This window comes from Geobacillus sp. PLS 41, from assembly GCF_056494105.1.
Window position 1 is genome coordinate 3,272,773 of the sequence record NZ_CM151395.1, and the last position, 115,343, is coordinate 3,388,115.

General features: G+C 52.0%; 102 protein-coding genes, 5 pseudogenes and 1 riboswitch (2 of these 108 only partly in view). Of the genes and pseudogenes, 41 read left to right on the plus strand and 66 right to left on the minus strand.

Annotated features, from left to right (window positions below):
- The 3 genes and pseudogenes from istB to ACVX3G_RS16380 all read right to left on the minus strand — a co-directional run.
- Positions 1 to 163, minus strand: partial view of an IS21-like element helper ATPase IstB gene (gene istB, locus ACVX3G_RS16370; RefSeq protein WP_011230286.1) — the beginning only. Its footprint begins 590 nt before the window's first position; 163 of the gene's 753 nt are visible here — the first part of the coding sequence; its start codon is at positions 161 to 163; the stop codon falls past the left edge of the window.
- Positions 160 to 1,665 carry an IS21 family transposase gene (istA, locus tag ACVX3G_RS16375; RefSeq protein WP_033024876.1) on the minus strand — a complete coding sequence of 502 codons (1,506 nt, stop codon included), beginning with the start codon at positions 1,663 to 1,665 and terminating at the stop codon, positions 160 to 162. Before istA ends, istB begins: the two co-directional genes overlap by 4 nt.
- Positions 1,666 to 1,806: 141 nt before the next feature.
- Positions 1,807 to 5,739 (minus strand): annotated as a pseudogene (locus ACVX3G_RS16380) (RHS repeat-associated core domain-containing protein); the annotation flags it as partial.
- On the opposite strand from ACVX3G_RS16380, the gene ACVX3G_RS16385 reads away from it, so the two are divergent.
- Complete coding sequence (locus ACVX3G_RS16385; RefSeq protein WP_479454558.1) at positions 5,726 to 7,165, plus strand: IS4 family transposase; 1,440 nt, start codon at positions 5,726 to 5,728, stop codon at positions 7,163 to 7,165. The pseudogene ACVX3G_RS16380 and the gene ACVX3G_RS16385 overlap by 14 nt on opposite strands.
- A gap of 719 nt (positions 7,166 to 7,884) precedes the next feature.
- Here the strand turns inward: ACVX3G_RS16385 and ACVX3G_RS16390 are convergent.
- The 7 genes and pseudogenes from ACVX3G_RS16390 to ACVX3G_RS16420 form a co-directional block, all read right to left on the minus strand.
- Positions 7,885 to 9,234, minus strand: a pseudogene (locus ACVX3G_RS16390) (DNRLRE domain-containing protein); the annotation flags it as partial.
- Between the two features lie 1,066 nt (positions 9,235 to 10,300).
- The gene (locus ACVX3G_RS16395) at positions 10,301 to 11,029 is read right to left on the minus strand and encodes a YwiC-like family protein (RefSeq protein WP_033027977.1); all 729 of its coding nucleotides are present in this window, start codon (positions 11,027 to 11,029) and stop codon (positions 10,301 to 10,303) included.
- Between the two features lie 5 nt (positions 11,030 to 11,034).
- Complete coding sequence (gene moaD, locus ACVX3G_RS16400; RefSeq protein WP_023633820.1) at positions 11,035 to 11,265, minus strand: molybdopterin converting factor subunit 1; 231 nt, start codon at positions 11,263 to 11,265, stop codon at positions 11,035 to 11,037.
- The gene (locus tag ACVX3G_RS16405; protein WP_033027975.1) at positions 11,262 to 11,729 is read right to left on the minus strand and encodes a molybdenum cofactor biosynthesis protein MoaE; all 468 of its coding nucleotides are present in this window, start codon (positions 11,727 to 11,729) and stop codon (positions 11,262 to 11,264) included. The genes moaD and ACVX3G_RS16405 overlap by 4 nt, the downstream gene beginning before the upstream one ends.
- A complete protein-coding gene (gene mobB / locus ACVX3G_RS16410; protein ID WP_021321985.1) occupies positions 11,726 to 12,226 on the minus strand; it encodes a molybdopterin-guanine dinucleotide biosynthesis protein B in 501 nt (166 codons plus the stop codon). The genes ACVX3G_RS16405 and mobB overlap by 4 nt, the downstream gene beginning before the upstream one ends.
- Positions 12,223 to 13,482 (minus strand): molybdopterin molybdotransferase MoeA, encoded by a 1,260-nt coding sequence (locus ACVX3G_RS16415; RefSeq protein WP_020279768.1) that lies wholly within the window; start codon positions 13,480 to 13,482, stop codon positions 12,223 to 12,225. The genes mobB and ACVX3G_RS16415 overlap by 4 nt, the downstream gene beginning before the upstream one ends.
- A 49-nt stretch (positions 13,483 to 13,531) precedes the next feature.
- Entirely contained in the window at positions 13,532 to 14,488 is a 957-nt protein-coding gene (locus tag ACVX3G_RS16420) for a methyl-accepting chemotaxis protein (RefSeq protein WP_020279769.1), read from the minus strand.
- Positions 14,489 to 14,776: 288 nt separating this feature from the next.
- On the opposite strand from ACVX3G_RS16420, the gene ric reads away from it, so the two are divergent.
- Positions 14,777 to 15,484, plus strand: coding sequence for an iron-sulfur cluster repair di-iron protein (gene ric / locus ACVX3G_RS16425; RefSeq protein ID WP_020279770.1), 708 nt, complete (start codon positions 14,777 to 14,779; stop codon positions 15,482 to 15,484).
- Positions 15,485 to 15,571: 87 nt separating this feature from the next.
- Here ric and moaA read toward each other — a convergent pair whose 3' ends face one another.
- Both moaA and modB read right to left on the minus strand, forming a co-directional pair.
- Complete coding sequence (gene moaA, locus ACVX3G_RS16430) at positions 15,572 to 16,597, minus strand: GTP 3',8-cyclase MoaA (protein WP_033012863.1); 1,026 nt, start codon at positions 16,595 to 16,597, stop codon at positions 15,572 to 15,574.
- A 54-nt stretch (positions 16,598 to 16,651) separates the two neighbouring features.
- On the minus strand, positions 16,652 to 17,314 hold the full coding sequence (gene modB, locus ACVX3G_RS16435; RefSeq protein ID WP_033845516.1) for a molybdate ABC transporter permease subunit: 663 nt from the start codon (positions 17,312 to 17,314) through the stop codon (positions 16,652 to 16,654).
- A gap of 218 nt (positions 17,315 to 17,532) precedes the next feature.
- Between modB and ACVX3G_RS16440 the strand changes: the two genes are divergently transcribed.
- On the plus strand, positions 17,533 to 18,231 hold the full coding sequence (locus ACVX3G_RS16440; RefSeq protein ID WP_021322315.1) for a Crp/Fnr family transcriptional regulator: 699 nt from the start codon (positions 17,533 to 17,535) through the stop codon (positions 18,229 to 18,231).
- A 316-nt stretch (positions 18,232 to 18,547) separates the two neighbouring features.
- Here the strand turns inward: ACVX3G_RS16440 and ACVX3G_RS16445 are convergent, their stop codons facing one another.
- The 5 genes from ACVX3G_RS16445 to ACVX3G_RS16465 all read right to left on the minus strand — a co-directional run bounded on the left by ACVX3G_RS16445 (position 18,548) and on the right by ACVX3G_RS16465 (position 23,763).
- Complete coding sequence (locus ACVX3G_RS16445) at positions 18,548 to 18,820, minus strand: hypothetical protein (RefSeq protein WP_021322316.1); 273 nt, start codon at positions 18,818 to 18,820, stop codon at positions 18,548 to 18,550.
- Between the two features lie 296 nt (positions 18,821 to 19,116).
- Positions 19,117 to 20,292 (minus strand): MFS transporter, encoded by a 1,176-nt coding sequence (locus ACVX3G_RS16450; RefSeq protein WP_479454559.1) that lies wholly within the window; start codon positions 20,290 to 20,292, stop codon positions 19,117 to 19,119.
- Between the two features lie 279 nt (positions 20,293 to 20,571).
- Positions 20,572 to 21,651, minus strand: a complete 1,080-nt coding sequence (locus ACVX3G_RS16455) for an ABC transporter permease (protein ID WP_023633804.1) — start codon at positions 21,649 to 21,651, stop codon at positions 20,572 to 20,574.
- On the minus strand, positions 21,638 to 22,594 hold the full coding sequence (locus ACVX3G_RS16460) for an ABC transporter ATP-binding protein (RefSeq protein WP_033845518.1): 957 nt from the start codon (positions 22,592 to 22,594) through the stop codon (positions 21,638 to 21,640). The genes ACVX3G_RS16455 and ACVX3G_RS16460 overlap by 14 nt, the downstream gene beginning before the upstream one ends.
- A 2-nt stretch (positions 22,595 to 22,596) precedes the next feature.
- Positions 22,597 to 23,763, minus strand: a complete 1,167-nt coding sequence (locus ACVX3G_RS16465; RefSeq protein WP_033845519.1) for a COG1470 family protein — start codon at positions 23,761 to 23,763, stop codon at positions 22,597 to 22,599.
- A gap of 127 nt (positions 23,764 to 23,890) precedes the next feature.
- Here ACVX3G_RS16465 and ACVX3G_RS16470 point away from each other — a divergent pair, with 127 nt between their 5' ends.
- On the plus strand, positions 23,891 to 24,472 hold the full coding sequence (locus ACVX3G_RS16470; RefSeq protein ID WP_033845520.1) for a sigma-70 family RNA polymerase sigma factor: 582 nt from the start codon (positions 23,891 to 23,893) through the stop codon (positions 24,470 to 24,472).
- On the plus strand, positions 24,462 to 25,211 hold the full coding sequence (locus ACVX3G_RS16475; protein ID WP_033845522.1) for an anti-sigma factor: 750 nt from the start codon (positions 24,462 to 24,464) through the stop codon (positions 25,209 to 25,211). The genes ACVX3G_RS16470 and ACVX3G_RS16475 overlap by 11 nt, the downstream gene beginning before the upstream one ends.
- A 359-nt stretch (positions 25,212 to 25,570) precedes the next feature.
- Here the strand turns inward: ACVX3G_RS16475 and ACVX3G_RS16480 are convergent, their stop codons facing one another.
- The 3 genes from ACVX3G_RS16480 to ACVX3G_RS16490 all read right to left on the minus strand — a co-directional run bounded on the left by ACVX3G_RS16480 (position 25,571) and on the right by ACVX3G_RS16490 (position 28,157).
- Positions 25,571 to 26,689, minus strand: a complete 1,119-nt coding sequence (locus ACVX3G_RS16480; protein WP_033845523.1) for a TIGR04053 family radical SAM/SPASM domain-containing protein — start codon at positions 26,687 to 26,689, stop codon at positions 25,571 to 25,573.
- 549 nt (positions 26,690 to 27,238) lie between these two features.
- Positions 27,239 to 27,820: a molybdenum cofactor guanylyltransferase gene (locus ACVX3G_RS16485; RefSeq protein WP_033845525.1), complete on the minus strand. Its 582-nt coding sequence runs from the start codon at positions 27,818 to 27,820 to the stop codon at positions 27,239 to 27,241.
- A 103-nt stretch (positions 27,821 to 27,923) separates the two neighbouring features.
- Positions 27,924 to 28,157, minus strand: coding sequence for a DUF2249 domain-containing protein (locus ACVX3G_RS16490; RefSeq protein WP_013523134.1), 234 nt, complete (start codon positions 28,155 to 28,157; stop codon positions 27,924 to 27,926).
- Positions 28,158 to 28,286: 129 nt separating this feature from the next.
- Here ACVX3G_RS16490 and ACVX3G_RS16495 point away from each other — a divergent pair, with 129 nt between their 5' ends.
- On the plus strand, positions 28,287 to 28,454 hold the full coding sequence (locus ACVX3G_RS16495; protein ID WP_014195091.1) for a hypothetical protein: 168 nt from the start codon (positions 28,287 to 28,289) through the stop codon (positions 28,452 to 28,454).
- Positions 28,455 to 28,898: 444 nt separating this feature from the next.
- Positions 28,899 to 29,633, plus strand: a complete 735-nt coding sequence (locus tag ACVX3G_RS16500; protein ID WP_033845527.1) for a hypothetical protein — start codon at positions 28,899 to 28,901, stop codon at positions 29,631 to 29,633.
- A 328-nt stretch (positions 29,634 to 29,961) separates the two neighbouring features.
- Here ACVX3G_RS16500 and ACVX3G_RS16505 read toward each other — a convergent pair.
- Positions 29,962 to 32,326, minus strand: a pseudogene (locus ACVX3G_RS16505) (nitric-oxide reductase large subunit).
- Positions 32,327 to 32,558: 232 nt separating this feature from the next.
- On the opposite strand from ACVX3G_RS16505, the gene ACVX3G_RS16510 reads away from it, so the two are divergent.
- The 6 genes from ACVX3G_RS16510 to ACVX3G_RS16535 all read left to right on the plus strand — a co-directional run bounded on the left by ACVX3G_RS16510 (position 32,559) and on the right by ACVX3G_RS16535 (position 36,446).
- Positions 32,559 to 33,251: a Crp/Fnr family transcriptional regulator gene (locus ACVX3G_RS16510; RefSeq protein ID WP_011230259.1), complete on the plus strand. Its 693-nt coding sequence runs from the start codon at positions 32,559 to 32,561 to the stop codon at positions 33,249 to 33,251.
- Positions 33,252 to 33,488: 237 nt separating this feature from the next.
- The gene (locus tag ACVX3G_RS16515; protein WP_021322551.1) at positions 33,489 to 33,722 is read left to right on the plus strand and encodes a DUF2249 domain-containing protein; all 234 of its coding nucleotides are present in this window, start codon (positions 33,489 to 33,491) and stop codon (positions 33,720 to 33,722) included.
- Positions 33,723 to 33,725: 3 nt separating this feature from the next.
- Positions 33,726 to 33,935 (plus strand): DUF2249 domain-containing protein, encoded by a 210-nt coding sequence (locus ACVX3G_RS16520; protein ID WP_011230257.1) that lies wholly within the window; start codon positions 33,726 to 33,728, stop codon positions 33,933 to 33,935.
- The gene (locus ACVX3G_RS16525; RefSeq protein WP_020279206.1) at positions 33,932 to 35,182 is read left to right on the plus strand and encodes a membrane protein; all 1,251 of its coding nucleotides are present in this window, start codon (positions 33,932 to 33,934) and stop codon (positions 35,180 to 35,182) included. Before ACVX3G_RS16520 ends, ACVX3G_RS16525 begins: the two co-directional genes overlap by 4 nt.
- A 22-nt stretch (positions 35,183 to 35,204) precedes the next feature.
- On the plus strand, positions 35,205 to 35,507 hold the full coding sequence (locus tag ACVX3G_RS16530) for a metal-sulfur cluster assembly factor (protein ID WP_011230255.1): 303 nt from the start codon (positions 35,205 to 35,207) through the stop codon (positions 35,505 to 35,507).
- 192 nt (positions 35,508 to 35,699) lie between these two features.
- On the plus strand, positions 35,700 to 36,446 hold the full coding sequence (locus ACVX3G_RS16535) for a Fic family protein (protein WP_020279205.1): 747 nt from the start codon (positions 35,700 to 35,702) through the stop codon (positions 36,444 to 36,446).
- A gap of 97 nt (positions 36,447 to 36,543) precedes the next feature.
- On the opposite strand, the gene ACVX3G_RS16540 is transcribed toward ACVX3G_RS16535, so the two are convergent.
- From ACVX3G_RS16540 to ACVX3G_RS16555, 4 genes are all read right to left on the minus strand, one after another.
- Positions 36,544 to 36,789: a hypothetical protein gene (locus tag ACVX3G_RS16540; RefSeq protein ID WP_011230253.1), complete on the minus strand. Its 246-nt coding sequence runs from the start codon at positions 36,787 to 36,789 to the stop codon at positions 36,544 to 36,546.
- A gap of 222 nt (positions 36,790 to 37,011) precedes the next feature.
- Positions 37,012 to 39,138, minus strand: a complete 2,127-nt coding sequence (locus ACVX3G_RS16545; RefSeq protein ID WP_011230252.1) for a heavy metal translocating P-type ATPase — start codon at positions 39,136 to 39,138, stop codon at positions 37,012 to 37,014.
- Positions 39,128 to 39,499 carry an ArsR/SmtB family transcription factor gene (locus ACVX3G_RS16550; protein ID WP_011230251.1) on the minus strand — a complete coding sequence of 124 codons (372 nt, stop codon included), beginning with the start codon at positions 39,497 to 39,499 and terminating at the stop codon, positions 39,128 to 39,130. Before ACVX3G_RS16550 ends, ACVX3G_RS16545 begins: the two co-directional genes overlap by 11 nt.
- A gap of 202 nt (positions 39,500 to 39,701) precedes the next feature.
- A complete protein-coding gene (locus tag ACVX3G_RS16555) occupies positions 39,702 to 40,469 on the minus strand; it encodes an alpha/beta fold hydrolase (protein ID WP_011230250.1) in 768 nt (255 codons plus the stop codon).
- A 116-nt stretch (positions 40,470 to 40,585) separates the two neighbouring features.
- Between ACVX3G_RS16555 and ACVX3G_RS16560 the strand changes: the two genes are divergently transcribed.
- The 4 genes from ACVX3G_RS16560 (at position 40,586) to ACVX3G_RS16575 (ending at position 43,135) form a co-directional block, all read left to right on the plus strand.
- Entirely contained in the window at positions 40,586 to 41,392 is an 807-nt protein-coding gene (locus ACVX3G_RS16560) for a Cof-type HAD-IIB family hydrolase (protein WP_021322547.1), read from the plus strand.
- 345 nt (positions 41,393 to 41,737) lie between these two features.
- On the plus strand, positions 41,738 to 41,890 hold the full coding sequence (locus ACVX3G_RS16565; RefSeq protein WP_011230248.1) for a hypothetical protein: 153 nt from the start codon (positions 41,738 to 41,740) through the stop codon (positions 41,888 to 41,890).
- A gap of 2 nt (positions 41,891 to 41,892) precedes the next feature.
- Positions 41,893 to 42,093, plus strand: coding sequence for a DUF3813 domain-containing protein (locus ACVX3G_RS16570; protein ID WP_014195081.1), 201 nt, complete (start codon positions 41,893 to 41,895; stop codon positions 42,091 to 42,093).
- Positions 42,094 to 42,271: 178 nt separating this feature from the next.
- Complete coding sequence (locus tag ACVX3G_RS16575; protein ID WP_020279201.1) at positions 42,272 to 43,135, plus strand: DegV family protein; 864 nt, start codon at positions 42,272 to 42,274, stop codon at positions 43,133 to 43,135.
- A 56-nt stretch (positions 43,136 to 43,191) separates the two neighbouring features.
- On the opposite strand, the gene ACVX3G_RS16580 is transcribed toward ACVX3G_RS16575, so the two are convergent.
- Positions 43,192 to 44,286: a Fic family protein gene (locus ACVX3G_RS16580; protein ID WP_011230246.1), complete on the minus strand. Its 1,095-nt coding sequence runs from the start codon at positions 44,284 to 44,286 to the stop codon at positions 43,192 to 43,194.
- Between the two features lie 237 nt (positions 44,287 to 44,523).
- On the opposite strand from ACVX3G_RS16580, the gene ACVX3G_RS16585 reads away from it, so the two are divergent.
- Both ACVX3G_RS16585 and ACVX3G_RS16590 read left to right on the plus strand, forming a co-directional pair.
- Positions 44,524 to 44,655 carry a DUF3941 domain-containing protein gene (locus ACVX3G_RS16585; protein WP_008879040.1) on the plus strand — a complete coding sequence of 44 codons (132 nt, stop codon included), beginning with the start codon at positions 44,524 to 44,526 and terminating at the stop codon, positions 44,653 to 44,655.
- A gap of 202 nt (positions 44,656 to 44,857) precedes the next feature.
- Positions 44,858 to 45,349 (plus strand): YajQ family cyclic di-GMP-binding protein, encoded by a 492-nt coding sequence (locus ACVX3G_RS16590; protein WP_011230245.1) that lies wholly within the window; start codon positions 44,858 to 44,860, stop codon positions 45,347 to 45,349.
- Positions 45,350 to 45,670: 321 nt separating this feature from the next.
- Here the strand turns inward: ACVX3G_RS16590 and ACVX3G_RS16595 are convergent, their stop codons facing one another.
- The 3 genes from ACVX3G_RS16595 to ACVX3G_RS16605 are packed head-to-tail and all read right to left on the minus strand — an operon-like array spanning position 45,671 to position 47,680.
- On the minus strand, positions 45,671 to 46,381 hold the full coding sequence (locus ACVX3G_RS16595; protein WP_011230244.1) for a B3/B4 domain-containing protein: 711 nt from the start codon (positions 46,379 to 46,381) through the stop codon (positions 45,671 to 45,673).
- 19 nt (positions 46,382 to 46,400) lie between these two features.
- The gene (locus tag ACVX3G_RS16600) at positions 46,401 to 47,042 is read right to left on the minus strand and encodes a LysE family translocator (protein ID WP_014195068.1); all 642 of its coding nucleotides are present in this window, start codon (positions 47,040 to 47,042) and stop codon (positions 46,401 to 46,403) included.
- 29 nt (positions 47,043 to 47,071) lie between these two features.
- A complete protein-coding gene (locus ACVX3G_RS16605) occupies positions 47,072 to 47,680 on the minus strand; it encodes an FMN-binding negative transcriptional regulator (RefSeq protein WP_011230242.1) in 609 nt (202 codons plus the stop codon).
- Between the two features lie 119 nt (positions 47,681 to 47,799).
- On the opposite strand from ACVX3G_RS16605, the gene pdxR reads away from it, so the two are divergent.
- The 4 genes from pdxR (at position 47,800) to ACVX3G_RS16625 (ending at position 51,968) form a co-directional block, all read left to right on the plus strand.
- Positions 47,800 to 49,179: a MocR-like pyridoxine biosynthesis transcription factor PdxR gene (pdxR, locus tag ACVX3G_RS16610; protein WP_011230241.1), complete on the plus strand. Its 1,380-nt coding sequence runs from the start codon at positions 47,800 to 47,802 to the stop codon at positions 49,177 to 49,179.
- Between the two features lie 415 nt (positions 49,180 to 49,594).
- Positions 49,595 to 50,320 carry an ABC transporter ATP-binding protein gene (locus ACVX3G_RS16615; protein ID WP_011230240.1) on the plus strand — a complete coding sequence of 242 codons (726 nt, stop codon included), beginning with the start codon at positions 49,595 to 49,597 and terminating at the stop codon, positions 50,318 to 50,320.
- A gap of 4 nt (positions 50,321 to 50,324) precedes the next feature.
- Positions 50,325 to 51,104 (plus strand): ABC transporter permease, encoded by a 780-nt coding sequence (locus tag ACVX3G_RS16620; RefSeq protein WP_223812640.1) that lies wholly within the window; start codon positions 50,325 to 50,327, stop codon positions 51,102 to 51,104.
- A 360-nt stretch (positions 51,105 to 51,464) separates the two neighbouring features.
- On the plus strand, positions 51,465 to 51,968 hold the full coding sequence (locus ACVX3G_RS16625; protein ID WP_011230237.1) for a DUF1572 domain-containing protein: 504 nt from the start codon (positions 51,465 to 51,467) through the stop codon (positions 51,966 to 51,968).
- Positions 51,969 to 52,092: 124 nt separating this feature from the next.
- On the opposite strand, the gene ACVX3G_RS16630 is transcribed toward ACVX3G_RS16625, so the two are convergent.
- The 5 genes from ACVX3G_RS16630 to ACVX3G_RS16650 all read right to left on the minus strand — a co-directional run bounded on the left by ACVX3G_RS16630 (position 52,093) and on the right by ACVX3G_RS16650 (position 56,586).
- On the minus strand, positions 52,093 to 52,410 hold the full coding sequence (locus ACVX3G_RS16630; protein WP_089135005.1) for a hypothetical protein: 318 nt from the start codon (positions 52,408 to 52,410) through the stop codon (positions 52,093 to 52,095).
- Positions 52,411 to 52,844: 434 nt separating this feature from the next.
- Positions 52,845 to 53,918 (minus strand): ABC transporter substrate-binding protein, encoded by a 1,074-nt coding sequence (locus ACVX3G_RS16635; RefSeq protein ID WP_033845529.1) that lies wholly within the window; start codon positions 53,916 to 53,918, stop codon positions 52,845 to 52,847.
- Positions 53,919 to 54,722, minus strand: a complete 804-nt coding sequence (locus ACVX3G_RS16640) for an ABC transporter permease (protein ID WP_033845531.1) — start codon at positions 54,720 to 54,722, stop codon at positions 53,919 to 53,921. It lies immediately after the preceding gene.
- Entirely contained in the window at positions 54,719 to 55,528 is an 810-nt protein-coding gene (locus tag ACVX3G_RS16645) for an ABC transporter permease (protein ID WP_033845532.1), read from the minus strand. The genes ACVX3G_RS16640 and ACVX3G_RS16645 overlap by 4 nt, the downstream gene beginning before the upstream one ends.
- Complete coding sequence (locus ACVX3G_RS16650; protein ID WP_033845534.1) at positions 55,525 to 56,586, minus strand: ABC transporter ATP-binding protein; 1,062 nt, start codon at positions 56,584 to 56,586, stop codon at positions 55,525 to 55,527. The genes ACVX3G_RS16645 and ACVX3G_RS16650 overlap by 4 nt, the downstream gene beginning before the upstream one ends.
- Before the next feature lie 323 nt (positions 56,587 to 56,909).
- On the opposite strand from ACVX3G_RS16650, the gene ACVX3G_RS16655 reads away from it, so the two are divergent.
- The 3 genes from ACVX3G_RS16655 to metH all read left to right on the plus strand — a co-directional run bounded on the left by ACVX3G_RS16655 (position 56,910) and on the right by metH (position 62,830).
- Entirely contained in the window at positions 56,910 to 57,293 is a 384-nt protein-coding gene (locus ACVX3G_RS16655; RefSeq protein ID WP_011230221.1) for a DUF7577 domain-containing protein, read from the plus strand.
- Between the two features lie 113 nt (positions 57,294 to 57,406).
- Positions 57,407 to 57,508: riboswitch (SAM riboswitch) on the plus strand.
- Positions 57,509 to 57,579: 71 nt separating this feature from the next.
- Entirely contained in the window at positions 57,580 to 59,427 is a 1,848-nt protein-coding gene (locus tag ACVX3G_RS16660) for a bifunctional homocysteine S-methyltransferase/methylenetetrahydrofolate reductase (RefSeq protein WP_021322538.1), read from the plus strand.
- Entirely contained in the window at positions 59,420 to 62,830 is a 3,411-nt protein-coding gene (gene metH, locus ACVX3G_RS16665) for a methionine synthase (RefSeq protein ID WP_021322537.1), read from the plus strand. The genes ACVX3G_RS16660 and metH overlap by 8 nt, the downstream gene beginning before the upstream one ends.
- A 75-nt stretch (positions 62,831 to 62,905) precedes the next feature.
- Here metH and ACVX3G_RS16670 read toward each other — a convergent pair whose 3' ends face one another.
- On the minus strand, positions 62,906 to 63,061 hold the full coding sequence (locus ACVX3G_RS16670) for a hypothetical protein (RefSeq protein WP_011230218.1): 156 nt from the start codon (positions 63,059 to 63,061) through the stop codon (positions 62,906 to 62,908).
- On the minus strand, positions 63,058 to 63,234 hold the full coding sequence (locus tag ACVX3G_RS16675) for a hypothetical protein (RefSeq protein WP_014195051.1): 177 nt from the start codon (positions 63,232 to 63,234) through the stop codon (positions 63,058 to 63,060). Before ACVX3G_RS16675 ends, ACVX3G_RS16670 begins: the two co-directional genes overlap by 4 nt.
- A gap of 58 nt (positions 63,235 to 63,292) precedes the next feature.
- Here ACVX3G_RS16675 and ACVX3G_RS16680 point away from each other — a divergent pair, with 58 nt between their 5' ends.
- Positions 63,293 to 64,156 carry an SDR family oxidoreductase gene (locus tag ACVX3G_RS16680; RefSeq protein ID WP_021322536.1) on the plus strand — a complete coding sequence of 288 codons (864 nt, stop codon included), beginning with the start codon at positions 63,293 to 63,295 and terminating at the stop codon, positions 64,154 to 64,156.
- Between the two features lie 172 nt (positions 64,157 to 64,328).
- Here the strand turns inward: ACVX3G_RS16680 and ACVX3G_RS16685 are convergent, their stop codons facing one another.
- The 9 genes and pseudogenes from ACVX3G_RS16685 to ACVX3G_RS16725 all read right to left on the minus strand — a co-directional run bounded on the left by ACVX3G_RS16685 (position 64,329) and on the right by ACVX3G_RS16725 (position 76,072).
- Positions 64,329 to 65,639, minus strand: coding sequence for a dihydrolipoamide acetyltransferase family protein (locus ACVX3G_RS16685; RefSeq protein ID WP_014195050.1), 1,311 nt, complete (start codon positions 65,637 to 65,639; stop codon positions 64,329 to 64,331).
- Positions 65,640 to 65,668: 29 nt separating this feature from the next.
- A complete protein-coding gene (locus tag ACVX3G_RS16690; RefSeq protein ID WP_021322535.1) occupies positions 65,669 to 66,688 on the minus strand; it encodes an alpha-ketoacid dehydrogenase subunit beta in 1,020 nt (339 codons plus the stop codon).
- Between the two features lie 27 nt (positions 66,689 to 66,715).
- Positions 66,716 to 67,702 carry a thiamine pyrophosphate-dependent dehydrogenase E1 component subunit alpha gene (locus ACVX3G_RS16695; RefSeq protein WP_011230213.1) on the minus strand — a complete coding sequence of 329 codons (987 nt, stop codon included), beginning with the start codon at positions 67,700 to 67,702 and terminating at the stop codon, positions 66,716 to 66,718.
- 200 nt (positions 67,703 to 67,902) lie between these two features.
- Positions 67,903 to 69,835 (minus strand): annotated as a pseudogene (locus ACVX3G_RS16700) (sigma-54-dependent Fis family transcriptional regulator).
- 123 nt (positions 69,836 to 69,958) lie between these two features.
- Complete coding sequence (locus ACVX3G_RS16705; RefSeq protein ID WP_021322532.1) at positions 69,959 to 70,978, minus strand: LacI family DNA-binding transcriptional regulator; 1,020 nt, start codon at positions 70,976 to 70,978, stop codon at positions 69,959 to 69,961.
- Between the two features lie 18 nt (positions 70,979 to 70,996).
- Positions 70,997 to 72,532 carry an alpha-amylase family glycosyl hydrolase gene (locus ACVX3G_RS16710; RefSeq protein WP_014195044.1) on the minus strand — a complete coding sequence of 512 codons (1,536 nt, stop codon included), beginning with the start codon at positions 72,530 to 72,532 and terminating at the stop codon, positions 70,997 to 70,999.
- Positions 72,533 to 72,604: 72 nt separating this feature from the next.
- A complete protein-coding gene (locus ACVX3G_RS16715; RefSeq protein WP_014195043.1) occupies positions 72,605 to 73,447 on the minus strand; it encodes a sugar ABC transporter permease in 843 nt (280 codons plus the stop codon).
- Positions 73,447 to 74,727: a carbohydrate ABC transporter permease gene (locus ACVX3G_RS16720; RefSeq protein WP_033845535.1), complete on the minus strand. Its 1,281-nt coding sequence runs from the start codon at positions 74,725 to 74,727 to the stop codon at positions 73,447 to 73,449. The genes ACVX3G_RS16715 and ACVX3G_RS16720 overlap by 1 nt, the downstream gene beginning before the upstream one ends.
- A gap of 70 nt (positions 74,728 to 74,797) precedes the next feature.
- Entirely contained in the window at positions 74,798 to 76,072 is a 1,275-nt protein-coding gene (locus tag ACVX3G_RS16725; protein WP_033845536.1) for a sugar ABC transporter substrate-binding protein, read from the minus strand.
- Positions 76,073 to 76,317: 245 nt separating this feature from the next.
- Here ACVX3G_RS16725 and ACVX3G_RS16730 point away from each other — a divergent pair, with 245 nt between their 5' ends.
- Positions 76,318 to 78,084 carry an alpha-glycosidase gene (locus tag ACVX3G_RS16730; protein ID WP_033845537.1) on the plus strand — a complete coding sequence of 589 codons (1,767 nt, stop codon included), beginning with the start codon at positions 76,318 to 76,320 and terminating at the stop codon, positions 78,082 to 78,084.
- A gap of 60 nt (positions 78,085 to 78,144) precedes the next feature.
- Here the strand turns inward: ACVX3G_RS16730 and ACVX3G_RS16735 are convergent, their stop codons facing one another.
- Positions 78,145 to 79,005 (minus strand): AraC family transcriptional regulator, encoded by an 861-nt coding sequence (locus ACVX3G_RS16735; protein WP_011230205.1) that lies wholly within the window; start codon positions 79,003 to 79,005, stop codon positions 78,145 to 78,147.
- A gap of 124 nt (positions 79,006 to 79,129) precedes the next feature.
- Between ACVX3G_RS16735 and ACVX3G_RS16740 the strand changes: the two are divergent.
- Positions 79,130 to 80,483: pseudogene (locus ACVX3G_RS16740) on the plus strand (MATE family efflux transporter).
- Between the two features lie 43 nt (positions 80,484 to 80,526).
- On the opposite strand, the gene asnB reads toward ACVX3G_RS16740, so the two are convergent.
- Positions 80,527 to 82,374, minus strand: coding sequence for an asparagine synthase (glutamine-hydrolyzing) (asnB, locus tag ACVX3G_RS16745; protein ID WP_033845539.1), 1,848 nt, complete (start codon positions 82,372 to 82,374; stop codon positions 80,527 to 80,529).
- A gap of 243 nt (positions 82,375 to 82,617) precedes the next feature.
- Between asnB and ACVX3G_RS16750 the strand changes: the two genes are divergently transcribed.
- A complete protein-coding gene (locus ACVX3G_RS16750; RefSeq protein WP_011230202.1) occupies positions 82,618 to 83,166 on the plus strand; it encodes a DUF2777 domain-containing protein in 549 nt (182 codons plus the stop codon).
- Between the two features lie 153 nt (positions 83,167 to 83,319).
- Here ACVX3G_RS16750 and ACVX3G_RS16755 read toward each other — a convergent pair whose 3' ends face one another.
- The 3 genes from ACVX3G_RS16755 to ACVX3G_RS16765 all read right to left on the minus strand — a co-directional run bounded on the left by ACVX3G_RS16755 (position 83,320) and on the right by ACVX3G_RS16765 (position 87,689).
- Entirely contained in the window at positions 83,320 to 86,163 is a 2,844-nt protein-coding gene (locus tag ACVX3G_RS16755; RefSeq protein ID WP_033845541.1) for an EAL domain-containing protein, read from the minus strand.
- A gap of 125 nt (positions 86,164 to 86,288) precedes the next feature.
- Positions 86,289 to 86,642: a YisL family protein gene (locus ACVX3G_RS16760; protein WP_033008946.1), complete on the minus strand. Its 354-nt coding sequence runs from the start codon at positions 86,640 to 86,642 to the stop codon at positions 86,289 to 86,291.
- Between the two features lie 144 nt (positions 86,643 to 86,786).
- Entirely contained in the window at positions 86,787 to 87,689 is a 903-nt protein-coding gene (locus ACVX3G_RS16765) for a fumarylacetoacetate hydrolase family protein (RefSeq protein ID WP_033845542.1), read from the minus strand.
- Between the two features lie 300 nt (positions 87,690 to 87,989).
- Between ACVX3G_RS16765 and ACVX3G_RS16770 the strand changes: the two genes are divergently transcribed.
- Positions 87,990 to 88,172, plus strand: coding sequence for an aspartyl-phosphate phosphatase Spo0E family protein (locus ACVX3G_RS16770; protein WP_013523088.1), 183 nt, complete (start codon positions 87,990 to 87,992; stop codon positions 88,170 to 88,172).
- Positions 88,173 to 88,182: 10 nt separating this feature from the next.
- On the opposite strand, the gene ACVX3G_RS16775 is transcribed toward ACVX3G_RS16770, so the two are convergent.
- The 3 genes from ACVX3G_RS16775 to ACVX3G_RS16785 all read right to left on the minus strand — a co-directional run bounded on the left by ACVX3G_RS16775 (position 88,183) and on the right by ACVX3G_RS16785 (position 91,518).
- Positions 88,183 to 89,349: a DUF418 domain-containing protein gene (locus tag ACVX3G_RS16775; RefSeq protein WP_033845545.1), complete on the minus strand. Its 1,167-nt coding sequence runs from the start codon at positions 89,347 to 89,349 to the stop codon at positions 88,183 to 88,185.
- Between the two features lie 137 nt (positions 89,350 to 89,486).
- Positions 89,487 to 91,082, minus strand: coding sequence for a fatty acid--CoA ligase (locus tag ACVX3G_RS16780; protein WP_033845547.1), 1,596 nt, complete (start codon positions 91,080 to 91,082; stop codon positions 89,487 to 89,489).
- Positions 91,083 to 91,293: 211 nt separating this feature from the next.
- A complete protein-coding gene (locus tag ACVX3G_RS16785) occupies positions 91,294 to 91,518 on the minus strand; it encodes a spore germination protein (RefSeq protein ID WP_011230195.1) in 225 nt (74 codons plus the stop codon).
- A gap of 150 nt (positions 91,519 to 91,668) precedes the next feature.
- On the opposite strand from ACVX3G_RS16785, the gene ACVX3G_RS16790 reads away from it, so the two are divergent.
- The 8 genes from ACVX3G_RS16790 to ACVX3G_RS16825 all read left to right on the plus strand — a co-directional run bounded on the left by ACVX3G_RS16790 (position 91,669) and on the right by ACVX3G_RS16825 (position 95,315).
- Positions 91,669 to 91,893 carry a spore germination protein gene (locus ACVX3G_RS16790; protein ID WP_011230194.1) on the plus strand — a complete coding sequence of 75 codons (225 nt, stop codon included), beginning with the start codon at positions 91,669 to 91,671 and terminating at the stop codon, positions 91,891 to 91,893.
- Positions 91,894 to 91,963: 70 nt separating this feature from the next.
- Positions 91,964 to 92,185: a spore germination protein gene (locus ACVX3G_RS16795; protein ID WP_014195027.1), complete on the plus strand. Its 222-nt coding sequence runs from the start codon at positions 91,964 to 91,966 to the stop codon at positions 92,183 to 92,185.
- A gap of 15 nt (positions 92,186 to 92,200) precedes the next feature.
- Entirely contained in the window at positions 92,201 to 92,413 is a 213-nt protein-coding gene (locus ACVX3G_RS16800; RefSeq protein WP_013146201.1) for a spore germination protein GerPB, read from the plus strand.
- Positions 92,414 to 92,496: 83 nt separating this feature from the next.
- Positions 92,497 to 93,093, plus strand: a complete 597-nt coding sequence (gerPC, locus tag ACVX3G_RS16805; RefSeq protein ID WP_033845548.1) for a spore germination protein GerPC — start codon at positions 92,497 to 92,499, stop codon at positions 93,091 to 93,093.
- A 2-nt stretch (positions 93,094 to 93,095) separates the two neighbouring features.
- A complete protein-coding gene (locus ACVX3G_RS16810) occupies positions 93,096 to 93,287 on the plus strand; it encodes a hypothetical protein (protein WP_013146202.1) in 192 nt (63 codons plus the stop codon).
- Positions 93,284 to 93,682, plus strand: coding sequence for a spore germination protein GerPE (locus tag ACVX3G_RS16815; protein WP_014195025.1), 399 nt, complete (start codon positions 93,284 to 93,286; stop codon positions 93,680 to 93,682). Before ACVX3G_RS16810 ends, ACVX3G_RS16815 begins: the two co-directional genes overlap by 4 nt.
- On the plus strand, positions 93,682 to 93,903 hold the full coding sequence (locus tag ACVX3G_RS16820) for a spore germination protein (protein ID WP_011230188.1): 222 nt from the start codon (positions 93,682 to 93,684) through the stop codon (positions 93,901 to 93,903). Before ACVX3G_RS16815 ends, ACVX3G_RS16820 begins: the two co-directional genes overlap by 1 nt.
- Positions 93,904 to 94,259: 356 nt before the next feature.
- Positions 94,260 to 95,315, plus strand: coding sequence for an RNA-guided endonuclease TnpB family protein (locus tag ACVX3G_RS16825; RefSeq protein WP_033845549.1), 1,056 nt, complete (start codon positions 94,260 to 94,262; stop codon positions 95,313 to 95,315).
- 157 nt (positions 95,316 to 95,472) lie between these two features.
- Here ACVX3G_RS16825 and ACVX3G_RS16830 read toward each other — a convergent pair whose 3' ends face one another.
- The 9 genes from ACVX3G_RS16830 to aceA form a co-directional block, all read right to left on the minus strand.
- Complete coding sequence (locus ACVX3G_RS16830; protein ID WP_021322518.1) at positions 95,473 to 98,817, minus strand: AAA family ATPase; 3,345 nt, start codon at positions 98,815 to 98,817, stop codon at positions 95,473 to 95,475.
- Positions 98,814 to 99,992 carry an exonuclease SbcCD subunit D gene (locus ACVX3G_RS16835; RefSeq protein WP_021322517.1) on the minus strand — a complete coding sequence of 393 codons (1,179 nt, stop codon included), beginning with the start codon at positions 99,990 to 99,992 and terminating at the stop codon, positions 98,814 to 98,816. The genes ACVX3G_RS16830 and ACVX3G_RS16835 overlap by 4 nt, the downstream gene beginning before the upstream one ends.
- Positions 99,993 to 100,012: 20 nt before the next feature.
- Complete coding sequence (gene addA / locus ACVX3G_RS16840; protein WP_033845550.1) at positions 100,013 to 103,741, minus strand: helicase-exonuclease AddAB subunit AddA; 3,729 nt, start codon at positions 103,739 to 103,741, stop codon at positions 100,013 to 100,015.
- Positions 103,742 to 107,245: a helicase-exonuclease AddAB subunit AddB gene (gene addB, locus ACVX3G_RS16845; protein WP_301270942.1), complete on the minus strand. Its 3,504-nt coding sequence runs from the start codon at positions 107,243 to 107,245 to the stop codon at positions 103,742 to 103,744.
- A 223-nt stretch (positions 107,246 to 107,468) separates the two neighbouring features.
- The gene (lepB, locus tag ACVX3G_RS16850) at positions 107,469 to 108,017 is read right to left on the minus strand and encodes a signal peptidase I (protein WP_011230183.1); all 549 of its coding nucleotides are present in this window, start codon (positions 108,015 to 108,017) and stop codon (positions 107,469 to 107,471) included.
- Entirely contained in the window at positions 108,014 to 108,637 is a 624-nt protein-coding gene (locus ACVX3G_RS16855) for a TVP38/TMEM64 family protein (protein WP_013146210.1), read from the minus strand. The genes lepB and ACVX3G_RS16855 overlap by 4 nt, the downstream gene beginning before the upstream one ends.
- Before the next feature lie 102 nt (positions 108,638 to 108,739).
- Entirely contained in the window at positions 108,740 to 109,273 is a 534-nt protein-coding gene (locus ACVX3G_RS16860) for a competence protein ComK (protein ID WP_014195018.1), read from the minus strand.
- A gap of 120 nt (positions 109,274 to 109,393) precedes the next feature.
- Positions 109,394 to 109,588, minus strand: a complete 195-nt coding sequence (locus ACVX3G_RS16865; RefSeq protein WP_011230180.1) for a hypothetical protein — start codon at positions 109,586 to 109,588, stop codon at positions 109,394 to 109,396.
- Positions 109,589 to 109,718: 130 nt separating this feature from the next.
- Complete coding sequence (gene aceA, locus ACVX3G_RS16870) at positions 109,719 to 111,005, minus strand: isocitrate lyase (RefSeq protein WP_011230179.1); 1,287 nt, start codon at positions 111,003 to 111,005, stop codon at positions 109,719 to 109,721.
- 192 nt (positions 111,006 to 111,197) lie between these two features.
- Here aceA and ACVX3G_RS16875 point away from each other — a divergent pair, with 192 nt between their 5' ends.
- Positions 111,198 to 111,788: an SCO family protein gene (locus ACVX3G_RS16875; RefSeq protein WP_011230178.1), complete on the plus strand. Its 591-nt coding sequence runs from the start codon at positions 111,198 to 111,200 to the stop codon at positions 111,786 to 111,788.
- Positions 111,789 to 111,851: 63 nt separating this feature from the next.
- Here ACVX3G_RS16875 and ACVX3G_RS16880 read toward each other — a convergent pair whose 3' ends face one another.
- The gene (locus ACVX3G_RS16880) at positions 111,852 to 112,157 is read right to left on the minus strand and encodes an AzlD domain-containing protein (protein WP_011230177.1); all 306 of its coding nucleotides are present in this window, start codon (positions 112,155 to 112,157) and stop codon (positions 111,852 to 111,854) included.
- On the minus strand, positions 112,150 to 112,866 hold the full coding sequence (locus ACVX3G_RS16885; protein ID WP_023633877.1) for an AzlC family ABC transporter permease: 717 nt from the start codon (positions 112,864 to 112,866) through the stop codon (positions 112,150 to 112,152). The genes ACVX3G_RS16880 and ACVX3G_RS16885 overlap by 8 nt, the downstream gene beginning before the upstream one ends.
- 187 nt (positions 112,867 to 113,053) lie before the next feature.
- Here ACVX3G_RS16885 and dat point away from each other — a divergent pair, with 187 nt between their 5' ends.
- Positions 113,054 to 113,917, plus strand: coding sequence for a D-amino-acid transaminase (dat, locus tag ACVX3G_RS16890; protein WP_014195013.1), 864 nt, complete (start codon positions 113,054 to 113,056; stop codon positions 113,915 to 113,917).
- Positions 113,918 to 113,973: 56 nt separating this feature from the next.
- Here dat and ACVX3G_RS16895 read toward each other — a convergent pair whose 3' ends face one another.
- Both ACVX3G_RS16895 and ACVX3G_RS16900 read right to left on the minus strand, forming a co-directional pair.
- On the minus strand, positions 113,974 to 114,771 hold the full coding sequence (locus ACVX3G_RS16895) for an ABC transporter ATP-binding protein (protein ID WP_011230174.1): 798 nt from the start codon (positions 114,769 to 114,771) through the stop codon (positions 113,974 to 113,976).
- On the minus strand, positions 114,737 to 115,343 hold the 3' portion of the coding sequence (locus tag ACVX3G_RS16900) for an ABC transporter permease (protein WP_011230173.1). The gene runs 386 nt beyond the window's last position; only the last 607 of its 993 coding nucleotides appear in the window; the start codon falls outside the window, past its right edge; its stop codon occupies positions 114,737 to 114,739. Before ACVX3G_RS16900 ends, ACVX3G_RS16895 begins: the two co-directional genes overlap by 35 nt.

Genomic DNA, 115,343 nt, shown 5'->3' on the forward strand with positions numbered 1-115,343 from the left:
TCTTGATCAGCCGAGCCTGTTTCGCTTCTTGGCGGCACGACAGTTCCAGCGCCAATACATCCCGCAAAAACTGTTCTTTCGTTTCGAATCTCACCTCCTCGAATCGATCTGCGATATAGGCCAAATGCAGCGCTTTACAAATCTCTTTCACCTCTGCTCTCATCTCTGGACACCCCCTTCCCGAGCGGGATGAAGACGTTGATCATACACCGTTAAATCCGTTTCATAGTCGATTAGAACGGAAGGGGTGTATGATTCTTCCCACTTGTCCGGGTAATAGGAGTGCTTCGCTTCCATCAACACGCCGATTTCATGAGGAGCCAAGTCCCATCGCTGACTCTCCTCGAGCCACTGGGCGATTTCGTAAAGCGTGTGCCGATCCAACAGCGCTCGCAGTCCTTTCAAACGGGCCGCCACCTGGGGCGGGGGGCCAGCCAGATACGTTCGGATCGCCTCCGGCAAGTACGTCCGGTAGCGGGAATGTCCGACAACCCGGGGTTTGGTCTCCCACTCAGCGAAAATCTCTTTCCAAGGGATTTCGCGTTTCACGTTCGTATACGGCCTGGGCGCTTCAAGATGGACGTCTCCATCGGAAGAGAACACAACGAAACGATTCCATTCTTTCTTCACTAACACCCGGTTGGGGACGGACAGGCCATGGACGACGAACGCCTTCCCATCCACCATCACTTCTCCGTACTTATTCACGTAAGCGTGATCGAGGGAGAAGATCGGAAGATCTTGTTCCGGCAACGCCAACAGCTCCGGTTGCTCTTCCTGCCATAGTTCCTCGATCCACCGCCCCTTTTCATAATGAGGACGGTTTCGGTCCTCGACCATCTTGCGATGCAGCCACTCCACCAGCTCCGGATCCGACTCCATCAATGGAGCGGGGATGAAACAAAGGTTGCGAGTGTAATAGACTTTTCGCTCCGCATTTCCTTTCTCATGTCCACTGTATGGATTGCACACTTGTACATCAAACCGATAGTAGAGTTGAAATTTCTCAAAAGCCTCGGTGAATCGGCGTTCTCCCCCTTTTCGAATCGACACAATGGCCGCGGACAAATTGTCAATGCGCAATGCCTTTGGCACTCCCCCAGCCTGACGAAACAGCTGCGTCAACCCATGGAGGAAGCATTCACTGTTTTCCGCCGGCAGCGGATAAGCAAACGCAGCGTTGCTATAGGGAAAGCTCATGATCAAAACCGATCGCTCTTCTTCCTTCCCCTCCTTCGTCACAACCGTCATCTTCCCGAAATCCACCTGCGCCTCGCCTGGCGGGTGCTCCAGTCGTTCATAGCGCTGTTCTTTCTCGAGCTTGAGCTGCGGTCTTCGTTTTTGCACGTACGCGCAAACGGTGCGATACGAGCCTTGAAATCCATGGTCACGACAAAGCGCTTCAAACATCGTCTTGTTCGTTCGCCGTTGTTTTCTCGGCAGTTTGGCATCCTCCTCCAACCAGTCATCAATGATTTGCCCGTACCCTTCTTCCTCCATCATCCCCTTTTTGCGTTTGATGGTTGGTTGGACAGAAATGTCTCCATCTGCGTATTTCTTGACCGTTCTCCAGTTATATCCCGTTTCACGGGAAATTTCCGCAATCGATAACCCTTTCTTTTCACGCAGTTTTCTGATACGATTAATTTCGGGCATTGCCAGCATCCTTTCGCTCCTCCACTGTTTGGTTATGTGTTCACAACTTCCACAGTAGAGGAAATGTTAGAGGCTGGCAAGCCTTTTTTCTTTGCCTTCAGCTCTGCACTTTTCGTTGCAGAACTCTGTATTTTTATTTTGCAATAAACACGCAAACCCAGCGTTAACCGCAAACCAGAAGAAATGCCCATCCGGATCCACCAACATTACTGGGTTGTTGTTCGCGTACGTATAGCCGTTCTGTGTCAAGATGTCATCCGCATCGCCTGGGTCGGGGTCGAGCGACAAGAACACGCCATGCGTTGGATGATAGTACCGGGCGATCAGATAGTACAGACCCGTTTCTTGGTCATATTGGTACCCCGCATATCGGTATGGATTTTCGTCCGCCAATGCGCCGGATTGGGAAAGAATGTTCCCCCACGCATCGTATTGATAGCGGGCAACAATGTTTCCTTGTTCATCCGTCAGGGCGATCACGTCGCCATGGGCGTTATAGTGGTAAAAATACGTGGCGTTGCCTTTTTTCATGGCAAGGAGTTGCCCATTTTCTCCGTATATATATGATCTTACCACATTTCCACTCGCATCGGTTTCGTACAGAACGTTTAGGCTGTCGCCTTGGTAATGATAGTTCGTAACGACGCCATTGACAGTCTTTTGAATGCGCCGGCCGTCTTCATCGTATTGGTACGTCACAAACGGCGTGCTTTCGCCTTTTCTTGTGATGGAGACGAGCTGATCCGCTTCGTTCCATTCATATTGATACTGACCGTCTTCCAATCGGTTGCCGTTGGCATCATATGTGATCGATTCGTTTCCAAAACGAATGAGCTGATTGGCAGCGTTATAATCGGCATTGGTCGTCGTCGACTGCCCATCCTTTGTTTTCACGACTTTCGTCCGGTTGCCAAATCCGTCATACGTATACTCGATCTTCGTTCCGTCTGGCAGCTGTTCTTCCACTAGTTGATCGAGCGCGTCGTAGTGATAAACGATCGTCTCTCTCGTTGGGTACTCAATTTTTGTCCGGTTGCCGTTTTCATCGTAACGGTACGTTTCCGATACAATTTCTGTTCCGTCCGCCGTACCGACCGAAAGACTTTCCACGAGGCCGCGGTCATCATACCTAAAGGTCGAGCCGGCTCCATTTTCTGTCGTGAAGGTGCGAACGTTTCCTCTCTCGTCATAGTCAAAGCGGTACGTATACGTTCCGTCTTGGACGACTGTATTTTGATCCAAGGCATTGTATTGGTATGTGACTGTTTGGCTAAACGATCCATGGGAGAACATAAACTGTTGTAATTTATCCGATGTCGTCGGATAGGTCCACTTTTGTAATCCTCCGCGGTCGGATTGTTCAATGACACGATTCGCGGAATCAAATTTTCTTGTCTTGGTCGTACCGTCTTTTACATATTGTACAGAAAGTTCGTTTCCGTTTTTGTCGTAACTAAATTCGTAATACGGAACGTTGTTGTAAGAAATCGTTTTGACCCTTTCCGTTCCGTCATACGTCCATTGAATCGTGTTTCCTTTCGGCAAAACCGTTTTGATTTTATTTCCATTGGCATCATATTCATTCGTTGTCACATCATGGAGCGGACCAACGGTTTTCACGAGTTTGCCGGCCGCATCATAAGAATAGGCAAATGTTTGAGACTGGCCGTCGCTGGTTCGAATGACTTTTGAAGTCATATTGCCATTTAAGTCATAATCGTAGTTGACGGAAGTGCCGTTCGCTAACAACAGCTGTTTTAAGCGATCCGATAAATCATACGTGTACTCTTTTTTGTTTCCTTTCTTATCGTACTCGCTTAATAGATTCCCAACGGCATCATAATTCTTTTTCGCCACATAGCCTTCTTCATCCACTTCTTCCGTGACGTAATTTCCGCTGGCATCGTACTTGTTTTTCGTCACCACGTTTCCTTCCATGAGCCGGATCGCGTCAAACCATACCGTTCCCGTGTAATTGCCGCGGAAGACAGCGGATATGTCGATTTTATCAATTGGCTTGGAAGGTTGAATCGAAACGGCGGCACGGTTCCAATCTTGATTGCCAGCAGGGAAATCCGCAGTATACGTTTGGGTCGTTCCATCCACAAAGTATACTTTAGCCGTAATGGAATAATCGCTTGGGCTCACTGTGCCACTGGCTTTGACATCCTGCGCTTTCGATACACCGGTGAGCGTAAGATTAATTGGTGCATCACCAGATGTTTGGCCAACGATGATGGTCTGCTTATACTCACTTGCCGATTGCGTGGTGCTTGTTCTAGATAGTTTTAGTGAGTACCCTCCATCAAATGATTGCGTAGAATCTACGCTTCCTCCTGTTCCACTCCAATTCGTGGTGGTTCCTTCAAAACTACTATTTACAACTGGGTTGTAGCTGGAAGAAACCTGCGCTTCTTCCAATTGAACATTATCAAACCAGGCTTCTCCGGAAGCATCTGGAGACTTATGATCGACCTCTAAATAGACGCGAATTTTGGCTGCATTCGAAGGAGTAGTAAATGTAACTTGCCGCTCTGTCCAAGGTCTTGTGCCTGTAAGTTGGCTATAACGATGATCCGCCCAAGAAATCGTTTGATTTTGACTATTCAGGAATTGAACATTGAAAAAGGCATTGGCTTTGGTTAAATTCGTTTTGATCTTCCCGCTTAACGTATAGGTGGTATTCGGTTTCACCGCGATTTCTTGGGTAGCCGCTACATAGCCAAGTTCTGTGTTAGGAGAAGTAGAGTCGGCGACGATTTTTAATGTTTTTCTCCCTGTCAATCCATTATAGACATTCGTGTCTTCCTGTAATTGCCCAGTATCATAATGACTGAGCAGATTCCAAGCTGTGATTCCTTGTTCAAAGCCGCTATTAGAGAGCAAATTCGTGGCACTGCCTAATGTATCGCTTTCTTCAATGATATTCCCATAGGCATCATACTTCGATACAGAAGACGTTTTTCCGGATTGATCCGTTTCGGATACAGGATTTAAGCCATCATAGGCAATCGTGGTTGTATCGCCTTCCGTATCTGTCATGGAGATGACATCATTATTTTTGTTATACTCGTATGTTTCCGTACCATAACGATCTTTCGCCGTTAACACATTCCCCTTGGCGTCATACGTATATGATTCAGTAGGATTCGCTGCATTTTGATCATTCGGATCCCGTGATTCTACTAGATTATTTCCCTCATAAACATAGCTTGTCGTAATGTTTAAACCATCTACGTCTTCGATAATTTGAATTGGGTTCGCTGCTTCATTAAATTTATACTGAATTTTACGGCCATTCGGTTGCGTTACGACAAGTTGTCGTTTTGTTTGGTCATAGTTCATCGTATAGATGCGGTTTTCAGGATCAATCGCTTGGCTTAGCCTGTCGCCATTATAAATGAACTGATTAACGACCGGTTTTTCTTCCGTATGCGTCGGTTCCAATACTTTCTCTAACCGACCAAGTTCATTATATTGGTATCTCGTTACTTCCCCGCCCGTCTGGGTTACTTTTGTTAACAAGTCGTTGTTATACTCATACGTGATGGTCCGGTTCATTGGGTCGGTCATTTTCTGGATTCTTCCGCTTGCGGTGTACTCGATGCTCAGTTTTCTGCCCGACGCATCCGTAATCGACACGAGCTTTCCGTTAGAATAACTATAAGTAGTCGCATTCCCATGTCCATCCACGATTCTGGTTAACTTGCCATCACTTTTTTGAAAATGAATTTTCGTTTGATCTTTTGTCGTTAGGATATATTCATCGGTTGTTTCGCTTAACTCCAAGTAAACACCTGTCGGAGCTTTATACGTGCCGTCGGATAATTTTGTGAAGATATGGAGCGTGCCATCTTCATCCGTCAATCTTGCTTCGTTTCCTTGGGCCACGATGTTCATTTCCGCATCGCTATGCCATCCTTTTCCAAACAATCCAACCGATGTGGATAAACTATTGTAAGTTCTTGTGATTTCAAGCCCCGGTCCTCTTCCGGAAATCGAAACATCGTCTTCGTCTATAATCAGATTGCCGGTAGCGGCATTCACGCTGCCATACGGAACATCAATGATGGACCAGTACTCCATACCCATCAAGTTAAGAATTTTGGTCTTTGTGCATCGTCAAAAACATGGTATCCTTTCTAACGAACACTCCACGTTAGAAAGGATTTTTTTCATGGAAAAACAAATGAAAGCATGGATTCAAACCATTCGTCAACTCTTTTCTCCCGAAGAATTAACCCGTCTCGCACGGAAAACAGGCTTTATCCGGCGGCAGCGTTCGTTAACGGCGGAAGCCTTTCTGACTCTCTGTGCATGGGGAGATGGCTCACTGGCCAAACAGTCGCTTCAGCGGTTGTGTGCGGCCTTGACGCTCTGGCATGGCTGTTCCCTTTCAAGCGAAGGCTTGAATCAGCGTTTTACCGATCGGGCCGTGGCATTTTTGCGAGAAGTGTTTTTCCTTCTCCTCCTGCATCAACGTCCATTGCTTTTGTCAGCCATGGAGACCTATCGAACTTGTTTTACCCGCCTGCGGATTTTGGACTCAACCAGCTTTTTGGTTCCCGCTGACTATGGGGAAGACTATCGAGGTTCCGTTTCGTCGGGGGTGAAAATTCAGTTTGAATATGACTTGTTATCCGGCGCCTGCCTTCAGCTATGCGTTCAATCGGCCAATGACTTGGACGCTCGTTTTGCCTATCATGCCCAGCATACGATTTTACCGAATGACCTATGTATTCGGGATTTGGGCTTTTTCTCCGTTGCCGCACTGGCCGAGATCGACGCCCGCGGAGCGTATTATATTACTCGGCTCCGTTCCGATATGAAAGTGTATATCAAGGAGAATGGCCAGTGGAAGGAATGGGATTGGGAATCCCTTGGGAATCAATTAGAGGAAGGGGAATCAGTGGAAATGGAACATGTGTACATCGGACATGAACGCTTGTATGTTCCACGGTTGGTTTTCCGCCGTCTGACGGCGGAAGAATGGCAAAAACGGATGGCGTATGTGCGGAAAAAGGAAAAAAGAAAAGGGAAGGCGCTGGCACGCCAAACCCTCGAACAAAAGAAATACCACATCTTACTGACGAATTTACCACAAGAGTCGTTTGATGGTCAACAGGTTTATGAGCTCTATTCCCTGCGCTGGCAAATTGAATTGTTGTTTAAAGCCTGGAAATCCGTATTTGATTTGGAGAAAGTCAAGGAGATGAAAAAAGAACGTTTCGAATGCCATTTATACGGGACGTTGATTGCCATTTTGGTCACCCAGACGTTTCTGTTTCAAGCTCGGATGTATTGGCATCAAAAGGAAGACATTGAAATCAGTGAACGGAAAGCGCTCGATCTTCTCCAATCGTATTGGCACCAGTTGCTTTTGCGTTCGCATATGGCGGAAATCAACCTTTTCTCTCTCCTTTCCCTGTTACGAAAACATGCCAAGAAAGGTCGAAGGAAAGGGGAAGAAACGGCATCAGATATCTTAACGAAATTAGAGATATGGTAGAATTAGATATGGATATAAATACCAAATACCCCTCTTCTGGAGGGGTATTTGGTATGCCCAATAATGGATGTGATCCCCATCATTCACTGCGGGGATGAACACGAGTATCGTCTTAAAAATTTTATACCGCTAAACTTGACGGGTATGGACCAGTACTCTTCCTTTCCTAAATACTCATTCGCCTCCGGAATGTTCACCGTCAAGGCATTGCTGGAAAATACCGTTTCCCCATCCGCATTGTAGGCGCTGAGTCGGAAGTAGTAATGGGTGCTTGTCGCGTATTTGGTCCCCATTTTCGCATACATGGGGGAAGGATCTTTCGGAAGTTCCAATCCTTGTCCATCATGATGCAGCGTTAAGGTGCTGGAATCCCCTTGTTGGATTTCCTCCGGCGTTGGCCAAATTCCTTTGTTTTGCGTCGTCCAATGATCCACGTCTCCTACATCAAATGCTTCATAGTAAAGTCCATTGAAAATCCACACTTTATACCCTGTCGCTCCAGGAATCTTATCCCAGTCTAACATGACATAACCCGAGTTGCTTCCTAATTGGTTGCTGTAAGCAAACCCCGAAGGCGCTGGCGGCACTCGCAAATCCGGAATACGAGGCATATACGCATCCGAAAAGACGGTTTCCCCTTGAGAGTTATAGGCGCTTACTCGAATCCAGTAGTTGGCAGCCGTTGCGTATTTGGTTCCTGCATTGGCATAGACCGGAGACGGGTCAACAGCTAATTCCGTGCCAAGACCATCGTTTACATGCAACTTATATCTACCTGCATGAATTTCCGTGGAGGTTGGCCAATACTTTTTGTTTTTCGTTGTCCAAGAAGTGACGTTCCCGACATCTAACGATTCATAGTAGGAGCCATTAAAAATCCAGATTTTATATCCCGTCGCTCCACTCACAGGATTCCATTTGAAATCGATATATCCGGTTCCGTTTCCGTTTGTATAACTTACCCCCGTCGGAGCAGATGGTTTCGCCAAATCCGGAATGGTCGGCATATACGCACCGGACATGGCGCTTTCGCCTTGAGGAAAAATCGCACTGACTCGGAACCAGTAGTTCTTGCTGTTTGGATAGCTTTCGCCTGAATTTCGATAGACCGGGGAAGGATCGACAGCAAGCTCCGTCCCTAACTGATCTTGATGCAGGTCGTATCTTCCAGCGCTAATTTCAGAAGGGGTCGGCCAGATTTTTTTCCCCTTTGTACTCCAGGAAGTGACATTGCCTACATCAAACGCTTCATATGATTTCCCGTTATAAATCCAAACTTTATAACCCGCAGCGCCGGGAACCGGATCCCATGATAAATTGATATATCCTGTGCCATCCCCATTACTGAAGGCCGTTCCTGTCGGCGTATGGGGAACGGGTATCGTATACGTAACGGACAAATATGGTTTATAACTGCTGTTCGTCGTGGAAACGACTTTTTTCCAATAGGTTTGTCCATTGCCATTCGTATGAAGTTTCAATCCGTAATTTGGCTTTGTCCCGAATGCCCATTCTTTTACCGTATTCGTGACATCAAATTGCGCCCATTGGTCTCTTGCGACATCGACCTTGCCAATGTTGGTGGAGGAAGGTTGATTACTCCATGTTAACGTGCTCGCGGACCATGAGCTGTCTACCACATCGAGCCATAGCCCTGTTGGTGTTGTCGTATAATACGAATGGGTGACATAGACATGGAACGTGGCATTCGTCACATTCATATATTTGATGCTTGATAAATCCGGGTGCAAAAAGCCATAGCAAGTGCCTGTTGTTCCATCATAATACCCCACCTTTAAAACGTATTGTCCCTGCGCCGAATCCCACTTACTTGATGAGGAACTATAGTTGGTTGTCGGATAGGCGCTCATTACAAATGCATCAGCAGACACCTGAATGGAAGTACTCGGATCAATATAAACAGGGTATACACGTTTAGGGTCTTTCAGCCATTCGGGATCGGCTTTAACTGTTAAAATGTATCCTTCATCATCTTTTTGCAATTCATAACTTACATTCTCCGACCGTTGAGCTTCTCCAGAATGCTCATCAACATGGGAATCCACCATAAAAGGCTTCGGCAACTCAAACACCTTTTCATGTTTTTTATTTGTCAATAAAATGGAGCCATCGTCTTGAATGTCTGCTTGTAAATCCGTTTTCAGACGAAATTTGAAAATATGATAGCCAGTAAACGAATGAAGAACCAAATCTTCTTTTGTTGACTCGTTAAATGTAATATTTTGTAGGTCTATGCTCGGAAAAATGTTTTTGTGAAGAATTTTGTTGTCTTTTTTCTTATAGACGGCGGCAACATCCTTCGCTTTTATCGGTTGTACGTCATTACCTGCTGCCTCTAAAATAGAATAGGAAATCGAATATCCATTGTAATGGAAATTGGCGTATTCTCCATCGACCATCTTTTTATAAAAGTTTGTCTCCAAAATGGTATTCTGTGTTTCAACGTAATTCGTATTATTGGTGCTATCCGTTAGGCTAGAAGATACTTCCTCAAATCGTTTTTGATTCTTTTTCTTAATATGAATAGGTTCAAAGTAGATCTTCTTGGTAAACGTGCCATCACCGTTGTAGTAAACCTTTGTATTCTCAGTTCTTTCTTCTATGATTTCCCCTGGCTTGAGATCACGTTTCGGGGCTTCCGGCACCTTTGGCGGCTCCTCTTTTGGCGCCACACGGCCAACTCCTGATTGGATCGTTTCGGCGAATCCCTTTGTCGGGATGCTTGACATCATCAAAGCCCATACGACCATCCAAACCAACCATCGTCGCAAACGAATGTTTCTCATATGCTCTCCTTCCCCATTTCCATTACTTTTACAAAAAAATTGTATCTTTCCTCCTCCCTGCCATCCACCGTTTTCGACAGACAAAGTTCGACATGACTTTGGGATGGAACGTATACAACCCTATAACGAATGGTGAAATGCTGCCCTTCTTTTCATTTGAGAACGAGCATGGAAGAAGAGGAGGTGAGCCTTTGAAACGATCCTTTGCAAAACCGTTACAAGGAATTCATGCCCATTTCACATCATGCTTGTGCAATGAAAAAGCAATACCGCCTAACCAAAAGAAAAAACCCCAAACGGTCATGGATGCCTCCCGTTTGGGGTTCGCTCAAGAGTAGAGCACGATCATCGCGATGAAAAAGTACGCCGCGTTGGCGATTTCCAAAATGCCCAGTTTCATGATCGGCAGCGACTTGCCATATAAATAGACGGCGCGGATGACGCTCGGTGCATAGGCCAAGACGGCGAACGGCTCGCCGATGGCGATGAGGCCGACGATCAACAGGGCGTGGTAGCCCCATGACAGCCATTTGTACCGCTCGTTTTTCTTTTCGCGAATCATCGTTTTTACGTAAAACGTGCTGCCGATGAAAAAGAGGAAGGAAAACAGGGCGAGTTCAAACGCTTCGATCGTCAACGCCCCGCGTCCGGCGTAAAAGGCGGCGAGGCCGCCGATGCAAAACGCCGCGATGGCGGCTACATCATTCCAAAAGGCGCGATCGTTCTTTTTCTTGCTGTAGTACGTGTTCACCAAGAAAAACGGCACCATGGCGAGCCCGAAGTAGAAAAGCGCCGGCTGTTGCCAAAGAGAGACGGCAAGCGCCGCGGCGGCGATGGCGCCATAGCGGGCGGCGGCGGGCACGTACGGCTCTTTCCGCTTCGTTTTCACCGCCATCAAGAGCGGATACGTCGCCAAATAGAGCGCAAGCCAGGCGACAAAGAGCGGCGCGTGAATCCACGAAAGCCCACCGGCGTACGCCCCGAGCCAAAACGGGATGATGAGCATCGCCCAGGCGCCGTGTTGTTTTGGCATCACCCATTTGCTTTTGTTCGCCATCCGTCTCATCCTCCGCTTACCGGTGGAATAAAGGCGACCGTGTCGCCGGCGTGAAGCGGCGCTTCGTCGCGGACATACTCCTCGTTGACCGCTGTCATGACGCGCCCGAGCGAGATGCCGTAGCGCTCTTCCACTTCGTCTTTCAGTTTTTTCACCGTTTCCGGAACATTCGGCCACATCACTTCCCGCTCGCCGATTTGCTCGCCCAAATGGGCGAAAAACAATAGACGGATCATTCCTCTTTCACCTCCGGTTTTCCGGACGGATACGCCGTTGTTTCCAACTGGTCGCCCACCCAGGCGCTTCCGTCCTCCCATTGCTCTTTTTTCCAAATCGGCACGATTTGCTTGATCCGCTCAATGGCATAGCGGTTCGCCTCATACGCTTCGGCGCGGTGCGGCGAGGAAACCGCGATGACGACGGCGATGTCGCCGATCTTAAGCCGCCCGATCCGGTGGGTGATCGCCGTTTTCGCCCCTGGCCATTTCTCCGCAATTTCCGCCCCGATTTGCGCGAGCATTTTCTCGGCCATCGACACGTACGCCTCATATTGCAAAAAGAGCGTCCTCTTGCCGTTCGTCCATTCGCGCACCGTGCCGGCAAAGACAGCGACCGCCCCCGCTTCCGGACGCATCACTTTTTTCATCACATCCTCGACCGAAATCGGCCGGTCGGTAATGGCAAACAACGGTTCTGTCATGTTCGTGTTCTCACCTCGTTCATGAGCCATGGAATATATTCGTCATCATCGGCCAGCGAAAACACCGGGTGCGCTAGCGGCCCTTCGAGCGGCTCCCAGGCGATGACGGCGCGGATGTTGGCGAGGTGCTGAAGCGACGCCCAATCTTCCCAAGTGCGGACGAGCACGACTTTCGGGTGCCGCTCTTGTTTGTAGCCTTCGACCAACACGAGATCGAGCCGAAGCGGCGCATAAAGCGCCAACACATCATCCAACCGCCACAACGGGCGGCGGAGATGAAGCTGCAAAAGCCCGTCTCCTTCCACCGCCGTTGCCACCGCCCCGGCCCGCTCATGGCGGACGGAATCGACGCCTTCCGGCCGCGCGGGCTCGCCGCCATGGCCGTGGTGCTTCACCGTCCCGACGCGCCATCCTTCCCGGACAGCGGCCGCCACCCATTTTTCCATAAGCGTCGTTTTGCCGCTATGTTTATAGCCGACGACTTGCCAGACGTTCATTCGCTTGACCCCTCATCGTCATCCAAAAGCCACACTTCCACCTCATCGCCAACCGCAAACCCTCTCGTTCCGCCCGGCAGCACCATCAAGGCGTTCGCAAAGGCAAGCGAGGTGACGATGTTCGACTTGTCCATGCCGACCGGCTTCACGACAAGCCGACCGTCAACCGCCTCGACCCGGCTGCGCACGAAGCGGGTGAACGGGTTCGGCTTCGGAAAATCGGCGCCAAGGGTGGCTTTCGCTTTTTTCAAATACGGCTTGGCCGAAAACAGCCGCGTGCGCACGACCGGGCGGACAAACAGTTCATAGCCGACGTAGCACGCCGACGGGTTTCCGGATAGACCGAACAGCAGCTTGCCATCAATCTCGGCGACGGTCGTCACGCTCCCCGGGCGCATGGCGATTTTGTTAAACAACACGTTCGCTCCGAGCCGCTTGTAAATGGCGGGCAAATAATCGAAATCCCCGACCGAGACGCCGCCGGTCGTAATGAGCATGTCCACTTGGTCGAGCGCCTGGCGCACGGCGTGAAAGCACGCGTCGAGGTCGTCGGCCAGCTGGCCGAAATAAATCGGCTCGGCGCCGCTTTTGAACACCTGCGCCTCGATCATGTAGGCGTTGCTGTTGCGGATTTTTCCCGGCACAAGCGGTTCAGAGACGTCGAGCAGTTCGCTTCCAGTCGCAAAAATGCCAATCCGCGGCTTTTTCGCCACCTTCACTTCGGCGTAGCCGAACGTCGCCAAGAGCGCCGCCACCCCGGGATTGATGCGCGTTCCTTTTTCGACAAGCGGCTGCCCTTTTTTCGCATCTTCCCCTTGAAACGAAATGTTGTCGCCAGGGCGGAACGGGCGTTTAATGGCCATATACGTTTTTCCATCCCGCTCGTACTGTTTGGCGAGCTCCAACATGACGACCGCATCGCATCCTTGGGGAATTTGCGCCCCGGTCATCAAGCGCACCGCTTGAAACGGGCCGACGGGCTGCTTCGCCACTTGCCCGGCGCCGATCGTTTCAATGACTTCAAACTCGACCGGATGGTCAAGTCCCGCTCCTTCCGAGTCGGCGGCGCGAATGGCAAATCCGTCATACGGCGAGCGGTCAAACGGCGGCACGTCATGGTCAGCACGCAAATCTTCGGCCAAATAGCGGCCATACGACTGGCGAAGCGGCACTGTTTCCTCTTCTCCCACTCCGGCATAACGCATCACCCGATCGATCGCTTCCGATACAGGAATCGGGGTTCGTCTTTCGACCATCTCTCTCTCTCCTTTCGATCATACGGCTGGCGGCAACCATATCGTTCTTTCAACGTTGTTGCCATTGTTGCAGCTGTTTTATGCCTTCTGCCAACTTTTCATCAACGACGCTCGCATCGGCAATATGCCGCAAAATCATCTCCCGCGTTTCGCCAAACAAAGCGGCGGACTGTTCGAGCTCTTTCCTCACTTTATCCGCATAGCGGTATTGTTCCTGAATATAGTTTAGCACGTCTTGGGCTCGATTTTCGACTTGATCGATCAGCTCCATCATCGCCGACCATTTGCGAGCTGTATGGATGCTCATTTGGACAACCGTTTCGATCAAAGATGAAATGGCTTCCGTTTGCTCTAGCGACCGCTCGATTTCCTGCTGCACGGCATCGGTTAGCTGGTGAATCGTTTCCGTGCTGTCCGCCGTATGCTCAGCCAATTTCCTCACTTCAGCGGCGACGACGGAAAACCCTTTGCCATGCTCCCCGGCGCGAGCGGCTTCGATCGAGGCGTTTAACGCGATCAAATTCGTCTGGCCAGCGATTTCTTTGATCACTTTCACAATTTGTTCAATTTCTTGCGAGCGGCCGCGCAACCGATGCATCGCGGCCGATGTCGTTTCCATCTCACTGCCGAGCCGCCCCATCGCCTGCTCCATTTCTTCCGACATGCGGATACCTTCTTTTGCGGCTGCGACCATCTGACCCGCCGTCTCCACCAACGCGTTCCCTTGTTCGCATAAACGGTCGGAAATCGCATATGATGACTTGCTGAGCGTACTGACATTATCAACCTTTTCTTTCGTTCGGTCAACCAGCTGGCCTAATACATGGTGTTGCCCGTTGACCACCTCATGCTGGTGAACGATTTCCTGCAACTCCCCGAGCAATCCTGCCACCGTCTCATGAATGGCTTCCTTTTGTCTCGTGAGCTCTTCTTTCATCTCAGCGAGTTGCCGCTCCAGTTCTGTTTTTTCCTCCTCCCACTGCCTTCCCTTCACCAACGCCCACATATCCGTCTCCCCTTTTCCTTCTCTTGATTGGCTTCTGTTGTCAACACGTTGTATGTTATCTGCTGAACATGTCCGTTCTCATCCACGAAAGCAGACACCGCCTCTGCAAAGAGTCAGCAGAAGTCTGCTTTTTTTCATTGTACGATAAAGAAGAAACGTGCTGTTGTGACGTTTATCACATGGATCGATGTCCACTTTTTTTTACGTATGTGAGATCCGTCACAACACCTTCGCGGAAAACACGGTATGCTGAAGCTGTAACGATTGGATCAATGGAGGGATGGATGAATGGAACAGCGGTTTACTGAACAATCATTGATTGGCGATATTGTTACTCAATTTCCGAAAGCAGCTGATTTGTTTAAAGCGCGGCGCATCGATTTTTGCTGCGGCGGACAGCGCCCGTTAAAAGAGGCCATCGAAGAGCGTGGACTGGATGGCGAAGCGCTCCTTCGCGAGCTGAACACCCTTTACGCGGAGGCGCAAAACAAGCCGACGGGAAACTGGAACGAAGCGCCGCTCGACGAACTCGTCGATCATATTGTAAGAACGCATCACCGCTATTTGAACGAGGAACTGCCGCAGCTCAGCCCATATGTCACGAAAGTGTTGCGCGTGCACGGCATGCACCATCCACATCTGTCCCAAGTGCATAAACGGTTCCATGAGTTAAAAACGGAGCTTGAGCAACACTTGATTAAAGAGGAAACGGGCGCATTCCCGCTCATTTTGCAATTTGCCGACAACCCATCGCCGGAAAACCGGGAAGCGGTCGAGCGAGCCGTCCGCGAACTGGTCAATGAACATGACGCAGCCGGCGATTTGATGAAAGAAATTCGCGACATCACCAACGACTTCACCCCGCCGGAAGATGCGTGCGGCACGTATCGGCTCGTCTACAGCCGGCTCGCGGCGCTTGAAGACGACTTATTTACGCACATCCATTTGGAAAACAATATCCTCTTCCCGCGCGTGTTGGCGGCGGTGAAGGTTTAAAGGAAGAAAGACGCCGATTCGCACTTCCGAAAACATAAACCAAAAACGGGATCGCTTCTTCTATGAAAAGAGCGCTCCCGTTTTTCTTCATCCCCCAATATACGACATTTCAATTTTCGGGCGCTGTTTCGCTGTCTCTGCCGTCCGTTCTTCTGAATAGCGGTCTGTCCGCTCGCTCCAGATGGCGGCGATCAGCGCCTTCAGCTCTTCTTTCCCCGCGCCGGCGCGCAGTTTGTCTTTCAACGACACGCCCTCAGAAGCAAACAAACACGTGTACAGCTTGCCATCGGCGGAAATGCGCGCCCTCGTGCAGCTCCGGCAAAACGTTTCCGTCACCGAGGCGATAAAGCCGACTTCTACGTTCGTGCCCGCGTACCGGTAGCGGCTCGCCACTTCGCCGAAGTACGCTTTTTCAACCGGTTCAAGAGGGTGCATGGCGTTGATTTGTTCATACATCTCTTTTTTCGTCACGACATGGGAGTAATCCCAGCCGTTCGTGGTGCCGACATCCATAAATTCAATCAAGCGGAGCGGAATGCCTTGTTCTTTGAAATAGGCCGCCATCGGCACGATTTGCGAGTCGTTCCACCCTTTTTTGACGACCATGTTCACCTTGACGCCGAGCCCCGCCGCCCGGGCGGCTTCGATGCCTTTCAACACCGGGGTGACGCCGACGCCGATGCCGTTCATTTTTCGGAAAATGTCATCATCCAACGCATCCAAGCTGACGTTGACGCGCTTCAACCCGGCTTCTTTCAGCCGCTGCGCCCATTTCACTAAATGGACGCCATTGGTCGTCAAGCCGATATCGCGCAGGCCGGGAATCGCAGACAGCCGCGCAACAAGCGCGTCCAAATCGCGCCTTAAGAGCGGCTCGCCCCCTGTCAGGCGGATTTTTTCGACGCCCAGCTCGACAAAGCATTCCGATAGAAGCGCCATTTCCTCGACCGTCAACAGCTCGCCTTCCGCCAAAAAGCGAAAATTCGGCCCGAACACTTCGGCCGGCATGCAATAGACGCAGCGAAAATTGCATTGGTCGATCACTGATAACCGCAAGTCGCGAAGCGGGCGGGCGAGGCGGTCGGTGATCTTCACCCGGTCGCGCTCTTCCATGTCGCTCCCTCCTTTCCCTTTCATGGGCCGCGTGATGTTCCAACGGCCTGCTCCTTATCGCTGCCAACGGCCTAGTTTCGCCGCACAGGACAACAAACTAAATGACAATCCAATGGTGACCGCCACCCATGCCCACGCCAACTCCATCCGCCCCGATTCCATGGCCATATAGACAGCGGTGGGGATCGTTTGCGTTTTTCCCGGAATATTCCCGGCAAACATGAGCGTTGCGCCAAACTCCCCCAGGCTGCGGGCAAACGACAGCACCGCCCCGGACAACAAGGCGTTTCTGGCCAGCGGCAGCGAAATATGCCAAAACACTTGGCGCTCATTCGCCCCATCGATGCGCGCCGCTCCTTCAACGGTTGGATCAACGGCTTCCAGACCCGCTTTGGCCGCCTGGTACATGAGCGGAAACGACACAACAACCGCCGCCATCACCGCCGCGCCGGGTGTAAACAGCACCGTTGTGTGAAACCACGTTTCCATCAACTGTCCGATCGGGCTATGCCGCCCAAACAGCACAACAAGCAAAAAACCGACAACCGACGGCGGCAGCACGAGCGGCAACATAAACACCGTCTCCACGATCGTCTTCCCACGAAACCGGCGGCGCGCCATCCACCTCGCCGCCGCTGTTCCAAGGATTGCGACGATCACTCCGGCAAGAAGCGATACGTTTATCGATAACCATACCGGTGACCAAAACTCTTCCATCGACGAACCTCTCTCTGTTCCGTCTCCCTTTTACCATACGAAAACAAACAGTAGAATGCTATGATGCTACTCACATTGTAACATAGAAAAAGGAAAAACCAATTTAGAAAAAATTGTGACGCCTCGCACAAAAAAACAGTAACCGGTGATTTTTTTCACTCTCTCCCGCTGTGATGATTTTTACAATAGAAATAGCTGAATGAATGGAGGTGCTATCGATGGAAGCTGCAGTGAATGGATATTTTCCCCATTTACGTTCTTTGTTGCAATCGTCGAAAAAAGTGATTCCGTTGCGCAAGCACTCCTTTTTGTTCCAAGAAGGGATGCCGGCCAATGAATTGTATTTGATCCTCTCTGGCAAAGTGCAAGTAAGCAAAATTTGTCCGGACGGAAAAGAAATGTGCTTCCGCATTTGCGGAAGCGGGGAAATCGTTGGTGAATTGACGCTGTTTACGAACGATGCACACTACTTGTTGACGGCCAAGGTAATAGAGCCAGGCGAAGCGGCAGTCGTAAACAAAGAGGAACTGGAACAGCAGCTGCTTATCAATCCGACCCTTACTCTTGAATATATGCGCTGGATGAGCAAGCATGTCCGGCGGACACAGACGAAATTCCGCGATTTGATTATGAACGGAAAAAAAGGGGCGCTCTATTCGACGCTCATTCGCCTATGCAACAGCTATGGCGTCCCGCTTGAAGATGGAAGCATTTTGATCGACGTCGCATTGAAAAACCAAGATTTAGCCAACTTTTGCGGCACAACGCGCGAAAGCGTTAATCGGATGCTCAATGCATTAAAACAACAAGGGATCATCTCGACAAAACGGGGGAAAATTACGGTTCATGATTTAAACTATTTGAAAACGGAAATTCAATGCGAAGACTGTCCGCCGGATATTTGTTGCATTGAGTGAGCGGTGCACCGTAGTTAGGGGTCTGTCTGATCGTTCCCCTTCGATACACAGCAACGACCAAGCCATTTTGGCGCGCTGATTAGAAGAACGCCCGACCGACCGTTGTTCGCGGCCTGCCGGACGCTCTCTTTTTTTCGATTGTGATGCGAATCACTTCTTTTTCTTTTCACCGCCGTATAATAAGAGCTATAGGGCTTTAGGCGGCTATCTCCCGTTTAGGGAAATGGGGAAACATTAATGTCCGCTTGTTTCTGAGCCGTCGTCTTCGCCCGTTTCGGTCACTTTCAGCATGGCGACGGCTCCTTTTTGTGCATGGTTAAACTGATGAGTGACGATCGGGTATATTCCCGATTTGCGCCGTCATTTCAACGCGGACGTCATGCGGTCCGATCCGCTCCATTTTCAACGGCACCGGTGCTTGGTTCAATCCTTTATGCGCCGCTAACATGTTCGTAGCAGACTGTTGCGTAGTTGCCGCTGTTCCGTTTTTATTTTCCGCCTTTGCCTCTCCTCCTCCCCCGTTGCTGCATGCGGCCAAAAGCGATGCAACCAACGCAACTGACAACAACGTAGACACATTTCGTTTCACTGTTTTCTCCCCCTTCAGTTGATTTGATTTACACCTTCAGCGTACGCCATTTCTGCCTTTCCCCTAGTGATTTGTATCACCAAGGAGCGGCCATGTTTGAAGGGTTCGTGAAATAATGAGCAATAAATATTCGCAATGTAGCAACCGTAACGAATGTAGCCCTATTCACTAACGGAGAACGACCTTCCTCTTTGCGGATCGCCATTTTCCATCCTTTCGTTGAGCTTGTACCTCCGCAAACCAAAAAAGAGGCCAAAAGCATATGCTTTTGGCCTCTTTGGATCTGGCATCGGATTTTACGATGCGTATCGCTTCGCCGGTTCGCCGGCTTTTTTGCCAAATACGAGCCGGTTCAGCAAGAAGCAAATAAGGGTAAACAAACTAAGGAGCAGAAAACCGAGCACGTACGAACCTGTTGCATCTTTGATGATCCCCATGACAATCGGCGGAAAAAAGCCGCCAAGTCCGCCCCAGGCGCCGACAAGGCCGGTGACGGCGCCCGTTTCGGCTGGGAACAGCTGCGGCACGAGTTTGAACACCGCACCGTTGCCCAGCCCAGACATCACGGCCACAAACAAACAAGCCGCTGTCATCACCCAAATATTTTCCATTCCAAACGCGATCACCAACGCGCCGATTGTCATTCCAGCGTAGACGAACGTCAACACCCGTTCAGCTCCGATTTTATCGCCAAGATAGCCGCCGACTGGCCGCGCGAGCGTAGCGAGTACAGTAAACCCAGCCGCGCGCATCCCAGCATCCACTGGCGTCAACCCATACAAGTCAACGAGCAGCGACGGCAAGTAAATGCCGAAAGCGACAAACGCCCCGAACGTAACGAAGTAAAAGAGCGACAACGTCCACGTATGTTTATATTTCAATACCGACAGCGATTCACGCACCGTTTTTTGTTGTTTCGGCTTCGGCATATCCGGTGTGAAAAACCAAACGAGAACGAGCATGACGACAACCGGAATGATCATCCCCCAAAAAGCCCAAGGCACACCAAACGCTGCGGCAATCGATGGAACGGAAAACGCAGCAACCGCCGTGCCGAAGTTGCCCATCGCGTTAATCCCAAGCGCCGTCCCTTGCTTTTCCGGCGGAGTCAAGCGGGAAACGAACGTCACCGAAATGGCGAACGACGTTCCGGCCATGCCGATGAAAAACGCCCAAAACAGAAGCATCGCATACGAATCTGCAAACCCTGCGCCAACAAGCGGAATGACAAGAAACAAGAGCAGCAGCGAAAACAGCCTGCGCCCGCCGATCCGGTCCGTCCAAATGCCAAGCGGCAAACGCATGATCGAGCCAAGCAGCACCGGAATGGCGACCAAAATGCTTTTTTGCGTCGATGTCAGCCCGTACATTTGCTGAAACGTACTCGCAAGCGGCGAAAACACGGCCCACACGGCGAATGAAAACATCATGGCGAACGTCGTAATCGGCAGCAGCGCCTTTTGTTTATTCATGAAAAGCCCCTCCCAAACTTTCAAAATTTGTGACGTTGTTTGTACTTCCATCATACGCAGGAGAAGGAAACGGATTTGTGAGGTTGATCACATTCTTGCCTGTTGTCACCATTTTGCCACAAGCGTTGTCACGGTTTTGTCACATCCAAAAAAAGAAAAAGCCCGTCCCCAAAAGGAACGGACACGATTTGGCAGAACGTTTTTCACATACGAACGATAAGAAACGCTGTTGGACGCGCACATCTCTTCCGCCCCGTCTGCGGCAAACAACTTGTTTTCTCACCCGCTCGCCCGTATCTCCTGCCTCATAAACAACCAATACGCGATCGCAAAGCAGATGAGAGTGGCGGCAATGAGCGCGGTCGCCTGCGGCCAAATGAGCAGCAAACTTTGCGAGAATGGCAAGGGGGCCGCAACAGCGCCGGCCGTTTGCTCCACCGTGACGATCCCTAGCGTTCGGACGTCCGGCGAAAGCAAGGCGGTTGTTGATTCATTGAACAAGTAGCTCGGCGACAATCTCATGAGACCAAGCACCAACTCTTGACGGCCGACCGCCTGCTCGACGGACGTAATGGCGTCAGACTGCAAAAACGATTTCGCAAACACTTCCACGATCATCGAGTAGAAAAGATTGAAAAACAGCCAAACGGCCATCGACGACAACGCGGATGTCGCCGCCTGGCGGAAGACGACGGAAAACAAAATGCCGAGATTCAGCCAAAAGGCGATATACACAAGACATAACAACAAAAAGCAGACCATGCGGGCAAACTCTTCGAAAGTAGGCGGAATCCCCAAGACCAAAATGCCCAACGCCATCACGAGCAGGCCGAGCGAAAGAAACAAAACAGCATTCAACAACAGCGCAGCGACAAACTTGCCGTTGATCACATAATCGCGCGGAATCGGCTGGGCCATGAGCCGGCTTAACGTCCCCCGATTCCGCTCCGAATTGATGGCGTCAAATCCAAGGGCGATGCCGAGCAGCGGCCCGAGAAAGCTGACAAACGTCAGAAACGAAGGCAACGTTCCGTCCGAGACGGTGAATAATTTTAGAAACAAGTAGGCGCCTTTCGCGATTTCCTTGGCCTCTTCCGAGGAATCCAACGCGTCCCGGATTGTCGTCATCGCCGTATACAGCGAGCCGAAGCAAGTAAGCAAGATGAGGGCGATTAAAATGATCATGCGCCAACTCGTCAAATAATCGGCCAGTTCTTTTTTGACAATGGCCGAAAAGGCGCTGTTTGCCCCTCTTGCTCGTTTCTTCTCATCAAGCGCACCCACCTTCAGCCGTTCGCTCCATCTTTTCACATATGAAAAAACATCGTTTGCCCATCGCTCTTCCTTACTGGCCTTCACGTACATCCCTCCCTTCAAAATAGCGGTGATAAATCTCATCAAGTCCAAAATCCCGCCGGCTGAGATGGAACAGCGAAGATCCTGATTCGATGATCGTCTGGCTGATGGCGGCGCTCACATCCGTTTGGCAATACACATCCCATCCATCTTCCGTTTGCTCCACTTTATTGACGCCCGGAATCGCCTCGATTTTGGACCGTAAGGAAGCGTCAAGCGGTGAAGCAGCCACATGGATGACATAGGCATCCTGCAAAAACAGCTGTTGCGCCAGGCGTTCGATATTCCCTTCGGCCAACAATCGGCCGCCCACGAACAAGCCGACTCGGTCGCAAATTTTCTGCACATGGTGCAATTGGTGCGAGGACAGCAGGACCGTGATGCCTTCATGGCGGCTCAAATCGCGGATCAGCCGAAGCAGCTCGCGCACTCCCTCAGGGTCGATGCCCAACGTCGGCTCATCCAAAATGATCACTTCCGGGCGCTTCATCAACACATCGGCCAAGCCGAGCCGCTGCCTCATTCCCCGCGAGTATTTCCCCGCTTTTTTATGGGCCGCATCGGTCAAATTCACCTTCTCGAGCAGCTCCCATGCCCGCTTTTCCGCCTCGGCGCGGGGAATGCCGTTTAACGCCGCCGTATACAGCAAGTTCTCCAAGCCTGTCATGTGATGGTAAAACCCGACATCATCCGGCAAGTACCCGACTTTCCGTTTAACGTCAATGGGATTTCGCACTGGATCGATCCCGCATACCCTAACCATGCCGGACGTCGGCTCGGTGAGCCCGAGCATCATCAAAATCGTCGTCGTCTTTCCGGCCCCGTTCGGGCCAAGAAGCCCAAAAATTTCCCCTTTTTGAATGGAAAGCGACAAATGGTCAACCGCCCGATGGTCGCCATACGTTTTGCACAAGTTGTCAAGCTCGATGACAGCGGGTGCTGCCATGCTTACCTCCTCCCGTATGTTTTGATTAAATAGTACAGCCCTCCGGCCACCCCTGCAATGATCAGCAGGGCGACAATCCCCCAAAGCGTTGACGTTTTGACAGAGACGCGGAACGCCGCCTCCGCCGATGTTTCCGCCGTTTGCGCCTGGAAGTTGACGACATAATCCCCGGCGATCGCTTCATCCGACGCTTTCACTTTCGCCTTGACTGTTTTGGAATCGCCCGGGTTCAGCTGGGCGATCGTGCTTTGATCGAATTCCACTTCCCAATTAGGCGGAGCGTCAGCCGTCATATTGATGTTCAAAAGCGGAGCGCTTCCGGTGTTTTTGACGACAAGATCGATCACCCGTTCATGCCCCGCCGTCACATCGGTGCTCAAATTTCCTGACGGCGTCGTCAGCTTGAGCTCATACGTGCCCGTAATAACCGCTTCTAACGTCAGCTCAGCCGACGTATCGCTCGTTTGCGCTTTGATCGGGATTTTGTACGTGCCCGCTTTCACATTTTCCGGCGGTTTGACCTCGACGGTAATGTCTCTTGATTCGTTCGGCTCGAGTTTCACCGACGTAACGGAATTGCCTTCCGATTTGAACGTGACTTGCCATCCTTTTTCGGCTGCCGAACTTAACGCGTAATTTTGCGTCTTGGCGGTTCGGTTTTTCAGCGTGACATCATACGTGAAGCTCGAATCCCCGTGCCCCTCGAGGTTCGTTTGTTCCGACGTCAGTTCCGTTTTAAACGATCCTTGTTCCGTCACGCGGACAAGCAGCGGCAATTTCGATGAACCACTGTCCCCTTTCGCGACGAGCCAAAAGCGGTAATCCCCCTTGTCGACATCCAGCGGCACGGTCACTTCCAACGTGACCTGTTCTTCTTTTCCGCCTCTTACGGACAGCTGCTCAATCGTTCTCCCCTCAGCGGTCATCGACGTCGACCATCCTTTCGGCAGACTGTCAAACGAGAACGTGACATTTTCAATCGCCGAGCCGTTGTTGATGACATTGACCGTATAGTCGATCGTTTCCCCGGGTGTCACCGAAAGCCCGGTGTATGGCGTGAAGAGAACAACACCGCTTGTCGCCGCTGCCGGGCGGATCGGAAGAAGAAGCGAAAAGAGAGTCAAGATCATGGCGAACATCATGATGATCCTGCTTTGCACGACATTCACTCCCTCCTTCTGTTTTCACTTCGTATACGCCAGAAATGGATCAATGGATTTGTTTTGCAGGAGAAAAATTCAGTTGTAGAATAGATGCAGAGCAACCATTCCAAGCATGCGTCGGGAGGTGGGCAAGATGGAAGACCGACGGGAAGACCTCGAACTGCTCGAGAAGATCGCCGAAGGCTCGCGCGCCGCCTTTGACCGTTTTTACGAAAAATACGCTCCGATGGTCTATCATATCGCTCTTCGGATCGTCGGCGACGAGGTGGAGGCGGAAGATGTCAGCCACGATGTGTTTCTCGAAATCTTGCAAAAACCGCATCAATTCGACCCGAAACGGGGAACCGTTCAAGCCTTTCTTGCCGTGAAAACGAAAAGCCGGTCGCTCGACCGCCTGCGCAAGAAACGGGATCTTTTAGTGAGCCGCCTTGAGGAAGCAGCTTTAACAGAAAAGGGGGCGGAATTTGATTTTCTCCGCCAACTGGAACAACAAGTCATCATAGACGCTTTAACCCATCTCCCCGAGGAGCAGCGGCAAGCGATCATTCACTTTTACTTTCATGGGGAAACACAGCGGGAAATCGCCGCCGCGATGAACAAACCGTTAGGCTCCGTCAAGTCGCTCATCCGCTACGGCTTGCGCAATTTGCGGAAACAAAAAGAGCTGTTCCACTGGATGGGGGCTGGCAGAGGTGAAGAACAGCATGAAGCATAGCCATATTTCGGAAGCAAAAATCGTGGACTGGCTGTTAGGCATGCTGCCAGAGCAAGAAAAAGAAGACGTGTCCAACCATCTAAAGCAGTGCCTTGAATGCCAACGCTTGCTTGAAGCGTGGAAAAACATCGGGCTTAAGGAGGAAGCCCAATATGAAGCACCTCCCCTTTCTCATAAAGAGCGAATTTGGGCCCAAGCAGAAGCGCAAAAACAAACGAAGCGGATGCGGCGCGGTCTCCGCATGGCAGGCGGGTGGATCGGTGCAGCTTTGGCCGTTTTCCTTTTCACCTTGCGCCTTTCCGCTCCCAGCGACGGACCAGCCGCTTCCCATGACCGATCGGATGAGCCATATCGATACCAGATTGTCAAACAACATACCGACATGCCAATCGAGCGAATCATCCATAATCCCAAAACGAAACAAATTCCGATTGAACCATCGGTGCTTTTTCAACAGATGGACGGCACGATTTGGCTCAATGACGATACGAAGGAAATGCTGATGGAAATTGAAGGGTTGCCGCCGTTTGCGACTCGCGATTATCAATTGTGGATCATTTACACCAACAACGAGGTCAAAGGGGAGCTGTTGACGATCCGCCACGGAGCAGCGCGCATTTTCATCTCCGGCGAGGATGTCAAACAGTTCAAGCAAATTAAAGCAAGCCTCGAACCAAAAGGAGGAAGCGCAGAACCGACCGGGCCGGAGACATTTACTGTCGATTTGGAGCATGAATGATCTTCAACATTGAACGCTCTCCCACCTACGCTTGAGCTTTGAGGTGGGAGATTCTTGGGAACACCCGCCCCACAGCAGGCTGTCCACCAAGCCATCCCCGTGCGTCCCACGGGTCTTTACCCCTTCTGTTCTGCGGAAGCAAGAGGAAGAATGACGGCCAATCCCGATTCATTCCCCACTTACGCTCACGCGTGGAAGTGGGGGATCTTCTCGGTTCAGGATGATAAAAACGGGGAAGGGCGTCTGCTCCTTCCCCGTGTGTTTTGAACACACATCCAACATCCGCCGCATGCGCCCGGACAACCGTCTCACGAACGCCGCAGCGCCGTCATTTTAAGCAGCCGTTTTTCCCCGCCCTCTTACCGTTGGCTTTGCTCTTTTGTCCGCAGGGCCTTTGGAATGTAAACACAATACGGCTCGCTTTCCAAATAGTCTCCCGTCACCGCGTACGCCCGGGAGCGTGAGCCGCCGCACACATATCGGAACTCGCAGACGCCGCATTTTCCTTTGTATTTGTCCGGATTGCGCAAGTCTTGGAAAATCGGAGAATGACGGTAAATGTCCGCCAGCGGCGTTTCTCGGACGTTCCCTGCCTTCACCGGCAGCAGCCCGCTCGGGTAGACGTCGCCGATATGGGAGATAAAAACAAAGCCGTTGCCGTCATTCACCCCTTTGGGCGCGCGGCCGAGCCCGTCGACTTGCCCGGTTAAGCCTTTGTTCAACACATCTTCGTAGCGGATGCCGCCTTTTGCCGTTTTTCCTTCACGCATTTTCGCCTGCAGCACGACGCGGCGGTAATGCTGGCCGGCCGTCGTTTTGATGTCAAACGGAACGCGCTTGCTCGTTTCGTACAGCCAGCGGAACACCCGCTCATGCTCGACGGGGGAAATCATGTCCTCCTCCTTCCCCCTGCCTGTCGGCACAAGGAAAAAGACGCTCCACAGGACGCATTTCAGCTTCTCCACCAGCGCCGCCATCTCGTCAAGCACATGAACGTTGTATCGCGAAATGACGGTGTTGATTTGCACAGGGATATCGAGCTCATGCAAGTAGTGAATCGCACGGATCGTCAACTCAAACGAGCCGCTCACGCCGCGGAAATGGTCGTGAATCTCGGCGTTCGGCCCGTCAAGGCTGAACGCCCAGCGCGACAAGCCGACTTCTTTCGCTTTGCGGATCGCTTCTTTCGTCACGTTCGGCGTCGCGCTCGGCGTCATCGACACGCGCAACCCTTTATCGATCGCATATTTCGCTAAATCGTACACATCCGGACGCATGAGCGGATCGCCGCCCGTAAAGACGAGCATCGGCTGATCCATCTCGTAAATCTCATCGATCAGTTTTTTCCCTTCCTCAAACGTCAACTCGCGCGGATCGCGATGGTATTGCGCTTCAGCGCGGCAATGAAGGCACTTGAGTTGGCACGCCCGCGTCAACTCCCAAATGACAATAAACGGGTTTTCATTGAAATCACGCATCATGCTCCCTCCTTGGCCTCCATTGTACCGCAACATTCAGGTGCGTTATGTGATATCGATCACATCCGCAGCGAGGCCACAACAGATGGCGATCGTGCCATGAGCGAAGATGACAGCCGTTTAAACAGGCGGTATAACATTTAAGTAAAAACGAGTGGAGATGAGACGATGCCAGACGGGGTCTCGTACCACGCCAAAGACATTTCACGAAGTCGCGAAACGAACGGGGCTGACCGTCCTCGAAGTGGCGGACTTGGCGAAGGAAATCAACCTCCAGTCCAATAACGTAAAAGAGCCGAAGTCGTGCGGTTCTTTTTCGCCCTATTGCCGTTTCATAAAATTCAGGTCATCATCAAAAGGTGCACTTGACCTTTTATTGACAGTTATTGTACAGGCGAAATCATTTTTCACTTGCGTATCATGAACGTCTTTGTGCATCAAGTGCATTTTGTGGTGAAAAGCCGGGAAAAGAACCATTTCGCGGTCAAGGATGGCTCTTCTGAATTGAAAAAAGTGTATGCGGTGTCTGCTTCGGCCACCATCCCCCCTTCACCGGTACTCTTCCTCCGTATTGACATTGCGCCAGACGTCACTATCTGCGGCAAGTTGCTCGGCGTCCACCCAACGGACGCGGGCGCGGTCAAGGAGCGAGATCATCCGCCGTTCGCCGGCGTCAAGCAGCTCGGCGATCACGGAGCGAAGCCGACGGTGGTATAAGGCGACCAATGGTTCGGGACGGACGCCATGGAGCGGGACGATGGCGTCAAACATCGGATCGATATAGGAAGCAAGCCGCTCTGTCACTTCCCGCCGCATGTACGGCATGTCGCACGGCAAGACGAACACCCAATCCGCTCGGCTCTGTTCCATAACGGTGTAAAGGCCGGCCAGCGGCCCACAGCCGCGGCAGCGCTCGACATCGAGCAGCACCGGGATATCCGTTTGGCGGCGGAATTCATCGACAAGCGACGGGTGGCTGACGATATACAATTCATCCGCGATCGGATCGAGCGCCGCGACCGACCAAGTGAAAAACGGGGCGCCTTCGTGCAGCGCAAACGCCTTCGGCCGCCCGAACCGGCGCGACTGGCCGCCGGCGAGCACCGCTCCGGCAATCGTTTGTTTCATCATGCTTCCCCTTTCCGGACATCCATCGTTTGTTTTTACCGTACCATACCAACCGGCGAAAAAAAGATTTCCGCCTGCAGACGGAAATCCCAATGGAGCGGATGATTTATTTTTTGCCGATGGCCACCCGCCATACGTCCGGCCCTTCCTCTAAGTACTCCCATGTAAACTGATCCGGACGCTCCATCATGAATTGGTATTGCAGCGGACGCGGGTCATGGTCATTCGTCAGCTCCATCACTTCCCCCGGCTTCAAACTGTCAAACAGCCGAAAAATTGCCGGATGGCGGTCGCGCGGCGGATAGTCCGGGGCGTGGATTTTGGCAGCAAATTGGTTCATAACATTGGCCTCCTTTGTAGTATAATGAATTATATACTTTATCATAACCGCTTGAGCCTTGGGCGGTAGTGACGAGCGTCACAGCCCGAAGGTGAACATGTTCAATCCCCATGAAAGGAGAAATGGCGGTTGGAAGAGCTTGTTGGCTTTTGCGCGCAATGCGGCAAGCCGATCCATTGTCTGCATGGGTTCTTAAATGGCGTCGTCAGCCGAGAAACAGAGACGTTGTACTGCTTTCCGTGCCATGACAAGCAAAAGGAAATGGAACACACCACGCCGGACAAATGCCACAAGTGATTGAAAACGCTCACAAACGAAGGGAGCTGACCCAAAAATCCGCTAAAAAGCGGACTTTTGGAGCCAGCTCTTTCTTTATTAAGTAAGCCGTGTATTGATCATGAACGATTCCGAATCAAACCCTTTTATTTATAAGGAAATTCAATTTTCGTCAAAACAATGTCGCTGCCGGGATTAACATGACCGTACGGGCTAAAACGCACTCCTTTTCCTGGACGGATACAAAGCGACAATGACACAAAACGTTATTTTCAAATTTCTACGAATCATTTATAATATGAATGGGGAACGATTGTCCTCATTTGTTCTGCGCTACAATCCCATCCCTTTCCTCAACCACTTACTCTACACGCTCGTTTCCCCAGTCCTCAAAAGAAAGGAGCGATTCATCATCACTCGCTTTTCCAGGGCTGCTATATATCTTATTAGAAGGGAGGATTTTCCTTGGAAGAGATATTGAAACAAATTTTGGACAAGCTCCAAATGATCGAACATGAAGTAAGCGACGTCAAAACAAACATGGCAACGAAACAGGAGCTCGAAGAAGTGAAGCAAAACTTCACAACAGAGCTTGAGGATATTAAAGCCAACATGGCAACGAAACAAGAACTTGAAGAAGTGAAGCATAGTTTCACAAAAGAGTTCGAAGATATTAGAACCAACATGGCCACTAAACAAGAACTCGAAGAAGTGAAGCATAGTTTCACAAAAGAGATCGAAGACATTAAAGCCAACATGGCCACCAAGCAGGAGCTTGAAGACATCAAAGCCAACATGGCTACCAAACAAGAACTTGAAGACATCAAAGCCAACATGGCTACCAAACAAGAACTTGAAGACATCAAAGCCAACATGGCTACCAAACAAGAACTTGAAGACATCAAAGCCAACATGGCTACCAAGCAAGAACTTGAAGACATCAAAGCCAACATGGCTACCAAACAGGAGCTTGAGGACGTAAAGAACAACCTAATGAAAGAATTAGATCATGTCAAAGCCAATATGGTCACGAAGCAAGAGTTTGTTTTCGTCCAACAAGCAGTGCTTGAAACAAATGAAATCGTTAAGAAAATAGAACAAAACATGGAAAAGCACGAACGGATTTTAGATCTTCTTTCTAGGCGTTCGATTGAACAAGAAGCGGCAATTTCCAGCATTCGTCTTATTAAGGCACCATAAGCAAGGAGAGAGCATCCCTCCCTACCTTTCTTAGGTGTGGCCGCCTTTTATAGTAAGGAAGAAACGTCTCCATCGGAATGCGCTTGGCGATTTCGTAAACTACATGAGCCATATGATCCAATGGAATGATATCGCTTGGCAACGTGAGGTGATCCACGGTACACTCTTCAAAAATATGATGATGTGTCATAAAAGAATCGCTCCTTTTTCGGTGATAGTGGTTTATGGTGACTCTATTCTGCCAGAAAACGAACGATTCTCTTCTATATTTCGTGTAAAAACGGGCTAATCCCAAAACGCATTCGCGTTTTGGGTCAGCCCGTTTTTGTTATTCTTCCTCCGCCAAATTCGCCACCGGCAGCTCTTCCCCCTTCGCCGTGCGTTGGTTTGCGCAAATGGAACATCGCTTTGATGGCAAAGACAAGCAAGGCGGCGACGCCGATCAAAAAGATCGTATCCGGAACAAAGCGGACAAGCAGCAAGTTTTGGACGATATCTTGTTGTAAGAACGAAGGTGAACGCGACGCCCAATAGCCATTGACAAACGCTTCCTTAATTTGCAAAATCCCGACCGGAAGCAGCGTGATGGCGATCATGCCGACCAATCCAATGTTTAACATCCAGCATGAGAACTTCAGCCATTTGTCATTCCACGCCTCTGGTTTGACAATGTTGCGCAGCGAGTAAAGGAGCACGGCGATCGCAAACATGCCATACACGCCCATCATCGCTCCGTGGCCGTGAGCCGGCGTTAAGAATTGCCCGTGTTCAAAGTAGCTGACCGCCGGCAAGTTGATCAGAAAGCCGAGCACCCCTGCGCCGACCAAGTTCCAGATCGCTGTGGAGATCAAGAACCAGAATGTGGCCTTATACGGGAAGTTGACCCCGCCGTCGCGCATCATTTTATATTGTTCGTACGCTTCTAAAATAAGGAGCGTAAGCGGAATGACCTCGAGCGCCGAGAACACCGCGCCAAGAGCGATCCATACTTCCGGCGAACCGTTGTAATAATAGTGGTGGCCGATGCCGATCACACCGCTGCCCAATAAAATCGTAAATTGGAAGTAGAGCGCTCTGACCGTCGATTTTTTCGTCACCAATCTCATTTGTACGAGCAAGAACCCGATGACGACAACAGCAAACACCTCGAAAATGCCTTCCACCCATAAGTGGATGATCCACCAGCGCCAGAAGTCAGCCATCGTAAAGTTCGTATCCGGCTCGATAAAGAACGCGAAGATGTAAAAGAACGGAACGGCGATGGCCGAATAAAACAGCAAGTGGATGAGCCCGCCTTTGTCGCTTTCTTGCTTCAGCCCGCGTTTGACGCCGCGGAAGACGATGACCAGCCAAAGCAGCATGCCCACGACTAAAATGATTTGCCAAACGCGGCCTAGCTCAATGTATTCCCAACCTTGGTGGCCAAACAGGAACCATTCGTTTCCTAAATAGCCGTTGACGCCGAGCCATTGGCCGATCATGCTGCCGCCGACAAGGACGACAAGCGCCCAGAAGAGCAAATCAACAAGCAACCCTTGCTTTTTCGGTTCTTGCCCACCGACAAGCGGGGCGATGAAAATCCCCATGCCAAGCCATGCGGTCGCAATCCAGAAAATCGCCAGCTGCAAATGATACCCTTTGGCGATGTTAAACGGCAATAGGTCATGGATCCATTTGATGCCAAAGAAGCTGTCTGGTTCTGTATAGTAGTGGGCGAGCAGCGCCCCGAACATCGTTTGGACGAAAAAGAGCGCCGATACAACGACGAAATATTTGCCCGCTTTCACTTGCGACGGAGTCAGCGGCTGCCGCCGCAAATCGATGACTGGAAACTTCCCTTCTGCATACGCTTCTTGCATGCTTAACTGATAGCGGTGGAACACATACAAAATGATCCCGATGAACAAAATCAAAATCGTGACGCTCGCGCCGCTCCACCATACCGCGGAAAACGACATCGTATTGCCGGCGTCCTCATAGTACGGCCAGTTGTTCGTATAGGTGATGTGGTCGCCAAGTCTTGGCGTGCTTGACAGCCAAGCGGTCCAGAAGAAAAAGTCGGCAATTTGCTTGATTTGGTCGCCGTCCGCGACCCAAGCACGGCCTGATTTTGGCATGTCGCTTTCTTTGATCAATCCTTTTTTCAATCCCCAACCATCGCCATTGGTGAACACGTCGCGGTAATAGTCGCGCACTTTTTCCAACCCGTATACTTGCGCATCTGTCAGGACGAGAACATCCGTAACCGGGTTGTAGCGATTTTTTCGCATTTCCTTGATGACTTGTTCGCGGATGATCGTTTTCTCATCGGCGGTTAAATCGGCAAACGGTTTGTGATACCGCTCTTTTGCTTTGTAATCTTGCATGCCTTCCGTATAAATTTTCAACGCTTCCGCCGTATAGTCCGGCCCCATATACGACCCATGCCCAAGCACGGTTCCGTAATCCATCAGCCCGTATTTTTGGAAGACGGCCTGCCCGCCGATGATCGTTTCTTTCGTCATCAACACTTGGCCGTCTTCACTGCGCACTTCCTTCGGCCTCGGCGCCATTTCTTTAAAAATCCAATATCCGCCGACAAGCAGGACGGTAAAGCTGATCACAATAGTGAAAATGAGAATCGATTTGAGAAAACTGTTGGTCGTTTGCCGCCCCGGCCGCATGTTGGGGCGAACGGATCGATGAACTTCCATATGAGCCAACCTCCTTCTCGTTTGTTCGCCCCCATTGTAGCGCGCTGATCGTTCGGCGGTTTGTGAGCCGGGGCAAATGTCCGTTATGATTTATATCACAGCTTTATGGCGTGAGAATGTATACAATGAAGGCAGAAAAGGCCAAACGGCGCGGATGTTCAAAAAGAGAAAAGCATCGATGCTCTGTTGACAGCCGCCACACTTTTGTCACATTTCCAAAGGAGAGAACGCCATGGCGAACCATTGGATGAAAGACCGCTTAAAAGCTGTTCCGTTGTTTCGTGAACTGTCCGATTACGAGCTTGATTCGCTGGTTGCCATTTCCCACGTGCGCGTTTACAAGCCGCGGACGTTTGTCTTTATGCAAGGCGACCCGCTCGAGCGAGTCTATTTCATTCATTCCGGCACGGTAAAAATTTATAAAACGGACTTCAGCGGGAAAGAACAAATCGTTTCGATTTTGCAGACGGGAGAAATGTTTCCGCATGCCGGCTTTTTCTTAAAAGGCACCTATCCGGCCCACGCCGAAGTGGTCGAGGAAGCGACATTGATCGCGATCCCGATCCACGATTTCGAACAAGTGCTGATGGCGAGCCCTGAACTTTGCATAAAACTGTTTCGCGTCATGGGCGAAAAAATCGTTGATTTGCAAAACCGGCTCGAAGCGCAAGTGCTCCATAATACGTACGAACAAATCGTGTTGCTTTTGTTGCGGCTGACGCGCACGAACGCCGTCAAACAAGGGAAGTGGCACCGCCTCACCGCCCATGTGACAAACCGCGAGCTGGCCAACATGATCGGCACCGCCCGGGAAACGGTGAGCCGCACGTTGAGCCAACTGAAACGGAAAGGGCTGATTGACGTCGACGAACACGGCTTTTATTTGATTGACCGCGAAGGGCTCGAACAAGAAATCTTTTTCTAACTCCTTTTTCCCCATCGTCCGGCACCGGTCGGGATGCGCAATGGAGCTGATGGGGTTTCCTTTCAAACATTTCGGCAAGCCCATCTTTCTGGAACATGCTATTCCGCCCTTTCAAACGAAAACGAAACCTTTTTTCCAAAGTGGAATATGTCATGTTTCGGCCGAAAGATGTGAGCTATATCACAACATTCCACAGTGAAAATGATTATCATGATAGTCAAAAAGGAGGGAAAGCGCATGGGTGTGACGATTGAACTCGATGTACGCGAAGATTTGCGGCAAAAGCGGGAACCGTTTGAAAAAATTATGAACGCCATCAAGCCGCTGCAGCCGGGCGATACGTTCATTTTACACGCCCCGTTCAAGCCGTTGCCGTTGTTTCCAATTATGAAAGCAAAAGGATTTGCGTACGAAGTGGAACAAATCGAAAAAAAACATTGGAAAGTAACGTTTGTGAAGCAGGGGGGATGACCGATGATCCTCGATAACCGCGGACTCGAGCCGCCGCAGCCGATGATGCGGACGCTAGCCGCCCTCGCCAAACTCAACCAAGGCGAAACGTTGACGATCATCAACGACCGCCGCCCGATGTTTTTGTACGAGCAGCTTGACGAGCTTGGCTACCGGCACGAGACGGTCGCACGTGAAGACGGCAGTTTTGAAATCCGCATTACGAAAGGATGAGCAACGTGTTTCCTACTCGCACGGGGACGGAAACAGACGTCCGTCTTCCGTTCTCGTTTATCATGTTCGCCGTGTTGGCGTTCGCCGCGTCGCAGCTTATGTTGCTTGGAGCGATTCCCTCACTTAGCAGCGGCGCGTTCCGGCTGCCGTTCGTGTGGGCGGCGGCCCACCTGGCGTTGCTTGGCTTTGCATTGATGACGGCCATGGGGGCGATGTACCAGCTCGTTCCGGTCGCCTTTTTGACGCCGATTTGGAGCGAGCGGCTCGGTTTTTGGCAGTTTGCGATCACCGCTCTCGGCATCGTCGCCTTTGCCGCCAGTTTAGCGTTTACGCCAAACCAGGCGTTTCTCCCTGGCTTGCTTCTGCTGTTCGGCATCGTGCTGTTTGTCTGGCAAATGGCGATGACATTAAAACAACAAAAAAACAAAACGATCATGACGCTGTTTGTCGCGACTTCCTTGTTGTTTTTGCTGCTGACGGGCGCCGCCGGAGGGCTGCTTGCCTTTCACTTTTTCGCCGCCACAGGCGCCAACAGTCATGAAACGGTGTTCGGCTTGCATGTGCTGTTCGGGCTGTGCGGCTGGTTCACACTGCTCATCATAGGCTTTTCGTACAAAATGGCGCCGATGTTCTCGCTCGCCCACGGCTTTTCGCTGCGGCCGGCGCGTTACGTCTATGCGCTGTACATCAGCGGGATTGCTGTGGCGTTCGCCAGCTTATTCTTGCGAAGCCACGCATGGCTTGCAGCCGGTGCAGCCTTGCTCATGAGCGGATTCGTTGTTTTCGCCTGGCATATCCGCGCCATTTTGCAAAAGCGGATGAAAAAAACGCTTGACCGCCCGTTCCGCTTTTCGCTTTCGGCCATCGTCATCGGCCTTGTGCTGCACGTTGCCGCCTTTGTCGCCATCGTCGTCGGCAGCGGACGGCTGCTTGGCATCATTGTTTATCTATTCATTGTCGGCTGGATTCTCTTCAGCATCGTCGGCTATTTGTTCAAAATCGTGCCGTTTTTATGGTGGACGCATCGCTACAGCGAAAAAGTCGGCCAACAAAACGTGCCGACGTTAAAACAAATGATGAATGAGCGAGCCGTCACCGTCCAATGCCGCCTATGGCTCATCGCCCTCGCGCTGGCGGCCGTTGCGCTTGCTGTCGCGAGCGTGCCGCTGTTCGCCATCACTCAAGTGCTGTTGGCTGGATTAAGCGTTGCCTTTGCCGGAACGATTTTAACGGTCTTCCGAAAATAAGCGAATGAGGAGGAAAAGAACGATGGATGTCCGCGAACTTGCCATTCAACAGCTGAAAACGGTCCTTGATCCGGAGCTCGGCATTAACGTCGTCGATTTAGGGTTGATTTATGACTTAAAAATCGAAGATGGGCATATCAATGTCCTGATGACGCTCACGACCCCCGGCTGCCCGCTTCACGACTCGATCGCCGGCGGCGTCAAACGGGCGCTTGAGCACATTGACGGCATCCGTGACGTGCGCGTCCAAGTGACATGGAACCCGCCATGGACGCCGGAGCGAATGAGCGAAGAAGCGCTCCGGCAGCTTGGGCATTTTTCTTGAAACACTCCACTTTTTCCATCCCCTTTTCGCCGTTCGCCCGTGTTGGGCGGGCGGTTGTTTCATTGTTCTGCAACTGCTGAACACTCCCCGCCCTTTATTTTTGTATCATATAGAAAAAACGAGAGCCATCGCTTGGCTATTTAAAGGAAAAACGAATCGAGGCCGCGAATCATATACCAAGAGGTGAGAGCGATGTTTGCCAAAATCGACGAGCTGAAACAACGGTTGGATGCGTTGCGCCCTTTGCCTCCAGGGTTGGTGAAAAACTTGCGGGAATCATTTCGGATCGAATGGACGTACCATTCGAACGCCATCGAAGGCAATACGTTAACCTTGCTGGAAACAAAGCTAGTCATAGAAGAAGGGATTACCATTGGCGGGAAACGGCTTAAGGAACATTTGGAAGCTATTAACCATGCGGAGGCGATTGACTTTATTGAAGAGTTAGTCGCAAACAAAGAACATTTGACTGAGCACGTGTTGAAACAGGTCCATTATTTAGTATTAAAGAGCATTGACAATGAAAATGCCGGGAAATATCGAACATACAATGTGCGCATTTCCGGCAGCTCGTACACCCCCCCTCACTTTTTGCATATACAAGATGAAATGAATCGATTGTTTTCTTGGTATGAAACGAATCAACATGCTCTTCATCCAATCGAACTGGCGGCTCGTTTCCATTTTCAGCTCGTATACATTCATCCATTTGCTGACGGAAACGGACGAACCGCCCGCTTAATGATGAATTTCATTTTAATGCAGCATGGCTATCCGCCCGCTATTGTGAAAGCAAACCCGGAACAGCGCCGGAAGTATTACGAAGCGTTGGAAAAAGCGAGCGTCAAAGGTGAGGTCACTCCGTTCATTCAACTGATCGCCGCATGTGTCGAAGAAAGCTTGCGCCATTACTTGTACGCTTTAGGGATGGAGGATTAACAACAGAGCGCAAACAAAACGACACGGAACAACGGGCATTTCCGTGTCGTTTGTTTTTCTCCTCCATGAGACCCGCCTCCGGTTGGCGTTTGATCGGCTATTCAAGCAACACGTTCCACAACCATGCCATCAAAGGAACGATGACAAAAAAGGCGAAGGCGATGTATCCGACATATCGAATCCACCGGGGAAATCCTCGCCAATCGAGGGCTTCCCGCTTCATCGCCCCTCCCGCGGCGATCCGATCCAACTCTTCGGCCGGCGAAAACACCCGGTCATCCATCCGTTGAATCTCTTCTGTCCGTTGCGTTTCATGCCTCTCTTCTTTTCGAGATCCCTTCATGACGCCCCTCTTCCCCACGATTTTCATGAACAGACCAAAACGATGGTTCCATCCAACAGCCGCTATCCCCAAACATTCAACCTAATCAGCTGTGATGTTTTCCTCTTCATTATACCGTCTCTCATCGTCAGAAAGCACCCATATTTTCCACGCATTTCATGAGAGAGGACAAATGCACTTCTTCTAAGTGGGACGATGTATCTCGCTGCCCGCAGCCCCGTCTCATTCCTTCACCCGCAATAGGCGCATGCTGTTGAGTGTCACTAGCAGCGTCGCGCCCATATCGGCGAACACCGCGAGCCAAAGGGTGAGCCAGCCCGGGACGGCGGCCACGAGTGCCAGCACTTTAAGCCCTAAGGCGACGGCGATGTTTTGCCGGATGACGGCAAGCGTTCGGCGCCCAAGGTGGACGGTGTACGGCAGCTGGCGCAAATCGTCGGCCATGAGCACAACATCGGCTGTTTCCAAGGCGGCATCCGTCCCCGCCCCGCCCATCGCCACACCGATATCGGCCGCGGCCAAGGCAGGGGCGTCATTCACCCCGTCGCCGACCATGGCGGTCATGCCGCAACGTTCTTTCAGCTCGCGGATCGCCGCCAGCTTCTGTTCCGGAAGGAGCTCGGCGCGAATATCGGATACGCCCGCTTGACGGCCGATGGCCTGTGCGGTTTGCTCGTGGTCGCCCGTCACCATCACCACTTCCGCCACCCCAAGGCGCCGCAGCGCGGCGACCGTTTCCGGGGCGGACGGCCGCAGTTGATCGGCCGCGGCGACAAGCCCCAACAGCCGATCGGCCGTGCCGACGGCCATCACGGTTTTTCCTTCGTCCCGAAAGGCAGAGATTTGCTTTTCCGCTTCATCGGGCAACTTCCCGATCCAACTGGTGAACAAAGCGGGGCTGCCGATATAGTACGTGTTCCCCGCAATCACCGCCTTCACTCCTTGGCCGGTGAGCGATTGAAACTCCTCGACGGCCACATCAAGAAACGGTGCTCCCTCTTCTTCCGCTTTGCGGACGATGGCAGAAGCCAAAGGGTGCTGCGACCGTTTTTCGATGGCGGCGGCGATGGCCAACAGCTGCTCACGTGTTCCTTCATACACGACGACATCGGTCACGGCTGGTTTCCCTTTCGTCAACGTCCCGGTTTTATCAAAGGCAACGGCACGCAGCCGGCCGATTTGTTCGAGATGCACGCCGCCTTTGATGAGCACGCCGCGCCGAGCCGCGTTTCCGATGGCCGTCACAATCGCCACCGGGGTGGAGATGACGAGCGCGCACGGGCAGCCGATGACAAGAACGGCAAGACCGCGGTAAATCCAATCAAGCCACTCCCCGCCCATCACGAGCGGCGGAACGATGGCGATCAGAAGCGCGGTCACGATAATAAACGGCGTATAATAGCGAGCAAACCGGTCGACGAACGCTTGCGACGGCGCCCGCTCCGCTTGCGCCTCTTCTACAAGATCAATCATTTTCGCCAATGTCGTTTCATCCGCCCGCTTTGTCACTTCAACTTCGAGGAATCCTTCTCCATTCAGCGTCCCGGCAAACACTGCATCCCCCACTGCTTTTTCCACCGGCAGACTTTCGCCGGTGATCGCCGCTTCATTCACTGTGGAGGCGCCGCTTATGACAATGCCGTCCAAAGCGATTTTTCCACCCGGCTTGACGATCATGACATCCCCGACGCGAACGTCTTCGACCGGAACGGTCACCTCCTCCGCACCGCGCCGAATCGTCGCTGCAGCGGGCGCCATCTCCATCAACGAGGCGATCGACCGCCGTGCTCGATCCATCGAGTAGCTCTCGAGCGCTTCGCTGATGGCAAATAAAATGACAACGACTGCTCCCTCTTGCCATTCGCCGATCGCCGCCGCACCGAGAATAGCGATCGTCATTAATGTTTTCATATCAAACTGCCAGCGGGCCAGATTCCGGAGCCCCGTCCAGAACAGGGAGTAGCCGCCGATCACGATCGCCGCCAAATACATCGCAATCGCCAGCATCCCCTTGTCCGCCGCATCGGCCGCAATGCCAATCAGAAGCAATACAGCAGAGACAAGGACGTTCCTGTTCTCTTTCTTCTTCCAAAACGGCTCCCGCCGGATGGTGCGCTCGCGTTCTTCACGAATTTTCAGGCGTTCAAACGCTCCCGCTTGTTCAAGCTCATCAATCGTCGCCTCGCCCCAAACGGTGAGCTTGGCGGCGCCGAAATTCACTTTCGCCTCTTTCACGCCGGGCAAGGATTTCACGTTTTGCTCAAACTTAGCTGCGCAGTTTGTGCACGTCAGTCCTTGCACGCGGTATGTTTTGGCCTCGAGCCGATCTAATGTTTGTTCATTCCCCACGGCCGTCCCCCTCTTTCCGATGGGCGAGCGCGACAAGCAGCAGCTCGCGAATATGGTCGTCATCCAGTGAATAAAAGGCGAGTTTTCCCTCTTTCCGATATTTCACGATGCCTTGTTTGTACAAGATGCGCAAATGATGCGATGTCGTCGCCACCGTCGCACCAATGACGTTCGCTAGGTCACAGACGCACAACTCCTCTTCACCGCAAAGCGCATACACGATCTTCGCCCGATTTTCGTCGGCAAGCGCCTTGAAAAACGGCACGATCGCGGCAATGTTTTCATCACGAAGCCGCCGCTGAACCCGCTCGACCTTCTCTTCGTCATAACAGTAAACGTCGCACACATCATGACGGTGCATTCCTTCTCGCTCCTTGTCAATATTCAAATATTCGTTTGAATATAGAATAGCATATCTCCCCCTTATATTCAAATATTCATTTGAATAAAAAATGTGTTCAAACGAAAAATCCGCCTTTTTTGTTTTTAAAAGGCGGATTCCCTCTTGTGAAGCACGCTTTAGCTGACCACAAACATGTTCGTTTCCTCATTGCCGATTTTGCTTACACATGCTCGCGAAACCAGCGCACCGTCTCCAAAAACGCTTCACGCGTCACTTTATGGCCGGCGTGCGGGTCAGCGATGAATTGCAGCCGGTCTTCGTTTCCTTCATAAAGTGGTTTAATTTGCTTGTAAAACTCATATGTATAAGCATACGGGACGACTTGGTCGGCTTTCCCGTGCCAGATGAACAGCGGCCGGCCGTCGAGTTTTTCCGGCTGCTTGGATAAATCGTAGCGGGCGAGCTTTTCTTTTTCGAGCGCAAGCAGCGTCGGCGGCAGCGGAATGTCGATTTGGCGCCGCTTTCCTTCTTCAATCATCTCATCAAAAAAGGCGCTGTAGTTCGGGCAGCCCATGAGCGCCACCGCCGCCCTCACCCACGGATAGACGGCGAGCGCGCCGAACGTGACGATTCCGCCCATCGATGTCCCAGCGAGCCCAATCCGTTCTCGGTCAGCCAGCCCGCGGCTTACAAGGTCGTTTTTCATCTCCTCGATTTCGGTGATCGTGCGCACAACAATGTCCCAAAACGACAGCTGCAATTTCCGTTCGCTCAAGCCTTCGTCCCGTTCACCGTGAAACAGCGCGTCGGGAAGCACAGCGCGGTAGCCCGCCTCGGCGAGCAAGTAGCCGAAATGCAAATTATGTTCTTTGGCGCTCGTAAAGCCGTGGATAAAGAAAATCAGCGGCAGCCGTTCGTCCCGCTTTTCCGGCTTGACAACGTGAAGAACCGGCACGCCGGCCAACTGTTCCTGTTCAATGATCACCATGGTTGCACAAACCCCTTTTCTTTTTCCATCGCTGTATAGTTTACCATATGGACAGCGATTTTGGAAAAGAGTTACACTATGTAGTGTAAAGAATAACGAGGGCAAAGGAGTCGGACATGAAGCCGTATTTAATCGCGTTGGATTTGGATGGAACGTTGCTCAAAGAGGATAAAACGATTTCTCCATTTACCAAAGACGTCATCCGCCGCGCCATCGACGCCGGCCATTTTGTTGTCATCGCCACCGGCCGCCCGTACCGGGCAAGCTCCATGTACTACGAAGAACTTGGCCTTGCAACGCCGATCGTCAATTTCAACGGCGCGTTTGTCCACCATCCGCGCCAGCCGTCGTGGGGCATGCACCATTACCCGCTGCCGCTTGCGATCGTCAAAGACATTGTTGAAATCAGCGAATCCTATGGAATCAAGAATATGATGGCCGAAGTGTTAGACGATGTCTATTTCCACCAACATGACGAGGTGTTGCTTGACATCGTCCGCCTTGGCAACCCGACCGTGGAAATCGGTGATTTGCGCCGCTCGCTCGGCAAAGATCCGACGAGCGTGCTCGTGTACACGGACGATGATCATATCGAGCGGATTCAATCACACTTAGCGAATGTATACGCCAACGTCATCCACCAACGGCGCTGGAGCGAACCGTGGCATGTCATTGAAATCATCCGCCATGGCGTCCATAAGGCTGCAGGCTTAAAACAAGTCGCCGACTATTTTGGCATCCCAAGGGAGCGCGTCATTGCTTTTGGCGATGAAGACAACGACCTCGAGATGATCGACTGGGCCGGTCTCGGTGTTGCGATGGGCAACGCCATCGAACCGTTGAAAACCATTGCCGACGATGTGGCAAAAACCAATGAAGAAGACGGCGTCGGTGTATATTTGCAGGATTTGCTTCGTTTGTAGTTTCCATCGCGGCGGCTTCCGAGCCGCCTTTTTTGGCGCCGTCGATTAAGATGGATGAAAAAGCGCGTTTCTCCAAAATGTTCATGAACAGAAAAAAGAACTGTTTCGATGCTGCTCCGTTGGCGAACGCTTTGCTGGAGCGTTTTCCGCGTTCCATCACCAGCCTTATCTGCTTCCTACAATCTAAACGCTGGCTGATGCTTCTCTTTTCGCCTTGCTCCAACCGCCTCGCCGCTTTGTAGAGCGACTTGTGTTGTAACGAATTTCCTTACTACTGTTCCCCCCGTGCGGTTACACTATACGTGACGCAACGCGCGTCTTCATATTTTAAAGGGGGAATCCGTCATGGGCAAACGAAACAAATCGAAGCGTTTCGTCCAACAAAGCGTCGATGCGGTTGAACGGCATGACAAGCGAATCCCTTATCATTTAACGTACGCCGAGGCGGAAGCGCGCAAAGCGGAAAAAGCGATGGAAACGTCGCTTGGAGGAGCGTAGCGATGGGCAACCGCCTGTTCCAAGAGGCGCGCAAAGCGGTCGCGCAGGCCAAACAAGCGGCTAACGGCGAAATCGACATGAACGTCGACCGCGCCATTGCCATCGCCAAAAACGCCTTGTCATCTGCCTATGCGCATTCCAACACGGCGGAAAAAGCGCAGTTGCGTCAATTTCAAGCCGAGCTTGATGAGCTCACCCACTAAACGGCTGCGGTTTCCCGCAGCTGTTTCTTTCGCCCGCTCGAGATTTTCCATTGTATTCCGTCCGAAAAACCGCTACACTAAGAGAAGATAATGAATCGCTGTTCACCGGCCAAAATCGTCCGTTCATTCGATGCGGCTATACTATATTCATTTTTGTTCACAAAAAGGGGGACGAACCATGCCCATTCAAATCATCACCGACAGCGGAGCCGATTTGCCGCAGTCGTACATCCGCGAGCATCAAATCGCCTTTTTGCCGCTTGTCGTTCATTGGAACGGCCAAGATTACGAAGACGGCATCACGATCGAGCCGAAGCAAGTATATGACGCCATGCGCCAAGGGCATACGGTGAAAACGGCACAGCCAAGCCCACTGGCGATGAAGGAGCTGTTTTTGCCGTATGCCAAAGAAAACCGGCCATGCCTTTACATTGCCTTTTCATCGAAATTATCCGGTACATACCAAACGGCGATGGCCGTCCGCAGCGAGCTGCTTGATGAATATCCGGAATTTCGCCTGACGATCATCGACTCGAAATGTGCCTCTCTTGGCCAAGGGCTCGCCGTCATGAAGGCAGTCGAGCTGGCGAAACAAAACACACCGTACAACTTGCTTTGTGAAACGATCGAGGCGTATTGCCGCCATATGGAACACATTTTCACCGTTGACAACTTGGATTACTTGGCGCGCGGCGGCCGCATCAGTAAAGCCGCCGCGGCGTTCGGCGGGCTGCTGAACATTAAACCGCTTCTCCATGTCGAAGACGGGGCGCTTATTCCGCTCGAAAAATGGCGCGGGCGAAAAAAAGTGTTAAAGCGCATGGTCGAGTTGATGGGCGAGCGCGGCGACGATCTGCAAAAGCAAACGATCGGCATCAGCCATGCCGATGACGAAGAAACCGCCTTGGAGCTGAAACAAATGATCGAAGAAACGCACGGCTGCACGCGCTTTTTCCTCTCCGACATCGGCAGCGCCATCGGCGCACACGCCGGACCGGGGACGATTGCCCTCTTTTTTCTGAACAAATATATTGAGATCTGACGCCTTTCCCGCCGGACAAAACACGGGCGCCTGCACAACACAGGCGCCTGTCCTCATCACCGAAGTTGATCAAGAAGGTTGTAGTAGTAGTACGTTTTGGACCGCATCCGGCCATCCGAGAAAATGAGTTGCTGTTCCTCAAACCGATTCAAATAGCGCCGAACCGTCGCTTCCGGCAAACCGGTCAACTCCGCCATCATGTTCGCGGTAAAAATCGGGTGCTGGAACATGACATTGACAACGGTTCGAATATTATGGCTGTTCACAAGCGCACTTGCCTTTTCCAAATCCTCTTCATACAAATCGTTTACTTTTTGAATCAATCGAACATTTTGTTTCGCTTGTAAATGGACGCATTGCAAGAAAAACTGAATCCATTGCGTCCAGTCGCCTTTGTAGCGGGTATCATTCAAATAGCGGTAATACTTGTGCTTATCCCGTTCAAGCACATCGCTGACAAAAAAGTTCGGGTAATCGATGACACCCTTACTATACAAATAGAGCGGAATCAAAATTCTTCCAATCCGACCGTTTCCGTCCAGAAACGGATGAATCGTTTCGAACTGCGCATGAATTATGGCTACTCTCACTAATTCATCATAATCATCGTTCGGTTCATGAATGTATTTCTCTAAATTTGACATATACTCATTGACAAGATGCGGCTCCGGAGGAATGTAAGCGGCTGTTTCAATCGTGCATCCTTCCGGACCGAGGAAATTTTGCACCCTTCGGAATTCCCCTGGCGACCGATGGGATCCGCGTACATCGTTTGACAACAAAATTCGATGCAACTGCTTAAACAACCGAGTCGAAATCGGGATCTCTTTCAGCGCATCCATCCCTGCCACTAATGCTTCATAATAGTTTAATGCTTCTCGCACATCGCTGTTCGCTTTTCTGCTTTGTGCTTCAGTCTCCATCACTTCATCCAATGTCACTTGTGTCCCTTCAATTTTCGTCGACTGCACCGCCTCCTTCAGCATGATCGGCCTGAGCAGAAATCGCGGATGCAGCTTTGAATGCCGCAGCATCGTTTGATACTCAACCATCGCCTTATTCGCTTCGATCAATTCGCGAAGAAAACGCATTTGATTCACGACATCTTCGCTAAGAGGAAGCTTGAAGGGGACAAACGGTTTTCGTTTCATTTTTCATTCCCCTTTACGAACATTTTAGATAAAAAATGATCGTTAAACACCTATATCTACCCTATTACAAACATTTATCTCTATTTTTGTACTTAATTATACTCTGAAGCGAACCATTTGTTAAGAAAAATTCTCAATTTATCTTTCCACAAACTACCTTCCCCTATTTCCATATAGTTCATTTCCATTTACCGCATACTAATGATGGACGATCGAAACAAAAGGAGGGGGCTGCCGATGCCAAACACAAGCGACAATGACAAAAAAGCGCGCGACAACCAAGCGAAGCGCCATGAGAAAAACATGATGCGCGAGAAAAACCGCGAAGCCGGGAAGTTCGCGTATTCGAAGAAGACGGATCATTTGTGAGCAAAATGACAAAAAAGGCGGCCGAAACACCGCCTTTTTCACATTGTTCCCCCTGCATCAAGTCCCGCTTTCAGCATGGTGCTACATGCCGGCCTCTTCCGGATAAAGGACGAAACTAACCTTCTTGCCCCTTTGATCATTGTTGTCTTTCCTCCCACCTTTTTCTATAATGAAAGTACATCACACGCCCGGGAGGTCACGTATGTCGAAAGAAAGTTCGTTTGATATCGTATCCAAAGTCGATTTGTCGGAAGTGGCGAACGCCATTAACATCGCCATGAAAGAAATCAAAACGCGCTACGACTTCAAAGGAAGCAAAAGCGACATTTCGCTCGAGAAAGACGAGCTCGTTCTCATCTCCGACGACGAGTTTAAGCTTGAGCAGCTGAAAGATGTGCTCATCGGCAAGCTCATTAAACGCGGGGTGGCGACGAAAAACATCCAATACGGCAAAATCGAGCCGGCCGCAGGCGGCACAGTGCGCCAGCGCGCCAAGCTTGTCCAAGGGATCGACAAAGAAAACGCGAAAAAAATCACCACGATCATCAAGAACACCGGCTTGAAAGTGAAAAGCCAAGTGCAAGATGACCAAATTCGCGTCAGCGGCAAAAGCAAAGACGACTTGCAAAAGGTGATCGCCGCCATTCGCGAAGCGGATTTGCCGATTGAGGTGCAGTTTGTGAATTATCGATAAGCGGATGAGGCAAGCCTCCATCCGCTTTTTGTTTTACAAGCAGAACGATAGAAAATTTGAAGGAGAAGCCAGCTGGCAAGCTCCCTATAATTCTTATAGCAAGAAAAAAACAGCTCATCTTTTGGGAAAAGCGAGCGCATGATATCAGGTACTGAAGTAAGCAGGCGGCCTCTACATGCTAACCACCGCCCAACGAGCACACCAAACACAATGAAGGCGAGTGCCATGTCGACAATCGGCTCGGCGAGTCGCATCGCTTCTCCTTCCCCACCGGAGCGGCCAAGCGCCGCAGCAATTAAAGCAAGACGGATAAAATGGTCCTTAATCCGTTATCGATATTTCTGGATGGTGAATATCCACGATGTGCGTCTTCACTGTGCCCCCGAGATGACGGCGTATGGAGGAAGCCAATTCTTCCAGCGCTTGGTAAAGAACCTCATTCCTTGTTTCATCAATCGATTCGATGCAAAGGAAGGCGTGCTTCGTCTGTTCGGTGAGCATCGTTCGTTGGGCTTCCCGCCAATTCCAGCAGCGGCATATGGCGCCCACGTCATCTTTATACACGATTTCTCCTTCATACGGCGGGTCGTTTTCCTCGCCTCCCAACGGGATGAACGGTTCATGACCATCCGCCAGCGCCAGCCGGATGTCGCCGACAAACGTGTCGATATCCTCCCCTCCGCATGGAAGCCCGTAACGCAATGAAACAGAATTATAAATATCCACAAGCGGGTTGATCGTTCGGATGTGCTGACCGTTTTTCACTCGTTTCAGCAGCGCTTCAACCGAACAACGCGCCCCTTTTTTCGTTTTGAATCGCCGAAACGCCTCTCGCCAAACAACGATGACGGGGTTGCGGCTCAATTCTTCAAACTCCAGGAATTTCCGCGCCTCTTTCTCCGCCTCTCGCAGCATTTGTTCGTAAACGCTGGCATTCTTGATGCCGTTGTCAATCCCTTGGGCAACGACCACACCGATTTTGGCGTGGGGAAATATGGCCCAAACATCGTCTTCAACAACAAAACGTGTCATCATCCACTCCTCCATTCTCTTACGGTTTTGAAGGGCTCGCCAAGGCGGAGAATAGTCCTAACAAGATATAGCAACAGCCCGCCACCCGGTTCATCACCTTCATGCTTCCTTTCTTGGCAGCCAGCCGTTTGCGGATGCCCGCGGCCAACATGGCGTACAAGCTGTCATTTAGCAAGGCGAGAACAACAAATATCGCCCCTAAAAGCAAAAATTGACCAGCCACCAATCCAGCAGAAGGCGAAATAAATTGCGGAAAAAAGGCAAGAAAAAAGAGCGCTGTTTTTGGATTGGTCACTTCGACAAATAGAGATTCGTAAAACACTTGCGCCAATGTTTTCTCCTTGGCCTTCGTGTTCGGGATTTCCTCATCCTTGGTGGAAGCAAAAAATAACGTTTTGCCTCCCAAATAGATAAGATAAACGGCTCCTAAATATTTGATCATCGTAAAGGCAGCCGCCGATGTCATCAAAATCGCGGAAACGCCCACGGCTCCAAGGACAACATGGACAGCGCCACCCAATGCCACGCCAAACACCGCTACAACTCCTGCTTTCGTTCCTTGACCGATGCTTCTAGACACAATGTACAATACCGCCGGTCCGGGGACGATGAGCAGTGCCGCGGCTGCCACTATAAACACACCGATCGTCGAAAGCCCCATCCTCACATCTCACTCCTTCATTTTCTATTTCACTGCTGTTGCTTTTTCATCAGGGAAGCGATTCGCTTTTCGTTTTCAAATGGCATTTGCTCGAGTTGCTTGATGATCCGTTCTTGTCGGTATGCAGGATGATTTTGGCTTAACTTGGCTTTTCCCTCGATTCGCTTGATGATGATTTTGAAGGCTTGAATTCCTTTGTTCATGCCGGACAGCATCCCGGCATCGACCTCTGACAGCTGGTAACGGCTGCCCGGCGCTTCGTATTTTTCTACCATATCGTGCAGCGACTGCATGATTTCTTCTTCATCGTCGATCAACTCCACGTTCCCGTACACATGGACATTCACATAATTCCATGTTGGCACCGCCTGGTTCGTTTCATACCAGGAAGGAGAAATATAACAATGCGGACCGTGGAAAATCGCCAAGACCGTCTGACGTTGAATGTCGTTCCATTGCGGATTAGAACGGGCAAAATGGCCGTACAAACACGTTTTCTCCCGATCGAGCAACAGCGGCAAATGGGTAGCAAACAGCTCCCCTTGATGCATCGACACCAAGGTGGCAAAACTGTTCTCCTCGATCACCTCATAGACGACAGACATATCGTTGATGGCAAAATGCTTCGGAATATACATCAGTCCTCTCCCCCATCTTTTCAATTACAGCATTCCATTCTTCACAATGTATAATATAATCAAAACTGACATAAAAAAAGTGACAATAACAAAAAAATAAACATGTCAGGAGGATGAACATGAAGACGATCATTTTTGACTTGAAGGACGGCTCGCCTAAATACAAGCAAATCTACGAAAAATTGAAATCATTGATTGAACAAGGCGACATTCAAGCCAATGAGCCGCTACCTTCCATTCGCCAACTCGCCGAATCATTGAATGTCAGCCGGAACACAACTTTAATGGCTTACGAACAGCTGGTAGCGGAAGGATATATTCGCGCGGAAAAACGAAAAGGGTATTTTGCCAATGAAGTGGAACCTCTTTTCATTCCAAAAGCCCGCATTTCTGCACGCCAATCGGCAAGGGAAGCAGCAACGTCCGTTGTTGTCGATTTTCGCGCCGATACCGTCGATGCCGATCATTTTCCCGTTAAAGCATGGAGAAGAATTTCCAATCAAGTATTGACGGCCAAAGGATGTTTCCGCTATGGGGATCCGTTTGGGGAATTATGCTTGCGCAAGCAAATCGCCATCTACCTTCTCGAATCCCGCGGGGTGATCACAGAGCCAAACGCCATCATCATCGGAAGCAGCACGCAGCAAATGCTTCTCTCCCTTGGCTATATTCTAAAAGATGAATTCAACAGCGTGATCGTCGAAGACCCTGGTTATGACGGCGCCAGAGAAGCGTTTTTGTTTCACCGCTTTCAGCTGGAAACGGTGCCTGTTTCCGAAACCGTCATCGATCTTTCACCGCTCGAGAACAGGCGATCGCGGCTCATCTATGTCACCCCTTCACATCAAAGCCCGATGGGAGTCAGCATGCCGATCCAGCAACGGCACAGGCTCATTCAATGGGTGAACAACGTCGATGGCTATATTATCGAGGACGATTACGACAGCGAATTCCGTTACACGCAAAAGCCGTTTCCTGCTCTTGCTTCCATTGATTCCACAAAAGTCATTTATCTGGGCAATTTCTCAAAATCGTTTCTGCCTGGGATTCGCTTAAGCTACATGGTGTTGCCGCCGTCGCTTTTGTACCGTTATCAGCAGCAGTTTCGCCTTTTCGAAAGCACTGCGTCCATCCTCAGCCAATTGGCGATGGCCAAATTTATGGAGGAGGGGGAATGGGGCCGCCATATTAAACGCATGCGCCTCGTGTACAAACGAAAAATGGAGCATTTAACATCACTACTGCGAAAAGCATTTGGGGATATGATCTCCATTATTGGCGAACAGTCCGGTTTATACGTGTTAATCAAAGTTCATTCCGATTGTTCAGAAGAACAGCTACTTCAACGCGCCCTATCGTGTGGGGTAAAAGTGTATCCCACTTCGCGCTATTTTGTGAACCAACGGCCAGACCGACCCATGATCAAGCTCGGTTTTAGCGGCTTGTCGCTCGAGGATATTGAGCTTGGAGTAAAACTGCTCAAAAAAGCATGGTGTTGACGACGACTTCACGGAAAACGCCCCTCTTTTTACACAAGCTCACGGAATCCCTGTCTTGGCGTGTATTTTTGATCGGTTTCTAATGTCACGTTAATTTTAAATATTTACATTTTTTTGTTTTTTTGTATAATACACTAAAGGGGAAAGAGAATATGGGTGGAAAAAATCATAGACCATTTAATATGTGGTGCAAAATTGATATAGCTATTGAACTTTCCACCAGTATTTCTACAGAGCTTTTCTATCGACTGGAAGGACATGGTTCTCTTACTGTGGTCCCTCCTATTCCAACAAGTGACGACATACTAAAACATGCTCCGTCTCAAGTCCCAGCGAGTTGGTAATAATCCTTTCGGGTGGTCCTCAAGATTTTTCAAGACCACCCTAGCTTATTAAATGGAAAGGGTAGAAAAAAATGATTGCCGTGCAAGACGTAAACAAAATCTATCCGCCAAACCGCCAAGTATTACATAATGTTTCCCTTGAACTGGTTGAAGGGGATCGACTTATTCTTTTAGGGCCGAATGGAGCCGGAAAAACTACTTTAATAAGATGCATCATCGGGCTTACTGCACCAGACAGCGGCAGCATCTATGTCAATGGAGTAGATGTTGTCCGCCATCCAGATGAAGCGCGCGAGTCGATTGCGGTCGTATTTGAAGAAGCTGACAACTCCTATTCTTATTTAACTGTTTTGGAAAATCTCTTATACTTCGGCTTGCTGAACAAATGGAGTCGTGCTGAAGCAAAACGAAGAGCCGAACGAATGATGGCCGTGTTGAATCTAACCCCATACGCTGAGCGTCTTACCCAAACCCTTTCACGTGGGATGAAACAAAAACTGGCATTTGCGATCGCCTTAATGAAAGGAGCGCCGTTTTTGTTCCTTGATGAGCCAACTCTTGGCCTTGATGTTGAGTCGCAACATCATATCCGAACCATGTTAACGGAAGAAAACCAATGGTGGAAAGCCGTTCTCATCACCACCCACGACATTCCTTTTGCCCACGCCGTTGGAAATAAGTTTGTCTTTATTCAAGGCGGAAAAATCGTTTGGAGCGGCACGAAAGAACATTTTTCAACTCCAGCCGACCTTGAAACTCATTTTTTGGCCGCTATTCGTTCCAACCTATCCGTCTAAGGAGGTGAGTCGGTTGCCCCTGCAAATCTTGAATGTAGTATTGGCTTCCTTTTTGAAAAAAAGGGCAGAGTATCGTCGGTATTGGTTCGATTTTACCGTTGGCCTTATCATTAAATTTGTCTTTTTTCTCGGTACGCTGTACGCAAGCCCGATACAAACCGGAAAGGAAGCGACGCTCAAACTGTTCGGTTTCAGCCTTTGGTACTTAAGCGCTCATTTGATCTCAAAGCTCGGCAACACGGTGATCGAGGAAGCGTATCTCGGCACGGCAGAGCAGGTACTTTCCACCAAGACTCCCCCATGGCAAGTTTTAATGGGCGTAGTGATCGCGGAAATCGCATTATCATCCGTGTGGGTAGTGCTCTTTTTCATCTGTGCGGCTTTGATGATTGGATTTTCCGAAATTCTCTCGGGAATATTATCCATGATAACGGAGATCGTCGTATTTGGCGGCGTAAGCCTAATCGGGATGACGGGAATCGGTGTGTTCATTTTAGGACTGTCCCTTCGCTTAAAACAAGTCGGAGCCGTTACCGAGGTGCTGCTTTATTATTTATTAATCTTCTCAGGTTTTTTTCTATCTTCAAATTTATTGCCGACAGCGTTTCATATTCTCAACTACTTTTCTCCCCTTTCTTGGGCCGTGCAAGGAGTGAATGAAGGATGGCCCGTATTCTTTCCTGCTCTCGGCATCTCGCTATTATGGCTGGCCATGGGCTCATTGGTCTTGAAGCAACAATGGCATTGGGCGAGAAAAAACGGAAAAATCGGAAGCTACGTATAAAAGAGCGGACGTTATCCCTCACATTTCGCACCCTTTCGGCGAAAATCGAGAGGATGTTTTCGCGACCATGCCGAATGCATCTTCGACAATCAAGGAAAGCAAAGGAGGTTTCATAACACGGACGTCTTGCACGAAGGGGACTCTCTTTATTACAACGCCGCCTGCGAACATCAATTTATGAACACAGGCAACGAAGAGTGCCGCTATGATCTGATTATTCACTCGCCTGCTTCGAAAACATGACCCATAGTCATGTCCGCCCAAGGCGTTGCTTTTTTTGCTTTTTGCCGTCACATAGAAAGAAATCACAGCATCGACGGCGAATAAAAGAGATGGCATTTCTTTGACGGAGGTGTGTGAATGAACATCGGCCAAGAATATTTGCGAGTGGTGCGCGCACGCTTTGTTGACATGAAAAAGACCGCCGAACGGGCTATGGACCAATGTTCGGAGGAACAGCTGTTCCATTGCTTTCATGAGGAGGCCAACAGCATCGCCATCATTGTCAAACATATGAGCGGAAATATGGTGTCGCGCTGGACAGACTTTTTGTCGTCGGATGGGGAAAAACCGGACCGAAACCGCGATGATGAGTTTATCAACGACTTCCATACGCGCAAAGAAGTGCTGGCTTGCTGGGAAAAGGGGTGGTCTGCTTTCTTTCAGACGCTGAACGAACTGCAAGAAACGGATTTGTTGCGGACAGTCACGATCCGCGGCGAACCCCATTCCGTCATCGAAGCCATTGAGCGGCAAATGTACCATTATTCGTATCATATCGGGCAAATCGTCTATATCGCGAAACAGCTGAACGCAAACAACTGGAAAACACTGACCATACCAAGAAATCGAAAAACAACATAAGCAGCTTCTGATTCGAATGATCATGCAAACGCCATCCGCCCCTCAGAACCGTCAGTCGATAAAGGCGGATGGCTTTTTTTTGCAGCTTGGCGTTTCTCTACAATCATACCGATCTAAATCGTGGTCATCGTCTGGAAAGTTTCACAATGCCGACCAACAAACAAACCATCCCCACTCCCCACGCCAGCCCCGCCTTGCCAAGAAGGAGGGAGATTTCTTCAGATGCCTGCACATGGGTAAGATCAAAGGAAATCGCCTTCAGCGCAAATGAAACAGCCAGAGACAGCAACAAGAAATGGGCCAATATCCACAGAAACGCCCGCCCCTCTCGATTCCTTCGCCAAAGAAAAACGATTGTCGCAACCGCGATCAACATCACAACCGAAAAGCCGCCGATGAGCATATCCATCACATTTTCTTCCATAGGCAAATGATTGGGCAACGTTCCCACCTCCTCTTTTTCATCATATCATGTCTTTCTATTCTTCTTCCCTGCGTCCGATCCCTTCTTGTATGTGAAGCCGCCCATGGGCTTCTTCGTTCCCGCGCGCTAGGGAAGCGGCGCAACCCTTTACGCAAACGCCAAGCAGGCGCCCATCTCCCTATTGCAGAGGGCGGCGCCTGCTCTGATTGTATAGATGCAATGTAAAGCTTTAACACTTTTCGTTTTTACCGGTCATTGCATCCGATTGTCGAGTGACCGAACAACGCCGCTTCCAGACCCATGAATGGGTCTGTGAAGCGAGTCGTTGTTCGGTCTTCCGTCACGCTAAAGCGTGACGGAGGCAAGCCTGTGGCTTGCCTTCGACAGTCAAAAATGGATAAGCCACTTTTTCCGTCAAGGATATGTGAAACGATTTCGTTGCATCTATATGGTTACTTTTGCTGCATCTTAAACTCCAAAAACAGCTCGTTGTAGTAGGCGAGCATGTGTTTTCCTAAGTTTTCGTACACTTCGAGATGCCCTGCTGAATCCAAATCGGGGTAAAAGCGCCGATCGCCCGCGATGTCTTTTGGCAAATAGCGAAGCGCCGCGCGATTCGGCGTCGAATAGCCGACATACTCGGCGTTTTGCGCCGCGTGTTTCGGGTCGAGCATAAAATTGATAAACGCGTGCGCTCCTTCGATGTTTTTCGCTGTTTTCGGAATGACCATGTTGTCAAACCATAGGTTGGATCCTTCTTTCGGCACGACATAGTCGAGCTTGTCGTTTTCCGCGATGATTTCCGCCGCATCACCCGACCAGACGACGCCGATGGCCGCTTCTTCATTCGCGAGAAGCAGCTTGATCTCATCGCCGACAATCGCCTTCACATTCGGCATGAGTCGATCGAGTTTCCGCTTTGCTTCTTGCAAATGGGCTTTGTTCGTGTCATTGAGGGAATAGCCGAGGCTGTTTAACGCCATGCCCATTACTTCGCGCGCTCCGTCGACAAGCAAAATTTGGTTTCGCAAACTCGGATCCCATAAGTCGTTCCAGCTCGTAATCCTCTTGCCACCGAGCATCTCGCGGTTGTAGACGATGCCGACCGTCCCCCAAAAATACGGCACGGAATACCGGTTGTGCGGATCAAACGACAAGTTGAGAAACCGCGGCTCGATATATTGCAAATTGGGAAGCTTTCGGTGATCAAGCGGCAGAAGCAGCTTTTCTTCGATCATTTTGCTGATGGCGTAATCGGATGGAACGGCGACGTCAAACGTTGCCCCGCCTTGGGCGATTTTCGCCATCATCGCCTCATTGGAATCAAACGTTTGGTAAATCACTTTCCACCCTGTCTCTTTTTCAAATTCGCGAACGAGCGCGGGGTCAATGTAATCGCCCCAGTTGTAGACCGTCACCGTTTTGCCTCCGCCGTACCCTTCCGCTTCGTTCAGCCGATGAGTGACAAACATCAGGACGAACGCGGCGATGAACACGGCCGCAAATCCTTGGACAAGCCGTCTCACCTACTTTCGCCCCCCTATCCCGTACATTCGGCCGCCTTTTTGGCTAAGCACGTAATAGCCGATGACGAGCAGCATGGTAAATAAAAACAGAAGCGTCGACAGCGCATTGATCGATAAGGAAATGCCCTGGCGCGCCCGCGAATAAATTTCCACCGACAGCGTCGAGAACCCATTTCCCGTGACAAAAAACGTCACGGCAAAGTCATCGAGCGAATACGTAAGCGCCATGAAAAAGCCCGCCCATATGCTCGGAGCCAAAAACGGCAGCACCACACCGGACAGCACTTGCCAATGACTGGCTCCTAAATCTCTAGCCGCATCAATCAGCGTCGGGCTCATTTCTTCCAGTTTCGGCAACACCATCAACACGACAATCGGCACGCTGAACGCGATATGAGACAACAGCACGGACGTAAAGCCGAGCTTGATGCCAGCGATTGTAAACAGCAGCAAAAACGAAGCGCCGATGATGACATCGGGGCTGACGATCAGCACGTTGTTGAGGGCGAGAAGAGCGTTTTTCGTCCGCTGCCGCTTGACATAGTAAATGGCGAGCGCCCCGATGACCCCGAGTATGGTCGCGACCGCCGCCGACAGCAGCGCGATGACGATTGTATTCAAAACGATGATGAGCAAGCGGTCGTCGGACAGCACGTCGCGGTACCACTTGAGCGTGAACGATTGAAAATCGTGCATCGCCCCGCCGCTGTTGAAGGAATAATACATCAAATACACAATCGGCATATACATCACGGCAAACACGACTAACAAGTACACACGTCCCCACCAATGCGTCCGTTTCATCGGCTTCCCTCTTTCCTTCCGGTTCCTGTCAGGACGACGATGACCGCCATCGCGATCATTAACACAACAGCGATCGTCGCCCCCATTCCCCAATCTTGGGTGACGAGGAAGTGCTGCTCAATGGCCGTGCCGAGCGTAATGACGCGGTTGCCCGCAATGAGGCGCGTAATCATAAACAGCGACAACGCCGGGATGAACACCGCTTGGCAGCCGGCCTTCACCCCGCCAAGCGTGAGCGGGAAGACGACGCGGCGGAACGTCGTCCAAGCCGAAGCGCCCAAATCGCGGGCGGCATCGACAAGCGATGGCGGCAGCTCCTCCAGCGCGTTGAAAATCGGCAGCACCATAAACGGAATAAAAATGTACACAGAGACGAACACAAAGCTGAAATCGGTGAACAACAACTGCCGCGCCCCGAGGCCGATCGCCTGCAAAAAAGCGTTGGCCAGTCCATATGTGCCGAACAGCCCTAAAAACGCATACACCTTCAGCAGCAAATTCACCCACATCGGCAAGATGAGCAACAACAGCCATAACTGCTTGTGCCTCGTCTTCGTCAGCCAATAGGCGGTTGGATAGCCGATCAACAATGACACAAGGGTAATCAAAAACGCGTACCAAAACGAATACGCCATCATTTTCAAATAAATGGGCGTCAACACGTTTTCATAATTCGCCACTGTCCAATGTCCGTCTATATCCAAAAACGATTCATATAATAAAAAGACGATCGGAGCGATGACAAACAACACCAACCAAATGCCATAAGGGATTAAATACCAGTTTCGCCACGCCCGTTCCGTCATGCGCCCTCATCCTCCCTTTCGACTCGCATGACGTGAATCGCTTCCGGTTCAAAACGAAGGCCGACCGTTTCCCCGACTTCGGCCTTTTTCGTCGAATGGACAAGCCATTCGTTGCCGTTTTCGTCATAGCCGCAAATTTCATAATGGACACCGCGGAATAAGAGCGAATCGACGCGGATGACGATCTGCCCGTCTTCCGGCGCCGCGAGCTCCAAATCTTCCGGGCGGATGACGACATCGACCGGTTCGTTTGGCGCGAAGCCGCGGTCAACACACGCAAACTGTTTGCCGGCAAATTCGACGAGGAAATCGTCGATCATGCGCCCTGACAAAATGTTCGATTCGCCAATGAAATCGGCGACGAATCGATTGACAGGCTCGTCGTAAATGTCTTTCGGCGTCCCAAACTGCTGAATTTTTCCTTTATTCAGAACAAAAATGTAATCGGACATCGCCAATGCTTCTTCTTGATCATGCGTGACAAAAATAAACGTAATGCCCAATCGACGTTGGAGCTCACGCAATTCATACTGCATTTCCGTGCGCAATTTCAAATCCAAGGCTGACAGCGGTTCATCCAAGAGCAACACCTCAGGTTCATTGACAATCGCCCGGGCAATGGCGACGCGCTGGCGTTGGCCGCCGGACATCTCTTGAATGCGCCGGCGCTCATAGCCTTCCAAGTTGACAAACCGGAGCGCTTCCCTCACTTTCTCGCGAATGTCGGTTTCTTTCATTTTTTTCACGCGCAAACCAAACGCAACGTTTTCAAACACATCGAGATGAGGGAACAACGCATAGTCTTGAAAAACAGTGTTGACTTGCCGTTTGTTCGGCGGGACGTTTTGAATCGGCTTTCCATGGAAATAAATCGTTCCTTGCGTCGGTTCGATAAACCCGGCAATCAGCCGCAAAATCGTCGTCTTCCCGCACCCCGACGGCCCAAGCAGCGTATAAAACTTCCCGCGCTCCATCGCAAAACTCACATCATCCAATACGACCGTGCCGTCGTATTCCTTCGTCACTCGCTCGAAGCGGATGATCTCTTCCCCGTTCACTTCCAGCCCCCCGTCTTCTTCATCTCCATCATTCCTAATTAGAACATAGAGACAATGAAAGTGCAATGACAAAACGATCGTTGAACGGTCTTCCCACCCATGCCAATGCTTAAGAAGCGAAAAATGGTCGATGATGCAATTGATAAGGCAACATACCGCCCGTTTTCCTCTCTTACAAGACATAATCAAGGTATTGAAAAATAAATCCAATTAAAAATCTAATATTTTTGCCTCTATCGGCTCAAACGTTTCTATGTGAACATGGTAAAAACCAATTTTTTCTATTATAATATATCTATGAATTCTGTTAGGGAGGAATGAAATTGAAAAGCATCAAACCCGGCCGCGGTCCGTCGATGCAAGGACTCTTCGGCAGCATCGCCGCTGTGTTGTTCGGCATCTTTTGGATGGTGATGGCATTCTCCATCACCGCGGACTCGCCGTTTCCCGCCGCCCGCTTTTTTCCGTTTTTCGGCCTTGTCGTCATCGCCATCGGCGTATTTCAAGCGTTTTACCATTACAAAAATGCGACGGGAAAACAACGCATGTCCTTATTGGACATTGTCGACAGCGAGGAAGAGCCCGACCCGCTGAACGTCCGATTTGGAAGCCATAAACAGCCAAACAAGCATTGCCCTCATTGCGGCGGGCATGTGCAGCACAATTTCCAATTTTGCCCCCAATGTGGAAAAGAGCTTCTCCGTTGATCCGAGAAATTCTTTTTTGAAATTTCCTCGCTTCACCGTATTGAATAATTTCGAAAAATACATTAAATTATATAGTAATCATCAAAACGCTGCCGCACAATTGCATACGGACATTCTTATCAAGAGAGGGGGAGGGACTGGCCCGGTGAACCCTCAGCAACCTGGCCGCGGCCAAGGTGCTAAATCCAGACAGGCGGAAGCCTGGAAGATAAGAAGAAGCGAATGAAAAGTCTTCTTCTTATAGAAGGCTTTTTTCTTTTACTACGGAGAAACGGGGGAATCGAACGTGGGATTGCTGGATAAGTTGAAAGAGCGCATTCTCATCGCCGACGGGGCGATGGGAACGCTTTTATATTCGCACGGCATTGACCGTTGTTTTGAAGAATTGAATCTATCCAATCCAGATGAAATCGTCCATATTCATGAAGCGTATATCGCCGCGGGCGCCGACGTCATTCAGACGAATACATACGGCGCCAACTATGTGAAACTCGCGCGCTACGGCTTGCAAGACGAGGTGCCGGCGATCAATCGCGCCGCTGTAAGACTGGCGAAGCAAGCAGCCAATGGGCGGGCGTACGTGCTCGGGACGATCGGGGGGCTGCGCACGTTAAACAAAAGCGTCGTCACGCTCGAAGAAGTGAAACGGACGTTTCGCGAGCAGCTGTTTGTCCTGCTGGCTGAAGGAGTCGACGGCGTGCTGCTCGAGACGTATTACGATTTGGAAGAGTTGGAGACGGTGCTTGCCATCGCGCGCAAAGAGACGGACTTGCCGATTATCGCCCATGTGTCGCTCCATGAAGTCGGCGTTTTGCAAGACGGCACGCCGCTCGCGGACGCCCTTGCCCGCCTAGAGGCGCTCGGGGCCGATGTCGTCGGACTGAACTGTCGTCTCGGTCCATATCATATGCTTCGGTCGCTCGAGGAAGTGCCGCTGCCGAAGCAGGCATTTTTGTCGGCGTATCCGAACGCGAGCCTCCCGGATTACCGCGACGGCCGGCTTGTCTATGAAACGAACGCGGAATATTTTGAAGAGGCGGCCAAAGCGTTCCGCGATCAAGGGGTGCGCTTGATCGGCGGGTGCTGCGGCACGACGCCGAAACATATTGAGGCAATGGCAAAGGCGCTCGCCGACCGGACGCCGGTGACGGAAAAAACGGTGAAGCGGCGCACGGCATCTGTATCGGTGCAAGCCGATCGGCCCGCGCCGACTCCGCTTCCCGAGCTCGCCCGCACGCGCCGCTCGGTCATTGTCGAACTCGATCCGCCGAAGCAACTCGGCATTGACAAGTTTCTCGCTGGGGCGAAAGCGCTCCATGACGCCGGCATCGACGCGCTGACGTTAGCTGACAACTCACTTGCCACGCCGCGCATCAGCAACGCCGCCGTCGCCACGATCGTGAAAGAGCGGCTCGGCGTCCGCCCGCTCGTGCATATTACGTGCCGCGACCGCAATTTGATCGGCTTGCAGTCGCATTTGATGGGGTTGCATACGCTCGGCATCACCGACGTGCTCGCCATTACCGGCGACCCGTCGAAAATCGGCGACTTCCCAGGAGCAACGTCGGTGTATGATTTATCATCGTTCGATTTGATCCGCTTGATCCGCCAGTTTAACGAAGGGCTGTCGTACTCGGGCAAACCGCTTGGGCAAAAAACGAACTTCTCGATCGGCGCTGCGTTCAACCCGAACGTCCGCCATTTGGATAAAGCAGTTGAGCGAATGGAGAAAAAAATTCAATGCGGCGCCCACTATTTCTTGACCCAGCCGATTTACTCGGAAGAGAAAATCGTTGAAGTGCACGAAGCGACCAAGCATCTTGACACGCCGATTTACATCGGCATTATGCCACTTGTGAGCGCGCGCAACGCCGACTTTTTGCATCATGAAGTGCCGGGCATTACGCTCTCTGACGAGATTCGCGCCCGCATGGCGGCGTGCGGCGGCGACCCGGTGCAAGCAGCCAAGGAAGGCATCGCTATCGCCAAATCGCTCATTGACGCTGCGTTTGATTTGTTTAACGGCATTTATTTGATCACGCCGTTCTTGCGCTACGACATGACGGTCGAGCTTGTCCGCTACATTCATGAAAAAGAAGCGGCCGCCAAAGAAAGGAAGGTTGTTCATGGCTAACGTCACCTTAGAACAGCAACTGCAAAGAAAAATTCTTGTCATCGATGGCGCCATGGGCACGATGATCCAAAGCGCCAACCTATCGGCCGCCGACTTTGGCGGCGAGGCGTATGAAGGGTGCAACGAATATTTGACCCTCACCGCCCCGCATGTCATCCGCCGCATTCATGAAGCGTACCTAGAAGCCGGTGCTGATATCATTGAAACGAACACGTTCGGAGCGACACGCATCGTGCTTGACGAATATGGCCTCGGTCATTTGGCGCTTGAGCTGAACATCGAAGCGGCCAAACTCGCCAAACAAACGGCTGAGTCGTTCTCCACCCCGGACTGGCCGCGCTTTGTCGCCGGTTCGATGGGGCCGACGACGAAAACGTTGTCGGTGACCGGCGGCGCAACGTTTGAAGAACTCGTCGCCGCCTACGAAGAACAAGCGCGCGGACTGCTCTTAGGAGGCGTCGACCTTCTCCTACTCGAGACGTGCCAAGATACGCTGAATGTCAAAGCCGGTTTTCTCGGCATTTCGAAGGCGTTTGAAGCGGTCGGCCGCCGCGTGCCGCTCATGATTTCCGGCACGATCGAACCGATGGGCACGACGCTCGCCGGGCAGGCGATCGATGCGTTTTTCATCTCGGTGCGCCATATGAAGCCGATCGCCGTCGGCTTAAACTGCGCAACCGGTCCGGAGTTTATGACCGACCATTTGCGCACGCTCGCCTCGCTCGCTGACACGGCGGTCAGCTGCTACCCGAACGCCGGTCTGCCGGATGAGGAAGGCCACTATCATGAAACGCCGAATATGCTGGCAGAGAAAATCCGCCGCTTTGCCGAAAAGGGATGGATCAACATCGTCGGCGGGTGTTGCGGCACGACGCCGGATCATATCCGCGCCATTGCCGAAGCGGTGCGTGATCTCCCGCCGCGGGCGATTCCGTCTTCGTTTGATGTCCACGCCGTTTCCGGCATCGAGGCGCTCATCTATGATGAAACGATGCGTCCGCTCTTTGTCGGCGAGCGGACAAACGTGATCGGCTCGCGCAAATTCAAGCGCCTCATCGCCGAAGGGAAATACGAAGAAGCGGCGGAAATCGCCCGCGCCCAAGTGAAAAACGGCGCCCATGTCATCGACATTTGCCTCGCCGACCCAGACCGCGACGAACTCCATGACATGGAGCAGTTCGTCCGCGAAGTCGTGAAAAAAGTGAAAGTGCCGCTTGTCATCGATTCAACCGACGAGCGCGTCATCGAGCGCGCCCTCACCTACTCGCAAGGGAAAGCGATCATCAATTCGATCAACTTGGAAGACGGCGAGGAGCGGTTTGCGAAAGTCGTTCCTCTCTTGCACAAATACGGCGCCGCTGTCGTCGTCGGCACGATCGATGAACAAGGAATGGCGGTCACCGCCGAACGGAAGCTGGAAATTGCCTTGCGTTCGTATGACTTGCTCGTTAACCGCTACGGGGTGCCGGCGCGCGACATCATTTTCGATCCGCTCGTCTTCCCGGTCGGCACCGGTGATGAGCAATACATCGGCGCGGCGAACGAAACGATCAAAGGCATTCGCCTCATTAAAGAGCAACTGCCGGAGTGCTTGACGATGCTCGGCATCAGCAACGTCTCGTTCGGCTTGCCGCCGGCCGGGCGCGAGGTGCTCAACTCCGTCTTTTTGTACCATTGCACGCAAGCTGGGCTCGATTATGCGATCGTCAACACTGAGAAGCTTGAGCGGTTCGCCTCGATTCCGGAAGAGGAAGTGCGGATGGCCGAAGCGCTTTTGTTTGACACGAGCGATGAAACATTAAACACCTTTATCGAATTTTACCGAAGCAAAATCACCGCCGCCAAGCCGGCTGAGGAGAACTTGAGCCTTGAAGAGCGGCTCGCCCGCTACGTTATTGAAGGGTCGAAAGACGGGCTCATTCCCGATTTGGAAAAGGCGCTTGAGACCTACTCCGATCCGCTGTCCATCATCAACGGTCCGCTCATGGCCGGCATGGATGAAGTCGGGCGGCTGTTCAACAACAACCAGCTCATCGTCGCTGAAGTATTGCAAAGCGCGGAAGTGATGAAAGCAGCGGTCGCCTTTTTAGAGCCGTATATGGAAAAGAAAGAAGGAAGCACAAAAGGAAAAGTCATTCTCGCCACCGTCAAAGGCGATGTGCATGACATCGGCAAAAACTTGGTCGACATCATTTTAAGCAACAACGGCTACGAGGTGATCGACCTCGGCATTAAAGTCGCTCCGCAGCAACTCATTGAAGCGGTGCGCGAACATCAGCCGGACATTATCGGGTTGTCGGGCTTGCTTGTGAAATCGGCTCAACAGATGGTCGTCACCGCCCAAGACTTGCGCCAAGCGGGCATCTCGACCCCGATTTTAGTCGGCGGCGCCGCCTTGACGCGCAAATTTACCGAAAACAAAATCGCACCCGAATACGACGGCGTTGTCTTGTACGCGAAAGACGCCATGGACGGGCTTGCCCTTGCCAACCAAATCCAGCAGGGCGAGATTGACTACAAGAAAAAAGAAACGGCCGAAAGCGAGCCAACGCGGCAAACGACGGTGGTCACAGCGGTTAAATCGACCGTCTCGACCGACGTTCCCGTCTACATCCCGGCCGATCTCGAGCGCCACGTGCTAAAAAATGTGCCGCTTGACCACGTGTTGCCGTACGTCAACTGGCAAATGGTGCTCGGCCACCACCTCGGCTTGAAAGGAAAAGTGAAACGGCTGCTTGAAGAGAAAGACGAAAAAGCGTTGGCGTTAAAAGCGGTCGTCGACGAACTGCTCGCCGAAGCGAAAGAGCGCCGCTGGATTCAGCCCGCCGGCGTCTACCGCTTCTTCCCTGCACAAAGCGACGGCAACCGGGTTTACATTTACGATCCGACTGACGGCAAAACAGTGCTCGAGATGTTCGACTTTCCGCGCCAACCGCGGGCGCCGTATCTTTGCCTCGCCGATTATTTGAAATCGAAAGAAAGCGGCGAAATGGATTACGTCGGTTTGTTCGCCGTCACCGCCGGGCATGGCGTCCGCGAACTCGCCCAGCACTGGAAGGAAGAAGGCGAATTTTTGAAAAGCCATGCCATCCAAGCGTTGGCGCTCGAGATTGCCGAAGGATTCGCCGAACGCATCCACCAAATTATGCGCGACCGTTGGGGCTTCCCGGACGACCCCGATTTCACGATGGAAGAGCGCTTCGCCGCCAAATACCAGGGCCAGCGCTACTCGTTCGGCTACCCGGCCTGTCCGAACTTGGAAGACCAGGAGAAACTGTTCCGTCTGCTTCATCCAGAAGACATCGGCATCCGTCTCACCGACGGCTATATGATGGAACCCGAAGCATCGGTTTCGGCGATCGTCTTCGCCCATCCGGAAGCGCGTTATTTCAATGTGTTATAAGCCGGAAACGAGCTGGCCGAATCGGCCGGCTCGTTTGTCGTTTTTCTTTGAATGCTCCACCCGAACGATATACAGTCACTTTTTTGTTTTTATTTGTTCACGATTCTCCAACTTTTTCAGCCATTCTTCTTTCGCTTGTCTACGAATACTCTTCCAATCCATCGGAGAACGGTCTCCTTTGGGAGGCATACTCCCAAATAACGAAATCAACTGATCTTCCTTTTTGATCATTCATCATCCCCTCCTTCATACTTAGGGAAAACATCATGTTTCAGTTCACTGACAAGGTGCTGAGGCCCGTCATTCCCACGAAATTTGCGATCTTGAGCTAAATGGACGGCAAGGAAACTGAGTTCTCCTCTTGACTCACCATATTTTTCATCATAGATGTCCACCTGACACATAATTCCCCTCCTCCGTCCCATACTAATGATGACAATACATATCCAAGGAGGAGCAAATATGGTCACGAAGCAACAAACGACGCTGCCGCCGCAACACCAGACGCGCCAGCCGGGCCTGCAAACGGAGATGAACCCGCAGCCGATCACCATCAAAGACACCTATAAAGGAAGCGGCAAGCTCGAAAACAGAGTCGCCATCATCAGCGGCGGCGACAGCGGCATCGGCCGGGCGGTCGCCGTCCATTTCGCCAAAGAAGGGGCCGATGTCGCCATTTTGTATTTGAACGAACACGAGGACGCCGAGGAAACAAAACGGCTTGTCGAACAGGAAGGAAAACGGTGCTTGGCCATCGCCGGCGACATCGGCGATGAAACGTTTTGCAAAGAGGCGGTGAAACAAACAATCAAAGCGTTCGGCAAGCTCGATATCGTCGTCAATAACGCCGCTGAACAGCACCCACAGCCGAACTTTCTCAACATCACCGCCGCGCAGCTGGAAAAAACGTTTCGCACGAACGTATTCGGCTACTTTTTCCTAACGAAAGCGGCGCTCCCGCACTTAAAAAACGGAAGCGCCATTATCAACACCGCTTCGGTCACCGCCTACGAAGGAAACGAACAGCTCATCGACTACTCGGCGACAAAAGGCGCAATCGTCGCGTTCACCCGCTCGCTCGCCAAAGCGCTCGTTGGGCAAGGCATCCGCGTCAATGGCGTCGCCCCAGGCCCGATTTGGACGCCGCTCATCCCCTCCACCTTTCAAAGTGAGCAAGTCGCCACATTCGGCGCCAACACCCCGATGAAACGGCCCGGCCAGCCGAGCGAAGTCGCCCCGTGCTACGTCTTTTTGGCGAGCGACGAATCGTCGTACATGACCGGGCAAATGCTTCATGTAAATGGCGGCAAGTTCATCAGCGATTGACCGCGGCAGCCGCTGGCGCCGAACTTTTTTAATAAAATCACGTTACCTTTTCTAACAAAAATATGGCGTGATTGTAAAAAAATGAGTACGATAAAGCTACGATGTTCCTCTACTTCTTTACAAGGTGCCCCTCTTCTCTCACCCCACCCCGGAATAGGGGCGGGGTTTTTTGTCACATAACAAGCAGCCAATCCGGTTCAGACAAGTACGTTTGACATTCATTTAAGGCGTGTTGAGCCATCATCCCATCAATAAGACGGTGATCGTAAGTAAGAGACAGCGGCATCACAGAAGCAATCTCAATCGAATCATCGACGACCACCGGTTTTTTCTCAACTTTCCCGATTCCTAAAAGACAAGACTGTGGATAATGAATAATCGGCGTGAACCACGAACCATTGGCCGAGCCGATGTTCGAAACCGTGCATGTCCCTCCGCTCATCTCCACCGCTTGAATCGTTCCCGCTCTCGCCTTCGCCGTCAATTCTTCAATTTCTTTCGCAATTTGGAACAACGATTTTTGATCCGCATCACGAATCACCGGGACGAGCAATCCACGGTCAGTGTCAACCGCAAACCCAATGTGAATGAATTCGTGAATGACGATTTCTTCTCGTTCCTCATCAAGCGAAGCGTTGAGCATTGGATACTTTTTCAACACCGCCGCCAGTGCTTTTACCACATAGGCTAAATAGGTCAGTTTCACCCCTTGTTGCTCAGCTAGCGGTTTGATCCGTCGGCGATGTTGAACAAGACGGGTCGCATCGGCCTCGCCAAAATGGGTGACTTGCGGAATGGTCCGCATTGACCGCACCATCGCTTGGGCGATAGCCTTGCGGATGCCTGTCAGCGGCACTCGGCGCACTTTTTCCCGGCTTTCCTGCTTCTTGACAATCTCAACACTAGCAGCAGCCTCATCGGTTGCTTTTTGCTGCCGAACCGACAGTGCTGCTTCAATATCGCTTTTCAATATTCTTCCGTTCTTTCCGCTTGGAGTGATTTCCTCTAAAGACACGTTCTGCTCGCGGGCAAACTTTCGCACTGACGGGGCAGCCACGAATGTTTTTTGAGGAGTCCTTTGTTTTCCCGCGCTCGCCGCACGACGAATATCCTCTTCCGTGATTTTGCCGTTCGCCCCCGTCGGTGTGACCGTACTCCAATCGACGCCAAGCTCCTTGGCCAGTTTTTTTACGCGTGGGGTGATCTTGATCTCTGTCTGCGGATCTCCGCCGTCCGGAGCAAACGTTTCGACGGCAATGACGGCCAGTACTTCGCCGACCTTGGCCGTATCCCCTCGTTTCTTTTTGATCTCTTTTACTGTTCCTGACTCGGGAGCGTGAATTTCTGAAACGGCCTTTTCTGTTTGCACTTCCACCAGCGTGGCTCCTTTTTCCACCGCATCTCCTTCGGAAACGTGCCAAAACGTAATGAAACTTTCATCATGGGAATCGGATAATTTGGGCAATGTCACTTCGACAACCATAAGCTGCCTCCCTTGGAACGAACTTTTCCTTATTCATTGACGAGTTGGATCGCCTCACGGAAAATTTTATCGGCATTTGGCAATACAAATTGTTCAAGCGGACGGCTATAAGGAATTGGCACATCCGGAACCGCAATCCGCTTCACCGGCGCCTCCAAATCATACAAACAATGTTCAGCGGCAATCGCGGCAATTTCCGCCGTCATCCCGTACGACAGATAGTCTTCATCAACAACAAGCAAGCGGTGTGTCTTTTTAACCGATTGAATGATCGTCTCTTTGTCCAATGGGACAAGAGAGCGCAAATCGATCACTTCCGCTTGAATGCCTTGTTGTTCAAGTCTTTTGGCCGCTTCGAGCGCCTGATGCACTGACATTTGAATACCGACAATGGTGATATCCGTTCCCTCGCGCACAATATTTGCTTTCCCAAGCGGCACAGTATACGCCTCTTCCGGTACATGCCCAACCGAAGCATCAAGCTGATCCATCCAGCCGAGCCCTTGCAAGGTTTTATGGAACATAAAGACAACAGGGTTATCATCGCGAATAGCGGAAATCATCATCCCTTTTAAATCATATGGCGTCGACGGAGCGACGACTTTCATCCCAGGAAGATGGGCAAAGGTGGCGTACAACGTTTGCGAGTGCTGGGCGGCATCGCTGTAACCGCCTCCCACCGCCGTCATCAATACCATTGGCAGTTTCACCCTGCCGCCGGACATGTACGGAATTTTCGCCATATGGTTGTAAATTTGGTCCATACAAACCCCAAAAAAGTCGACAAACATCAGCTCCACGATCGGCCGCATTCCTTCCGCAGCGGCGCCGATGGCAGCACCGATGAACGCGGTCTCAGAAATCGGCGTATCGATGACCCGTTCCGGTCCAAACTTTTGGAACAATCCCTCTGTCGCTCCAAAAATCCCACCGTATACTCCGACATCTTCTCCCATCACAAAGACGTTCGGATCTCTCTCCATCTCAAGGCGAATCGCTTCAGCCAGCGCCTTATTTCCCGTTAACAGCCGCTGTTTTGTTTGTTGCATATGGCAAAACTCCTTTCTCCTATGAAATTAGACAAACACATCTTCCAATGCCTCTTCCGGCTTGGGATAATCGCTTTCTCTCGCAAACGCGTACGCCTGATCGACCTCAAATGTCGCTTTGTTTTCCAGCTGTGCAATCGTCTCCTCTGTTACCCCACATTCATTCAATAAATAGTTGCGAAGGCGAATAATGGGGTCTTTTTGGCGAAGCAACGTCACTTCATTTTTATCCCGGTATACTTCCGGATCGCCTTGGAAATGTCCTAAATAACGGTATGTTTCAATCTCAATAATCGACGGCCCTTGTCCAGTTCTTGCACGTTCAACCGCTTCTTTCGATACGTTGTACATATCAATCGGGTCGTTGTCTTTGACATAGTATCCTTTAATGCCATAGGCGGCTGCCCGTACATCATTCGAGGGAACCGCTGTAGACGCCGTTTTCGGCACAGAAATTCCATATTGATTGTTTTCAATGACAACAATGAATGGCAGTTTCCATAATGCCGCCATATTTAACGATTCATGAAACGCCCCTTGATTGGCGGCTCCTTCGCCGATAAACGCAACCGCCACCCAATCCGTCCCCCTTTTCTTGGCCGCCAGCGCCGCGCCAAGGGCATGAGGAATCCCAGCCCCAACGATCCCGCCGCAGGAAAATTTGACGTCAGGATCAAACAAATGCATATGGCCGCCCTTTCCTTTTCCCAGTCCAGTGGCTTTTCCGAAAATCTCTGCTGTCATCCGGTTCAAATCCACCCCTTTGGCAATCGCATGGTGATGCGGACGGTGAGGGGCAGTCACCGTATCTTCCTTTTTCAAGTGAACACACATCCCAGCCGCAGCCGGTTCTTGTCCAGTGGCCAAATGCATTTCCCCTGGCACCGGCCCCGCGCCGATATTAAACACAGGAGATTTCCCTTCGGCATACGCCTCCGCCATTTTGTCTTCATAGCAGCGAATTTTGTACATCGTTTCGTACATCCAAAGAAGATGATCCTTGGAAATGGCCAACTTCCTCTCCTCCTTCACTTGATTGGTACCGCTTTCATCATTTCTATAAAGCAAAAATCGTTCCAACGCTTGTTTCCTTTTCTTCGTCCGCCAAATTGTTTATCCAAAGCCGCCTTTTTGATCCAACCTAAACAAAAACAGCGACAAAGTGTTTCATTTTGTTTCACTTTGTCGCTACACTTTGATACAAAATGGGACAGTCAATACCGAATATTCCATTTATCCATTTGCCGGTAAAATGTGCTTCTCGATATGCCTAAATAACGGGCAGCTTTGGAAATGTTGCCGTTGCACTGCTTTAACGCCTCGATGATGGATTGCTTTTTTATCTCATTTCGGGAGATGTCTACGTTCTCCCTAACTTGAGGCAAGCGAAGAGGCCGAAAGATTTCTTCCGGCAGATCAGCCGCTGTCAATACCGGTTTTGCGCACTGATTCAGCACCCGTTCGATCATATTTTGCAACTCGCGAATATTTCCTGGCCAATCGTATTGCATAAGCGCCTCTAAGAAATCGGACCGTATTTCAGGAAACGGTTTATTTCGTTTGTGAGCCAGTTTTTCAATAAAATGACGGACGAGAAGCGGAATATCTTCTTTTCTTTTCCGAAGCGGCGGGAGAACAATCGGCATAACATTCAACCGGAAAAACAAGTCTTCGCGAAAGCTGCCTTTTTGCACTTCCTGGCGAAGGTCTTTGTTGGTCGCTGCGATGATTCTTACATCAACAGGGATCACTTTGTGCCCGCCAATTCTCATCACTTCCTTTTCTTGAATAACGCGCAAAAGCAACACTTGCATTTCCAAGGACATTTCGCCAATCTCATCCAAAAAAAGCGTTCCCCCATTGGCAAGCTCAAACTTTCCGGCGCTTCCCCCTTTTTTTCGCTCCTGTGAATGCCCCGTCCACATATCCGAACAACTCACTGCCAAGGAGATCACGCGGTATGCCTCCACAGTTAATGGCAATAAACGGTTTGTTTCTCCGCTTGCTCTCATTATGAATCGCCTGAGCCACCATCTCTTTTCCTGTTCCGCTTTCCCCTAATATTAACACGTTGGAATCTGTCGCTGCGGCGAGCCTCGCTTCGTTCATTTTCTCAATGAAACACGGGTGTTGCCCGATCATATCCGCAAACGTGATTTTCGCTTGGTTTCCCGATAGGTGGTTGACAAACTGGCGTACCTTTTCAATTTCTTTTACAATGATCATCGATCCGATTCGTTCTTTTTTCTCGTAAATTGGAATCTTGTCAACTAACACATGGTGCACCGCGTTTGAAGGCTTGACGCTTAGATGCAGCTCTTGATTTTGCAAATGAAGCGGGTGGTTCGAACAGATAGAGGGATCATTGAAAAGATCGTCGAGCTTTTTCTCTTCCAGTTGCAGTTGTGGTATATGGAACAGCTTTTTTAACTGGTTGTTCGCCTTTACGATCTTCCCATCGCGATCGATGATTAAAATGCCTTCTTTCATATTGTTCGTTGTCGCTTCCAAAAACCGTTGCATCATCACGTTTTTTTCAGCATTCTCATGTAATTTTAGTTGGTACTCAATCGCCTTTACGGCTGATACAACCATTCCTAGCGTATGAGAGTGCACTTTTTCATAGGGTCCTGACATATTCAATACACCAATGATTCGGCCGTCGGGATCATGGATGGGGGCAGCGGAACACGTCCATGACTGGCATATTTTCGTGTAATGTTCCTCAGCAAACACTTGAATAGGACGATCAATGACGATCGATGTGCCAATGGCGTTGGTCCCCATCACTTGCTCGCTCCAATCCGCCCCCGCGATAAATCCGATTTCTTCCGCCCTCGCTAAAGGCTCGCAATCGCCAATCGACAAAAGCAACTGTCCGTTTTCATTGCACAGGATCACCAAAAATCCAGATCCTTTGACAATCGAATACAATCCTTCCATTAACGGCAATGACCAATCGATCAAGGAGCGGTACTTTTCATTGTCGATTTCTTTAATCCACCCGTACGGCCGAAACGGATCAACCATCGCTTTTTTCGACCGAAGCCAAGAGTCTCGAATCATGGGCGGCAAATCGGGATCGAGCTCGTTATGAAATACGAACTTTTCCCACATGGATTTCACCTGTTCGCGGGTCACGATCATCTTGTGTTCACCTCCGTGTTTGCCATTGTTTTTCTTTTTCTCTTCAATTTATTGATTTCCTTTTTCAACTTTATAAAAAATAACAACCGAAAAAAGCAGCCATGATGGCTGCCTTGGAAACATCTACCGCCTCGCACACGACCCCCGCTCCACAAGCCGATGGGGAATGATGATGCGCTTGATCGGTTCATTTGGATTTTCGACTTTTTCGATTAAACTTTTCGCCGCTTCATAGCCGAGTTGGAAAATTCCGATGTCAATCGAGGTGAGCGGCGGACGCGACATTTCGGCGAGCAGCGTGTTGTTGAAGCTGATGATCGATACATCTTCCGGGACGCCGAGGCCCATTTCATCAAGCGTTTTGAGCATCCCGAGCGCCATGAGATCGTCGGCAACCACGAGCCCGGTCGGCGGCTCAGGCAAAGAAAGAAGCTCTTTCATCGCCTCTTGGCCGCCTTCCTGCAAAAATTCTTCATGGACGACATATTCCGGGCGGTACGGCAGCCCGGCTTCACTCAAGGCGGCGGCGTAGCCATTTTGGCGGTCGACGGTCACCAAATATTGCGGATTGCCGCCGACAAACGCGATGCGCTCATGGCCGTAGGCAATCAAGTAGTTCGTCGCATCTTTGCCCGCCTGGACGTTGTCGTTGTCAACGTGGGTCACTTGCTCCGTCTTTTGGTGCGGCTTGCCGATGACGACGAATGGGAAATCGTGCTTTTGCAAGTATTTCATCAGTTTATCGTTTTGACGAGAATAAAGCAAAATGACGCCGTCCACGCGCCGCCCTTGCAGCATCTCCACCACCCGTTCGTAAATATCGCTTTCTTTTTCCCCTGTCGACATTTGCAAGGCGTACCGCTTTTCATGGGCGGCTTTGCTGATGCCGCGGATGACTTCCGGGAAAAACGGGTTTTGCAGCGCTTGGTCGGCCGAGCTCGGCATGACGATGCCGATTACTTGCGTCGCTTGGCTCGCGAGGCTGCGGGCGATAAAGTTCGGATGATAGCCGAGCTCTTTCATCGCCGCGCGCACTTTTTGCTTCGTTTTCTCGCTGATGCGCGGGCTGTCGGCGATGACGCGCGACACGGTCGACGGCGCGACATTGGCCCTTTTCGCCACATCTTTAATCGTAACGGTCATAAGCCCCCTCCTTTCCATTTATTCATTGATCCGTTTTGCCCGTTTTTTCACCAAATATAAAAACAAAAGAAACAGCACGTAAACCGATACGATGGCGGCGATAAACGGGATGTTGATCCCTGTTTTCTCCCGCAGCTTGTATACTTCCGCCGTTTCGCGGTCGAGCACAAGGTCGTAGCCGTCCTCATCGCCGCGGACGAGATCGTCCAATAAAAAGCCGCGCAGTTCTTTGTTTTTTGGCAACTGGTCATTGGTGAGATGGACATGCTGCGTTTCGCTCGTATTGTTGATGGCGATGACCGTCGTTTCATCTTGATATTGCCGTTTCAACACCGCCATGCCGTCTTTTTCATACAACAGCGTAAAATCGCCGCGCCGCAATGATGGCAGCTCTTGGCGAAGCGGGCCGATTTTTTTCAAGTAATCGATGATTTCTGGATCAGCGCGGAAATCCATCAGACGGCGGTTGTCCGGATCTTGGCCGCCGTTCATGGCGATTTCGGTCCCGTAATACATGATCGGGATGCCAGGGGCGGTGAACAAATACGTCATGGCCAGTTTAATGCGTGAAATCGGGTTGTTGCGGTTGTCAATCGCGAGCTTCGTAAACCGCACGGTATCATGGTTGTCCAAAAACGACCCGAGCAAATACGGTCGGTCGTAAAACGTTTTGTTGTATTCCCAGACATCATACAGCGGGCGGAGCGAGGCATCGCGCCTCGCAAGCGACTGCTTCACCGCGCCATACAGCGGATAATCGACAAACCCGTCGATGCCATACTTCCCGTAATCGGCAATATAGCGCGGATCGTCGCTCCACACTTCACCGAGAAGGAAAAAGTCTTTTTTCACCGATTTGACTTCTTTCGCAAACTCCTGCCAAAACGATTTTGGCACGTGGCGCACTGTATCGAGCCGGTAGCCGTCAATGTCGGTCTCTTTAATCCACCATTTGGCAGCGTCAATTAAATACGTTTTGACCTCTGGATTTTCCTGCGCCAAATCAGGCAACCCATACACCCAGCCGTTTTCAAGCTGTGTTTGGTCGTTCCAGTCGAAAATCTCTTTTTTCGGGTGAAACCAATCTTTTTTCGTTGGGTCATGTAACCATGGGTGATTGTAACCGACATGGTTGGCGACAAAATCCAAAATGACTTTCATGTCGCGCTTATGCGCTTCTTTGACGAGTGTTTTCAAATCGCCCAGCGTGCCAAAGTGCGGATCGACTTGATAAAAATCTTCAATCCAATAGCCATGATAACCGCCCGGCATGTTTTTAAAAATCGGCGTCAGCCAAATGGCGGTAAATCCCATCTCCTTGATGTAATCGAGTTTCGCCGTCACCCCTTTCAAGTCGCCGCCGAAATACCCTTTCGGATCGTTCACATTCACGTTCTGGTCGTTTGTCGGATCCATATTGTTAAACCGGTCGACCATAATGAAATAAATGGCTTCATCTTGCCACGTCCGTTCTTCTTTTTCCGCCGCCGCAGCCGGCATGGCATAAAAAAGAAGGAACGGAAGGACGAGCAGCATAAAGAGCCGGTTCCCCATTTCCATTCCTCCCTTCCCGATTCATTTGCTCGTTCGGAAACGGGTAAGCCCCCTATTCTATGATAGCGGTTCTTACCCTTTTGTGCCACCAGCCGTTAAGCCAGAAATCAAATACCGCTGCAGGAACAAAAAGACGATGGCAATCGGGGCGGCGATCAAAATCGAGCCGGCGGCAAAGCGGGTGAAGTTGTTCGCGAACCGGTCGCTGATAAAGTTGAACAGCCCGACCGCCAGCGTAAATTTGTCCGGATCGCGCAAGACGATCGACGGCAGCAAAAAGTCGGTGAACGGCGCCATGAAGTTAAACAAGGCGACAACGGCTAAAATTGGCTTGGCTAAGGGCAGCATAATGCGGAAAAAGACGCCGAAGTGGCCGGCACCGTCGATGCGCGCCGCCTCATCCAGCTCGCGCGGAATCGTATCAAAGTAGCCTTTGACCAGCCACGCGTTAAACGGGATTTGCCCCCCGACGTAAATAAGAATGAGCCCCCAAAGCGAATCGAGCAAATGGAGCATATTGAGCAAAATATAGATCGCGACCATCGCCATGAGCGACGGAAACATTTGCAACACTAAAAACAAATACAGCCCCGTTTTCCGCCCGACGAATTTGTAGCGCGAAAACGCATAGGCGATGAGCGCCGTGAAAAAGACAGATAACACCGCATTGGCCGCAGCGACAAACAAGCTGTTTTTATACCAAAGCAAATAATCGCTCTGTGGGCTGGTAAATAACCATTTATAATGCTCGAACGTCCACTTCTCTGGGATGAGAGATGCCGAATACAGGCTTGTTCCTGGATTGAGCGACATACTGATTGCCCAAAGGAGCGGATAGGCGATGACGATAAACATGAAAGCGATAAACAAATAAATAAGCGCTACTTCCACGTGCGATTTCCATTTGCGGTTCATCAAATATTCCCCTCCTCTTTAAAGGAACGGGTGCGCCGGAACTGGTAAATGGCAAACCCGCTGACGATCAAGCCGATGATGAGCGAAATCGCCGCCGCCATGTTGTAGTTGTTCGTCGTGAACGTCAAATCGTACACCCATGAAATGAGGATGTCCGTTCCACCGGCGTTTTGCCCGCGCACCGCAGGCCCCCCGTCGTTGAACAAATAGATGATGTTAAAGTTGTTGAAGTTGCCGGCGTATTGCATAATCAACAGCGGTGCGGTCGCATACAGGACGTGCGGCAGCGTGATCGATTTGAACTTTTGCCAGCGCGTCGCCCCGTCGATGTCGGCCGCTTCGTACCAGTCGCGGGAAATGCTTTGCAAAACGCCGGTAAACAGCGCAAAGACGAACGGGAAGCCAAGCCACGTTTGAATCAAAATAAGCGCCACTTTTGTCCAAAACGGATCGGTCATCCACGGGACCGACAACCCAAACAAACTCAACACTTCACGGTTGATGGCGCCGAATTTGTCGTTAAACATCGCCGCAAACACTAAAATTGTAACAAACGCCGGCACGGCCCACGGCAAAATCAACACCGTGCGGATGAACCGCTTAAACTTGATGCGCGGGTCGTTGACAAGCAACGCCAAAAACAGTCCAAGGGCGATTTGCATCGTTGTCGCGACAACTGTCCAAACGATTGTCCACGCGAGGACGCTAAAAAACGTGCTTTTCCAAATCGGGATGGAGACTAAGTTTTTGAAGTTTTCAAATCCGACCCAATTCAATAAATGCCGCGGCGGCGAGTGGTACAAGTTGTAGTCGGTAAAGGCGAGCGACACCATAAACAACAGCGGCAGCACAACGATAAACAACAGCATCACAAGCCCGGGCGTGACAAAGATGTACGGAAATCCTTTATCCCAAGCGTTGCGGCACGATTCCCACAGCGACGGAAACGGTTCGCCCCTTTGCCGGCGGCGGGCGTCGTTGCGCGCATCAATGATGTTCGCAATATGCAGGGCGGCCGCAAACACGATGATGATGACCGAAACCAATCCTTGAATCAAGAGAAAAATCGAATGATCAAGCATCGGGATTTCGCCAAGCGTGACGAGTCCCCACAGCCCGATGTTCAAAAAGTTATAAAACGTCATCAAAAAGGCTGCTTCAATGATGATAAACAAAATTCCTTTGACATACCGGCGGTTGTACAATTGCCCAAGGCCGGCAAACAACAGCGACAGCGCCATCGCCACCGCCGGCCGATGGCGGACGTTTGCTTCCGGCATCCGAACTCCCCCCTATTGTATGGATAAGAATAGTGGATAGGGCTGATCCTATCCACCACGACATCACTCGTTATTTTCCAGCGCCGCTGGCGGCGATTTTATCTTGAATCGTTTTCACTGCCTCACCGAGCACCGCTTTCGGGTTGTCGCCTTTCGCGATAAATTGCAAGGCATTGCCCATCGGCTCCCACACTTGCGACATTTCCGGCACGTTCGGCATCGGCTCGCCGTATTGGATTTGCTCGGCAAAGCCGGCGATCAGCGGGTCGTTCGTGATTTTTTCGTTCGTCAACGCTTTTTGGTTTGCTGGCATTTCACCGGCCACTTCATAGTAGTGGAGCGAGTTTTCTTCGTTCGTCACAAATTTCATGAAATCGACCGCCCATTCTTTGTTTTGCGAATAGGCTGATAACATCCATGTTTTCACGCCGACGAACGATTTCGGATGCTCGCCGTTGTCTAAGACCGGCAGCGGTGCGGTCGCTAATTTGTCGCCCAGCGCTTCTTTATACGACGCGATGTTCCATGGTCCGGTGATGGCAACCGCCACATTCCCTTTTGTAAACAGCCCGTTCATAATATCGCCGGTGATTTCTTTCGGAATGTAGCCGTTTTTAAACCACGATTGGACGAGCTCGGCTCCTTTGACGGCTCCATCATTAGCCAGCCCGATGTCGCTTGTGTCGTATTTGCCGTTTTCATTTTTAAACACATAGCCGCCGTAGCCAGCAAAGAACGGATAAACGAAATAGAAGTTCGTCGCTTCCATTAAAAAGCCGTATTGATCTTTCGCCGCATTCGTTTTTTCCTTGGCGATGTTCATCAAGTCATCCATCGTTTTCGGCGCTTCCGGCACTAAATTTTTATTGTAGAACACGCCGTACGTTTCGACGACCATCGGCACGCCATACGTTTTCCCGTCATATGTTACCGCGTTGATGGCTGTCGGGCTGTACTCACCTTTTGCATCGCCAAGGTCGACCGGATCGGCCAGCCCCTGCAACACAATGTCGCCGATGCGATCATGCGGTTGATAGAACACGTCCGGCCCTTTGCCAGCCGGTCCGTCGAGTGCCAGTTTTTTCGTTTGGTCGAGCATGCTGACGGCTACCATTTCGATTTTGATTCCCGTTTTTTCTGTGTACTTTTGAAAAATATCCTTTAACGCTTGTTTTTGTTTTTCATCATCGTTCACCCATACGACGAGTTTCTCTGGCTTTTTGTCCTGTTCTGCCGTCTTTTGGTCGTTTCCTTTCGGCTGCTGGACATCGCGCTTAGGACCGCAGGCACCCAGCACGCCAATCAACAACACGGCCATGAGAAATAAAGATAACGCTTTTCTCATAATCCCCCTCCTGTCATCATGACGGAATCTTAGCGGTACAATCATAAGGCAAACGTTTGCACAAATAAATTTTAATCCTTCCTATGAAAACGATTGCACCACTCATCTCCATTATAACGCCTATTTTTCATTTTACAAGCCTTTTTTCTATAAAATTTGACTTTTCTTTTCTCTTAACGTACTTTTTATTATAGCGAAGCATTAATGCAAACGATTGCTTCAGATAACAAAGGAGGAAAAAGCGAATGAGGAAAGAAGCCATCCACCACCGCTCAACCGACAATTTCGCTTACGCTTATGACAGCGAGACGCTCCATCTCCGGCTTCAAACAAAGAAAAATGATGTCGACCACGTCGAGCTGCTTTTTGGCGACCCGTACGAATGGCACGATGGCGCCTGGCAGTTTCAAACGATGCCGATGCGGAAAACGGGGAGCGACGGGTTGTTTGACTATTGGCTCGCCGAAGTCAAACCGCCATATCGACGGCTGCGCTATGGGTTTGTGCTTCGAGCTGGGGGCGAGAAACTGGTCTATACGGAAAAAGGATTTTACCATGAAGCTCCGAGCGACGACACCGCTTACTACTTTTGCTTCCCCTTTCTTCATCGGGTCGACCTATTCCAAGCGCCGGACTGGGTAAAAGACACAGTATGGTATCAAATTTTCCCCGAGCGGTTCGCCAACGGCAACCCGGCCATCAATCCGAAAGGGGCGCGGCCGTGGGGAAGCGAGGACCCGACGCCGACGAGCTTTTTCGGCGGCGACTTGCAAGGAATCATCGATCACCTTGACTATTTGGCTGATCTCGGTATTACCGGCATTTACTTGACGCCGATTTTCCGCGCACCGTCGAATCATAAATACGACACCGCTGATTATTTTGAAATCGACCCGCACTTTGGGGACAAAGAGACATTGAAAACACTTGTCAAACGCTGCCATGAAAAAGGAATCCGCGTCATGCTCGATGCGGTCTTCAACCATTGCGGCTATGAGTTTGCCCCGTTTCAAGATGTGCTGAAAAACGGCGCAGCCTCTCGGTATAAAGATTGGTTCCATATTCGCGAGTTTCCGCTCCAAACCGAGCCGCGCCCGAACTACGACACATTTGCGTTCGTGCCGCACATGCCGAAACTCAACACCGCTCATCCGGAAGTGAAGCGCTACTTGCTTGATGTCGCGACATACTGGATTCGCGAGTTTGATATTGACGGCTGGCGGCTCGATGTGGCGAACGAAATCGATCATCAATTTTGGCGCGAATTCCGGCAGGCAGTGAAGGCGCTAAAGCCCGATGTGTACATTCTCGGCGAGATTTGGCATGACGCCATGCCTTGGCTGCGCGGCGACCAGTTTGACGCCGTCATGAACTACCCGTTCACGGACGGGGCGCTTCGCTTTTTCGCGAAAGAGGAAATCAGCGCCCGCCAGTTTGCCGATATCATGATCCGACTTCTTCATTCGTATCCGAAACAGGTGAACGAAGCGGCATTCAACTTGCTTGGCAGCCATGATACACCAAGGCTGCTTACGGTTTGCGGCGGCGACGTCCGCAAAGCGAAGTTGTTGTTTTTGTTCCAGCTGACGTTCACCGGTTCGCCGTGCATTTACTATGGCGATGAGATCGGCATGACGGGCGGAAACGATCCGGAGTGCCGGAAATGTATGGTGTGGGATCCGGAGCACCAAAACCGCGAACTGTTGGCGCATGTCAAGCGGCTGATTGCGCTAAGGAAGCAGCACCGGGCGCTCCGGCGCGGAGATGTCTCCTTTCTTTCCGCCGACGACAACCCTAACCATCTCGTGTATGAAAAAATTGACGGCGCTGAAACCGTGCTCGTCATCATCAACCGAAGCAATGATGCCGCCGACATTCCGCTCCCGCTCGACCTTCGCGGAAAATGGCTTGTTGACCTCTTGACCGGAGAGCGGTTTGCGGCCGAGGCGGAAACGCTTTGCGCCTCTTTGCCTCCGTATGGGTTTGTGCTCTATAAAGTTGAAAGCTGGTAAGATGGCGCAGCCATGTGTTGCTTTGATCACAAACCGGTGCAGCGGTTCGCTGCGCCGGTTTTATGTACGCCTAGCCATGCGCCGGTATTCGGTCGGGGTCATCCCTTCCATCTTTTTGAATACACGCGAAAAATACGCGCCATCATCAATGCCGACCCGCTTGGCAACCGCCTCGACTGTTTCATTCGTTTCCGCAAGCCATTGCTTGGCTTTCGACAGGCGGTAATACGTCAAATAACGGCTAAATCCCATGCCCATCGTTTTTTGCATACAGCGGGTGATGTAATCGGGATGAAAACGGAGCCCTTTCGCAAGCATTTCGAGCGTAATCGGCTCGTTGAAATGTCGTTCGATGTACGCCACCGCCGCCGCACTGACTTGTTCCGCTGCACTTGGGACGGACAGCTCCTGCTTTTGCAAGTGCCAAAGAAATTCCACAAACAAAAGCAGCTGTCGGAGCGGCCGGTCCATATCCCGCTCCACGTTCGGCTCGACAAGTTGGGCGAGCAGCTGTTCGGCGCGCTCCCGTTGTTTCAGCTCCCCATATTGACGGATCGAAAGCCGGTATTGGATTGGCTCAGTGTACGTCGCCTCTTTTTCCATCACCGTTTGCCGGCTCGCCGGGCAGTCCGGAGCAACCGTGTAGTCCGGCAGCAAAAAGTGCAGCCAAACAAGCTCCGTTTTCTCTTCACACGGGCGGTGTCCGTAATGTTCGCGGCCGGGGATCAACAGCAAATATTGCCCGCTGCCGATGGCAAACTCGCGCCCGTTTTCCGTCATATACAAACAGCCTTGTTTCACATACAGCAAGTCAAATACGGTAAACGTGCGGCGAAAATGCCGTTTTCCTTTTGGAAATACGCTTTCCGCCCCTTTAATAAACACCGGCAGCGGTGGCAGCGAAAACGTAACATAATGCATTGTCCCCTCTCTCCTTGTCGGAAATGTGCAAGTGAAATCGCTTCTTTCTCTTTCCATTATGCAGCAAACTAGCTAAACTGAGTATATCGTTCAAGTCGGAATTTGAAAAAGGAGTTGTCTCAATATGCGCCAAGAGGCAAAAACATGGTCACTGTTCTCATTAACGTGGCCGATTTTTATTGAAACGTTGCTTTATATGGTCATGGGCAACGCTGATACACTTATGCTCAGCCAGTACTCGGATCATGCGGTCGCCGCCGTCGGGGTGGCGAACCAAATCATCGCGTTAACGATCGTGCTGTTCAACTTCGTTGCCTTGGCGACCGCCGTACTTGTCGCCCAATATTTAGGTGCCCGGCGGGAACAAGAGGCCATTGAAGTGTCGCTCGTTTCCCTTGCTGCCAACTTGCTGTTTGGTCTGTTGGTAAGTGCCATTCTTGCCGCGTTTAGCCGGCCGATTTTGCGGCTGATGGGGCTGCCGGCTGAGCTGTTTGACGAGGGGAGCAGCTATTTGGCGATTGTCGGCGGGTTTTTGTTCATCCAAGCGCTGATGATGACGGTCGGCGCCATCTTAAAAAGCTACGGCTTTACACGTGATACGATGTATGTCACGATCGGCATGAATGTACTCAATGTCATCGGAAACTACTTCCTTATTTTCGGCTCATTTGCTCTTCCTCCTCTTGGGGCGGAAGGAGCTGCTATTTCAACAGCAGCCAGCCGGTTGGCCGGCTTTGTTGTGCTCGTTGCCTTATTGCGCAAACGAACAGGTATTGCACTCGCGCCGCGTGCCTTTTTGCGCCCTGCCGTTTCGCCACTTTCGTTCGCTATTGAAAATCGGTGTGCCGTCAGCCGGCGAGCACCTTTCCTACAATACAGCGCAAATGGTGATCACCTATTTGATTACGTGGCTGGGCGCCGAGGCGCTAACGGTACGAGTGTATACGCAAAACATTATGATGTTCGTCTTTTTGTTCGGCATCGCCATCAGCCAAGGGACGCAAATCCTTGTCGGCCATTTTGTTGGCGCCGGGCGGTATGAGGAAGCGTACGCCCGTTGTTTAAAAAGTTTGTACAGCGCCATTGGCATGTCCGTGTTGCTTGCTACAGCCGCCTATTGGTTCGCCGAACCGCTGCTCTCCTTCTTTACTGATGACGCGTCGATGATTGGGCTTGGGCGCAAACTGTTGCTTTTAACCATCATCCTTGAGCCGGGGCGGTCGTTTAATCTCGTCATCATCGGCTCGTTGCGGGCAGCCGGAGATGTGCAATTTCCGGTCTATATGGGCATTTTGTCGATGTGGGGCGTCGGGGTCACAGTGGCATACATCTTCGGCATTGCCCTTGGGTTTGGCCTTGTCGGCATTTGGCTGTCGTTCATCGCCGACGAATGGTTGCGCGGACTGTTGATGCTTCGGCGCTGGCGGTCGCGCGTCTGGATGAAAAAGACGGTGGCGCCGCAAGCGAAAATGGCATGAAGCCTCCCGCCACGAAAATAAGAGCTGCGCATCAGCGCAGCTCTTATTCTTTAATATGAATGCCGTAATGGTCAAACCAAACGTGCACTTGGCCAAGGTAGGCAAGCAGTTGCGGACCGGTCATCAGCTGTCCAAACCAAGGCACCTCGAATGACTTCCCTTCCGATTCAACGAGCGCCGTCAACTTTTCCTCGTCAAAAAACTCGTGTAAAATCGAAGAACGGTCGCGAAGCAGCTGTTCAAGCCATTGCTTCACCAGCTTCGTATACAATGGATGATGCGTTTTCGGGTACGGGCTTTTTTTCCGGTAGAGCACCTCTTCGGGAAGCAAGCCCTCGAGCGCTTTTCGCAAAAGGCCTTTTTCTCGGCCGCCGTACATTTTCATATCCCACGGAATGTTCCAAACGTATTCGACAATGCGATGGTCAGCGAACGGCACGCGCACTTCCAAGCTTGCTCCCATGCTCATCCGGTCTTTCCGGTCAAGCAGTGTCGTCATAAACCAAATCATATTTAAGTAAAACAGCTCACGCCGCTTCGCCTCCTCGGCGCTTTCCCCCTCGAGACGCGGCACTTCAGCAAGCGTTTGTTCATAACGCATTTGCACATAGTCGTCAAGGCGAAGCTTTTGCCGCCACTCATCTTTTAATAGACCCATGCGCGCGTCGACCGAACGCATCCACGGAAATCCTTTCCGAGACAAATCGTCCGGCCGATGAAACCATGGATAGCCGCCGAAAATTTCATCGGCGCACTCCCCTGATAAGCTGACGACAAACCGTTTGCGAATTTGTTTGCAAAACCAAAGAAGCGAAGAATCGACATCGGCCATGCCTGGAACGTCGCGGACGATGACGGCTTCATGCAAATGGCGGAACAGTTCTTCTTGCGTGATCACGCAGCGATGATGAACCGTTTGAAATTTGTTTGACACCTGTTCGATAAATGGCGCATCCGTGTTTGGTTGAAAATCGTTGGCTTTGAAATACTGGTCGTTTCCTTCATAATCGATCGAGTAGGTGTGCAGCGGCCCTTTTCCATCTGCCGCGAAAGCATTGGCGGCAATCCCTGTAATGGCGCTTGAATCGACTCCACCGGATAGAAATGTGCAGACCGGCACATCGGAAACGAGTTGGCGCGTGACCGCATCCGTCAATAGAAAGCGCAGCTTTTCGACCGTTTCCTCGAACGAATCGCGGTGGACGTCGCTTTCGACATTCCAATACCGCCAAATGCGAAGCCCGCTGCGAGAGAACGTGAGCGCATGTGCCGGGCGCAGCTCTCGAATGCCGTCAAACACACCGTGCCCCGGTGTGCGCGACGGTCCGAGGCCGAACACTTCGGCGAGTCCTTCATAATTGACTTCTGCCTTTACATCGGGATGGGCCAAAATGGCTTTCACTTCCGAGCCGAACAGCAGCCCCCCGCCATCTTCTCGATAAAACAAAGGTTTTACTCCGAGACGGTCGCGCGCCATAAATAACAGCTCGCGCTCCCCATCCCAAACGGCGAAGGCAAAAATGCCGTTGAGCCAATCGACGCATTTCTCCTTCCATTCCATATATGCGGCAAGCAACACTTCTGTATCGGAATGACCATCAAATCGATAGCCTTGGCGCAACAGTTCCTTGCGAATGTCTTCCGTATTATACAGCTCGCCGTTATAGACGATCGTATAACGATGTCCGTTTTTTTGCCGGACCATCGGTTGTTTGCCGCCAGCCGGATCCACGACGACAAGCCGTTTATGGCCGAAGGCGACATGAGTGTCCAGCCACGTATTTGTATCATCCGGTCCACGTTTGGCGAGCGTCTCTGTCATGCTGTCAATGACCGTCCGCTCGCGGCGCAAATTGCGCCCGAAATGGACCCAGCCAGTAATGCCACACATACAAACCAATCCTTTCTTTTTATCAAAGATGGCAAGTTCTCACCCGTTTCCATCATTTCGTCCGTTCTTTTTTCACGATCGTTTCCAGCGATCGCTCCTTTGATTCACGATGGTTCTCCACGTCGGCATGATTCCATTTTATGCACCCCCCGTCATTTCGATGAATTGTCCGACGTCGGTCGCCGCATGAATAAATCAGCAAAAAAATGGAAAAATAGAGGAGTACAAGGAGGATGAGAGATATTGAACATCGAGGAACGGCTGCAATGCATTGTGGAACAGCCGCGGGCGTATGTGTATGGAACAGTGGAGTTCGTCAACGATGAATGGATCTTCTTCGACGAAGAAGAAGAGGAAGCCTCTTTAGTAGAAGAAATTGCCGAGCAAGGCATCGAATGGTTTCACTGCGGACATTGGCTGTCCGGGCAATGGCAGGATCAGGGCGCGGTCGCCACGGATCTTGGCGTCTTTCCCCTCGAAAACGGCGATCGCATCCGTTTCCGCAAACGGCTGACTTATGCCTATCAACAATGGCTCGCCGCGCTTCCTGATTCAACCTTTTTCCAGTTTGTTCAATGGCTGAACAGCCTCGGATTTTCGCTGTATGACTGCTTATATTGCTACAACGGCCTATTGTTTGCCAAATCGTCTGGCGTGAATTTCATCATTTATGACAACACCGAACAAATTGGAAGCATCCACCATTATTACGAGCGCGGACGGGCGTCAAGCGACCGTTTTGAAATCACATTAAACAGCGGTGAGCGAGCCATTTGCGCCCAAATCGGCTGAATCGCCTGTTGATCCTCACGTCGTCGAAGTCCAACGGCGAGCTGTCAATGTTTTTTTAACGGCCATCCTTCCGCCCGAAGCGAAGCCTAGCAGCCGTTTTGCTTCAGGCGGAGTGCCGACGGGCGACAGCTGTCAACCGACGCGGGCGGGGGATCACTTTTGCTTTTCCGTCACATACTGCATCACTTCTTCAGCGAGAAGCGGCGGACAAAACACGTATCCTTGCGCATACGTGCATTGCAAATCGCGAAGCCGGTTGAGCTGTTCCGGCGTTTCCACCCCTTCGGCGATCGTCTCAAGCCCCAACCCGTGTCCCATCGTAATCATCGCCTTGACAATGGCCTCATCGGAAGCGTTGGCATGCAATTGTTCAATAAAGGCACGGTCAATTTTCAATATTGTCGCTGGCAACCGCTTTAAATAATGGAACGAGGAATATCCGCTGCCGAAATCATCGACGGCGATGCCGACGCCAAGCTTCCTCAACTCGTCCATTGTCCGCATCGTGCTGGACAGATAACGGAGCATCGAATGTTCGGTCAATTCGAGATGCAAACAGGACGGAGACAAACGTGACTGCTTAAGCGCTTGTTTTACATTGTCTACAAACCGCTCGTGTTGAAACTGGACAGGGGAGACGTTGACAAAAATGGAAAGCCGGTTATTTCCTGTCATTTCCTGCCATTGTTTCGTCTGTCTGCAGGCGGTTTTCAGCACCCAGCGCCCAATCTCATGAATCAACCCGGTCTCTTCCGCCAAAGGGATGAATTCATCCGGCCGCACAAGCCCAAGCTTCGGGTGGCGCCAGCGAATCAGCGCCTCCGTCGCCTTCACCGCACCCGTATGTACGTCGACAATTGGTTGGTAGCAAAGAAATAATTCATTCTCTTCGATCGCCCTGCGCAAATGTCCGCCCATTTCCAATCGGTGCATTGCTTCTTCGTTCATTTGCGCGCAGTAGCGCTCCACTCGGTTGCCGCCGCCTTTTTTAGCCATGTTGACAGCCATATCGGCGTGCCTAAGGAGCGCATGTTCGTCCTCTCCGTCATCTGGAAACATCGCTAGACCAACGCTTGCTGTAACGAAAAATTCCTTTCCATCGTACACAATCGGCCGCGCCACTTCGCGCACGATGCGGAGCGCCGCTTCCGTCGCCGCCTGGACCTCTGTTTTGAGCGGAAAAAGCAAACAAAACTTGTCGCCATGAAATCGGCCAAGCTCCGCACTAGGCGGCAAGACGCGGCGAATGCGCTCGACAAGCTGGCGCAAAATGTCATCTCCGGCGTAATGGCCGACGCTGTCGTTAATCCATTTAAACCGGTCCAAATCGATCAAAGCAACTGCCATCTTTCGTCGCTTCTGCTTGGCTTTGTCCAGCTGTTCGGAAAACAATTCCATCCACTTTGTCCGGTTGGGCAAGTTCGTATCGATGTCGTAATATGCTAAATAAGAGATTTTCTCTTCCGCCTTTTTTTGCTCGGTAATGTTGCGTCCGATTCCGTAAATGCCGACCTTTTTGCCATCCACAATGATGGGAATGTTTTTCATTTGAAACAAAAGCCGTTCTCCCGACTTCGTCGGAATTTCCAAGTTATACGTTTGGATATTCCCCCGCAGCGCTCGGTAAAAATAGCGGGTGACGCGGGGAATATCATTCGGATGAATATACTTGAGCGAATTCGTATACAAAATCTCTTCTTTCTTGTAACCGAGCACTTGCTCAAAAGCAGGGTTGACGCTTGTCAAACGGCCGTGCAAATCTGTGGAATAGACAATGTCCGTGTTATGCTCAAACAACGATTTGTAGCGTTGCTCCGACATTTGCAGGCGGACGTGCAGCCGCTCCATGTCGCGGGACGATGTTGACATGAGCTGCGCCAATGTCATCATCCCTTCTGGCGGCGATGACCACGGTGACAGTAGGCCGCTCTCCGCCGAGGCCGCTGTTTCCGCCAGCGAAATGGCCGCAAATGCGGCCGGCCGCACCGCCGTATACGCATCTTTCACCAACACCTCGACGGCCGGAAACAGCGCTGCCTGTCCAAACACCGCAGCCACACCGTCAAACAGCGGGCGCGTATACCCACTCAGCGCCGCACTGTAGTAAAGCAGCATTCCTTCTGCTGGTTGCTTGGCTGTTTGCATCGCCACATCACGCGCGCTCCAGTAAAGGGACGCGGCATGAATATAAGCAAATCGCACCTTTTCTCCGTTATGGACATGGCCCCTTACGGCAACCGAGCCATCCTGGTTGACAGCGACAATCGGCAGGCAGACATCGCGTCCGTTCCGTTCGATAAGAAACGGAAATTCCATCCCAGAAAATGGAAGGTGTTCGATAAACTCTTTTCCTAAATACCGTTCCAAATAGCTCGACGCTTTTTGCCCGTTTAGCTCGTCAATCTGCTGATCGCGGCTTTTCGTGATGGAAAACGCCAAGCCAATCGGCTCCCATAAAAACGGTGCGGCACAGTGGCCGCGAAGCGCTGTTCCACTGAAAGAGACGGCGATTCCTCCGCGCTCAAGCCGACCGTCGGGCGAAAATAACACGCTGCCCTCGGAAAGCGCGCAGCCGATGATAACCATTCGTTCGTTTGCAAGCGGCAAATGGCGAAGCAAGGGCGGCAAAGCCGAGCGGTGATTCGTAAACAACAAAAGCAACGTCGTATCGTGACGAACGACCGCCTCCGCGATCAACGCCGCCAATCCATCCGGGCGGTCAAACTCATCAGCTGGCAGCGCCAACGACGAAACGGTTGAAGACGTCATCGACGCGACGCCAACAGCGAGATTCGCCTCCCCGGCCATTGGCAGCGGCCCTGCCATCCCAACCATATGGGCGTGCGGCCAACGACGGGCTAACACGGCGGCCGCATGGCGCACTGCTGCCTCATCATTGCCCGCGATTTGGACAAACAACGGCTCATCCAAGGAAGAACTATGCTCCCTGAGCAAATGATCCAGCTCCTCGGCGCGGCGGCAGCAGAACCAACGCATAAACGATCATGCCCCCCCTCCGCTGACCAATCGGGTCAGAAAATTCAAAAAATGATATTTCTTTTACCATACCATATTTTCATCTTCAACAAAAGCGGCAACCAATAGAAGGCTGCCGCTTCGCTTTAGAATAAGTCAAAACCAAGCGGCAGCAGCAAACCAAGAAACAGCGTCACCGCAAGGGCAATGACCCATTGCGTCCATCCTGCCGCCGCGCTTTTTCCTTTTTTTACAGCTGCTAAAACCATTTCCATCGCTCCGATCACCCACAGCCCGGCAAGCGCTTTTAGCCAATAAAGCGCGGATATCGAAGCAATGCTATGCAGCAAAAGCCCCCCCGTCGCGATCGTGAGAATGTAAAACAGCCGCAACACCATTTGCACGATCTTGGCTTTGCCCGCCCCTTGCCGCTCCATCGACACCGCAAGGAAAAACAAAACAATCGTGATGAGCCAGCTCGTAATATGGGCATGCGTCAACATCCATCCCTCCAACCATTCCTTGTTCCTTCCCATCATAGCACGGCGGGCGGACGGTTGACAAACTTCACGAAAACGAAAGACGCCCTTTCTTTCAAGAGGACGCCTTTCGAACATCAATGGGGGCTTCCTCACTTTCGCCGTTTACTCTCCCACTTTGTTGCGCAACATGCCGATGCCTTCCACCGTCACCTCAATGACATCACCCGTCTGCAAAAAGCGCGGCGGGTTCATCCCTTTGCCGACTCCAGCCGGCGTTCCTGTAGCGATGATGTCACCCGGCTCAAGCGTAATGCCTTTTGAGATCGTCTCGATGATCGATTCAATGGAAAAAATCAATTGTTTCGTGTTCGCTTGCTGGCGCACTTCGCCATTGACCCGTGTCTCGATGCGCAAATCGTTTGGATTTGGCACAAATTTGCTTGGCACGATCCATGGCCCCATCGGGCAACATGTATCCAAGCTTTTGCCGAGAAAATATTGTTGGTGCCGCTCCTGCAAATCTCTTGCTGTCACATCGTTGATGATCGTGTATCCAAATACGTAATCAAGCGCGTCTTCGCGGCGGATCGCCCGCCCTTGTTTGCCGATGACCACCGCCAGCTCCCCTTCATAGTCCATTTCATCAGTGACATCGGCATGGCGCAAAATCGTTTCCTCATGACCGATGACCGTTGTCGGCGCTTTCGTGAAGACGATCAAATGCTCCGGCACATCGGCGCCGCCGAGCTCCAGCGCGTGATCAACATAGTTTTTGCCGATGCAAAAAATGTTTTTCGCCGGCCGTGGGATCGGGGCTAAAAGACGGACATCACTGAGGCGATAAACGTACTCCGGTGCCGGGTGGCGCAGCGCCCAGTCAACTACTTCTTGTGCTCGGGTGAAAAACGCCTCCCCTTGGGCAATCGCCTCAAGCATAGTCGTCGGCATCGTCTCCGTCCCATCCATCGTCCGTTCGGCGCGGCGCAAATGAACCGCCCGGTCGTCTCCTTGCGGCACGGCTCCGACAAACGTTTCTCCATCGAAAAGTGCGGTGATCAGTTTCATCGTGTCTCTCTCCCTTTCTTTGTTATGCAGCGGACGCTTCGTGAACTCTTCTCTTCCACCCGCCTTCGCCATTTTGGCGCGTTGAGGATGATATTCGCCATCGAGGCGAAAAAGTCCTGTTTTTGTAGAATTTTGTCTAAATTAGGAAATTTATCACTTATTTTCCCGAATCGCTTTCTTTTTTCGTCGTGATATGTATAATAATGTTTAGTTTCCACTAGGGCGTCGATTGCGACTTTCGTCATGCAACAAACGTCTTGCATCGACGCGGCATGCCTCAACCAACATTTCAAACGATTGATGGTGAAGGAAATGGTTCTGTTGCAAATTGAAGAAAAACGACAACAAATGATTGAATTGGCGCTCACGTATGGGTTCACGGCCAAAGAGACGATCGAATGCAGCCAAGAGCTTGACCAATTGATCAACCAATATTTGCAGCAAACGAGGATTTTTGAATCGCCTTCCCCGTCCGTTCAGTAAGCGGGGGTTTTTATTGCCCCGGCCGGCGGCGAAACGGCGGCCGCGTTCCGTATGTCCCCCACCTCCACATCCACTCAACCGGGCCATAATGAAAACGCGCAAACCAAAAGCGGCTTATCCACACTTGAGTTGCATACAAGGCAAACGCAATCAACATCTCCTGCCATGCGCTTGTGCGTCCGTACCACCCAAGCCCATAACCGTAAAACAGCGACGTGCAAACGAGCGATTGCGCGAGGTAATGGGTGAGCGACATTTTCCCGACGTCTTGCCACCACCGCCAAGCGCGCTGCCAACTTGGTTTCCCGCAGATAAACACGGCTGCCGCCGCGTAGAACACCGCCAAAGCGGCGCCTCCGAAGCTGTCTTGGATGTACATTGTCAAGTCGTTGGCCGCAGCCCAATACGGAATTGTTTTCAGTGCTAAACCAAAACATAGCGCCCACCTCATCAGGCGGCGCAGCTTCGCAGGCGAGTGACGGTCGGGTTCAAGCCAACGTTTGCAAGAGGCATAGCCGCCGAGGAAACAAAAGGGCAATACGGTCAACACCGTAAACAGCAGCCCGCCATCGCTGTTGACATAGGCCCAGTCATGCCAACGTTGCCAAAACACATCACCAAACGTTCCGCTTTGATAATGACGAACCGCTGCGGCCGCCTCAGCCTCGTGGCCGCCAACTGGTTTCGTTCCTCCTGTCCACATGCTGAGGGCCATTAGCAGCACCATAAGGCCGTGAAAAAGAAGAAAGACAGCGACAGCCGCCGTCCGCCACCAATGCGGCGGGGCGGCGAACAAGAAAAACATGATGAATCCGGCGACCGCATAGGGGATTAAAATATCGCCAAACCAAAGGCCAAACGCATGAGCCATGCCGATCCCAAGCAAAAGAAAGAAGCGGCGCAACAGAATCGGAATCGGCCGCTTTCCGCGGCTGCTGATCCGGCGGAACATGGTCATCGCCCCGAACCCGAATAAAAACGCAAACAACGGATAGGCGCTCGCTTCAAACAACACATCCACGACGGCAACGAAAACTCGGTCAAAATCACTGCCCTTGACGCCGTCGTCGTATAACGCCGGCGAGGAAAAATAACGCATGTTGACAAGCAAAATGCCAAGCAAAGCGAATCCACGCAGCACATCGGCCGCGGCGATTCGCTCGGGCGATCTGATCATCGCTTTCTCCCTTCTTTCTACCGCCTAGCCGTCTGCGCAATCGGCGACGCTTTACCGCCTTGCCGGCACGCCCGCCGCCTTATCCATTTCATTCGACGCGCTCTCCTCTGCCCGTCTGAAGGCGCATGCCTGTATCATCAGTTGACATAGCGGCCCGATTTTCCAATTGCATCCCAATATTGGCGGCGCAAGTGTACTTTCTGAATTTTTCCGGAGGCTGTTTTCGGCAGCTCATCGACAAACGTAACGCCTGTAATGGCTTTGAAATGAGCCAGTTTTTCCCGCGAAAAGGCGATCAGCTCTTCCTCTGTCACATTGTGCCCTGGGCGGACGACGACAAACGCATGCGGCGTTTCTCCCCATTTTTCGTGCGGCGCGGCAATGACGGCTGCCTCAAGCACAGCAGGGTGTTCATAAAGCGCACCTTCGACTTCAATCGACGAAATATTTTCCCCTCCGCTAATAATAATATCCTTTTTCCGGTCGACGATATCAATATGCCCGTATTCATCGACGGTCGCCATATCGCCGGTATACAGCCAGCCGTCGCGGATCGTTGCGGCGGTCGCTTCTTCGTTTTTCCAATATCCTTTCATGACGCCATGGCTGCGGACAATCACCTCACCGATCGCCCGTCCATTCTTCGGCACTTCCTCTCCATTCTCGTCGACGACTTTCACCTCGCAGCCGATCATCGGATAGCCGGCTTTCGCTTTCAGCCGCTGCTTTTGTTCGGCAGGCAGTCCGTCAAGCTGTGGACGAATGAGCGAAATCGTGCTGAGCGGAGACGATTCGGTCATGCCGTACACCTGGATAAACTCCCAGCCGAGCTTTTCCTCAACGCGTGCGACAAACGCCGGCGGCGGCGCAGAACCGGCGATGACGACCCGCACGCCTTCCGGGACATCTGGTTGATATTGCTCATAATATTGCAGCAACATATTGAGCACAGTCGGAGCCATATGCATAACCGTCACCTGATGTTCCTTGACAAGATCAAAAATGACTTTCGGATCGACTTTACGCAAACCGATTTGCGTTGCTCCGTTGGCGGTGTAATAAAACGGAGCCCCCCAGCCGTTGACGTGGAACATCGGCAACACATGCAAATACGTATCGCGGTCGGACACACGCAAATGGTGCATCGTCACAAGCGCATGCAAATAGTTGTTCCGATGCGTCAGCATGACTCCTTTTGGGTTGCCTGTCGTCCCGCTTGTATATAGCAAGCTGCATATATCGTTCTCATCGATCATCGGGCGCGGAACCGGCGCTGACGACTGGGCGGCGAGCCATTCTTCGTAAGCGGTTTCATCAATCGCCGCCTCTGTTTTATGGTGGACAATGATCTCCTCGACCGTTTCAAGCTTGTTTTTGACCGGTGCAATCAGCCCGTACAGCTCCTGATCCACAAACAACACTTTCGTTTCGCTATGATTCAAAATAAAAACGTAATCATCCGGTTTCAGCCGCGTATTCAGCGGCACCATCACCCCTCCCACTTCAAACACGCCGTAAAACCCTTCGAGCATCTCGAGCGTGTTGGGCGCCAAGTACGCCACGCGGTCGCCTTTGCGAACGCCAAGCCCCCGCAGCCCGTTGGCAAGCCTCGACACTCGTTCGCCAAGCTCACGATACGTCACCGTCCGCCCCGAACAAATCATGGCTGTCTTGTCCCCATAGAGAGCCACGGCGCGATCGAAAAAGTGATGGAGCACGAGCGGCGCATTCATTCTCCCATCCCCCTGTTTTATGTTTTAGAAAATTCACAATTGTATTATATAACAAAGATGGCATAAAGAAAAAGAGGGCCGTCCCAAAAGTCGTAAAATGACTTTTGAAGTCAGCCCTCTTTCTTGGATAGTCCACTCCATTGCGCCAAAAAAGAACCTGGTTTCTTCTTTTTTCCAAAAACGAACGCTAGGGGAGTCGTCTCGACAATAGCTAGTTATTTCCTTTCACCCCGGCGTCCAAGACATCCGGATCGACCGTATTCGTGACGCTGCAAAACGTATTCGTTTGCAAGAAATCGCCAGTATTGCCGCCGCCGGCACCTGAGTTTGACTTCGTGGTGCTTTTCGGAGCGATTTGCAGCACATCGCCCATGTTGACAGTGCCATTGCCGCTTACGTTCGTCACTTTGATCCCACCAATGACGATTGCTGGCATCCCCTTTCCCCTTCCTTTCTGCCCGTTCCCTTTCTTTATCATACGCGGGAGCTGCTTTCCTCAATTGGACTCTCACCCCGCATTGAACCGTTTTTTCTCCGTTTTCATACAATAACGATAGCGACACGACGAAAAAGGAGGGGGCTCTTCATGCCTTCATTTATCAGCGGTCCAATTAAAATCACCCATGTCAGCGGCGACGGCACGGTGAATTTCGGCGACGTCTTGCAAATCACACCAAAGAGCACGTTGAAATCCAATACCGGCTCAGGCGGCGGCAACAACGGGGACTTCCTGCAGACGAATACGTTCGTCAGCTTTACAAACACCGGCGATCCGGATGTGTTCGACTCAAATAATGCCGCCAACAATTAAAGCGAACGTTTCGCAGCTTGCGCCCATACACTAGTATCAACGAAGAAAACAAGGAAGGGAGCATGCCCACATGCCGGCTTTTGTCGGAGTCGTCAAACTGAACAGCATCGGAAGCAGCGGCGTGTTCCATATTGGCGATGTGTTTGCGATTTCCCCGCAAAGCGTGACGAAAACGTTCGCTGGCGCCGGTTCGTTTAACACCGGCGACGGGCTTCATATCTATAACTATTACAGCAATACCAATACGAATGACGCCGATGTCGCCGATGAAAATATCGTCGGAAACGTTTGAAGGAGGAGAAGGAGGGTGCACGTTTACATCAGCCAAAGCATCTGCATCCACCAGTTGCGGATCGGCTCGGTCACCAATTCATCTGTTTTGCAAATCGGCAGCGCCGGAAGCATTCAAGCGCTCTCAACGCTTGCCAACACCGGCGGATTCACCGGTCCGGCCCCACAGGCGACCGTGCCGCCCGGTGCATCCGCTCCTCTCGTTCCTCTCCATTCAGCCACCCGCTAAATTCAGCGAAAAAAAGTGATGAGAGCGAAAGGCCGTCCATATATTGAAGTAAGAGGGCTCTTTGGAGAGGATGATGGTGCACAATGAGCATTTACGAGTATTTCGTCAAGCTGCACCGCTATTTATTATGGCAAACAAAAAAAATACGGGATCTGGAACGCCGTCTCCACGCACTCGAAGCCCGGCTTCGGGAAATGGAGGCTCAGCCGCGCACATCGATCGAACGAATTGAATATAAATTTGACCAGCTCAAAGTGGAAACGCTCGAAGGAACGCTAAACATCGGGATCGCTCCGCCCGGAGCCAGCGGTACAATTGAAGACTTTGCCGTCGAACCGGTCAAAACCGTAATTCCAAAGCCGGAACCGGTGCTGTTGCGCCCGATTCAAGAAAAAGTGGCCGCCTATCTCAACGGGGAAGCGTCGGAAACGTTAAAACGCCTTGAGCAGCAATACGGCCGCCGCCTCGACGATACGTACCGCCAGTTCATTTTGCAAGACATCGCCCGGCAAACAGACGAACGCATCCGCTTCTATTTGCAAGAGAAAGCCAACCATGGCTACGTTCCGTCCGGCGACCGCGATGAAGCAGTCGAAAATGAAATTTTTCAAAAAGTGAAAGCCGATATCGAACAATCGCTCGATGCGTTTTTGAAACATTTGCCTTCAAAGGAGGGATAGACGTGAATTATACAGTGATCAATCGTCATCTGCATGTTGGCGACATCCGCCTCGTGGCCGTCGCCAGTGCCTCGCTGTTTTTAATCGGCGACGCCGATGCGATTCACTTGTCATCAGCGTTTGACACACCGCCTGAATCACTTATCATCGGCCCGTTCGTCCCGCTTGTGCCGGCCCGAGGGGATACGCCGTGAAACGAACGTCAGTAGTGCAGGCATTTCATGCGGAAACGCTGATCATTGGCTCCGTACTGCAAATCGGCGACTCAGAGCGAATTTCCGCCCGCACGCGCTCCTTTGCCGTTCAGCGGCAATATGAACTGTTTTTTGGCCCAGAAGGAGAACAAATATTCCCTGTTTTTGCGAAGCCGATCCCGCGCTGGATTTCTCCACCGCCGGCAGCCGCACGCCAAACGCTCCATGAGTCCCCGGTCATTTCCGTTCAGTCTGTGCGCGTGCTCGCCATTTCTTCGTCCGCCATCGTCCATATCGGCTCGACCTCGACAGCGGAGGCAGAGGCAAGAATTAAACATATCCGCCAGCTGGCCGGCTCTGAGTCGAGCGCGCCAACAAGAGGGAGGGATTTATAATGCCTTCGTTTGTCGGCCCAATTAAAATCAACAACGTCAGCAGCGGAGCTGTCGTCCAAATGGGCGACTGTCTGTACATCGCGCCGAAAGTCGCCACGAAAACGCAAGCCGGATCCGGCGGGTTCAACACCGGCGATTTTGTGATGACGAACAACGCGATCAGCTTTACAAACGCGTTTGATCCAGATGTATCCGACCAAAACGTGGCCGCCAACAACTGAACGTTGCAGAAAACGAATCCCCTCACCTTTCACTTGCCAACATCAACCTTATCAGCCGAACGCTGCCGAAACCAAAAAAGAGAAGGTGTCCCAAAAGGATCCGGACACCTTTGCTTATTTACCTCTATCTAAAAAACCATACATTGTGCTTGATCGAAAGGAAACCAACCTTTTGCGACCGCCTCCCTCCATTATTTCCCAAGAGCCCGTTCAGCTCAACGGGCTATCCATTTACAGATCAGCGAGCGAGAAAGCCCGCTCCTTGAGGGGTGGGATGAAAGCGAGCCGTTTTCTTCATATTATTGAATGATGATGAAAAAAGCGGTATCATGTAATCGCCGCAAGGAGGTGAATCCATGCCGACCATCACACTAAGGCTGGAGCTGCACAACCCAACGAAAGTGAAACAGGGCATGTATGAACGGATGACAGAAGTGAATACCGCGTTTGCCAATTGGCTGTTGAATCATCCCGAGCTGAATCAAGCGACGAGCAAACTATTTAAAGAGTTTTCGTCGCAGCGGTTTCCTTCCGCTGTCGTGAATCAGACGATTCGAGAAGTGAAGTCCCAAAAGAAAAACCAGAAAACAAAGAAGTTTCGAACATTATGGTGTTGCTTTAACAATCAAAACGTGAAGGTGGAAAAGAAAGGAGAGTTCTACACGGTTTCCTTCCCCACACTGGAGAAGCGAATTGGCGTGCCGGTCGTCACGCGCCCCTATCAAGAAGCATGGCTGAATCGGCTGCTCGATGGAACCGCTAAACAAGGGGCAGCCAAGCTCTACAAAAAGAGAAAGAAATGGTACTTGGCGATCGCGATCACCTTTGACGTGAAGCCGCGGCACGAAACAAAGGTGATGGGCGTTGACGTTGGGCTTCGCTATATCGCTGTGGCCAGCGTGGGAACGAAATCGTGGTTTTTCAAAGGGAACCAATGCGCCTTTGTACGCCGACGATATGCGGCTTTGCGAAGGAGATTAGGAAAAGCCAAGAAGCTCCATATGATTCGCAAAATCGGCCGCAAAGAGTCCCGCTGGATGAAGGATCAAAATCACAAAATCAGCCGTCAAATCGTGAATTTTGCGCTCGCCAACGGTGTTGGCGTGATTCGAATGGAAGCGTTGACGGGGATTCGCAAGCGGGCAACATCGGCCAAAGAAGCGGGGCGAAGCCTTCATGCTTGGGCGTTTCATCAACTGCAAACGATGATTGCCTATAAGGCGGAAATGGCGGGCATTCGCGTTGAGTGGGTGAATCCAACCTACACGAGCCAAACGTGTAAATGTGGTTATCGAGAGAAAGCGAACCGAAACGGCATCCGCTTTCGATGCCAAAGGTGTGGATACACTCTCCACGCCGACTTGAATGGCGCCATCAACATCGCCAAAGCGATTTCGGGCTTCGCCGTCTAACCTAGCGCACTGGTCACAGGTGCGCCGCCCATGGGGGTACATCCTAACCCGATGGGATGGGGTGATGACACACCCCTGAACTTGGGCGTTGTCCGAACCAGAAATGGATGAGGACGTGAGCGACCCAAGAATCCCACGCCTTTAGGCGTGCGGAGTGTCAAATCATTTCCAGCCAGACGCGCGTGCCACGTCCGGACGGTTCAGCCGGTTCGACGATGAGCCGTCGCGGCAGACGGTTGCGAATTTCTTGAACATGACTGATGACGCCGACCGCTAGTTGCTCGGTATGTAGCTTTTCCAAGGCGGAAATGACCGTCTCAAGCAGCTCAGCGTCGAGGGTGCCAAACCCTTCGTCCAAGAAGAAAAAGCGGAGCGGATACTCGCCGCGCAGCTGAATTTGCGCCGATAACGCCAACGCCAACGACAGTGACGTCAAAAATGTCTCCCCACCCGAGAGCGTCGATACCGGCCGTCTGACGCCGCCATTGGCATCATCGCGGATCAGAAACCCGCCTTGCGAATCCAATTCGAGCGAATACCGGTGCCGTGTCAGCCGCTGCAGCCGTTCCGAAGCCATGGCGGTTACTTGCTCGAGCTGCTCTTCAGCCATAAATTCGACAAAGCTGTTGCCGCGAAGCAGCGCCTGCAGCTGTTTATACCGCTCGATGCGCCGGCTGAGCTCCGCCTGCTTCTCCTCCAGTTCAACAAAGCGGCTATGTTTTTTTCTCAACTCTTCTACCTTCGCTTGAGCTGCCCCAAGCTGCTGCGTCATCGCCTCCACTTGCTCCTTCAACTCGGCGTATACACGCTGCATCGTCTCCCATTGTTCAGCGCTCACCGCCGCCCCCCCGATGGCGGCGGCCAGCTGGGCGAGGCGATGTTCGGCTTGCTCGATTTGGCGCCAATAGCGGCGGATTGCCTCATCCCATTCATCTCGCTGCGCTTTTTCCGCCTTCGCTTGCTTGACTTGTTCGGCATCGGCAAACATGGTGTCCAAAAGCGCGCCGCGCCAGCGAGCGAGCGCCTCTTCTTCGCGGCGGACGCCTTCTTCCCACGCCTGCTTGGCTGCTTTTGTTTCGCTTTCAAGCATTTGATATTCCCGCTGGGCTCGCTGCCAAGCCTCATACGCCTGTTGCTCGCCGTTTTGCAGCTGGCGCCATTCGTCCTCCGCCTTCTGAAGCTGCACGGCCGCAGGACCTTCCCCCGCCTTCTCGCCCCGTTGCCGCTCATATTCGTTCCATTGCTGCTGTTTGGCGCTAATCAGCGAGTCAAGACGCACCCGCTCCGTCTCAAGCCGGCTCCGCTCTTTGGCCGCTTCCTCTTTCGCCCGCTGTTTTTCCTCTAAAAACAGCACGCTGTCCTCCAGCCGTTTTTGCACGTCGCGCCGCACGTTTTCCCGTTCACGCAGCTGTTCATACACCGCATCGATCGTCTCAAGCGAAAGGAAAGGATACATCTGCCGCCATTGCTGTTCAAGTTGCCGCCGCTCTTCCTCCAGCCGCTGCTTTTCAACTTGCAGCGCTTCGATGTCCGCCGCTATCCATTGGCACGCTTTCTCCGCTTCGCGCCGCGCTGACTCGGCTTCATTCCATTGGGCAAGCACCCGGTAGACCGCTTCTTTCAATTCAATGACATCTTGCGCAAGCGCCCGCACTTCCACAGTGAGGTCGACGGCCTCCTCCACCGAGCGGCTTTCGGCAAACACAGGCGGCGCTTCATGGCCTACCGCCAGCTCGGCAAGCTGCTCGAGCTGCGCCTTGAACGAAATGATCGTTTGCCAATCTTGTTCATACCGCTGCCGCTCTGCCTCAAGCTCGGACAGACGCTCAAGTTGGACATCGTGCGGTGCGGCGGCCGGATGCGGATGCTCGCGCGATCCGCACACTGGACACGGCTCGCCGGGACGGAGCCGCTCAGCCAAGGCGGAGGCGAGTTGCGCCGTCCGCGCTTCTTCGGCTCGCTGTCGCTCCGCCTCCATGGTTTTCTGCAAAGTATACAATTGTTTTTCAGCATCCTGCTGCCGCCAGCAGACGAAACGATACGTCCGCTCCACACGCCGGAACAGCTCTTGAAGCCGGGAGCCGACAGCGGCTGATCGGCGTTCCCGCTCCAACTTTTCCTCTTTCGCCCGACGCCAAACGGCCTCCTTTTGCTGAAGTTGGGCATCGACGCGAGCGATGGCTGACGCCGCTTGCTCAATATGCTGCTTCTGCCTGTACGCCCGCTCTGCCTCATCTTTTCCATCCAGCGCCTCTTCATGCTGTTTCAGTTCTTCTTTCAACTCCCGCTGCCGCTTCGCGCCGCGCTCATACCAGACCGACGCCTCTTCAAACCGGCGTGCAGCTGCCTTCTCCTGGGCAATGAGTCGCTTCCTCTCTTCACTAAGAGCTGCGAGCTCCTGTCCAAGCACTTCCATTTGCTGCTCAAGCTGCGCCGCCTGCCGCAGCCGTTCCATCTGGACGAGCAATTCCGGTTCGCGCTGCGCCTTTTCTTGGCGCGCCCGTTCATAACGCCGCGCCGCTTCTTCATAGCTCAATTGGGCTTCCTCTAACCGACGCGCCAGTCCTTCATACCGACGAAACGCCTCTGCCCGCAAGCGACATGCCTGCTCGCACTGCTCCCAATACGGCCATATGCGCTCTGCTTGCTCGGCGCGCTCCTTTTTCGCCTCAAGCTCGCGGATGACGGATTCATGTTGGCGCAGCGCGGCGAGCTCTTGTTCGACCGCTTCTTTTTCTTGCTGCCACGCCCATCGTTGTTTTGTTCGTTCCACATCTGCTTCGACTTCCTCAAGCTCTTTTTTTCGCTTGGCAAACAGCCCCGCGAGCTCCCGCACATCCGCCTCTGCCTGCTCGAGCGCTGCTTTTGAAGCATCGCCGAGCCCCGCTTTTTCCGCTTCGATTTTTTCCCATTCTTGCTCAGCGGCGGCAAGCCGGTCTTTCAACTTTTTATTCAACTGATCGCCATACCGCTCAAGATGGAAGAGGCGCTGCAGCATTTGCCGCCGCTCCGACCCTTTGAGCGATAAAAACTCGGCAAATTTTCCTTGCGGCAAGACGACCGCCCGGGTGAAATCCTCCATCGTCAAGCCGAGCAATTGCTCGATCGCCTTGTCCACCTCCGATAGTTTATCGGCGAGCACGACCGGCTCGGACCGATGCTCGATCAGGCGGCAAACGGCGCTGCGCGTCCGCCATTCGTCCACTTTTTTTAAGCTTCGTTCGACTGTATACCGTTTCGCTCCTGCCGCATTTTCCAGCTCAAACGTAAACGAGACAAACAACTCTTGCTCCGCGTGGTTGATGATCGCCTGCGTGCGGTTGGCCGCCCGCTCGACGCTGCCGAACAAGGCGAGCGTCATGGCGTCTAAAATCGTTGATTTGCCGCTTCCAGTCGGCCCGAAAATGCCGAACACACCGCCCTCACACAGTGCGGTGAAATCAATCGTCTGCTTTTCACGAAAGCTATGAAGCCCGGCGATCGTCAGCGAGATCGGCTTCATTCTCCCTCCCCTTCCTTCTCTTCTTCCGCCGCCAGCTCCAAAAAGAGGCGGACAAGCTCTTCATCCGGCGTTTGTCCCCCAGTCTGACGTTCGTAAAAGCGGTGAAACATTTCTTCAAGTGAAAGCGGCTCGCGGCTCATTTCCATCATCTCTTCCACCCGATTGGGAAACACCGGGCGAATGTGGACAAATCCGGGATGAAGCTTACGCAGCCGATCAATTTCTTCCATTGTCAACGACTCGGTCACATGGATCTCCAAATCGATCCAGCTTGATCGGTCTCTTCCTTCCTCACACCAGCGGTATACTTGAGCGAGCCCCTCTGTCGCCTTCCAACGGATGAGCGGTTTGCCAGCAGCGAGCGGTATCTCCGCCACCTTGGCCGCCCCGCCTGGATGCACGTCAACGACCGTGACCGATTTGGCTTGACCGGCTTCGGAAAAGCTGTACGCCAACGGCGAGCCGGAATAGCGCGCGGCCGTCTTTGCCTGCTTGACATCCTGCGGCCGGTGCAGATGGCCAAGCGCCACATATTGCGCGGCTTTCGGCAGGCTCTCAGCCGCCACCGTATAAGCGCCGCCGACTTCAATCGGCCGCTCGGAATCGGACGTACGTCCGCCAGCAACGTAAAGATGGCTCATCGCGATATTGACGGTCTCCGCCGTGAACGAGGCGGCCATCGCCGCTAATAGGGCGCGGATGCGGTCATCGTACCGATCGCGCATCGTCGTCTCCTTACAGTCGGATGACAACAGCTCGGCGAGGCGCGATTCGGACGGATAGGCCAACGGAGCAAGCATCATCGTTTCGCCGCACGATGGAACGTCAATCCGGCAAACAGCCGCTTGCGGGCGGCCGAAAAGAAAAATGTTGTGCGCACACATCAACGTCCGGGCAGCGCTGATCCGGTCGGGGTGGTCGTGGTTGCCGCTGATGACTGCCACCGGGCGGCGTCCTTTGTCGGACAGGCGGGCGAGGCTTTCATAAAACAGTTGTTCCGCAGCCGCCGGCGGATTGACGGAGTCGAATACGTCGCCGGCCACAAGGATGATGTCGATTTGTTCTTTCTTGACAATCTCCACAAGCTCATCAACAAATGCCTCTTGCTCGGCCATCCGACTCCGCCCCTCGAGCGTTCTCCCAAAATGCCAGTCCGCGGTATGCAAAATCCGCATTCTCTCTTTCCCCCCTTGCATCACTCAACAGCCACAACAAACCCGCCGTCAAACGAATACAAATAGCATTCCGCCACCGGCGCACGCCAAATTTGCTCGATGGCCCGCCGGTACAAGCGCATTTGCGTCCCGTAGCGGCCGAGCAGAAAACGAGCCGCTTCTTCCTTTTGCCCAGCAAAACGGTGGACGACTTCATCCGTTTTATAGTCAATCATCACATAGCCGCATTCGTCGGCAAACACGCAGTCGATCACCCCTTGCACGAGGACGCGCCGGCCGCTTTCCGTCCCTTCGCCGCCGTACAGTTCAGCCGCTTTAAGCCCCAAGCTGAACGGCACTTCACGGTGCACTTCGCGGGCGGCGCAAAGGCGGCGGCCAAGATCTGCAGTGAAAAAGGCAGCGATGGCCGCTGGATCGACCGCCTCTGCTTGTTCTGCCGACAGCAGCTCTTTTTCGACAAGGCGGACGATCTGACTGCGGATCCACGATTCATCAAGCGGCGCTTGCAAATCGAGATGGCGCATGACGACATGGAGCGCCGTCCCTTTTTCGGCCGGCGTCAACGTTTTCTCCTGCATAAAACGCGGCCGGGAAAACACCGGAGCCGTCCCTTGTCGCGGCCGCCATTCGTCCGCTTGCTCGCCAAAGAGCGCGCGCTGTTCTTTGAGTTCTGACACCGATTGCTTGGCGCGCACGGCCGTTTCTTTCTCATACGAATACCGCCACAACAAGCGGCGTTTGACCTCCTTCTGCCACCCTCCTTCTACGGGAACGGGTCGGCCTTGTTCGAGGGCAAGAAGCACGCCGCCATCCATCTCCTCCCTCGCAGCCTCTGCGCCGCGCAAATCGGCGGCCGGCACGATGGCGACACGCCATACAGACGGGTGAGAGGCGACCTCTTCAGGCGCCTTCGTTCCCGCAAGCGCCCCCCCATCCCGATGACGGATGAGCGCCCGGCCGATCCAATCCAAGTAGGAGCGGGCCGAAGCCCGCACATCGTCGGGGAGAAGCCAGCCGCGTTCCGAAGCAGCGCTTTTCCATTTTTCAATCTCCTTGGCCGCATCGTTGACCGACGCCAACAAATACAGCTTCTCTTTTGCCCTTGTGAGCGCGACATACAAAATGCGCATCTCCTCAGCGAGCAGTTCAAGCCGCTTTTTCGTTTGGATGGCCAACAGCGGCAGCGTCGGATAACTGATGCGCAGCCGCGGGTGGACAAAGCGGGCGGCAAAGCCCAGCTCTTTATCGAGCAAATATGGGTGGTGCAAATCACGTGTATGAAACGGACGAGCCAGCCCAGCGAGAAACACGATCGGAAATTCCAATCCTTTGCTGCTGTGAATCGTCATGATGCGCACGACGTCTTCCTGCTCGCCGAGCGGCCGGGCCGCCCCTAAATCGTCGCCGCGCTCTTGCAGCCGCTCGATGAAGCGAAGAAAGCGAAACAAGCCGCGAAACGACGTCGACTCGTACTGCCGCGCGCGGTCGTACAAAGCGCGCAAGTTCGCCTGCCGTTGCCTGCCGCCCGGCAGTGCGCCGACAAAATCGTAAAATTGCGTATCGCGGTACAGCTGCCAAATGAGATCAGCTAATGAGCGGCGGCGCGCCATCGTACGCCAGCCCTCGAGCCGCTCTAAGAAAGCCGCCGCTTTCCTTTGGGCGTTGGCCTCCTCTTTTGTTTCCGCCGGCTTTTGCCGAAACGAACAGAGCGCTTCATAAAACGTGCCCTTTGGATCGGCGAGGCGAATCATGGCGAGCTCATTCTCGTCAAAACGAAAGAGCGGCGACCGGAGCACCGCGGCGAGCGGAATGTCTTGGTGCGGGTTGTCGATCACTTTTAACAGTGAGAGCATGATCGAAATTTCCGTCGCCTGAAAATAGCCGGATGACAAATCCGCGGCCGCCGGGATGCCTTGCGCCTGCAACTGCTCGATCATCTGCGGCGCATTCGTCATCGAGCGGACAAGGATGACGATGTCACGGTACATGGCGCGCCGCGGCTGCCCGCTCGAACGATCGTATACATAAAACGGAGCGGAAACGATCTCTTTGATTTTTTTCGCCATCAGCCGCGCCTCGAGCTCCGCCGCTTCCCATTCAGCCGCTTCCTCTTCGTCCTCTTCCGCCGCACGCTGCCGGTTGATGATCATGACTTCCGGCGCCGCATCCTCCCCTTCCGGGTAATCGGCGCCGTATTTCAGCTGCGCCGCTTCGTCGTAAACCATTTCGCCGACGGTTTCCCCCATGAGTTGCGCAAACAGAAAATTCGTCCCGTCAAGCACTTCGCGGCGGCTGCGGAAGTTGCTCGCGAGGTCGATTTTCATCCCCCCTTCTTCCCCGTCGGCGGTGAATCGTTTGTATTTGTCCAAAAACAGCATCGGCTCGGCAAGGCGGAATCGGTAAATCGACTGTTTCACGTCGCCGACCATAAACAAATTGCCTGTTCGTTCACTTCCTTTTTTTACCATACGCAAAATCGCTTCTTGAACGAGGTTCGTATCTTGATACTCGTCAACAAGCACTTCATCAAACTGCGCCTGGTATTCCAAGGCGGCGGAGGAAGGCTGCCATTCGCCCGTTTCCGGATCGCGCCGCCGCAAAATATGCAAACAATAATGTTCCAAGTCAGAAAAATCAACGATTCCTTTTTCCCGTTTCGCCGTTTGGAACATGACGGCAAAACGGCGGACAAGGTTAGCGATCGTTTCAACGATCGGCTTCATTTCCCTCATATGGCGGAGCCAAACGGATGGATCGAGCGAAAACACATTGTCGCGCAGCGCCTCCACTTTCTTTTTCGCCTGATCACGCAGCGATTTGGCTTCGTCGATCAGCCGCTCGTCATAGTCCTTGCCGCGGCAGGCCGGCAGCCGCCCAAACGACAGCGCCTTTAGCGCGCGATGCAGCTCGGCCCACGGCCCGGAAAGTTGCGCCTCTAACTTGACGATCATCTCCAGATCTTCGCGCAGCCGCTCGGCATACGGCCGCGGCCCGCTCGGTTCTTCGGCGAGCTCAAGCGCCCTTCGGATCAGCCGTTTGGCCGCCGCCAGCTCCATCGCGGCATGTTGCGCGATATAGCGGGCTGCTGGCAGCGTCTTGATATCCGTCCGTTCATCGACGTCATACATCGAGGCCAAACCGGCCAACCATTCATCTGGTTCCGGATGGGAGCGGGAAAATTCATAAAGGGCGACAATCATCTCCTGCAGCTCCGCATCGCTCCGGTCGCCCGTATAGGCATCCACGACGGCGAAAAACCGCTCGTTGTCCGGCTTTCCGTATTCCTCCTCAAGCAGCTCTTCAAGGACATCCTCTTTCAACAGCTCGATTTCCGTTTCATCCGCGATGCGAAACGACGGATCCAAATCGAGCAAATAGTAATATTTGCGAATGACATCCAAGCAAAAGGAATGGAGCGTCGAGATCGCGGCGCGGGGAAGCAGGCTGAGCTGGCGCCGCAAATGGAGCGAATGCGGACGCTTGGCCAATTCCCGCTCGAGCGCCTCACCGATTCTTGCTTTCATCTCCGCGGCTGCCGCATTGGTAAAGGTAACGACAAGCAGCCGGTCGATATCGACCGCTCCTTCTTCCGCCGTCACTTTTTGAATGATCCGCTCGACAAGAACGGCCGTTTTCCCGGATCCGGCCGCCGCGGCGACAAGAATGTCTCGGCCGCCCGCGGCGATCGCCTTCCATTGTTCATCCGTCCATCGGCTCCCAGCCGGCTTCGGGCGAATCGTGGCGTTCATTTATCCTTCCTTCCCTTCCGCTAGTTTTTCGATGACCGCTTCCTTCGTTTGCGGGGCAAGCTTCCGGTATTCGTTGCCGGAGAGTGCCTCATCAAATTGGCAGACCGGTTTGAAGACGCAAAACTCGCACGCTGTTTTATCTTTCAACTTGTACGGGGCGATCGACACGACGCCGTCGGCGATTTGCCCGCCGATGTCGATGAACAAACGGCGGACATGCTGGCGGAGCGCGGCAAAGTCGGATGGACTCGCCACCGACGAACGCGAATGGATCGATCCGCTTTTCGTAAGCTGAGCGGGCACAATCAGCGACCATTGTCCGTCTTCCGTTCGGTTGTCCATCAACCGGATCGCCTCGACGTCAGCGAGCAACAGTCCGCGCATCCGAAACGGTTCAAGCAACTTTTTCGCCATTTCCACCTCATCATCCACCCATTGCTTCGCTTGAACGATCGGATTGTGGATGTGAAAATAAAGCACCCCGGCTGGCAAGGCCGGCTGGCCGACGAGCTGTTCGGCATATGTCAGCACGATGTCCAGGTAGGTGAACATTTGCAGCGCCAGGCCGTAATATACTTCCGTCAAATCGAGCGTTTTCGCGCTCGATTTGTAATCGATAATGCGCAGAAGCACTCCTTGGCTGCTTTCCGCCTTATCGACGCGGTCGATCCGCCCAACAAGCTCCATCACTGTTCCGTCGGGCAGCCGAAACCGAAGCGGCGGCAGGTCGCCATTGGGGCCGAATGACAGCTCAAGTCCGATCGGAACGAAACCGCTCGCCCGCGCATGCTCACTTAAGACATGGGTTGTACGGGCAACGACGTGTTTCAATTTTCGTTTCATATATTCATAGCGATGAGAGCTTGAGAGCACTTGCTGCTGGATGAGCGGGGCGATTCGCTCGACCGCTTCGGCCGACAGCCGTTCACAGTCTGGTCTTGACAGTTCGCGCCAATCAAGATGCTGTTCGCGCAGCCGGTCGGCGATTTGCTTGATGGCGGCATGGAACAATTGCCCAACATCCGGCGCCTCAAGTCGGAAAACGTTGCGCTCTTTCAACCGCAGCCCATGCGATGCGAAATGGGCGTACGGGCATTTTTGAAACTGCTCCATGCGCGAGACGCTCGCCTGAATTTTTTTGCCGTACAGCCGCTGGCTCCACTGTTTTTTGAGCGGCGTCGCTCCGTTTGTATAAAAGAGCGCGGAGACGGCATGCCGCACCTGCTCCTTCCAGTCCCGATGGCCGATGAACGTGTTATACACATCCCACCAAAGCGGATCGATGCCGTAGTTGCGCTTCCATGCTCGGAGCTGGCTGATCAAATACGTTTGCGTCGCCCGCGGCGCGGTCACGAACGCCTCTGCTTTTTCTGCCGGGGCGTCGAACGGGTCGTTGCCGCACAGATGCACCGGCGCATGCGGAAACAGTTCCGTAAGCTGCTTGATGAGCGGCGACGGCATCAACGCTTTCCCTTCTCCATCAGCAAGCGGATATGTAACATACAGCCGCCGGCTCGGACAAACAAGTGCCAAGTAGACAAAAAACGGGTCATAAAACAGCTGCTCCCGTCCCCCTGGGGCGAGCGCCACCCCCAACTCACGCAGCTGCTCGCGCTCCACTTCCGCCATCAGCCCGTCTTCCTTCACTTTCGCTGGAATAACGCCATCGTTGGCGCCGATGACGAACGCATACTTGATGTCAATTAAACGAGAGCGATCAAGCTGAGCGACGATCACCTGGTCCATCGCCGGCGGCACAAGGGAGAACTCCAACCGATCGAGCCCAGCCTCGATAATCTTGACAAACTCAGCGAGCGGCAGTGATTCTGTCCCGAGCATTTCTACATATTGGTCAAGCAAATCGACGACGGCGTTCCACGCCTGTTCATGCTGGCGCGCTTCAACGAGGCGGCCGTCCGCTTCCGCTTGCGCGCTCATTTTCTCTAGTTTTTTTGGAATCTGCAATTCTTCCAAAAACAGATATAATGCCATACAAAACCCGCGTCCGTCCTCCGCCCGGCGCAGACGGCGCTCCAACCGGCGAAGCGGAGCGGCCAACGCCTCGCGCCATTCATTGAGCATGTCCTCAAACTGCCGCTCTTCATCCGTTTGTGGTACGTTCAAACCGTCAAGCGCCTGATAGCGCCGATACGCCCAGCGCTCATTGTTTGTCCACTTATCCCCTTTGATTCCGTAAGCAAGCACATAGTTTTCGAGCTTGTCGGCCGCCTCGCGCCACATGTGCAGATCGCCGTCCGTTGGAAAAAGCAAATCCGTTTTCACCGCCCGAAACACCGCTTCATATCGCCAACGCGTCACGACCGTCTCTAAGGCAGCGCGCACGAGTTCAATGAGCGGGTGGTGGTGCATCGGTTCTTTTTCATCCATAAAATACGGGATCCCAAAATCAAAAAACACCGTTTTCACCAGATCGCGGTACGCCTCCGTCTGGCGGATGATCAGCGCAATGTCGCGATAGCGCGCCCCTTCATCGCGGACAAGGCGGATGATTTCGCGTGCGACCGCTTCGATTTCCGCTCGGCGATTGGACGCCTCATAAAGATGGACGGCATCGGTCTTTGCACCATATGGAAGCAACGGGCGTCGGTGAAATTGCGCCTCAAGATGAACGAGCGCCCTGTCTTCATGGCGTCGGTTGGCCGAAAGCACGATCGGCTCTTCGATCGCAATGTCATTGCTTAGCGCCAACTCCCTCAGCTGGCGGTACGTTTGCGCCGGCAAATAAAAGAGATGAAGTTCGTCCGGCATTCCGTCGTCATACGGGCGGTCGATCGTCAAACAAACGGTGACGCGCCGGCAATGGCGAAGAAGCTGTTCGATGATCATATATTCTTGCGGCGCAAAATGATGAAAGCCGTCGATGTAAATATCGGCATCCCGCAAATAACTTGAGCGCGGAATATGCTCAGCGAGCAAGCGCAAATAATCTTCCGAATCAAGATAGTGGCCGATAAGACTCCGCTCAAGTTCCTCATACACAAGCGCGACATCGCTCAACTTGTCAGCGAGCAAGCGGCGGCCCGGCTGGCTTGGCCCATCCTCGAACGCCTTGGCATGTCGGCGGAGTTCGCCCGGCGTCAGGCAATACCGTTTGCATTCGGTGATCATTTCGTTCAGCTGCTCGATAAACCCATGTTTGTCCGCCGCGCGGCCAAACAGTTTCAGCTCTTGTTTGCGTTGCTCAATAATTTTGCGGATCATCATCTGCACACCAACATCATGAATATGGTACCGGGTCATGCCGCCTGTTTCCTGCAACACGCGCCAAGCGAGACGGGTGAAGCTGAACACTTGGGCGCGAATCATCCCGCCCACTCCCTCGGTATGTATCAACGCGTATTCGCATTGAAATGTCATTTGCTCCGGAACGAGATAGACGATCGCCCTTCCTTTTGGATCCTCTTGCAACTGGCGGCGAATTTCTTCGAGGCAGACAGCCGTTTTCCCACTTCCTGACCGTCCGAGCAAAAACCGCAGCGACATTGTATCCACCACCATTCGTTTCCTTTATTTGTTTTATTTTAGCACGTATGTTCGCTTTTAGGAAGAAAAAACGCCCTTCGGCTGCGGGTTATATAGAGGCAATCTGAAACGTTAACGTTTGTTTCTTTTTGTAGAGCCAGCCGACATGTCAGCGACTGTCGGACGACTGAACAACCTCGCTTCACTTCGTTATAGAAGCGGAAGACTCCTTTCGAGATTAAGGTTAAAACTGAAAGGCGAACTGTTTAAACGGCCAGTAGCGAAAGTCCACCTTGCCGACAATTTGGTTGATTTTGACAAATCCAAAATGGCGGCTGTCCCAGCTGCTAAGCCGGTTGTCGCCAAGAACGAAAATGCAGCCGGGAGGCACCCGTGTTTTCCCGGTCACCTCCTCAAGCGTAAAATCCCCGGTCAGCCTGCCGTCAAGCAGCTTTTGTTTATACGGGCGCAAATACGGTTCGTCAACTTTTTTTCCGTTGACATACAAGATGTCATTTTTGTACGCGATCCGATCGCCAGGCAGGCCGATAACCCGCTTGACGTAATCTTCCTTTTTGTTGGCGTGAAAAACGATAATGTCGAACCGGCGAATAGGCCCGATGTCGTAGGAAAGCTTATTGACGATCAACAAATTGCCGCTCTCTAGCGTCGGCATCATCGATTTTCCTTCCACCACGTAATTGCTGAACACGAACAACCGAAGCGTGGCGACAACGCAAACGGCAACAAACCATGGCCATCGGCGGCCTCGTTTTTCTTTTTGCTTCGTCACTCCCCGCCCTCCTCGCCGCCTTGTTCTTCCGTCAACGAAAATCGCGCTTCCACCCGTTTTCCGGCGTACCAAAGCAACAGAACGACTGCGGCGATCATCGCCGTGCGCAGCGGCTGACGGATGAGCGCCTTCAAGTCATAGCCGATAAAACTGATGGTAAACACCATGATCATCTTTCCTAGCAGCACCGCCAATACAAACTGCTGGCGGCTGATGCGCGACAGTCCGGCAACAATATTGACAAGCGCCGATGGGGTGAACGGAAAGCAATACAACAAAAACAGCGGACCAAATCCGTGTCGCTCAATCCAATGCATAAACTGCCGCACTTTCGGGTGGCGGCGGACAAAGTGAAAAAAACGCTTCTGCCCCACTTTCCGCGTCAGCCAAAACACGATGAGCGAGCCAAGTGAAGCGCCTAGCCAAGAGATCAGAAACCCTTTCCATAGTCCAAACGCCGCTGCGTTCGCCATCACGAAGACGAACATGGGCAAAATGGGAAAAAACGACTCAAGCAACGTCGCTGCGATGCCGGGAAGCACGCCGAAAGAGCGGTATTGTTCGAGCAGGGAAAGGATGCTGTCGAGCGTGAACCATTGTTTGATTGTTTCCATATCCATGTCTATTCCCCATTCAAATGCCGTTTATATCTTTATTTTACACGTCCAGGCGCCTAATTTGAACTCATCTTTAGGAAAAACCATTTTTATCAATTTGTTCAGCTAACTCTGTTTTTCTTGCTGCATGCGAAATATGTATTGGAGTTTGCGCTCCCTCGCTTCCATCCGCTCGGATAATTTCGTTCGAAGTTGAGCCGTTCGGTATAACTGGTTGATGAACGATTTGCAGGAAACATCGAGGGATATGCTTTTTCCGTTGCGGAAATAAACGATGGTCCGCTCATATTTGGCAGGCTCATACCGATAGACGTGCATGTGCGAGAGCCAAACGCAGCGGGAGTCACGCGGAGAGGCGGTTGGAAATACGTAAATTTCATTGGACGGTTCAATGGCGATCGGCGCTTTATGAGTGATGCCAATGACGGCTTTCGTTCCTTCTTTCCTTCCTTGAAAGCTGCTTCCGTAGTAATCGCAACTATGTTTAATAATGTCAATCGGCGTTTGTTTGATGATATATTCGCCGTCCTCTTCAATGACTTTCGCATACACATCGCTGTTTAAAAAGTATGGGAGAACCGCCATCGTATAACGGCTTACGATGAATTGTTCCAATACAATGAATTCATTGACTTTCATCCGTTCGTCTCCTCCCTTAATCAACTCGCTCACTACTCCTATCATACCATCAGTAGTTATTTTTTTCTATATTTTGCAAAAAATCTAATAAAAAAACCCATGACAATCGTCATGGGTGTTCTAGGAGTTTTCGAACGTTTGGCCGATTTCTTTGGACGCTAAATATTCATTCGCCTGTTCCAACGCGGTATGCTCGCCGACCGAGTCGCCAGCATACGTCTCTTCATTCATCGACCATTGCTCAACATGAAGATCCGTACTGACGCGAAACTCGGCAGGCATCAGCTCCGGCAGATCGCCTTGATTCTTTTCCATTACATCGCCTCCTTGTACTCCATAGGATGCGTCATTTTTTTCCTTATTATGCGATGGAAGCAAGGAGGCTCTTCGTCTCAAACAAAAAAACGCCCGGCCAAGCCGGGCGTCTCTTTGCTGGTGATCGGCATTAGATGGCTGTAAACTGTTCTTCTTCGGTCGATCCTTTCAAAGCGACTGTTGACGATTGGCCGCCGGAGATCACTTGGGCGACTTCGTCGAAATAGCCCGTGCCGACTTCGCGCTGATGGCGCGTCGCCGTGTATCCGTACTTCTCGGCGGCAAATTCCGCTTGCTGCAGCTCGGCGTACGCCGCCATGCCGCGTTCTTTGTAGCCGCGCGCCAGTTCGAACATGCTGTAATTGAGCGCATGGAAGCCAGCCAAAGTGACAAATTGGAACTTGTATCCCATTTTGCCGAGCTCTTGCTGGAATTTGGCGATCGTTTCATCGTCCAATTTTTTCTTCCAGTTGAACGACGGCGAGCAGTTGTACGCCAGCAGCTTGCCGGGGAATTTCTCATGGATCGCTTCGGCAAACCGGCGCGCCTCATCCAAATTCGGCTCGCTCGTCTCACACCAAATGAGGTCGGCATACGGCGCATAGGCAAGCCCGCGGGCGATCGCTTGATCCAAACCGGCTCTTGTGCGATAGAAGCCTTCCGGTGTCCGTTCTCCAGTGATAAACGCTTGATCGCGCGGGTCGATGTCGCTTGTGATCAAGTCAGCAGCGTTCGCGTCGGTGCGTGCGATGAGCACCGTCGGAACCCCCATGACATCGGCGGCCAACCGCGCCGCAATCAAGTTGCGAATCGCCGTTTGCGTCGGCAAAAGCACTTTGCCGCCTAAATGGCCGCATTTTTTCTCCGATGACAGCTGGTCTTCAAAATGGACGCCAGCCGCTCCGGCTTCAATCATTGCCTTCATGAGCTCAAAGACGTTCAGTTGGCCTCCGAACCCCGCCTCAGCGTCAGCGACGATCGGCACAAAGTAGTCCACGTCCCCGCTGCCTTCTAAGTATTGAATTTGATCCGCGCGCTGCAACGCTTGATTGATTCGCTTGACGACATGCGGAACGCTGTTGGACGGATACAGGCTTTGGTCCGGATACATCTGTCCGGCGAGGTTGGCGTCGGCCGCCACTTGCCAGCCGCTTAAATAAATCGCCTTCAAGCCTGCTTTCACTTGCTGCACCGCCTGATTTCCGGTCAGCGCGCCAAGGGCCGCGACGTAATCCTCTGTATGAAGCAGCTTCCATAATTTTTCCGCCCCGCGTCGAGCGAGCGTATACTCGATGTCAAGCGAGCCGCGCAGTTTAATGACATCCTCAGCGCTGTACGGACGAACGATCCCTTTCCAGCGCTCCTCATTTTTCCAACTTTCTTCTAATTGCCGGACACGTTCAGCAAATGACGCCATTTTTCCTTCCCCCATCTCTCTTTGTTATATTACATTGTTTTTATTTACGTTTTTATTATATAACAGAAAAACGAAAGTGCAAGCCTTTTTTTGAAACTTTTTTTAATTAGGAAAATAGTCGCATATTATTCATAAACATCGCGATTTTTTCGCTAATTTTTTTGATATGATCATATTGAGGAGTGATGAATGGTGAAAAAATGGTATACGTTAGCTGCCTCTCTTGTCATCATCGGCATCAGCGTCGGCATCCTGTACTTTGCTGTCTACCAGCCATCAACGATGCGGCTTCCAAATGACGTGACGATGGAAACAGCATGGGGAAAATCATACGAGTTTGGCGACCTTCCGCCGAAAGTGAGGCTTGTCGAGTTTATTTATACAAACTGTCCGGATGTTTGTCCGAATACGACAGCGCAAATGGCAAAACTGCGCGATCGCCTAAAACAAGCCGGGGTATTTGGAAGCAAGGTGGAATTCATCACGATCACGATCGACCCGGCGCGCGATACGAATGAAAAGCTGCAGACATATGCCAATGCGTTTGGAGTCATGAGCGACGGACAAGGTTGGGTGTTTTTGCGCGGCAGTGAAGCGGACACGAAAAAAGTAGCGGACGCCTTCCACTTTCAATACCGCGACCCGGGCAACGGCATGATCGTACACACGACGCTCGCCTACTTGCTTGGCCGCAACGGTCGTGTCGTCAAACAAATCGGCATGGGGACATCTCGATTTCATGTCGATGAGGTATACGAGGCGATTATGGAGGAATTGTCATAACCATGCAGCAAGTTTGCATACCTGTCGCAAAAGGAAAAGAGGAAGCGATGTCCGCTTCCCTTTTTAAACAAATAACGAATACAGGCTGAGCGCTGCAACCGCCGCAAGCACGACGATCATGACGTTGGCCCCAAGCCAAGCTGTGATGACGGCCGCCGCAAAACCGATGACACCGAACCAAAAATCATCTTGGATGAAAAAAACGTCAGGAATAATGAGCGCCCCGAGCACCGCATACGGCACATTTTTCAGCACTCCTTGCCAAAACGACGGCAGCTCGACGCCGCCGAGCAACACAAACGGCAACAGGCGCGGCAAATACGTCACGACCCCCATGCCGATGATCATCCATACGATTGTGCTATTCACCGCCGTTTCCCCCTTCCTTCGTCAGCCATTGAACGATGATGGCCGACAACAATGTAGCCAAAACGATCGACCAGCCTTTCGACAAGTGAAGAGCAAACGTGCCGATCGAGTTGAATAAAGCCGACAGCCCCGCCAGCCAGACGATTTTCCGCTGCTTTTTCAACGCTGGAACGAGCAGGCCGATAAACATGGCATACAAGGCAATGGACATACTTTCTTGCAAACTTTCCGGCAAACCGGCCCCAGCGGCATAACCAATGCCCGAGTTGACGACCCAACTGCCATACGCCATGGCAATGAGCCCAAACATATACGAGGCGTTGATCGTTCCTTCTTTCATCGCCGCCACCGAAAACGTTTCATCTGTAATGCCAAAGGCGTACAACGCTTTTTTCCAAAGCGCGTCCGGCTCAGCCTTTTCATTAAGGGACGCCGACATTAAAAAATGGCGAATGTTTAATATGAATGTCGTCAACACGATTTCAAACACCCCAGTGCCAGCGGTAAGCAGACTTAACGCGATATATTGCGAGGCGCCGGCGAAGACGACGATGCTCATGAGCACAGTCTCGGCGAACGTCAGTCCGGTTGTTTTGGCGAGCAGCCCAAACGCCAGCGCGATCGGCATATAGCCGATGGCGATCGCTACTCCTGCTTGCAGCCCTTGGCGAAACGGCGCCATCTTGCCGGCTGCCCATGTCGTTTCCATCCATTCATCCCCTCCATTTGACTAGATTGATAACTTTATTATCTAAAAATTCCTTTCGTTTCGCAAACCGAACGTCCATTCATTGTTTCTGCTCACGCCAAACACGAGACAAACGCAGAGAGAGGCCAATCTATGATATAATCAAACTGATTCATGATTGATGGCAACAGAAAAGGAGTGCACGTCCATGTCAGTGAAACCGTATGTATTAACCGACCGCGGCATTTTCCGTTATGAACAAGTCACGTACCCGATGGAAGAGCGCGGCTTGCAATTCGGTGATGGCGTCTACGAAGTCGTCCGCTTATATAACGGGATATACGTTTGGCTTCGCGAGCATCTTGACCGGCTGTACCGTTCAGCGGCCGCCATTCGCCTATCCGTTCCGTTTGGCTGCGAAGAGCTCATCGAACAGCTTGAGGAGCTTCGCCGCCTCAACGATGTGCAGGAAGATGCGATTTTGTATTTGCAAATGACGCGCGGCAGCTTCCCGCGCAACCATGCGTTTCCGGCGGAAAACCGGCCGAACTTGTACGCCTACATCCAGCCGATGGCGCGGAAAACCGAGGAAATGACACATGGGGTGCGCACGATTTTGACGAAAGATGTCCGCTGGGAATACTGTTACATTAAAAGCTTGAACTTATTGCCCAACGTATTGGCTAAACAAGAAGCGGTTGAGCGCGGAGCGTTTGAAGCGATTTTGCATCGCGACGGCGTCGTAACCGAAGGCAGCTCGTCAAACATTTTCCTTGTCAAAAATGAAACGGTGTACACCCATCCGGCCACCGCACGGATTTTAAACGGCATCGTCCGCACGAAAGTGAAGCAGTTTTGCGCTGAGCTTGGCATTCCATTTGTCGAAGAAGCGTTTTCCACCAACGACCTTAGGGAGGCGGACGAACTGTTTTTAACGAGCACGACGTCAGCGATTATCCCGATTATTCAAGTCGACGAAACGGTGATCCGAAGCGGCGCGCCAGGGGCGGTGACGAAGGCGCTGCAAGCCGCCTACCGACAAGCGACGCAGCGAGAAACCCAAAATATCTGACCGGCCGGCCGAACAGAAGAGGTGTCCCCTAGCCAAAGAAGGACACCTCATTTCGTTTATGAGCTGAGCACGGCGCGGTCGCTCGCAAACTGGCTGCCGCGGATGCGTTGGAATGCCTCAAGCAGCCGCTCGACCGTCAGCTCCTCTTTCTCCTTTCCTTCTGCGGCAAAAATGATTTGCCCGCCATCCATCATGATCAACCGGTTGCCAAGGCGAATCGCCTGCTCCATGTTGTGCGTCACCATGAGCGTCGTCAGGCGGTGCTGCTCAACAATTTGCTTCGTCAACTCCGTGACCAACTCCGCCCGCGCCGGATCAAGGGCGGCGGTATGTTCATCGAGCAACAGCACATCCGGTTTTGTAAACGTCGCCATCAACAAGGAAAGCGCCTGCCGCTCCCCGCCGGAAAGAAGTCCGACTTTGGCGGCGAGCCGGTCTTCAAGCCCTAAATGAAGCGTTCGCAACGTTTCCCGAAACCACTCGCGCTTTTGCTTCGTGACGCCAAGACTTAACGTGCGCCGCTTCGTCCGGTTGTAGGCGAGCGCCAAATTTTCCTCAATCGTCATATGCGGGGCGGTGCCGGCCATCGGGTCTTGAAAGACGCGGCCGATGTAGCGGGCGCGCGCATGCTCCTTGAGCGCGGTTACATCGCAGCCGTTGATCCACACTTCGCCGGTATCAGGAGACAGCCGTCCGGAAATGATGTTCATGAGCGTAGACTTGCCGGCGCCGTTGCTGCCGATGACGGTGACGAAATCGCCGGGGGCAAGCGTCAGATCAATGCCGCGCAAAGCGATTTTCTCGTCAGCCGTTCCTTCGTTAAACACTTTTGTAATTCGTTTCAGCTCCAGCAACGGTTTCCCCCCTCTCCAACTGCCGCACCCTCCGCTTTTTCCGCTGCCGTTCTTTTTGCGCCGCCAACGTGTTGGGCACGACGAGCGCCAGCATGACAATGAGCGCGGTAATCAATTTCACATCGCCCGTCTCCAAAAACTCGACGCGCAAAGCGAGCGCCAAAATAAGACGGTAGACGATGGCGCCGCCGATGACCGCCCACGTCGCGCGTGCGACCGAACGGGCGCCAAACAACGCCTCCCCGATGATGACGGAAGCGAGCCCAATGACGATCATCCCGATTCCCATCCCGACGTCGCTGAATCCGCCATACTGGGCGACGAGCGCTCCGGAAAGCGCCACGAGCGCGTTCGACAGCCCAAGGCCAAACACGATCAACCAATCGGTGTTGGCGGAAAAGCTCGCCACCATCGGCTTGTTGTCTCCAGTTGCCCGCAAGGCGATCCCCACTTCTGTTTTCAGCAGCCAATCCAACAGCCCTTTGACCATTAGCGCGACAATCGCCATTGACACAAGCACCGCCCATGTCCGCGGCGCAAAACCGGTGAAGGAAACGAGTCGGTTGAGCGCC

Coding starts and splice junctions, on each gene's coding strand:
- istA (WP_033024876.1), bottom strand. CDS start 1,665: ATGCTGGCAATGCCCGAAATTAATCGTATCAGAAAACTGCGTGAAAAG.
- ACVX3G_RS16385 (WP_479454558.1), top strand. CDS start 5,726: ATGGACCAGTACTCCATACCCATCAAGTTAAGAATTTTGGTCTTTGTG.
- ACVX3G_RS16395 (WP_033027977.1), bottom strand. CDS start 11,029: ATGGCGAACAAAAGCAAATGGGTGATGCCAAAACAACACGGCGCCTGG.
- moaD (WP_023633820.1), bottom strand. CDS start 11,265: ATGATCCGTCTATTGTTTTTCGCCCATTTGGGCGAGCAAATCGGCGAG.
- ACVX3G_RS16405 (WP_033027975.1), bottom strand. CDS start 11,729: ATGACAGAACCGTTGTTTGCCATTACCGACCGGCCGATTTCGGTCGAG.
- mobB (WP_021321985.1), bottom strand. CDS start 12,226: ATGAACGTCTGGCAAGTCGTCGGCTATAAACATAGCGGCAAAACGACG.
- ACVX3G_RS16415 (WP_020279768.1), bottom strand. CDS start 13,482: ATGGTCGAAAGACGAACCCCGATTCCTGTATCGGAAGCGATCGATCGG.
- ACVX3G_RS16420 (WP_020279769.1), bottom strand. CDS start 14,488: ATGTGGGCGTTGGTGAAGGGAAGGCAGTGGGAGGAGGAAAAAACAGAA.
- ric (WP_020279770.1), top strand. CDS start 14,777: ATGGAACAGCGGTTTACTGAACAATCATTGATTGGCGATATTGTTACT.
- moaA (WP_033012863.1), bottom strand. CDS start 16,597: ATGGAAGAGCGCGACCGGGTGAAGATCACCGACCGCCTCGCCCGCCCG.
- modB (WP_033845516.1), bottom strand. CDS start 17,314: ATGGAAGAGTTTTGGTCACCGGTATGGTTATCGATAAACGTATCGCTT.
- ACVX3G_RS16440 (WP_021322315.1), top strand. CDS start 17,533: ATGGAAGCTGCAGTGAATGGATATTTTCCCCATTTACGTTCTTTGTTG.
- ACVX3G_RS16450 (WP_479454559.1), bottom strand. CDS start 20,292: ATGAATAAACAAAAGGCGCTGCTGCCGATTACGACGTTCGCCATGATG.
- ACVX3G_RS16460 (WP_033845518.1), bottom strand. CDS start 22,594: ATGGCAGCACCCGCTGTCATCGAGCTTGACAACTTGTGCAAAACGTAT.
- ACVX3G_RS16470 (WP_033845520.1), top strand. CDS start 23,891: ATGGAAGACCGACGGGAAGACCTCGAACTGCTCGAGAAGATCGCCGAA.
- ACVX3G_RS16475 (WP_033845522.1), top strand. CDS start 24,462: ATGAAGCATAGCCATATTTCGGAAGCAAAAATCGTGGACTGGCTGTTA.
- ACVX3G_RS16480 (WP_033845523.1), bottom strand. CDS start 26,689: ATGCGTGATTTCAATGAAAACCCGTTTATTGTCATTTGGGAGTTGACG.
- ACVX3G_RS16485 (WP_033845525.1), bottom strand. CDS start 27,820: ATGATGAAACAAACGATTGCCGGAGCGGTGCTCGCCGGCGGCCAGTCG.
- ACVX3G_RS16490 (WP_013523134.1), bottom strand. CDS start 28,157: ATGAACCAATTTGCTGCCAAAATCCACGCCCCGGACTATCCGCCGCGC.
- ACVX3G_RS16510 (WP_011230259.1), top strand. CDS start 32,559: ATGGCGAACCATTGGATGAAAGACCGCTTAAAAGCTGTTCCGTTGTTT.
- ACVX3G_RS16515 (WP_021322551.1), top strand. CDS start 33,489: ATGGGTGTGACGATTGAACTCGATGTACGCGAAGATTTGCGGCAAAAG.
- ACVX3G_RS16520 (WP_011230257.1), top strand. CDS start 33,726: ATGATCCTCGATAACCGCGGACTCGAGCCGCCGCAGCCGATGATGCGG.
- ACVX3G_RS16525 (WP_020279206.1), top strand. CDS start 33,932: ATGAGCAACGTGTTTCCTACTCGCACGGGGACGGAAACAGACGTCCGT.
- ACVX3G_RS16530 (WP_011230255.1), top strand. CDS start 35,205: ATGGATGTCCGCGAACTTGCCATTCAACAGCTGAAAACGGTCCTTGAT.
- ACVX3G_RS16535 (WP_020279205.1), top strand. CDS start 35,700: ATGTTTGCCAAAATCGACGAGCTGAAACAACGGTTGGATGCGTTGCGC.
- ACVX3G_RS16540 (WP_011230253.1), bottom strand. CDS start 36,789: ATGAAGGGATCTCGAAAAGAAGAGAGGCATGAAACGCAACGGACAGAA.
- ACVX3G_RS16550 (WP_011230251.1), bottom strand. CDS start 39,499: ATGCACCGTCATGATGTGTGCGACGTTTACTGTTATGACGAAGAGAAG.
- ACVX3G_RS16555 (WP_011230250.1), bottom strand. CDS start 40,469: ATGGTGATCATTGAACAGGAACAGTTGGCCGGCGTGCCGGTTCTTCAC.
- ACVX3G_RS16560 (WP_021322547.1), top strand. CDS start 40,586: ATGAAGCCGTATTTAATCGCGTTGGATTTGGATGGAACGTTGCTCAAA.
- ACVX3G_RS16565 (WP_011230248.1), top strand. CDS start 41,738: ATGGGCAAACGAAACAAATCGAAGCGTTTCGTCCAACAAAGCGTCGAT.
- ACVX3G_RS16570 (WP_014195081.1), top strand. CDS start 41,893: ATGGGCAACCGCCTGTTCCAAGAGGCGCGCAAAGCGGTCGCGCAGGCC.
- ACVX3G_RS16575 (WP_020279201.1), top strand. CDS start 42,272: ATGCCCATTCAAATCATCACCGACAGCGGAGCCGATTTGCCGCAGTCG.
- ACVX3G_RS16580 (WP_011230246.1), bottom strand. CDS start 44,286: ATGAAACGAAAACCGTTTGTCCCCTTCAAGCTTCCTCTTAGCGAAGAT.
- ACVX3G_RS16585 (WP_008879040.1), top strand. CDS start 44,524: ATGCCAAACACAAGCGACAATGACAAAAAAGCGCGCGACAACCAAGCG.
- ACVX3G_RS16590 (WP_011230245.1), top strand. CDS start 44,858: ATGTCGAAAGAAAGTTCGTTTGATATCGTATCCAAAGTCGATTTGTCG.
- ACVX3G_RS16595 (WP_011230244.1), bottom strand. CDS start 46,381: ATGACACGTTTTGTTGTTGAAGACGATGTTTGGGCCATATTTCCCCAC.
- ACVX3G_RS16600 (WP_014195068.1), bottom strand. CDS start 47,042: ATGGGGCTTTCGACGATCGGTGTGTTTATAGTGGCAGCCGCGGCACTG.
- ACVX3G_RS16605 (WP_011230242.1), bottom strand. CDS start 47,680: ATGTATATTCCGAAGCATTTTGCCATCAACGATATGTCTGTCGTCTAT.
- pdxR (WP_011230241.1), top strand. CDS start 47,800: ATGAAGACGATCATTTTTGACTTGAAGGACGGCTCGCCTAAATACAAG.
- ACVX3G_RS16615 (WP_011230240.1), top strand. CDS start 49,595: ATGATTGCCGTGCAAGACGTAAACAAAATCTATCCGCCAAACCGCCAA.
- ACVX3G_RS16625 (WP_011230237.1), top strand. CDS start 51,465: ATGAACATCGGCCAAGAATATTTGCGAGTGGTGCGCGCACGCTTTGTT.
- ACVX3G_RS16640 (WP_033845531.1), bottom strand. CDS start 54,722: ATGAAACGGACGCATTGGTGGGGACGTGTGTACTTGTTAGTCGTGTTT.
- ACVX3G_RS16645 (WP_033845532.1), bottom strand. CDS start 55,528: ATGACGGAACGGGCGTGGCGAAACTGGTATTTAATCCCTTATGGCATT.
- metH (WP_021322537.1), top strand. CDS start 59,420: ATGGCTAACGTCACCTTAGAACAGCAACTGCAAAGAAAAATTCTTGTC.
- ACVX3G_RS16670 (WP_011230218.1), bottom strand. CDS start 63,061: ATGATCAAAAAGGAAGATCAGTTGATTTCGTTATTTGGGAGTATGCCT.
- ACVX3G_RS16675 (WP_014195051.1), bottom strand. CDS start 63,234: ATGTGTCAGGTGGACATCTATGATGAAAAATATGGTGAGTCAAGAGGA.
- ACVX3G_RS16680 (WP_021322536.1), top strand. CDS start 63,293: ATGGTCACGAAGCAACAAACGACGCTGCCGCCGCAACACCAGACGCGC.
- ACVX3G_RS16685 (WP_014195050.1), bottom strand. CDS start 65,639: ATGGTTGTCGAAGTGACATTGCCCAAATTATCCGATTCCCATGATGAA.
- ACVX3G_RS16690 (WP_021322535.1), bottom strand. CDS start 66,688: ATGCAACAAACAAAACAGCGGCTGTTAACGGGAAATAAGGCGCTGGCT.
- ACVX3G_RS16705 (WP_021322532.1), bottom strand. CDS start 70,978: ATGACCGTTACGATTAAAGATGTGGCGAAAAGGGCCAATGTCGCGCCG.
- ACVX3G_RS16710 (WP_014195044.1), bottom strand. CDS start 72,532: ATGGGGAACCGGCTCTTTATGCTGCTCGTCCTTCCGTTCCTTCTTTTT.
- ACVX3G_RS16715 (WP_014195043.1), bottom strand. CDS start 73,447: ATGAACCGCAAATGGAAATCGCACGTGGAAGTAGCGCTTATTTATTTG.
- ACVX3G_RS16720 (WP_033845535.1), bottom strand. CDS start 74,727: ATGCCGGAAGCAAACGTCCGCCATCGGCCGGCGGTGGCGATGGCGCTG.
- ACVX3G_RS16725 (WP_033845536.1), bottom strand. CDS start 76,072: ATGAGAAAAGCGTTATCTTTATTTCTCATGGCCGTGTTGTTGATTGGC.
- ACVX3G_RS16730 (WP_033845537.1), top strand. CDS start 76,318: ATGAGGAAAGAAGCCATCCACCACCGCTCAACCGACAATTTCGCTTAC.
- ACVX3G_RS16735 (WP_011230205.1), bottom strand. CDS start 79,005: ATGCATTATGTTACGTTTTCGCTGCCACCGCTGCCGGTGTTTATTAAA.
- asnB (WP_033845539.1), bottom strand. CDS start 82,374: ATGTGTGGCATTACTGGCTGGGTCCATTTCGGGCGCAATTTGCGCCGC.
- ACVX3G_RS16755 (WP_033845541.1), bottom strand. CDS start 86,163: ATGCGTTGGTTCTGCTGCCGCCGCGCCGAGGAGCTGGATCATTTGCTC.
- ACVX3G_RS16765 (WP_033845542.1), bottom strand. CDS start 87,689: ATGAAACTGATCACCGCACTTTTCGATGGAGAAACGTTTGTCGGAGCC.
- ACVX3G_RS16770 (WP_013523088.1), top strand. CDS start 87,990: ATGGTGAAGGAAATGGTTCTGTTGCAAATTGAAGAAAAACGACAACAA.
- ACVX3G_RS16775 (WP_033845545.1), bottom strand. CDS start 89,349: ATGATCAGATCGCCCGAGCGAATCGCCGCGGCCGATGTGCTGCGTGGA.
- ACVX3G_RS16780 (WP_033845547.1), bottom strand. CDS start 91,082: ATGAATGCGCCGCTCGTGCTCCATCACTTTTTCGATCGCGCCGTGGCT.
- ACVX3G_RS16785 (WP_011230195.1), bottom strand. CDS start 91,518: ATGCCAGCAATCGTCATTGGTGGGATCAAAGTGACGAACGTAAGCGGC.
- ACVX3G_RS16790 (WP_011230194.1), top strand. CDS start 91,669: ATGCCTTCATTTATCAGCGGTCCAATTAAAATCACCCATGTCAGCGGC.
- ACVX3G_RS16795 (WP_014195027.1), top strand. CDS start 91,964: ATGCCGGCTTTTGTCGGAGTCGTCAAACTGAACAGCATCGGAAGCAGC.
- gerPC (WP_033845548.1), top strand. CDS start 92,497: ATGAGCATTTACGAGTATTTCGTCAAGCTGCACCGCTATTTATTATGG.
- ACVX3G_RS16820 (WP_011230188.1), top strand. CDS start 93,682: ATGCCTTCGTTTGTCGGCCCAATTAAAATCAACAACGTCAGCAGCGGA.
- ACVX3G_RS16825 (WP_033845549.1), top strand. CDS start 94,260: ATGCCGACCATCACACTAAGGCTGGAGCTGCACAACCCAACGAAAGTG.
- ACVX3G_RS16830 (WP_021322518.1), bottom strand. CDS start 98,817: ATGAAGCCGATCTCGCTGACGATCGCCGGGCTTCATAGCTTTCGTGAA.
- ACVX3G_RS16835 (WP_021322517.1), bottom strand. CDS start 99,992: ATGCGGATTTTGCATACCGCGGACTGGCATTTTGGGAGAACGCTCGAG.
- addA (WP_033845550.1), bottom strand. CDS start 103,741: ATGAACGCCACGATTCGCCCGAAGCCGGCTGGGAGCCGATGGACGGAT.
- addB (WP_301270942.1), bottom strand. CDS start 107,245: ATGTCGCTGCGGTTTTTGCTCGGACGGTCAGGAAGTGGGAAAACGGCT.
- ACVX3G_RS16855 (WP_013146210.1), bottom strand. CDS start 108,637: ATGGATATGGAAACAATCAAACAATGGTTCACGCTCGACAGCATCCTT.
- ACVX3G_RS16860 (WP_014195018.1), bottom strand. CDS start 109,273: ATGAAAGTCAATGAATTCATTGTATTGGAACAATTCATCGTAAGCCGT.
- ACVX3G_RS16865 (WP_011230180.1), bottom strand. CDS start 109,588: ATGGAAAAGAATCAAGGCGATCTGCCGGAGCTGATGCCTGCCGAGTTT.
- aceA (WP_011230179.1), bottom strand. CDS start 111,005: ATGGCGTCATTTGCTGAACGTGTCCGGCAATTAGAAGAAAGTTGGAAA.
- ACVX3G_RS16885 (WP_023633877.1), bottom strand. CDS start 112,866: ATGGAAACGACATGGGCAGCCGGCAAGATGGCGCCGTTTCGCCAAGGG.
- dat (WP_014195013.1), top strand. CDS start 113,054: ATGTCAGTGAAACCGTATGTATTAACCGACCGCGGCATTTTCCGTTAT.